The organism is Actinoplanes campanulatus (assembly GCF_014647795.1).
In the GTDB taxonomy this organism is placed as follows: Bacteria; Actinomycetota; Actinomycetes; order Mycobacteriales; family Micromonosporaceae; genus Actinoplanes; species Actinoplanes campanulatus.
The window spans coordinates 57,672-167,649 of the sequence record NZ_BMPW01000012.1; the positions used below are offsets into that span (position 1 = coordinate 57,672).

General features: G+C 70.5%; 114 protein-coding genes, 2 tRNA genes, 1 pseudogene and 1 riboswitch (2 of these 118 only partly in view). Of the genes and pseudogenes, 58 read left to right on the forward strand and 59 right to left on the reverse strand.

The genetic code is table 11. The annotated features are described in order from the left end of the window. Positions 1–150: the 3' portion of a molecular chaperone DnaJ gene (gene dnaJ, locus IEZ13_RS23195; protein WP_183226202.1), read on the forward strand. It extends 987 nt beyond the left edge of the window; 150 of the gene's 1,137 nt are visible here — the last part of the coding sequence; its start codon lies beyond the left edge, outside the window; it ends in the stop codon at positions 148–150. 445 nt (positions 151–595) lie between these two features. Then, positions 596–1,330 carry a 16S rRNA (uracil(1498)-N(3))-methyltransferase gene (locus IEZ13_RS23200; RefSeq protein WP_183226203.1) on the forward strand — a complete coding sequence of 245 codons (735 nt, stop codon included), beginning with the start codon at positions 596–598 and terminating at the stop codon, positions 1,328–1,330. Positions 1,331–1,575: 245 nt separating this feature from the next. On the opposite strand, the gene IEZ13_RS23205 is transcribed toward IEZ13_RS23200, so the two are convergent. Beyond that, complete coding sequence (locus IEZ13_RS23205) at positions 1,576–3,942, reverse strand: beta-glucosidase (RefSeq protein ID WP_183226204.1); 2,367 nt, start codon at positions 3,940–3,942, stop codon at positions 1,576–1,578. 73 nt (positions 3,943–4,015) lie between these two features. On the opposite strand from IEZ13_RS23205, the gene IEZ13_RS23210 reads away from it, so the two are divergent. The 8 genes from IEZ13_RS23210 (at position 4,016) to IEZ13_RS23245 (ending at position 11,728) form a co-directional block, all read left to right on the forward strand. Next, a complete protein-coding gene (locus IEZ13_RS23210; protein ID WP_183226205.1) occupies positions 4,016–4,363 on the forward strand; it encodes an HIT domain-containing protein in 348 nt (115 codons plus the stop codon). 73 nt (positions 4,364–4,436) lie between these two features. Beyond that, complete coding sequence (locus IEZ13_RS23215; protein WP_183226206.1) at positions 4,437–5,834, forward strand: serine hydrolase domain-containing protein; 1,398 nt, start codon at positions 4,437–4,439, stop codon at positions 5,832–5,834. A 116-nt stretch (positions 5,835–5,950) separates the two neighbouring features. Continuing rightward, positions 5,951–7,030, forward strand: a complete 1,080-nt coding sequence (locus tag IEZ13_RS23220) for a PhoH family protein (protein WP_183226207.1) — start codon at positions 5,951–5,953, stop codon at positions 7,028–7,030. Positions 7,031–7,054: 24 nt separating this feature from the next. Beyond that, positions 7,055–7,525 (forward strand): rRNA maturation RNase YbeY, encoded by a 471-nt coding sequence (gene ybeY, locus IEZ13_RS23225; protein ID WP_183226208.1) that lies wholly within the window; start codon positions 7,055–7,057, stop codon positions 7,523–7,525. A gap of 2 nt (positions 7,526–7,527) precedes the next feature. Next, the gene (locus IEZ13_RS23230) at positions 7,528–8,877 is read left to right on the forward strand and encodes a hemolysin family protein (protein WP_183226209.1); all 1,350 of its coding nucleotides are present in this window, start codon (positions 7,528–7,530) and stop codon (positions 8,875–8,877) included. Further along, positions 8,870–9,250: a cytidine deaminase gene (locus tag IEZ13_RS23235; RefSeq protein ID WP_183226210.1), complete on the forward strand. Its 381-nt coding sequence runs from the start codon at positions 8,870–8,872 to the stop codon at positions 9,248–9,250. The genes IEZ13_RS23230 and IEZ13_RS23235 overlap by 8 nt, the downstream gene beginning before the upstream one ends. Positions 9,251–9,732: 482 nt before the next feature. Then, positions 9,733–10,608 carry a GTPase Era gene (gene era, locus IEZ13_RS23240; protein WP_183226284.1) on the forward strand — a complete coding sequence of 292 codons (876 nt, stop codon included), beginning with the start codon at positions 9,733–9,735 and terminating at the stop codon, positions 10,606–10,608. A gap of 82 nt (positions 10,609–10,690) precedes the next feature. After that, positions 10,691–11,728: an acyltransferase family protein gene (locus IEZ13_RS23245; RefSeq protein WP_183226211.1), complete on the forward strand. Its 1,038-nt coding sequence runs from the start codon at positions 10,691–10,693 to the stop codon at positions 11,726–11,728. Here the strand turns inward: IEZ13_RS23245 and IEZ13_RS23250 are convergent. After that, a complete protein-coding gene (locus IEZ13_RS23250) occupies positions 11,715–12,485 on the reverse strand; it encodes a DUF4097 family beta strand repeat-containing protein (protein ID WP_183226212.1) in 771 nt (256 codons plus the stop codon). The genes IEZ13_RS23245 and IEZ13_RS23250 overlap by 14 nt on opposite strands. 106 nt (positions 12,486–12,591) lie before the next feature. Here IEZ13_RS23250 and recO point away from each other — a divergent pair, with 106 nt between their 5' ends. Together recO and IEZ13_RS23260 are read left to right on the forward strand one after the other, a co-directional pair. Then, positions 12,592–13,368, forward strand: a complete 777-nt coding sequence (gene recO, locus IEZ13_RS23255; protein ID WP_183226213.1) for a DNA repair protein RecO — start codon at positions 12,592–12,594, stop codon at positions 13,366–13,368. Continuing rightward, positions 13,365–14,147, forward strand: coding sequence for an isoprenyl transferase (locus IEZ13_RS23260; protein WP_183226214.1), 783 nt, complete (start codon positions 13,365–13,367; stop codon positions 14,145–14,147). The genes recO and IEZ13_RS23260 overlap by 4 nt, the downstream gene beginning before the upstream one ends. Here the strand turns inward: IEZ13_RS23260 and IEZ13_RS23265 are convergent. Next, positions 14,134–14,814: a haloacid dehalogenase-like hydrolase gene (locus IEZ13_RS23265; protein WP_229794930.1), complete on the reverse strand. Its 681-nt coding sequence runs from the start codon at positions 14,812–14,814 to the stop codon at positions 14,134–14,136. The genes IEZ13_RS23260 and IEZ13_RS23265 overlap by 14 nt on opposite strands. Beyond that, a complete protein-coding gene (locus IEZ13_RS23270) occupies positions 14,811–15,104 on the reverse strand; it encodes an MTH1187 family thiamine-binding protein (RefSeq protein ID WP_183226215.1) in 294 nt (97 codons plus the stop codon). Before IEZ13_RS23270 ends, IEZ13_RS23265 begins: the two co-directional genes overlap by 4 nt. Before the next feature lie 126 nt (positions 15,105–15,230). On the opposite strand from IEZ13_RS23270, the gene IEZ13_RS23275 reads away from it, so the two are divergent. The 3 genes from IEZ13_RS23275 to IEZ13_RS23285 all read left to right on the forward strand — a co-directional run bounded on the left by IEZ13_RS23275 (position 15,231) and on the right by IEZ13_RS23285 (position 16,960). Then, on the forward strand, positions 15,231–15,437 hold the full coding sequence (locus IEZ13_RS23275) for a DUF2191 domain-containing protein (RefSeq protein ID WP_183226216.1): 207 nt from the start codon (positions 15,231–15,233) through the stop codon (positions 15,435–15,437). Next, on the forward strand, positions 15,434–15,859 hold the full coding sequence (locus IEZ13_RS23280) for a PIN domain nuclease (protein WP_183226217.1): 426 nt from the start codon (positions 15,434–15,436) through the stop codon (positions 15,857–15,859). The genes IEZ13_RS23275 and IEZ13_RS23280 overlap by 4 nt, the downstream gene beginning before the upstream one ends. A 99-nt stretch (positions 15,860–15,958) precedes the next feature. Beyond that, entirely contained in the window at positions 15,959–16,960 is a 1,002-nt protein-coding gene (locus tag IEZ13_RS23285; RefSeq protein ID WP_229794932.1) for an aldo/keto reductase, read from the forward strand. On the opposite strand, the gene IEZ13_RS23290 is transcribed toward IEZ13_RS23285, so the two are convergent. From IEZ13_RS23290 to IEZ13_RS23315, 6 genes are all read right to left on the reverse strand, one after another. Beyond that, on the reverse strand, positions 16,951–17,874 hold the full coding sequence (locus tag IEZ13_RS23290) for a 5,10-methylenetetrahydrofolate reductase (RefSeq protein WP_183226218.1): 924 nt from the start codon (positions 17,872–17,874) through the stop codon (positions 16,951–16,953). The two genes, IEZ13_RS23285 and IEZ13_RS23290, sit on opposite strands and share 10 nt — an antisense overlap. Before the next feature lie 65 nt (positions 17,875–17,939). Continuing rightward, on the reverse strand, positions 17,940–18,431 hold the full coding sequence (locus IEZ13_RS23295) for a hypothetical protein (protein ID WP_183226219.1): 492 nt from the start codon (positions 18,429–18,431) through the stop codon (positions 17,940–17,942). Continuing rightward, positions 18,428–20,113, reverse strand: a complete 1,686-nt coding sequence (locus IEZ13_RS23300; protein WP_183226220.1) for a CehA/McbA family metallohydrolase domain-containing protein — start codon at positions 20,111–20,113, stop codon at positions 18,428–18,430. Before IEZ13_RS23300 ends, IEZ13_RS23295 begins: the two co-directional genes overlap by 4 nt. Positions 20,114–20,224: 111 nt before the next feature. Beyond that, on the reverse strand, positions 20,225–21,028 hold the full coding sequence (locus tag IEZ13_RS23305; protein ID WP_183226221.1) for an energy-coupling factor transporter transmembrane component T family protein: 804 nt from the start codon (positions 21,026–21,028) through the stop codon (positions 20,225–20,227). Further along, positions 21,025–22,455 carry an ABC transporter ATP-binding protein gene (locus IEZ13_RS23310; RefSeq protein ID WP_183226222.1) on the reverse strand — a complete coding sequence of 477 codons (1,431 nt, stop codon included), beginning with the start codon at positions 22,453–22,455 and terminating at the stop codon, positions 21,025–21,027. The genes IEZ13_RS23305 and IEZ13_RS23310 overlap by 4 nt, the downstream gene beginning before the upstream one ends. A gap of 3 nt (positions 22,456–22,458) precedes the next feature. Further along, entirely contained in the window at positions 22,459–23,049 is a 591-nt protein-coding gene (locus tag IEZ13_RS23315; RefSeq protein WP_183226223.1) for an ECF transporter S component, read from the reverse strand. Between the two features lie 70 nt (positions 23,050–23,119). Then, a riboswitch (TPP riboswitch) is annotated at positions 23,120–23,222 on the reverse strand. A gap of 94 nt (positions 23,223–23,316) precedes the next feature. On the opposite strand from IEZ13_RS23315, the gene IEZ13_RS23320 reads away from it, so the two are divergent. After that, complete coding sequence (locus IEZ13_RS23320) at positions 23,317–24,132, forward strand: alpha/beta fold hydrolase (RefSeq protein ID WP_183226287.1); 816 nt, start codon at positions 23,317–23,319, stop codon at positions 24,130–24,132. A 31-nt stretch (positions 24,133–24,163) separates the two neighbouring features. Next, entirely contained in the window at positions 24,164–24,670 is a 507-nt protein-coding gene (locus IEZ13_RS23325) for a DUF6328 family protein (RefSeq protein ID WP_183226224.1), read from the forward strand. Here the strand turns inward: IEZ13_RS23325 and IEZ13_RS23330 are convergent. From IEZ13_RS23330 to IEZ13_RS23360, 7 genes are all read right to left on the reverse strand, one after another. Continuing rightward, entirely contained in the window at positions 24,650–25,258 is a 609-nt protein-coding gene (locus IEZ13_RS23330) for a hypothetical protein (protein ID WP_183226225.1), read from the reverse strand. The genes IEZ13_RS23325 and IEZ13_RS23330 overlap by 21 nt on opposite strands. Before the next feature lie 16 nt (positions 25,259–25,274). After that, entirely contained in the window at positions 25,275–25,676 is a 402-nt protein-coding gene (locus tag IEZ13_RS23335; RefSeq protein ID WP_183226226.1) for a Fur family transcriptional regulator, read from the reverse strand. After that, complete coding sequence (locus IEZ13_RS23340) at positions 25,673–25,972, reverse strand: ArsR/SmtB family transcription factor (protein ID WP_183226227.1); 300 nt, start codon at positions 25,970–25,972, stop codon at positions 25,673–25,675. The genes IEZ13_RS23335 and IEZ13_RS23340 overlap by 4 nt, the downstream gene beginning before the upstream one ends. Positions 25,973–26,002: 30 nt before the next feature. Continuing rightward, the gene (locus tag IEZ13_RS23345) at positions 26,003–26,872 is read right to left on the reverse strand and encodes a metal ABC transporter permease (RefSeq protein WP_183226228.1); all 870 of its coding nucleotides are present in this window, start codon (positions 26,870–26,872) and stop codon (positions 26,003–26,005) included. Further along, positions 26,872–27,654 (reverse strand): metal ABC transporter ATP-binding protein, encoded by a 783-nt coding sequence (locus tag IEZ13_RS23350; protein WP_183226229.1) that lies wholly within the window; start codon positions 27,652–27,654, stop codon positions 26,872–26,874. Before IEZ13_RS23350 ends, IEZ13_RS23345 begins: the two co-directional genes overlap by 1 nt. Positions 27,655–27,727: 73 nt before the next feature. Then, positions 27,728–28,636: a metal ABC transporter substrate-binding protein gene (locus tag IEZ13_RS23355; protein WP_183226230.1), complete on the reverse strand. Its 909-nt coding sequence runs from the start codon at positions 28,634–28,636 to the stop codon at positions 27,728–27,730. Positions 28,637–28,685: 49 nt separating this feature from the next. After that, a complete protein-coding gene (locus IEZ13_RS23360) occupies positions 28,686–28,934 on the reverse strand; it encodes a DUF6703 family protein (protein WP_183226231.1) in 249 nt (82 codons plus the stop codon). Positions 28,935–28,968: 34 nt separating this feature from the next. Here IEZ13_RS23360 and IEZ13_RS23365 point away from each other — a divergent pair, with 34 nt between their 5' ends. The 3 genes from IEZ13_RS23365 (at position 28,969) to IEZ13_RS23375 (ending at position 31,264) form a co-directional block, all read left to right on the forward strand. Next, on the forward strand, positions 28,969–29,310 hold the full coding sequence (locus IEZ13_RS23365) for an antibiotic biosynthesis monooxygenase family protein (RefSeq protein ID WP_183226232.1): 342 nt from the start codon (positions 28,969–28,971) through the stop codon (positions 29,308–29,310). 16 nt (positions 29,311–29,326) lie between these two features. Next, positions 29,327–29,815, forward strand: coding sequence for a hypothetical protein (locus IEZ13_RS23370; RefSeq protein WP_183226233.1), 489 nt, complete (start codon positions 29,327–29,329; stop codon positions 29,813–29,815). A gap of 69 nt (positions 29,816–29,884) precedes the next feature. After that, the gene (locus IEZ13_RS23375) at positions 29,885–31,264 is read left to right on the forward strand and encodes a glycine--tRNA ligase (protein WP_183226234.1); all 1,380 of its coding nucleotides are present in this window, start codon (positions 29,885–29,887) and stop codon (positions 31,262–31,264) included. 10 nt (positions 31,265–31,274) lie between these two features. Here IEZ13_RS23375 and IEZ13_RS23380 read toward each other — a convergent pair whose 3' ends face one another. Further along, positions 31,275–31,760 carry an XdhC family protein gene (locus IEZ13_RS23380; RefSeq protein WP_183226235.1) on the reverse strand — a complete coding sequence of 162 codons (486 nt, stop codon included), beginning with the start codon at positions 31,758–31,760 and terminating at the stop codon, positions 31,275–31,277. Between the two features lie 179 nt (positions 31,761–31,939). Here IEZ13_RS23380 and IEZ13_RS23385 point away from each other — a divergent pair, with 179 nt between their 5' ends. Beyond that, the gene (locus IEZ13_RS23385; RefSeq protein ID WP_183226236.1) at positions 31,940–32,227 is read left to right on the forward strand and encodes a hypothetical protein; all 288 of its coding nucleotides are present in this window, start codon (positions 31,940–31,942) and stop codon (positions 32,225–32,227) included. Between the two features lie 65 nt (positions 32,228–32,292). Next, positions 32,293–33,411 carry a tRNA dihydrouridine synthase DusB gene (gene dusB, locus IEZ13_RS23390; protein ID WP_183226288.1) on the forward strand — a complete coding sequence of 373 codons (1,119 nt, stop codon included), beginning with the start codon at positions 32,293–32,295 and terminating at the stop codon, positions 33,409–33,411. A gap of 3 nt (positions 33,412–33,414) precedes the next feature. On the opposite strand, the gene IEZ13_RS23395 is transcribed toward dusB, so the two are convergent. The 7 genes from IEZ13_RS23395 to IEZ13_RS23425 form a co-directional block, all read right to left on the reverse strand. Then, positions 33,415–34,491: a DUF2786 domain-containing protein gene (locus tag IEZ13_RS23395; protein ID WP_183226237.1), complete on the reverse strand. Its 1,077-nt coding sequence runs from the start codon at positions 34,489–34,491 to the stop codon at positions 33,415–33,417. Positions 34,492–34,567: 76 nt separating this feature from the next. Then, a complete protein-coding gene (locus IEZ13_RS23400; protein WP_183226238.1) occupies positions 34,568–36,181 on the reverse strand; it encodes a family 43 glycosylhydrolase in 1,614 nt (537 codons plus the stop codon). 184 nt (positions 36,182–36,365) lie between these two features. Continuing rightward, positions 36,366–36,737, reverse strand: a complete 372-nt coding sequence (locus IEZ13_RS23405; protein ID WP_109591698.1) for a hypothetical protein — start codon at positions 36,735–36,737, stop codon at positions 36,366–36,368. 42 nt (positions 36,738–36,779) lie between these two features. Further along, complete coding sequence (locus IEZ13_RS23410; RefSeq protein WP_183226239.1) at positions 36,780–37,268, reverse strand: roadblock/LC7 domain-containing protein; 489 nt, start codon at positions 37,266–37,268, stop codon at positions 36,780–36,782. 38 nt (positions 37,269–37,306) lie between these two features. Next, complete coding sequence (locus tag IEZ13_RS23415; protein WP_183226240.1) at positions 37,307–38,317, reverse strand: DUF4388 domain-containing protein; 1,011 nt, start codon at positions 38,315–38,317, stop codon at positions 37,307–37,309. A 30-nt stretch (positions 38,318–38,347) separates the two neighbouring features. Continuing rightward, complete coding sequence (locus tag IEZ13_RS23420; protein ID WP_183226241.1) at positions 38,348–38,731, reverse strand: roadblock/LC7 domain-containing protein; 384 nt, start codon at positions 38,729–38,731, stop codon at positions 38,348–38,350. Positions 38,732–38,831: 100 nt separating this feature from the next. Next, on the reverse strand, positions 38,832–39,338 hold the full coding sequence (locus tag IEZ13_RS23425; RefSeq protein ID WP_183226242.1) for a DUF4388 domain-containing protein: 507 nt from the start codon (positions 39,336–39,338) through the stop codon (positions 38,832–38,834). 121 nt (positions 39,339–39,459) lie between these two features. Between IEZ13_RS23425 and IEZ13_RS23430 the strand changes: the two genes are divergently transcribed. The 9 genes from IEZ13_RS23430 (at position 39,460) to IEZ13_RS23470 (ending at position 48,714) form a co-directional block, all read left to right on the forward strand. After that, positions 39,460–39,804 carry a VOC family protein gene (locus IEZ13_RS23430; RefSeq protein WP_183226243.1) on the forward strand — a complete coding sequence of 115 codons (345 nt, stop codon included), beginning with the start codon at positions 39,460–39,462 and terminating at the stop codon, positions 39,802–39,804. A gap of 31 nt (positions 39,805–39,835) precedes the next feature. Further along, complete coding sequence (locus tag IEZ13_RS23435) at positions 39,836–41,044, forward strand: deoxyguanosinetriphosphate triphosphohydrolase (RefSeq protein ID WP_183226244.1); 1,209 nt, start codon at positions 39,836–39,838, stop codon at positions 41,042–41,044. 11 nt (positions 41,045–41,055) lie between these two features. Then, on the forward strand, positions 41,056–42,918 hold the full coding sequence (gene dnaG, locus IEZ13_RS23440) for a DNA primase (protein WP_183226245.1): 1,863 nt from the start codon (positions 41,056–41,058) through the stop codon (positions 42,916–42,918). Next, positions 42,915–43,451 (forward strand): hypothetical protein, encoded by a 537-nt coding sequence (locus tag IEZ13_RS23445; protein WP_183226246.1) that lies wholly within the window; start codon positions 42,915–42,917, stop codon positions 43,449–43,451. The genes dnaG and IEZ13_RS23445 overlap by 4 nt, the downstream gene beginning before the upstream one ends. A 32-nt stretch (positions 43,452–43,483) precedes the next feature. Beyond that, a complete protein-coding gene (locus tag IEZ13_RS23450; protein WP_183226247.1) occupies positions 43,484–44,407 on the forward strand; it encodes an ABC transporter ATP-binding protein in 924 nt (307 codons plus the stop codon). Between the two features lies 1 nt (position 44,408). Then, entirely contained in the window at positions 44,409–45,167 is a 759-nt protein-coding gene (locus IEZ13_RS23455; RefSeq protein WP_183226248.1) for an ABC transporter permease, read from the forward strand. Between the two features lie 27 nt (positions 45,168–45,194). Then, positions 45,195–46,007, forward strand: coding sequence for an ABC transporter permease (locus IEZ13_RS23460; protein ID WP_183226249.1), 813 nt, complete (start codon positions 45,195–45,197; stop codon positions 46,005–46,007). Positions 46,008–46,165: 158 nt separating this feature from the next. Continuing rightward, the gene (locus IEZ13_RS23465; protein WP_183226250.1) at positions 46,166–47,281 is read left to right on the forward strand and encodes a YihY/virulence factor BrkB family protein; all 1,116 of its coding nucleotides are present in this window, start codon (positions 46,166–46,168) and stop codon (positions 47,279–47,281) included. A 458-nt stretch (positions 47,282–47,739) separates the two neighbouring features. Continuing rightward, positions 47,740–48,714, forward strand: a complete 975-nt coding sequence (locus IEZ13_RS23470; RefSeq protein ID WP_183226251.1) for an apurinic/apyrimidinic endonuclease family protein — start codon at positions 47,740–47,742, stop codon at positions 48,712–48,714. A gap of 49 nt (positions 48,715–48,763) precedes the next feature. On the opposite strand, the gene IEZ13_RS23475 is transcribed toward IEZ13_RS23470, so the two are convergent. Continuing rightward, positions 48,764–49,075, reverse strand: coding sequence for a hypothetical protein (locus IEZ13_RS23475; protein ID WP_183226252.1), 312 nt, complete (start codon positions 49,073–49,075; stop codon positions 48,764–48,766). A gap of 237 nt (positions 49,076–49,312) precedes the next feature. On the opposite strand from IEZ13_RS23475, the gene IEZ13_RS23480 reads away from it, so the two are divergent. The 4 genes from IEZ13_RS23480 (at position 49,313) to IEZ13_RS23495 (ending at position 51,240) form a co-directional block, all read left to right on the forward strand. After that, positions 49,313–49,385 (forward strand) — tRNA-Asn (locus IEZ13_RS23480). A 272-nt stretch (positions 49,386–49,657) separates the two neighbouring features. Further along, positions 49,658–50,923 carry an NAD(P)/FAD-dependent oxidoreductase gene (locus IEZ13_RS23485; RefSeq protein ID WP_183226253.1) on the forward strand — a complete coding sequence of 422 codons (1,266 nt, stop codon included), beginning with the start codon at positions 49,658–49,660 and terminating at the stop codon, positions 50,921–50,923. 21 nt (positions 50,924–50,944) lie between these two features. Then, a complete protein-coding gene (locus tag IEZ13_RS23490) occupies positions 50,945–51,127 on the forward strand; it encodes a hypothetical protein (protein WP_183226254.1) in 183 nt (60 codons plus the stop codon). A 39-nt stretch (positions 51,128–51,166) separates the two neighbouring features. Next, positions 51,167–51,240, forward strand: a tRNA-Ile gene (locus IEZ13_RS23495). Positions 51,241–51,345: 105 nt separating this feature from the next. On the opposite strand, the gene IEZ13_RS23500 is transcribed toward IEZ13_RS23495, so the two are convergent. The 8 genes from IEZ13_RS23500 to IEZ13_RS23535 all read right to left on the reverse strand — a co-directional run bounded on the left by IEZ13_RS23500 (position 51,346) and on the right by IEZ13_RS23535 (position 57,325). After that, positions 51,346–53,073: a plasmid pRiA4b ORF-3 family protein gene (locus tag IEZ13_RS23500; protein ID WP_183226255.1), complete on the reverse strand. Its 1,728-nt coding sequence runs from the start codon at positions 53,071–53,073 to the stop codon at positions 51,346–51,348. A gap of 80 nt (positions 53,074–53,153) precedes the next feature. Next, positions 53,154–53,660, reverse strand: coding sequence for a UPF0158 family protein (locus tag IEZ13_RS23505; RefSeq protein ID WP_203833933.1), 507 nt, complete (start codon positions 53,658–53,660; stop codon positions 53,154–53,156). After that, a complete protein-coding gene (locus IEZ13_RS23510; protein WP_183226256.1) occupies positions 53,657–54,937 on the reverse strand; it encodes a plasmid pRiA4b ORF-3 family protein in 1,281 nt (426 codons plus the stop codon). Before IEZ13_RS23510 ends, IEZ13_RS23505 begins: the two co-directional genes overlap by 4 nt. Positions 54,938–54,949: 12 nt before the next feature. After that, the gene (locus IEZ13_RS23515) at positions 54,950–55,372 is read right to left on the reverse strand and encodes a type II toxin-antitoxin system VapC family toxin (RefSeq protein ID WP_183226290.1); all 423 of its coding nucleotides are present in this window, start codon (positions 55,370–55,372) and stop codon (positions 54,950–54,952) included. Beyond that, complete coding sequence (locus IEZ13_RS23520; protein ID WP_183226257.1) at positions 55,372–55,617, reverse strand: FitA-like ribbon-helix-helix domain-containing protein; 246 nt, start codon at positions 55,615–55,617, stop codon at positions 55,372–55,374. Before IEZ13_RS23520 ends, IEZ13_RS23515 begins: the two co-directional genes overlap by 1 nt. Before the next feature lie 399 nt (positions 55,618–56,016). Then, the gene (locus tag IEZ13_RS23525; protein ID WP_183226258.1) at positions 56,017–56,754 is read right to left on the reverse strand and encodes a hypothetical protein; all 738 of its coding nucleotides are present in this window, start codon (positions 56,752–56,754) and stop codon (positions 56,017–56,019) included. A 140-nt stretch (positions 56,755–56,894) separates the two neighbouring features. After that, complete coding sequence (locus IEZ13_RS23530; RefSeq protein ID WP_183226259.1) at positions 56,895–57,113, reverse strand: type II toxin-antitoxin system HicA family toxin; 219 nt, start codon at positions 57,111–57,113, stop codon at positions 56,895–56,897. Further along, the gene (locus IEZ13_RS23535) at positions 57,113–57,325 is read right to left on the reverse strand and encodes a type II toxin-antitoxin system HicB family antitoxin (RefSeq protein ID WP_183226260.1); all 213 of its coding nucleotides are present in this window, start codon (positions 57,323–57,325) and stop codon (positions 57,113–57,115) included. Before IEZ13_RS23535 ends, IEZ13_RS23530 begins: the two co-directional genes overlap by 1 nt. 122 nt (positions 57,326–57,447) lie before the next feature. Between IEZ13_RS23535 and IEZ13_RS23540 the strand changes: the two genes are divergently transcribed. Genes IEZ13_RS23540 through IEZ13_RS23560 form a run of 6 tightly spaced genes read left to right on the forward strand, consistent with a single transcriptional unit; the run spans position 57,448 to position 62,495 of the window. Beyond that, positions 57,448–57,870 (forward strand): calcium-binding protein, encoded by a 423-nt coding sequence (locus IEZ13_RS23540; protein ID WP_229794934.1) that lies wholly within the window; start codon positions 57,448–57,450, stop codon positions 57,868–57,870. Further along, positions 57,867–59,006 carry a hypothetical protein gene (locus IEZ13_RS23545; protein WP_183226261.1) on the forward strand — a complete coding sequence of 380 codons (1,140 nt, stop codon included), beginning with the start codon at positions 57,867–57,869 and terminating at the stop codon, positions 59,004–59,006. Before IEZ13_RS23540 ends, IEZ13_RS23545 begins: the two co-directional genes overlap by 4 nt. 47 nt (positions 59,007–59,053) lie before the next feature. Further along, positions 59,054–59,674 (forward strand): TOTE conflict system archaeo-eukaryotic primase domain-containing protein, encoded by a 621-nt coding sequence (locus tag IEZ13_RS46705; protein WP_229794936.1) that lies wholly within the window; start codon positions 59,054–59,056, stop codon positions 59,672–59,674. A 4-nt stretch (positions 59,675–59,678) separates the two neighbouring features. After that, the gene (locus tag IEZ13_RS23550; RefSeq protein WP_229794938.1) at positions 59,679–61,409 is read left to right on the forward strand and encodes a DEAD/DEAH box helicase; all 1,731 of its coding nucleotides are present in this window, start codon (positions 59,679–59,681) and stop codon (positions 61,407–61,409) included. A gap of 39 nt (positions 61,410–61,448) precedes the next feature. Next, a complete protein-coding gene (locus IEZ13_RS23555) occupies positions 61,449–61,919 on the forward strand; it encodes a helix-turn-helix domain-containing protein (RefSeq protein WP_183226262.1) in 471 nt (156 codons plus the stop codon). Positions 61,920–61,928: 9 nt separating this feature from the next. After that, positions 61,929–62,495: a PIN domain-containing protein gene (locus tag IEZ13_RS23560; protein WP_221246212.1), complete on the forward strand. Its 567-nt coding sequence runs from the start codon at positions 61,929–61,931 to the stop codon at positions 62,493–62,495. 302 nt (positions 62,496–62,797) lie between these two features. On the opposite strand, the gene IEZ13_RS23565 is transcribed toward IEZ13_RS23560, so the two are convergent. Beyond that, the gene (locus tag IEZ13_RS23565) at positions 62,798–63,757 is read right to left on the reverse strand and encodes a helix-turn-helix transcriptional regulator (RefSeq protein ID WP_183226263.1); all 960 of its coding nucleotides are present in this window, start codon (positions 63,755–63,757) and stop codon (positions 62,798–62,800) included. A 63-nt stretch (positions 63,758–63,820) separates the two neighbouring features. Here IEZ13_RS23565 and IEZ13_RS23570 point away from each other — a divergent pair, with 63 nt between their 5' ends. Continuing rightward, positions 63,821–65,008, forward strand: coding sequence for an epoxide hydrolase family protein (locus IEZ13_RS23570; protein ID WP_183226264.1), 1,188 nt, complete (start codon positions 63,821–63,823; stop codon positions 65,006–65,008). A gap of 30 nt (positions 65,009–65,038) precedes the next feature. Next, positions 65,039–67,000, forward strand: a pseudogene (locus tag IEZ13_RS46710) (DNA glycosylase AlkZ-like family protein). 86 nt (positions 67,001–67,086) lie between these two features. Here the strand turns inward: IEZ13_RS46710 and IEZ13_RS23585 are convergent. After that, on the reverse strand, positions 67,087–68,397 hold the full coding sequence (locus tag IEZ13_RS23585; protein ID WP_183226265.1) for a hypothetical protein: 1,311 nt from the start codon (positions 68,395–68,397) through the stop codon (positions 67,087–67,089). Positions 68,398–68,456: 59 nt separating this feature from the next. Continuing rightward, on the reverse strand, positions 68,457–69,506 hold the full coding sequence (locus IEZ13_RS23590) for a DUF2293 domain-containing protein (protein WP_183226266.1): 1,050 nt from the start codon (positions 69,504–69,506) through the stop codon (positions 68,457–68,459). 153 nt (positions 69,507–69,659) lie between these two features. On the opposite strand from IEZ13_RS23590, the gene IEZ13_RS23595 reads away from it, so the two are divergent. The 3 genes from IEZ13_RS23595 to IEZ13_RS23605 are packed head-to-tail and all read left to right on the forward strand — an operon-like array spanning position 69,660 to position 74,374. Next, on the forward strand, positions 69,660–70,460 hold the full coding sequence (locus IEZ13_RS23595) for a DUF4142 domain-containing protein (RefSeq protein ID WP_183226267.1): 801 nt from the start codon (positions 69,660–69,662) through the stop codon (positions 70,458–70,460). Between the two features lie 21 nt (positions 70,461–70,481). Continuing rightward, on the forward strand, positions 70,482–73,571 hold the full coding sequence (locus IEZ13_RS23600; RefSeq protein WP_183226268.1) for a DUF4132 domain-containing protein: 3,090 nt from the start codon (positions 70,482–70,484) through the stop codon (positions 73,569–73,571). A gap of 35 nt (positions 73,572–73,606) precedes the next feature. Next, positions 73,607–74,374, forward strand: a complete 768-nt coding sequence (locus IEZ13_RS23605) for an FkbM family methyltransferase (protein WP_183226269.1) — start codon at positions 73,607–73,609, stop codon at positions 74,372–74,374. 3 nt (positions 74,375–74,377) lie between these two features. Here the strand turns inward: IEZ13_RS23605 and IEZ13_RS23610 are convergent, their stop codons facing one another. Beyond that, positions 74,378–75,130 (reverse strand): CDP-alcohol phosphatidyltransferase family protein, encoded by a 753-nt coding sequence (locus tag IEZ13_RS23610; protein WP_183226270.1) that lies wholly within the window; start codon positions 75,128–75,130, stop codon positions 74,378–74,380. A gap of 63 nt (positions 75,131–75,193) precedes the next feature. Continuing rightward, on the reverse strand, positions 75,194–76,015 hold the full coding sequence (locus tag IEZ13_RS23615; protein WP_183226271.1) for a hypothetical protein: 822 nt from the start codon (positions 76,013–76,015) through the stop codon (positions 75,194–75,196). Positions 76,016–76,380: 365 nt separating this feature from the next. Here IEZ13_RS23615 and IEZ13_RS23620 point away from each other — a divergent pair, with 365 nt between their 5' ends. The 3 genes from IEZ13_RS23620 to IEZ13_RS23630 all read left to right on the forward strand — a co-directional run bounded on the left by IEZ13_RS23620 (position 76,381) and on the right by IEZ13_RS23630 (position 79,627). Beyond that, a complete protein-coding gene (locus IEZ13_RS23620) occupies positions 76,381–77,799 on the forward strand; it encodes a glycoside hydrolase 5 family protein (protein ID WP_229794941.1) in 1,419 nt (472 codons plus the stop codon). Between the two features lie 165 nt (positions 77,800–77,964). After that, entirely contained in the window at positions 77,965–78,822 is an 858-nt protein-coding gene (locus IEZ13_RS23625) for a GDSL-type esterase/lipase family protein (RefSeq protein ID WP_183226273.1), read from the forward strand. Positions 78,823–78,937: 115 nt separating this feature from the next. Further along, complete coding sequence (locus IEZ13_RS23630; protein WP_183226274.1) at positions 78,938–79,627, forward strand: hypothetical protein; 690 nt, start codon at positions 78,938–78,940, stop codon at positions 79,625–79,627. A gap of 19 nt (positions 79,628–79,646) precedes the next feature. Here the strand turns inward: IEZ13_RS23630 and IEZ13_RS23635 are convergent, their stop codons facing one another. The 8 genes from IEZ13_RS23635 to urtA form a co-directional block, all read right to left on the reverse strand. Continuing rightward, a complete protein-coding gene (locus IEZ13_RS23635; RefSeq protein WP_183226275.1) occupies positions 79,647–80,246 on the reverse strand; it encodes a TetR/AcrR family transcriptional regulator in 600 nt (199 codons plus the stop codon). Continuing rightward, positions 80,243–80,809, reverse strand: coding sequence for a TetR/AcrR family transcriptional regulator (locus IEZ13_RS23640; RefSeq protein WP_183226276.1), 567 nt, complete (start codon positions 80,807–80,809; stop codon positions 80,243–80,245). Before IEZ13_RS23640 ends, IEZ13_RS23635 begins: the two co-directional genes overlap by 4 nt. Next, positions 80,809–82,485 carry a purine-cytosine permease family protein gene (locus IEZ13_RS23645; protein WP_203833930.1) on the reverse strand — a complete coding sequence of 559 codons (1,677 nt, stop codon included), beginning with the start codon at positions 82,483–82,485 and terminating at the stop codon, positions 80,809–80,811. The genes IEZ13_RS23640 and IEZ13_RS23645 overlap by 1 nt, the downstream gene beginning before the upstream one ends. A gap of 57 nt (positions 82,486–82,542) precedes the next feature. Further along, positions 82,543–83,226, reverse strand: a complete 684-nt coding sequence (locus IEZ13_RS23650; protein WP_183226277.1) for an ATP-binding cassette domain-containing protein — start codon at positions 83,224–83,226, stop codon at positions 82,543–82,545. A gap of 1 nt (position 83,227) precedes the next feature. Then, positions 83,228–83,977, reverse strand: a complete 750-nt coding sequence (gene urtD / locus IEZ13_RS23655; protein WP_183226278.1) for an urea ABC transporter ATP-binding protein UrtD — start codon at positions 83,975–83,977, stop codon at positions 83,228–83,230. A 64-nt stretch (positions 83,978–84,041) separates the two neighbouring features. Then, positions 84,042–85,133 (reverse strand): urea ABC transporter permease subunit UrtC, encoded by a 1,092-nt coding sequence (urtC, locus tag IEZ13_RS23660; RefSeq protein WP_183226279.1) that lies wholly within the window; start codon positions 85,131–85,133, stop codon positions 84,042–84,044. Next, positions 85,130–86,020 (reverse strand): urea ABC transporter permease subunit UrtB, encoded by an 891-nt coding sequence (gene urtB / locus IEZ13_RS23665; protein WP_221246213.1) that lies wholly within the window; start codon positions 86,018–86,020, stop codon positions 85,130–85,132. Before urtB ends, urtC begins: the two co-directional genes overlap by 4 nt. Positions 86,021–86,095: 75 nt before the next feature. Next, positions 86,096–87,394 carry an urea ABC transporter substrate-binding protein gene (gene urtA, locus IEZ13_RS23670; RefSeq protein WP_183226149.1) on the reverse strand — a complete coding sequence of 433 codons (1,299 nt, stop codon included), beginning with the start codon at positions 87,392–87,394 and terminating at the stop codon, positions 86,096–86,098. Between the two features lie 276 nt (positions 87,395–87,670). On the opposite strand from urtA, the gene IEZ13_RS23675 reads away from it, so the two are divergent. Then, entirely contained in the window at positions 87,671–87,820 is a 150-nt protein-coding gene (locus IEZ13_RS23675; protein ID WP_183226148.1) for a hypothetical protein, read from the forward strand. Here IEZ13_RS23675 and IEZ13_RS23680 read toward each other — a convergent pair. Continuing rightward, entirely contained in the window at positions 87,810–88,241 is a 432-nt protein-coding gene (locus IEZ13_RS23680; RefSeq protein WP_183226147.1) for a protein-tyrosine phosphatase family protein, read from the reverse strand. The two genes, IEZ13_RS23675 and IEZ13_RS23680, sit on opposite strands and share 11 nt — an antisense overlap. A gap of 31 nt (positions 88,242–88,272) precedes the next feature. On the opposite strand from IEZ13_RS23680, the gene IEZ13_RS23685 reads away from it, so the two are divergent. From IEZ13_RS23685 to IEZ13_RS23695, 3 genes are all read left to right on the forward strand, one after another. Beyond that, positions 88,273–89,496, forward strand: coding sequence for an MFS transporter (locus tag IEZ13_RS23685; RefSeq protein ID WP_183226146.1), 1,224 nt, complete (start codon positions 88,273–88,275; stop codon positions 89,494–89,496). Positions 89,497–89,644: 148 nt separating this feature from the next. Beyond that, the gene (argS, locus tag IEZ13_RS23690) at positions 89,645–91,288 is read left to right on the forward strand and encodes an arginine--tRNA ligase (RefSeq protein WP_183226145.1); all 1,644 of its coding nucleotides are present in this window, start codon (positions 89,645–89,647) and stop codon (positions 91,286–91,288) included. A 104-nt stretch (positions 91,289–91,392) separates the two neighbouring features. Further along, positions 91,393–93,177: a bifunctional metallophosphatase/5'-nucleotidase gene (locus tag IEZ13_RS23695; protein ID WP_183226144.1), complete on the forward strand. Its 1,785-nt coding sequence runs from the start codon at positions 91,393–91,395 to the stop codon at positions 93,175–93,177. Positions 93,178–93,207: 30 nt separating this feature from the next. On the opposite strand, the gene IEZ13_RS23700 is transcribed toward IEZ13_RS23695, so the two are convergent. From IEZ13_RS23700 to IEZ13_RS23710, 3 genes are all read right to left on the reverse strand, one after another. Beyond that, positions 93,208–93,780 (reverse strand): hypothetical protein, encoded by a 573-nt coding sequence (locus IEZ13_RS23700; protein ID WP_183226143.1) that lies wholly within the window; start codon positions 93,778–93,780, stop codon positions 93,208–93,210. Positions 93,781–93,885: 105 nt separating this feature from the next. Continuing rightward, complete coding sequence (locus IEZ13_RS23705) at positions 93,886–95,337, reverse strand: serine/threonine-protein kinase (RefSeq protein WP_183226142.1); 1,452 nt, start codon at positions 95,335–95,337, stop codon at positions 93,886–93,888. A 106-nt stretch (positions 95,338–95,443) separates the two neighbouring features. Further along, on the reverse strand, positions 95,444–95,821 hold the full coding sequence (locus tag IEZ13_RS23710; protein ID WP_183226141.1) for a hypothetical protein: 378 nt from the start codon (positions 95,819–95,821) through the stop codon (positions 95,444–95,446). A gap of 296 nt (positions 95,822–96,117) precedes the next feature. Here IEZ13_RS23710 and IEZ13_RS23715 point away from each other — a divergent pair, with 296 nt between their 5' ends. After that, a complete protein-coding gene (locus IEZ13_RS23715; protein ID WP_183226140.1) occupies positions 96,118–96,459 on the forward strand; it encodes an STAS domain-containing protein in 342 nt (113 codons plus the stop codon). A 12-nt stretch (positions 96,460–96,471) separates the two neighbouring features. On the opposite strand, the gene surE is transcribed toward IEZ13_RS23715, so the two are convergent. The 3 genes from surE to IEZ13_RS23730 form a co-directional block, all read right to left on the reverse strand. Next, a complete protein-coding gene (gene surE / locus IEZ13_RS23720) occupies positions 96,472–97,305 on the reverse strand; it encodes a 5'/3'-nucleotidase SurE (protein ID WP_183226139.1) in 834 nt (277 codons plus the stop codon). Between the two features lie 29 nt (positions 97,306–97,334). Beyond that, the gene (locus IEZ13_RS23725; RefSeq protein WP_229794943.1) at positions 97,335–98,273 is read right to left on the reverse strand and encodes a 1-phosphofructokinase family hexose kinase; all 939 of its coding nucleotides are present in this window, start codon (positions 98,271–98,273) and stop codon (positions 97,335–97,337) included. A 68-nt stretch (positions 98,274–98,341) separates the two neighbouring features. Further along, positions 98,342–99,259, reverse strand: coding sequence for a cation diffusion facilitator family transporter (locus tag IEZ13_RS23730; protein ID WP_183226138.1), 918 nt, complete (start codon positions 99,257–99,259; stop codon positions 98,342–98,344). 132 nt (positions 99,260–99,391) lie between these two features. Here IEZ13_RS23730 and IEZ13_RS23735 point away from each other — a divergent pair, with 132 nt between their 5' ends. After that, a complete protein-coding gene (locus tag IEZ13_RS23735; RefSeq protein ID WP_183226137.1) occupies positions 99,392–100,318 on the forward strand; it encodes an SMP-30/gluconolactonase/LRE family protein in 927 nt (308 codons plus the stop codon). Between the two features lie 10 nt (positions 100,319–100,328). On the opposite strand, the gene IEZ13_RS23740 is transcribed toward IEZ13_RS23735, so the two are convergent. Both IEZ13_RS23740 and IEZ13_RS23745 read right to left on the reverse strand, forming a co-directional pair. Next, positions 100,329–102,452: a HelD family protein gene (locus tag IEZ13_RS23740; RefSeq protein ID WP_183226136.1), complete on the reverse strand. Its 2,124-nt coding sequence runs from the start codon at positions 102,450–102,452 to the stop codon at positions 100,329–100,331. A 189-nt stretch (positions 102,453–102,641) separates the two neighbouring features. Next, positions 102,642–103,595: an alpha/beta fold hydrolase gene (locus IEZ13_RS23745; protein ID WP_183226135.1), complete on the reverse strand. Its 954-nt coding sequence runs from the start codon at positions 103,593–103,595 to the stop codon at positions 102,642–102,644. Between the two features lie 180 nt (positions 103,596–103,775). Between IEZ13_RS23745 and IEZ13_RS23750 the strand changes: the two genes are divergently transcribed. Further along, positions 103,776–104,393 carry a carbonic anhydrase gene (locus IEZ13_RS23750; RefSeq protein WP_183226134.1) on the forward strand — a complete coding sequence of 206 codons (618 nt, stop codon included), beginning with the start codon at positions 103,776–103,778 and terminating at the stop codon, positions 104,391–104,393. 67 nt (positions 104,394–104,460) lie between these two features. On the opposite strand, the gene IEZ13_RS23755 is transcribed toward IEZ13_RS23750, so the two are convergent. Then, entirely contained in the window at positions 104,461–104,787 is a 327-nt protein-coding gene (locus IEZ13_RS23755; RefSeq protein WP_183226133.1) for a hypothetical protein, read from the reverse strand. A gap of 246 nt (positions 104,788–105,033) precedes the next feature. Here IEZ13_RS23755 and IEZ13_RS23760 point away from each other — a divergent pair, with 246 nt between their 5' ends. Next, positions 105,034–105,525: a DUF3145 domain-containing protein gene (locus tag IEZ13_RS23760; RefSeq protein WP_183226132.1), complete on the forward strand. Its 492-nt coding sequence runs from the start codon at positions 105,034–105,036 to the stop codon at positions 105,523–105,525. A gap of 94 nt (positions 105,526–105,619) precedes the next feature. Beyond that, positions 105,620–107,347 carry a glycoside hydrolase family 3 protein gene (locus IEZ13_RS23765; protein ID WP_183226131.1) on the forward strand — a complete coding sequence of 576 codons (1,728 nt, stop codon included), beginning with the start codon at positions 105,620–105,622 and terminating at the stop codon, positions 107,345–107,347. Between the two features lie 442 nt (positions 107,348–107,789). Here the strand turns inward: IEZ13_RS23765 and IEZ13_RS23770 are convergent, their stop codons facing one another. Beyond that, positions 107,790–109,166, reverse strand: a complete 1,377-nt coding sequence (locus IEZ13_RS23770) for a carboxyl transferase domain-containing protein (RefSeq protein WP_183226159.1) — start codon at positions 109,164–109,166, stop codon at positions 107,790–107,792. Beyond that, positions 109,163–109,978 carry the 3' portion of a beta-ketoacyl-ACP synthase II gene (gene fabF, locus IEZ13_RS23775; protein ID WP_183226130.1) on the reverse strand. Its footprint extends 411 nt past the window's final position, so 816 of the gene's 1,227 nt are visible here — the last part of the coding sequence; its start codon lies off the right edge, out of view — the gene reads right to left on this strand; its stop codon occupies positions 109,163–109,165. The genes IEZ13_RS23770 and fabF overlap by 4 nt, the downstream gene beginning before the upstream one ends.

Genomic DNA, 109,978 nt, shown 5'->3' on the forward strand with positions numbered 1-109,978 from the left:
CACCTCGACGTCAAGACGCCGACCAAGCTCACCGCCGACCAGGAGCGCATGCTGCGCGAGTTCGCCAAGACCCGCGGCGAGGACGTGGCCGAGCTCTCCAAGCAGGGCGGCTTCTTCAGCCGGATGCGCGACGCCTTCAACGGCCACTGAGAGCTGCGCACCCGACCACCCGGCGTCATCCCCGACAAGATCAAATTCAAGATCATGTCGTAGCCGGGTGGTGGGTGCCGACCGTCGCTCCCGCCGAGGGCCGGGCGGTGGCGAGCTGGCCGCTGGCGCGTCCAGAACACTCACCACCACCCGGCGACCTGAGTGAGCGGTCCCGCTAACCCCACCCAAACCACCCACACACCCGGCGCGTCTCGTGCGCGGCCCCTGGTGTTGCCGGATGCCCACCCGCACACGCGTCGGCTTTTGGGTGCGGGTGCCGTGCGGTGGCAGGTGTGCTTGTGGGTGGTCGCGCACGCGGCGGGTTTGTGTGCGGGTGCCGCGCCGGTGGTTGGTGTGTCCTTGGGTGGGCGCGCGTGCGGCGGACTCGTGAGCGACCGGCGGTGCTGGTCGGTGCCGGCTTCGGGTGAGGGGTAGCGTCTCTGGGATGTCCGCGCCGCTGTTCCTGGTCGATAGCCTGCCCACCGGATCGTCGTACACGCTGGACGGCCCGGAGGGGCATCACGCCGCCACCGTGCAGCGGCTTCGGGTCGGTGAGACGCTGATCCTCGCCGACGGGCGTGGCGGCACCGCCCGGGCCGAGGTCACCGCGGTCGGGCGGGGCAGCGTCGACGTGATGGTCAGCGCGGTCGGCCAGGAGCCGGCCGCCGACCCGAGGCTGGTCGTCGTACAGGGCATCGCCAAGGGTGACCGGGGCGAGCTGGCCGTCCAGGCGATGACCGAGGTCGGGGTGGACGAGATCCTGCCCTGGGCGGCGTCCCGGTCGGTGGCCCAGTGGCGCGGCGACCGTGGTTTCAAGGCGCGCGACAAGTGGACGGCCACCGCCCGTGAGGCCGCCAAGCAGGCCCGCCGCTCCTGGCTGCCGCTGGTGACCGGCGACCCCGACTGCTCGACAAAGCGGGTGGCAGCTCGCATCTCCGGCGCGGCGGCCGCTTTCGTGCTGCACGAGGAGGCCACCGAGCGCCTCTCCACCGCCGCTCTGCCGGAACAGGGCGACATCGTCATGGTGGTCGGCCCCGAGGGCGGCATCAGCGACGCCGAACTGGAGATCTTCCGCGAGGCGGGCGCGACTCCGGTCCGCCTGGGCACCGCCGTCTTGCGCACCTCCACCGCCGGAGTGGCCGCCCTAGCCGTCCTGAACAGCCGCCTGACCCGTTGGTGACCCCCTCCAGAGCGGTCTCACGGACCGTGAGAAATCCCTGACACCCAGCTGAGGAATCCCGGCTGGCTCCCAGGGCTGCTTCAAGGTCCGTGAGACCGTTCTGGGAGCCGGCTGAGGAATCCTGGCTGGCTGTCAGGGCTGTTTCGGCGATCGTGGGACCGTTTTGGGGGCCGGCTGGGGAATCCTGGCTGGAAGTCAGGGTTGTTGGGCGGGCTTGAGGCCGCTCTGGGGGTCGGCTGGAGGGGTCAGGGGAAAGTGATTGTGGTGGTTAGGCGGGGGGCGTCGAGGGCGTGTGCGGCGGTTACCGTGTAGTCGCCGGGCACCGTGCGCCAGCCGCCGTCCCACACCTGGAAGGTGCGCTCGGGCAGCGGGATCGTCACGGTCACCGTCTCGCCGGGGGCGGCTGCGGCGGTGGCGAAACCGGCGAGCCACCGCTCCGGGCGGTCCGCCGGGCCGGACCGGTCCGCCGACAGGTACACCTGCACGACCTCCCGGCCGGGGCGGTCGCCGGTGTTGGTGAGCGTCACCCGCGCCTGCGTGGCGTCGAGCGCGATCTCCCCGTACGCCCAGGTGGTGTAACCCTGACCGGAACCGAACGCGAAGAGCGGGCGGGCCGACCAGCCGCGGTAGCCGATCCGGATGTCCTCGCCGTAGGCGAGTGTGCCGTCCGAGGGACGCACCTCCAGGACCGGGCAGTCCTCCTCCCGGCGCGGCCAGGTGGTGGGCAGGCGGCCGCCCGGCTCCGCGACGCCGAGCAGCACGTCGGCCAGCGCGGCGCCGGCCTCCTGCCCGGGGAACCAGGTGATCAGCACCGCGGCCGCCTCCTCGGACCAGGGCAGCAGCACCGGCGAGCCGGCGTTCACCACCACGATCGTGCGCGGGTTGGCCGCGGCCACCCGGGACACCAGCTCGTCCTGGCGGCCGGGCAGGGCCAGCGAGACGCGGTCGAAGCCCTCCGACTCGACCTGCTCGGTGGTGCCGACCACGACGACCGCCACGTCCGAGCGGGCGGCCAGTTCGACCGCCTCGGCGATCAGGCCGTCGTCGTCCGGACCGGGCGCCCGGTGGCCGAGCGTGGTGGAGACCGAGTGGGCCATGCCCGGTTCGAAGGTCTGCCGCAGCAGCACCGGAACCGGTACGCCGGCCTCCAGCTTCACGATGAACCGCTGCTCGCGCGGGTGCAGCAGCAGGTCGGCGCGGCCGGTGCCGGGCGGGTGCAGCGAGCCCTGGTAGCGCGTCTCGCCGCCGACGACCAGCTGGAACGCGCCGAACCCGGAGACCGCCAGCACGTGTTCGCCGCCGACCGCCGGGGTGATCTCGGTACGCAGTTCGAGGGTGGTGATCGCGGCCACCGGCAGCCCGCCGGGCGGGTCGCCGAGCCAGCGGATGGTGGCCGTGTCGACCGGGAAGTCGTGCCCCTCGGCGGAGAAGGTGAACGGCGCCCAGTCGGGGCCCTGCGCGGGCGGCAGGAACGGGCGCGGGTCGGCGCCGACCGCGTGTGCCACGTCGACCCCGGGCAGCGCCGCGCGCAACCCGTCCAGCGGGGAGATCACGTGCCGCGGGGTGACCTGGGCGCTGCCGCCGCCGAGCACTCGCGCGTCGGTGGCCAGTGCGCCGATCACCGCGACCCGGGTGAGGTCGGTGGCCCGCAGCGGCAGGGTGGCGCGCTCGTTGCGGGCCAGGACGAACGACCGGACCGCCACCTCGTGCGCCACCGCGTCGCCGTCCTCCTCCGGCGGCGGCGCGGGAAGGGTGTGCCCGTCCAGGGCCCCGGTACGGGCGGCGAGCCGCAGCACCCGGCGCACCTTGTCGTCGATGACCTCCTCCGGCACGGCTCCGGAGCGGACCGCCTCGACCAGCGCCGGACCCCACGGGTTGTCCATGGCCGGCATCGCGATGTCGAGCCCGCCGAGCGCGGCCGCCACGGTGTCCCGGGCGGCCCGCCAGTCCGAGACGACCACCCCGTCGAAGCCCCACTCCCGCTTGAGGATCTCGTCCTGGAGGCGCCCGTTGGCGGCCATCGGCGTGCCGTTGACCCCGTTGTACGCGCTCATCACGCCCCACCCGCCGGCCGCCGCCACCCGCTCGAACGGGGCCAGGTAGATCTCCCGCAGCGCGCGCTCCGGGATCTGGACGTCGACGGTCATCCGGTCGGTCTCGAAGTCGTTGCCGACCAGGTGCTTGACCGTGGTGCCGACCGAGTGCGCCTGCACGCCGGCCACGAACCCGGCCGCGATCTCCCCGGTCAGCAGCGGGTCCTCCGAGTAGCACTCGAAGTGGCGGCCGTTCAGCGGGGTGCGGTGCATGTTGACGGTCGGGCCGAGCAGCACGTGCACGCCCTTGCGCCGGGCCTCCTGGCCGAGCAGCCGGCCGGCCCGCTCGGCGACCGCGGTGTCCCAGGTGGCGGCGAGCGCGGTGGGGCTGGGCAGGGCCACGGACGGGTCCTCGGGGGTGTAGCCGGTGCCCCGGACACCGACCGGGCCGTCCGACATGACCAGCGACCGCAGCCCGATGTGGGGCACGGCCGGCAGTGACCAGAAGTCCTGTCCGGTCAGCAGGGACACCTTCTCCTCCAGCGTGAGCCGGCCGAGAAGGTCGTCGAGATCGGTCATGAGAGCGCTCCCAGGAGTGTGTCGGAGGTTCCGACGCCCATCTAAGCCCACCCCCGGCCATAAGATCCATGAGGTGGAAAACACCTGCCTGTTCTGCCGCATCCTGGGCGGCGAGATCCCCGCCACCGTCGTGCACCGGACCGAGACCACCCTCGCCTTTCGTGACATCGACCCGAAGGCGCCCAGCCACGTCCTGGTCATCCCGGTCGCCCACCACGCGAACGTGATCGAACTGGCCGCCGACCCGGCCGCGGCCGCCGACGTGCTGGCCACCGCCGCCAAGGTCGCCGAGCTGGAGGGCCTGACGGACGGCTTCCGGGTCATCTTCAACACCGGGGAGCACGGCGGTCAGGAGGTCCACCACGTGCACGCGCACGTCGTCGGCGGCGCCCCGCTCGGACCTATGCTGGTCAGCCGATGAGCGAGCTTGCGCGCGAATCATCGGGCTCAGTCTTGAACTCGTGCCGGCGCCGGAGCGAAGCGGAGGCGATGGCATGAGCGTGCCCACCCCTCGCTACGAGCGCGCCGCCCGCCGGGCCCAGGCCGACGGCCGGATACCCGCGCTCTCGGTGGCGCTGCACCGCGCCGACCGGGAGCCGTGGGTCTTCACCGTCGGCGACTCCGGCAACCCGGACCACCCCCTCGGGCCGGGCACCCGCTTCCGGATCGGATCGGTCACCAAGACCTTCACGGCGGTGCTGGTCATGCAGGCCCGCGACGAGGGCCTGGTCGACCTGGACGCGCCGATCGGCAAGTACCTCGACGTGCCGGCGCACGGCGACGCCACGGTCCGCCGGCTGCTCTCGCACACCGCCGGGTTCCAGCGGGAGCCGTACGGCGACGTCTGGGACACCCTGATCTCCCCCGACGCCGGCCGGATGCTCGCCGAACTGGACCGGGCCGAGCGGGTCCTGCCCAACGCCCGGCGGTTCCACTACTCCAACCTCGGCCTGGCGGTGCTCGGTCAGATGGTCGCCCGCCTGCGCGGCGGCACCTGGGCCGAGATCCTCACCGAGCGTGTCCTCACCCCGCTGGGCCTTGCGCACACCACGGCCGGCCGGCCGGTGGACGCGGCCGTCGGCTACCTGGTCGACGCGTACTCCGACGCGGCCCGCCCGGAGCCGCCGGTCGACGTCGGCGGTGTGGCACCGGCCGCCCAGCTCTGGAGCACCGCGGCCGACATGGCGAAGTGGGCCGCCTTCCTGGCCAGCCCGGAGACCGCCGACCCGGACGGCCGGGTGCTCGCCGCGGACACCGTCGACGAGATGCGCTGGCCGCTCACCACCACCGACGAGAGCCTCTGGGCGGCCGGGTTCGGGCTCGGCCTGATCCTGGTCCCGGAGGGCAAGCGGGTCATGCACGTGGGCCACGACGGCGCCATGCCCGGCTTCCTGGCCGGTGTCTACGGCCGGCGGGGCGGCGACGGAAACCCGGGCGCGCTCGGCTGTGCGGTGCTCGGCTCGTCCGGCACCGCCGGGCAGACCAACGAGCTGGTCCACGACCTGTTGCGGCTCGCCGCCGAGCTGGACCCGGCGGAGATCCGGCCGTGGCGGGCCGCGCCGCCCGCGCCGCCCGCGTACCGGCCGGTGCTCGGCCGCTGGTGGAGCGAGGGCATGGAGTTCGTCTTCGCCTGGCACGACGGCCGGCTCCAGGCGCGGGCCGCCGAGGCGCCGGCCGGGCGTCCGCCGGCGATCTTCGAGCCGCTGCCGGACCGGCCTGACGTGCTGCGTACCGTCTCCGGGCGGGAGGCCGGCGAGCTGTTGCGGCTCACCCGCGACGACAGCGGGGCGGTGGTCCGGATGCACTGGGCGACCTACCGGTTCGCCCGTCTCCAGGAGGGCTTCGACGGAGGCCCGGCGAGCGACGGGCCGGAAACCACTAACCGGCGATAATGGCATCGGCGGGCGGGCGGCCGAGCGGATAGGATGGCACGATCCTTGAGCGAGCCGCCCGACCCGCGGTGGCGAAGAAGAAGAGAGCAGGTGGCGGAGGCCCTTCGGGCCACCCTATGACCGGTACGCCGAACGAATCCAGCACTGGATCGACCAGCCCGGTGCGGGCGCAGACCAAGATCTCGGTGAGCGATCCGAAGATCATGGTGAACCTGCTCGGCGCCAAGGACGAGATCCTCCGGCTCATCGAGCGCAACCTCGACAGTGACGTGCACGTCCGTGGCAACGAGATCACCATCACCGGCGATCCGGCGGAGAACGCGACGGCCGAGCGCCTCTTCTCCGAGCTGATCGAGTTGATCGAGAAGGGTGAGACGCTCAGCGTCGACGCCGTCCGCCGCACCCTGCGGATGCTCGAGGAGAACACCTCCGAGCGCCCCGCCGAGGTGCTCACCCTCAACATCCTGTCCCGCCGCGGGCGCACCATCCGGCCCAAGACGCTGGGCCAGAAGAAATATGTCGACGCCATCGACCAGAACACCATCGTCTTCGGCATCGGCCCCGCCGGCACCGGTAAGACGTACCTGGCCATGGCGAAGGCGGTGCAGGCCCTCCAGGCCAAGCAGATCAACCGGATCATCCTGACCCGGCCGGCGGTCGAGGCGGGGGAGCGGCTCGGCTTCCTGCCCGGCACACTGACCGAGAAGATCGACCCGTACCTGCGGCCGCTCTACGACGCGCTGCACGACATGCTCGACCCGGAGTCCATCCCGCGCCTGATGGCCGCCGGGACCATCGAGGTCGCGCCGCTGGCGTACATGCGTGGCCGCACGCTCAACGACGCGTTCATCATTCTGGACGAGGCGCAGAACACCACACCCGAGCAGATGAAGATGTTCCTGACCCGGCTCGGGTTCGGGGCGAAGATCGTGGTGACCGGTGACGTCACCCAGATCGACCTGCCCGGCGGGACGACCAGTGGCCTCAAGATCGTGCGGGAGATCCTGCGCGACGTGGAGGACGTGCACTTCGCGGAGCTGTCCAGCTCCGACGTGGTGCGGCACCGGCTGGTCGCCGAGATCGTCGACGCGTACGCGCGCTACGACGCCGTCCTGGAACAACAGTCGGCACAATCCGTCCACGCCGTGCCGGGCCGGGCCGCCAGCGGTGGCCGGGCACCGGGCCGCCGGCGCTGATTCGCAAGGGGTAATCGCACCACTATGTCCATCGAGATCGCCAACGAGTCGGGAGTCGAGGTCGACACCGACGCGATCCTCGCGGTTGCCCGGCACGCCCTGGACGAGATGGGGGTCAACCCGCTCGCCGAGCTGTCGATCCTGCTCGTCGACATCGAGTACATGGCCGAGCTGAACCACCGGTGGATGGGCAGCGACGGCCCGACCGACGTGCTCGCGTTCCCGATGGACGAGGGCAGCGTCGACCACGGCCCCGGCGAGTCCGGCACCGGTGAGCCGGCCCTGCTCGGCGACATCGTGCTCTCCCCTGAGGTGGCCGCCAAGCAGGCCGCCGCGGCCGGGCACGCCGCCGCCGACGAGCTGCACCTGCTCACCGTGCACGGCGCCCTGCACCTGCTCGGCTACGACCACGCCGAGCCGGAGGAGGAGCGCGAGATGTTCGCCCTGCAGAACAAGCTGCTGCAGAGCTGGCGCGCCGGGCGTAAAGCCGGCTGATCATGGACCCCGCGTCGGCCGGGCTGCCGGACCTGCAACTGATCCTTCTCGCGGTCGCTCTGGTGCTGCTCGCCGGCCTGGCCTCGATGACCGACGCCGCGCTGGCCACCGTCTCGCACGCGCGCGCCACCGAGCTGGCCCGGGAGGGCCGCCGCGGTGCGGGCGCGCTGGCCGCGGTGGCCTCCGACGTGGTCCGCTACGTAAACCTGCTGCTTCTGCTGCGGTTGCTCTGCGAACTCACCGCCACCACGCTGGTGGCCCTGGTCGCGGTGGACACCTGGGGTGTCGGCTGGCGGGCCGCGCTGGTTTCGGCGGGCGCCATGACGCTGGTCAGCTTCGTGGTGGTGGGGGTGGCCCCGCGCACCCTGGGGCGCCAGCACGCGTACGCGGTGGGCCGGGCGACCGCCCCGCTGGTGCGCTGGCTCGGCCGGGTGCTCAACCCGCTGGCCCAGCTGTTGATCCTGATCGGTAACGCGGTGACACCCGGTAAGGGGTTCCCGGAGGGGCCGTTCGGCAGCCAGGTGGAGCTGCGGGAGCTGGTCGACCTGGCCGAGCAGCGCGGCGTGGTGGAGCATGGCGAACGCGAGATGATCCACTCGGTGTTCACCCTCGGTGACACGATCGCCCGCGAGGTGATGGTGCCGCGGACCGAGATGGTGTGGATCGAGGCGCCCAAGACGTTGCAGCAGGCGCTCTTCCTCTTCCTGCGGTCGGGTTTCTCGCGGATCCCGGTGATCGGCGAGAGCGTCGACGACGTGCTGGGTGTGCTCTACCTCAAGGACGTCATCCGGCTCACCCAGAACGGCAATCCCGACGCGACCGCCCAGGCGGTGGCCGAGGCGATGCGCGCGGCCAACTTCGTGCCCGAGTCGAAACCGGTCGACGACCTGCTCTCCGAGATGCAGGCGGCCCGCAACCACCTGGTGATCGTGGTGGACGAGTACGGCGGCACCGCCGGCCTCGTGACGATCGAGGACATCCTCGAGGAGATCGTCGGCGAGATCACCGACGAGTACGACGTCGAGCGCCCACCCATCGAGTACCTGGAGGACGGGGCGGTGCGGGTGGCCGCGCGGCTGCCGATCGAGGACCTGGGCGAGGTGTACGGCGTGGAACTGCCCGCCGACGAGGTGGAGACGGTCGGCGGCCTGCTGGGGCAGACGCTGGGCCGGGTGCCCATTCCGGGTGCCAAGGCGGAGGTCGGGGGCCTGCACCTGACCGCCGAGGGCGCCACCGGGCGGCGCAACCGGATCGACTCGGTGCTGGTGCGCCGGGTGCGGCCGGAACCCGCCGCCGAGCAGGACGATGAGAACGTTGCCGAGAACGAGGAAAGACAACCCGCCGATGCCTGACCAGACCTTCGCCGCCGTCGCCGTTCCGGGCGTCGGTGACACTCCGCTGAGCGCCGAGGACGCCAAACTGGTGACCCTCGCGCGCAGCTCCCGCGCCCGGGTGGGCGCGTCCGAGGGCGCGGCGGTGCGTGACCAGGACGGCCGCACCTACGCCGCGGCCACCGTGGCGCTGCCCCACCTGTCGGTGACGGCGTTGCAGTTGGCGGTCGCGCAGGCGGCCGCGTCCGGGGCGACCCGGCTGGAGGCGGCCGCCGTGGTGACCGAGTCCACCGAGCTGGAGGGCGCGGGCCACGCCGCGGTGCGTGACCTGGCGGCCGGCGCGCCGATCCACGTTGCGGGCCCGAGCGGCGCGCTGGCCGGCACGGTCCAGTGATGGCGGACCAGCCGGAGAAGCGCGGTCAGGCTCCGAAGAAGACGCCCGCCGCACTGCGTGGTCAGGCCCCGAAGAAGACGCCCGCCGAGCAGCGCGGTCAGGCTCCGAAGAAGACGCCCGCCGAGCAGCACGCTCAGGCCCCGAAGAAGGCGCCGGACGAGCGCCGTCTCACCGCGGGGGAGCGCAACGAGCTGCGGCGTCAGGAGCGGCGGGCGGCCCGCCGGGCCACCGAGCAGGCTGCGGAGCAGGGCGGGCGGTCACGCGGCGGCTCCGGCGCGGGCCGGGCTTTCCAGGCATCGGGTACGCCGAACGCGCCCCGTCGTGGCGGAAGTGATGGAAAACCTACGGGTAAGGCCGGGCTTCCCACGAGCTCCCAGGGACGGGCTGGTGCTTCTGCCGACAGCTCACCGCGTACCGGAAAAGGGGTTTCGCCGAAGAAGCACCGGCACAGGGCCGCGAGTGCCGCGAAGCGTGATGATGGGGTGTACCGTGCCGGTTTCGCCTGTTTCGTCGGGCGACCGAACGCCGGGAAGTCGACGCTGACGAACGCGATCGTGGGTCAGAAGATCGCGATCACCTCGAACAAGCCGCAGACCACCCGGCACGTCATCCGCGGCATCCTGCACCGGCCGGACGCGCAGCTCGTCCTGGTCGACACCCCGGGCCTGCACCGCCCCCGGACCCTGCTCGGCGAGCGGCTGAACGACCTGGTCCGCGAGGTGTGGAGCGAGGTCGACGTGATCGGGGTCTGCTTCCCGGCGGACGAGCCGATCGGCCGCGGCGACCGCTTCATCTCGTCGGAGATCAGCGAGCTGAAGGCCAAGGTCATCGCGGTGGTCACCAAGGTCGATCTGGTCGACCCGGCCACCCTGGCGCAGCGCCTGCTCGCCGTCTCCGAGCTGTACGACTTCGCGGAGATCGTCCCGGTGAGCGCGGTCTCCGGCCATCAGGTGGAGACCCTGACCGATGTGCTGGTCAAGCACCTGCCGGAGTCGCCGCAGCTCTACCCGGACGACGTGCTGACCGACGAGCCGGAGCAGGTGCTGATCGCGGAGCTGATCCGGGAGGCGGCGCTCGAGGGCGTGCGCGACGAACTGCCCCACTCGATCGCGGTCATGGTCGAGGAGATGCTGGTCGAGGGCAACCTCACCAAGATTTACGCGGATCTCTACGTGGAGCGCGACAGTCAGAAGTCGATCGTCATCGGGACCCGGGGCGCGCGGCTCAAGGAGGTGGGCTCGCGTGCCCGGACGGAGATCGAGAACCTGATCGGCCGGCGGGTCTACCTGGACCTCCACGTTCGGGTCGCCAAGGAGTGGCAGCGCGATCCGAAGCAACTGCGTAAGTTAGGTTTTTAATCGAAACTTGGACATTCTCCAACTATGGTGAACTTCACCATAGTTTGCACAGGTTGCCGGTTCGGGGGTAACACCTTGGGCCATGCGAAACCGGTACCTGGACATGCTGCGCGCTGTGGCGACCGTCCGGGTGGTTGTCTATCACCTGACCGGCTGGACCACGCTCACCGTGGTCCTGCCGGCCATGTCGGTGATGTTCGCCCTGGCCGGCTCGCTGATGGCCGCTTCGCTGGACCGGTTCGGGGTGTGGGCGGTGGAGCGGCGGATCCGCCGCCTTCTGCCCTCGCTGTGGGTGATCGCCCTGATCGCGATCGCGACCATGCTGGCCACCGGCACGTCGAGCGTGAACCCGATGCTCCTGCTCTGGGGGTTCCCCCTGGACACCCCGGAGGCGACCGGCTGGTGGATGCAAGGGCTGAGCCACACCTGGTACCTGCGGGACTTCCTCTGGATGGTGCTGCTGTCGCCGCTGGCGCTGCCGCTCTACCGCAGGTTCCCGGTGGCGACCGTGCTGACCCCGTTCCTGGCGCTGCTGGCGATCACCCTGACCGGGGTGACCGTGCCACCGGTGGCGCACGGCCTGGCCCTGTACGGCGGGGCCTGGCTGCTCGGCTTCGCCCACCACGACGGGCACCTGGAGCGACTCGGCCGTAAACGGCTGCTCGCCATCGCGGCCGGGCTCGCCGTGCCGGCCGCCGTCTGGGTGCTGACCCATCCCGGGCCGCGGGGCTACGACCTCAACGACATCCCGCTCGGCAACGCGCTCTGGTCGGCCGCGTTCATCCTGGTCGCGCTCGGATGCGTCCGGCCGGTGGTGCGCGGCCACCGGGTGCTGACCCTGCTGAACGCGCGGGCGCTGACGATCTACCTCTGGCACGTGCCGGTGATCGTCGCGGTCACCCAGTGGGGCGAGCGGCACGGTCTGCCGGTCCAGGGCTGGGTCGGCATCGGCTGGCGTACGGCCGTGGTCTTCCTGCTGCTCGGCGTGGTGACCGCCGCGGTCGGCTGGGTGGAGGACCTGGCCGCAGGGCGCCGTGCCACCCTGCTGGCCGGCCGGCCGGCCCCCGTCCCGGTCTCCCCGGCGCCGGCCACCCCCGAGCCCGTCCCTAGCCTCCGATGACGCTCACGTCCCCGTTCCGGGTGTGCACGTCCAGGACGTTCGTGGACTTCGGGTCGTTGGTGACGCCGACCGCCTCCTGGTCGCCGGAGGTCGATCCGGTGCGCACCTGGTAGGCGCCGGCCGGGACCATCACCTGGACGTCGCCGTTGGTGGCCGCCGCGGTCACCGAGGACGCCTCGGCCAACTCGACGTCGATGTCGCCCGAGGTGGTGCGGACCGTGACCGGGCCGGCGGCGTTCAGCACGCTGAGATCGCCGGACTGAGCCTCCAGGGTCACCTCGGAGCGGCCCACCACGTTGAGGTCGCCCGAGGTCGCCCGCACCTTCAGCGGGCCGGTGCCGTGGTCCACCATCACGTCCCCCGAGGTGAGGCGGATGTCGACCGGGCCGACCCCGATCAGGCCCACGTCGCCGGAGGTCAGCTCGCCGCGCACGGTGACCGACGCGGGCGCGGTGATCTCGTAGTCGACGCCACAGTCCGGCCCGCAGTCGGAGGTCAGGGTCAGCACCCCGTCCTTCCGCTGGTAGGTGGTGCCCGGATCGCTGTCGCCCGTGATGATCCGCCGGATCGTCGTCTCGGTCGCGGTCTCGCTGCCGGTGATCCGGACGTCGCTGTGCCGGCCGGACAGCACGATCTCGGTGATCTTGACAGTCTCGGTGTCCTCGAAGGTCAGCCGCGCGCCCACCGCGCCGTCGCAACCGGCCAGGGTGCCGCCCACCGTGACGGCGGCGAGGATCAGGGCAACTCTTCGGCTCATGTGCTGAACCTATTTGCGCCGTCCGGGAAAGCCATCGGGTTCCGCCCCGGAGTCAACCCTGAGATCCGGGTCAGGGTCTGTCGTAGGTACCGGGCAGAATGGCGGGGTGCCCGCCGGATACCGCCGCCAGCTCTACCGCGACGACGCGGTGGTGCTCCGTGTGCAGAAACTGGGCGAGAGCGACCGGATCGTCACCCTGCTGACCCGGCGCCACGGCCGGCTGCGCGCCGTCGCCCGCGGGGTCCGCCGGATCAACTCCCGGTTCGGCGCCCGGCTCGAGCCGTTCGGCCACATCGACCTGCAACTCGCCGGCTCCCCCGAGGGGCTGGGCAGCTCGCTTCACTCGGTCAGCCAGGTCGAGGCGGTCACCCTGTTCGGCAAGAGCTTCCTCACCGACTACCCGCGCTACACGGCGGCCAGTGCCATCTGCGAGACCGCCGAGCGGCTCACCCCGGTCGAGCGGGAGCCCGCGCTCCGGCTCTTCCAGCTCACCCTGGGCGCGCTGAAAGCCCTGGCGGCCGGCGAGCACCTGGGCGGTCTGGTGCTGGACGCCTACCTGTTGCGCGCCATGGCCTTCGCCGGCTGGGCCCCCGCGCTCACCGAGTGCGCGGTCTGCGGCACCCCCGGGCAGCACGCCGCCTTCGCCGTCCCGGCCGGCGGCGCGGTCTGCCCCGACTGCCGCCCACCCGGCGCCGCCCATCCCAGCCCGGCCACCCTCGGCCTGATGTCCGCACTCACCTCCGGCGACTGGACCGTCGCGGACGCCGCCGAGGCCGCGGTGCGCCGCGAGTGCAGCGGTCTGGTCGCCGCCCACCTGCAATGGCACATGGAGCGGGCGCTGCGCTCGCTCCCGCTTGTCGATCGACGGGAGTTGAACCCTTGAGCCCGCGTCCGCCCACCCCACACATCTCCGGCGTCCGGCCACCACAGTTGCCCACGGCCGCGTTGCCGAAGCATGTGGCAATCGTCATGGACGGCAACGGCCGCTGGGCCAAGGAGCGCGGGCTCGCCCGGACCAAGGGCCACGAGCAGGGGGAGCACTCGCTCTTCGACACCATCGAGGGCGCCATCGAGATCGGCATCCCCTACCTCTCGGCGTACGCGTTCTCCACCGAGAACTGGAAGCGCTCGCCCGAGGAGGTGCGCTTCCTCATGGGCTTCAACCGGGACGTCATCCGCCGTCGCCGCGACCAGTTGGTCGATCTGGGCGTGCGGGTGGTCTGGTCCGGGCGGGCCGGCCGGCTGTGGAAGAGCGTCATCAGTGAGTTGCAGACCGCCGAGGAGATGAGCCGGGGCAACACCAAGCTCACCCTCCAGTTCTGCGTCAACTACGGCGGCCAGGCCGAGATCGCGGACGCCGCGGCGGCCATCGCCCGGGACGTGGCGGCCGGCAAGCTCAAGGCCGACAAGGTCAACGAGAAGACCATCGCGCGCTACCTCTACCACCCGGAGATCCCGGAGGTGGACATGTTCCTGCGCCCGTCCGGCGAGCAGCGCACGTCCAACTTCCTGCTCTGGCAGTCGGCGTACGCGGAGATGGTCTACCTCGACACCCTCTGGCCCGACTTCGACCGCCGCCACCTGTGGTATGCGTGCGAGCTCTACGCCCAGCGCGACCGCCGCTTCGGTGGGGCCCTGCCGAACCCGGTCAGCCCGACGTAACCAGCGCCTCCACGGCGGCGTCGGTGTCCGCCAGATCCGGCAGCACCACGTGCGCGCCCGCCGCGGCCAGCTCCGCCGCGGCGGTGCGCCCCGTCGCCACGGCGACCGCGACCGCACCGTTGGCCAGGGCCGCGGTCACGTCGTGGACCGTGTCGCCGATCACCACCGGGTGGAAGCTCTCGGCGTACTTCGCCTGCGCCCGCTCCAGGCAGCGGCGCACCAGGACCGCCCGGACCGCGTGGTCGGTGCCGTAACCGCCCACCTCGGCGTCGAACTCGCCGCCCAGCCCGAAGGCGGCGAGTTTCACCGCGGCGACCTGCGGGACGTTGCCGGTCACCAGGGTCTGCACCACCCCCGGGTCGTCGGCCAGACGGGCCACCACCGCACGGACGCCCGGCATCAGCGCGCCCTGCTCGGCGAACTCGTGCCGGATCTCGTGGACCACCTCGACGTAGCGGGCGAAGAACCGCTCCGGCGTGCAGTCGGTGACCCCGTGGGACGCGAACACCTCCGTGCAGATGTCCGTGTCGGTCCGCCCGCCGAAGTTCGGCGTGTCCCGCCACTCCACCCCGGTCACCTCGGTGAACGCCGCTTTCCAGGCCCGCGTCGTCACCCCGCCGCCGCGCAGCAGGGTGTAGTCGATGTCCCACATCACCAGGCGCCTCACTCGGCCAGCACCCGCTCGATGTGCTCCACCTTGGCGGTCAGGGCGCCGGTCACGCCGGGCCGGACGTCCGCCTTCAGTGACAGGCTGACCCGTGGGGCCACCGTCGCGACGGCGTCGACGGCCTGCTTCACGACGGCCATCACCTCGTCCCACTCGCCCTCGATCGTGGTGAACATGGCATCGGTCCGGTTCGGCAGACCGGAGGCGCGGACCACCCGGACCGCCTCGGCGACAGCGTCGCCGACGGAGTCCCCGGTCCCGATGGGCGTGACGGAGAAGGCAACCAGCATCCCCTCATCCTTCCAGGTGGCTCGCGCTTGAGTCGATCAATGCGTACGACTACCCTAGGCGTTAGGCACGCTGTCGCATGACAAGTAATTTATGCTGAAAGGGTTGGTTGCCGTATGGGAGACCTCATGACCAAGGACCTGGGCGATCTGGATGCGCAGGCGCTCGCCGACGCGGCAGAGTTCTATGGGACGACGACGCCGAGCGAGACTGTCAACGCGGCCCTGCGTGATGCCGCTGACCGGGTCCAGCGAGTTCGAGCCCTCGCCGAGTTGGTGGAGATCGCCAAGACCGGTCAGTTCGATGAACTCCTCGACAAGAGGAACCGCCGGTGAGTGACGCGATGTATCTGGTGGACACCAGCGCGCTGATCAGGCTGCTTCGCAATCCCGGCATCCTCGAAGAATGGGACCGTGCGGTCGAAAATGGTCACATCGCGACCTGCACCGTCACGGAACTCGAATTGCTCTACACCGCTCGTTCGCATGCCGACAGAGAGCAGCAGCAGGCACTGATCCGGAAACTCTTCGGTTGGGTCGTCATGCCGGATCGGGTCTTCCAACGAGCCTCCGAGTTGCAGGCGGCGTTGTCCGAGAACGGGGCGCAGAGATCCGCTGGCGTTGTGGATCTGCTCACTGCGGTCACAGCTGAGGAGCATGGGTACACACTGCTGCACTACGACCGGGACTTCGTGAGTGTTGCTGAGGTGACCGGGCAGCCGGTGCGGTGGATCGCGGAGCCCGGGTCGGTCAACTGAGGGCATCGGCTCTGTCTGAAAACTATCAGGGATGGCGATTCGCCGGTATCGGGAGCGCGGCCGAGTGCGGGTGCCCTGGCCGGGGCGTAGCTTCGCCGGGTGACAGTGGAGCGAATCGATGCGTCAGTGGCCGGGCGGTGGAAGCTCGGGGACACGTTCGTCAATCGGATGGGGTTCGGGTCGATGCGGCTCACCGTGCGGGCCGATCGGGAGCGGGCTGTTCGGGTGCTGCGCCGGGCCGTTGAGCTCGGGGTCGATCACATCGACACGGCGGCGTTCTACTTCTCGCCGGGCGGGATCCTCGACGGGGAGGACGGGCCGGTTCGGTTTGCGGCCGAGTTGATCCGGGGTGCGCTCACGCCGTACCCGGAAGGTTTGATGATCGTCACGAAGGTGGGGCCGGACCCGCGGGCCGACGGTGGCTGGGGTGAGGCTCTCACCGCGGAGCAGTTGCGCCGGCAGGTGGAGGAGAATCTGCGGCGGCTCGGGGTGGAAGCGCTCGACCTGGTCAACCTGCGGATCGTGCGGGATCGGGAGAGGTTCGCGGAGCGGTTCGGGGCGCTGGCCGAGATGCGTGCGGAAGGGTTGATCCGCCATCTCGGGATCTCCAACGTCGGCGTCGAGCAGCTCGACGAAGCTCAGCGGATCGCGCCGGTGGCGTGCGTGCAGAACGCCTTCGCCACGGATCTCCGGCGGCACGAGGATCTGCTGCGTGAGTGCGGCGCCCGCGGGATCGCCTTCGTCCCGTTCTTCGCGATCGCCGGGCCGAAGCGGGAGACCGGCCCGGGGCGGGAGGCCGGCCCGGGGCGGGAGGCCGGCCCGGGGCGGGAGGCCGGCCCGGGGCGGGAGGCCGGCCCGGGGCAGGAGACCGGCCCGGGGCAGGAGGGCGGCGTGACGGCGGGAGACGACAGGGCGGAGTGGCGGATCGCGCGGAGGCGCGGGGTCAGCGGGCATCAGGTGCGGCTCGCCTGGACGCTGCATCAGGGGCCGCATGTGCTGGCGATCCCGGGCACCGGCGACGTCGCTCACCTGGAGGAGAACATCGCCGCCGGTGGGATCAGGCTCACCGCCGGGGAGCTGGCCGAGATCGATCAGCGCTGACGGTCGAGGAGGGTCGCGACCTCGGTGGCCAGCTCGGTGGTGGCCTCGATCTCGGCCTTGCGGATCGAGACGCTCTCGATGTTGAAGCCGTAGGGGATGCCCAGGTGCTCGCAGAAGTCGATCAGATCCCGGGCGATCAGCATGCACTGCCGGTAGGACTCGGCGAGCGGGTCGGGCGAGTGGCGGATCGCGTTCTCCAGCCAACGGGGCACGTCCACACCGAGCCAGCGGACGAACTCCAGGGTCTTCAGCGAGCCGCACAGCGACAGCGTGAAGATCACCGTCCGGGGGTCGACGCCGCGCTCCCGGCATTCCAGGTAGTAGTCGCTGAGCAGGTTCTTCGTGTCGTTCAGGTGGTAGATCACCTGGGTCACGAAGAAGCCGACGCCCAGCTCCTGCTTGGCCAGCATGCGCAGGTGCTCGTCGCGGCGCTCGCCGATCACGACGGCGCCGAGCGGCAGGTCGGGGCGGACCTCGTTGCGCAGCTCCTGGGCCCGGCGCAGGCCGGTGTGCACCGGCTTGCCGCCCGAGGAGGCGCCCACGAAGACGGTCAGCATCTGGTCGCCGGCGCCGGCCAGCCAGCCCCGCAGCTCGTCCTCGGGGTATTTGCCGACACAGCGGTAGATGATCACCGGCTCCCGCCAGCCGGCGGCCAGATGCCGGCTGTAGTAGCGCGCCGGGTCGAGGGTCGGCAGGTACGGAAAGGGCCGCTCGTCCGGGTTCCGGTCGGACTCGTCGTCGATGTCGTACAGGATCAGGCCGTCGAGGTCGAGCGCGCCGAGCCGCTTCAGGGTGACCTCGGCGATCTCGCTGATCCGGTCCTCGGTGGCGTGGCTCCGCGGTGGGGTGATGCTGAACACCAGGACGCCACTGCGGGCCTCGGCCAGGAGCTGTCGCAAAGGGGGACGAGACATGCGACCCACAGTAGGGGTAGCCCCGGCGTGGCCGGGCATCGCACACGTCCCGTCCCGCTCTGCGATCAGTGGTCGGCGCAGCAGGGAGTGGGGTTGCGGGTCTCGAACGGGATCAGCCGGCCACCCGCCGCCGGGGTGGTGATCAGGACCAGTTCGCCGGCCCGGAACCGTGGGCGGACGAAGTCGCCGGTCTCCACCACGGTCGCCGGGTCGGCCGGGCCGCCGCCCAGCACCTCCACCCGGGAGATGGCGCTGCGCTGGAGGATCTCGCTCACGGTCAGCTCGCCGGTGAGCCGTTCCACGCCGGGGAACCGTACGGCCCGCCCGTCACGCCCGGCGGCGGCCTCCCCGGCGGCGGTGGCCAGCTCCGGGCCGGTCTCGAACGAGGCGGCAGTGAGCAGGCTGATCGCGACGTGCGGGTAGGGCGTGGCGACCAGGTGGGTGCAGGCCAACACCGGCGCCGGGGTCAGCGCCGTGATCCAGTGGTCGGCCTCGGCCAGGGTCCGGTGCCCGAGGCTGACCCCGACGATCCGGGCGGTGGCAACCGACTGACTCATCGGGGCAGGACCCAGATGGGGTTGGTGTAGAACCACAGGTCGCCCCACGGGTCGGCGGCGCCGTTCACGTCGAGTCGCGGCCCGTACGGGTCGACCGACGCGCCGAGCAGGCCGGGCTGGGTGCGGTTGCCGTCGGTGCCGCGGACCCGCAGGTAGAACGGCTTGTCGAGGCGGCCCAGGTGGTGGCTGAACGACACCCTGCCGCCCGTCGCGGAGACCTCGAAGGACTTGACCACCCTCGTGTCCGGGGCGGTGAAGGCGTCCCGGTCGGTGACCGGCCCGGTGACCGTTCCGACGATCACGTCGACCCGCTTGAGGACCGGGATGAACCCGGCCCAGTTCGGCACGTCCTGGAGGTCGATGTCGAGCACCAGCTCGGTCGACGTGCCGCGCCGGACCTGGAGGACACCGCCGAGCGGGGTGCCGGTCGACCGGCGGCGGTCGCCGGTGACCCGGACCCGGGCGTCCAGCGCCTTGATCAGCCGGCCGTGGTCGACCCAGACCCGGCCGGAGCGCAGGCCGTCCATGACCGCCCGGTACGAGAACGACGTCGAACCCACGTTGGTGCGGCCGTAGTAGCCGGGCCAGAAGTCGCCGGCCTGGGTGTTGATCGAGCCGTTGTAGACCGGGTCGTCGTACCTCCCGTTGGCGTTGAAGTCGCTGCCCGGCCCGCGTTCGGTCTGGTCCAGGTAGTTGACGTGGCTGTCCGAGTTGACGGTGATCCACCACGCCTTGCCCTCGGCGAGCAGGCTGTCCCACAGGCCGCCGACCGTGGCGGTCATCCAGTCGAAGCCGCCCCAGGTGCGATACGACTCCAGCGGGTAGCCGGCGAACGACGCGGCCGACGGGCTGTTGTCGTAGTAGCCGCGGGCGCCGCCCCGGCCGTTCGGGGCGGGGATGCCGGCGGCCTGGTGGCCGGGTGCGCCCTCGAAACCGACGGCGACCGTGGGGTCGGCGTCGCGCCAGTTGCGGATCTCGTGCGGGGAGTCGATGCCGCGCCGGGCCGGGTGGTTGGCGAAGAACAGTGCGCCGTCGATCTTGCGGGCCTTGACCTGCTCGCCGAGGAACTTGATGCCGGCGACGGCCATGGCCTCGTTCTGGGCGGCGGTGTTGGCCGAGGGGAGCAGCGAGCCGTCGTACCGGGTCTCGAACTGTTTGAGAACCTCGACCTCGTTCTTGCCCGGGTGCACGAAGACGGTGGCGTGCTCGGCGGCCGGAATGTTCCACTCCAGGCCCTGGAAGGTGAGCAGGCCCGGCAACGCGGAACGGGTTGCGACGATGTCCGGGTTCACCTTGTCCACACCGATCTTGGCGTGGGTGGCGCTGCCGTGGTCGGTGATGACCAGCCAGTCCAGGCCGTACGCGTACCCGTGCTGGGCCTGGTCGATCACCCGGTACTGGGCGTCCGAACTGTACTGCGTGTGGATGTGGTGGTCGCCGGCGAGCCATCGGAAGCCGCCCTGCGCGGTCTGCGGGGAGGCGCCGTGAGCCGCGGCGGCGCCCGGGTGGGCCAGCACGGAGGCGGCGGCCCCGGCGCCGAGCAGTCCGGCGCCGAGCAGGAGGCGCCGGCGGGTGACGTCGGTGGGGGACAGTTCCGCGTCCGGAACGGAGAGATCGAGAGCCTCGGGAAGGTCTTTCCCGGAGGGGGAGTGGTCGTGAGAATGATCGTGGCCGTGACCCATGGCGGACACCCTCGTCCCATCAGGACAACGCCCGTTGTCGATTCCGTGTCCGCCCGGCGAACGATCAGCCCGTCGAAGGCGAAGGTGCTACACGTCCATGGACCGGGCCGGTCAGCCGATGATCGGGTTGAAGAAGCCGAGCAGCATCGTGGCCGTGAGGATCGCGAGGCCGGTCAGGAGGGCGGCGGCCAGCAGGACGGCGTCGGGCGCGGTGAAGTGCTGCACCCGCGCGTGGGTACGCGGGACGCCGGCGTCGAACCCGCGCGCGTCCATCGCCACCGCCAGCCGCACCCCGCGCCGCAGCGCCCCCACCAGCAGCGCGAACGCCGTCGATGCGAAGAGCCGCAGCTTGGCCAGCGGGTTGCGCCCGGCGTCCACCCCGCGTGCCCGCCGGGCCAGGGTGAGCGCCCGCCATTCCTGACCGAGCAGCGGCACCAGCCGGAACGCGGCCAGCGCCCCGATCGCGAACCGGGCCGGGGCCTTCGCGTTCTGCACCAGCGCGTCGGCCAGATCGGTCGGGTCGGTGGTGGCGAAGACGACGATGCCGGGCAGCGCGATCGCGAAGATCCGCAGCACCAGCGCGCCCGCGGTGGCCAGCACGCCGGTGGTGACGTCGAACGGCCCGAGCGACGCCACGGTGGCCCCGGTCCGCTCGCCGGCGAACAGGACCATGGTGACCAGGATCCCGCCCGCGGCAAGCAGCAGCGGGGCCAGCCGGCGGGCCAGCAGCCGCATCCGGATGCCGAAGAACGGCAGCACGAGCAGTTCCACGACCAGGGCCGCGGACGGGGTGAACGGGTCGACGGACAGGATCAGCGGCAGCGTGAACAGCAGCGCGGCGCCCAGCTTGGCGACCGGGTTACGGCGGGCCAGCGGCGCGGCGGGGTCGGCGATCGGCTCCACGGACAGGCTCACGGACGAGACCTCCGCGGCAGCGGGTCCGGCGCCGGCTCCCCGAGAGGCACGGTTCGATCAGCGAGGGTACGGACGAAAGCGTCATCATGCGTGACGGCGACCACCCCGTGACCGTCGTCGCGCAGCCCGGCCAGCAGCTCGACCAGCTCCCGCCAGGTGCGCCGGTCCTGGCCGAAGGTGGGTTCGTCGAGCACCAGCAGCCGGGGGGCGGTGGCCAGCGCCGTGGCCACGCTGAGCCGGCGGGCCTCACCGCCGGAGAGGGTGTACGGGTTCGCCTCGGCGAGCCGGGTCAACCGCAGCCGGTCCAGCAGGTCGTCGACGGTGCGGCGGATCTGCTCGGGGGTGCGGCCCAGCCGGCGTGGGCCGAGCGCCAGTTCGTCGGCGACCCGCCCGGTGACGAACTGGTGCTCCGGGTTCTGGAAGACCGACCCGATCCGCCCGGTCAGGGTGGCGGCCCGCCAGCGGTGCGGCGGGCGGCGGTCCCCGAACGCCTCGACCCGGCCGGACGTCGGCGCCAGCAGGCCGCCGAGCAGCAGCGCCAGCGTGGACTTGCCGGCGCCGTTGGGCCCGGTCACGGCCACCACCTCGCCCGCCGCGGCGGACAGCGAGACGGGTGGGAGGCGGTTCGTGACTTCGGCGCGCATCACGCGTACCAGATCGTCTGCCGGTTTTGATGTGGCCTTGACCGGCGGCGTGCTGAACCCGGGCACCCAGACGCCCTCGCCGGCGAGTTTGTCGCCGTAGGCGGCGAAGATCAGCTCGGGCGTGCCGTCGGCGCGCACGCCACCGCCCGGCTCCAGGACCACGACCCGGTCGACCAGCGGAAGGGCCTCGGCCACCCGGTGCTCCACGATGATCAGCGTGGTCGAGGGATCGGCGGTCCGGGCCACCGCGTCCCGGATCAGCCCGGCGCCCGCCGGGTCGAGGTTGGCGGTCGGCTCGTCCAGCAGCAGCAGTCCGGGCCGCAGGGCCAGGACCCCGGCCAGGGCGAGACGTTGCGCCTCACCGCCGGAGAGCGCGGCGGTGGACCGGTTGACGGGGTACGGGAAACCGACGCGATCCAGCACGTCGGACACCCGTGGCCAGATCTCGCCGGCCGGCACTCCCCGGTTCTCCAGCCCGAACGCCACGTCGTCGCCGCTGCGGGCCATCACGAGCTGGGTCTGCGGGTCCTGGAAGACGATGCCGACCCGCTCGCGGGCCTTGCGCGGGTCCAGCCCGTCGATCTCGATGGCGCCCTCGGACTCGCCGGAGTCCTCCGGCAGCAGACCGGCGAGCGCGGCGAGCAGGGTGCTCTTGCCGGCCCCGGAGGGACCGAGCAGCAGCACCCGCTCGCCGTGCCGGATCTCCAGGTCCAGTCCGCGGACCGCCCAGGCGCGGCGCCCGGCGTGCCGCCACCCGAAGCCGCGAAGCCGAACCTCACCCATGAATCAGATCGTTGCCCGCTCGCGGCCGGCTCCGAACCGGTCCAGCACACCGGTCGGGGCCAGGGCCCGGACCAGCGCCCAGGAGCCGAGGCCGGCGATCACGGTGCCGCTCAGGACGGTGATCAGCGCGTACGGGATCCGGTAGGACCAGAGGGCGGTCTCCGAGTTCCACACGAAGAAGTCGAAGATCGCCGCGCTCACGCCGGTCAGCGTGCCGGCCAGCAGCGCGGTGCCGATCCGGAACGACTGGTAGCGGAACGCCGCGAACGCCAGCTCGGCGCCGAGACCCTGCGCCAGGCCCTGCCAGACGACGGTCAGGCCCCAGGTGCTGCCGAGCAGCCCGGACACGAGCGCCGCCACCAGCTCGGTGTAGAGCGCCGCGCCCGGCTTGCGGATGATCAGGCCGCCCAGCACGGCCGGGATCAGCCAGACGCCGTACAGCACGGTCTGGGACGGGGGGAAGAAGGCGAAGGCGCCCTCGGTGATCACCCAGAGGTTGCCCCACGCCCAGAAGATGACGCCGAACGCCACGGCGATCACCGAGGCGATCACGATGTCTATCGTGCGCCACCGGTTCGGGTTGATGTCTTTCATGTACGCCTCCCAGCGGACACCGGGAGGAGACGCACGCCGCGACCCGGGCAGCGATGCCCGGACACGACGCGGCTGGAGAGGACCGAACTTCCTGCGCTGGCATTACCCAGATCAGGTACGAGGGTCTGCGGTCACCCGCACTCTCAGCGCTGTGCGCTCCCCTGTCGGATCGAAGCCCGTCCGCTGTCGCGGCAAGGCCTCGGTGGATGTGCTTCGATGACCGTAACACCTGGTAGAAGCGCGGCACAGGGGGGTAGTGATCACGTGATCGAGGTCAAGGCCAGGGGCATGACGTTCGATGTGTCCGAGGGGGGACCCTCGGACGGCGATCCGGTCCTCCTGCTCCACGGATTCCCGCAGGACTCCCGTGAGTTCGACCTGATCCTGCCCCGCCTGCACGAGGCCGGGCTGCGGACCTACGCCCTGGACCAGCGCGGCTACTCGCCCGGCGCGCGGCCCACGGCGGTCACGGCGTACCGGATGTCGGAAGTCACCGACGACGCCGTCGCCGTCCTCGACGCCCTCGGCATCGAGAGCGCCCACGTGGTCGGCCACGACTGGGGCGCCCAGGTGGGCTGGCAGCTCGCCGTCCACCACCCGCACCGGGTCCGGACGCTGACCGCGATCTCCGTGCCGCACCCGCGGGCGCTGCTGCTCGCCCTCCGGGTCCGGCCCTCCCAGCAGGCCCGGCTCGCCTACTTCGGGTTGTTCCGCTCCCGGGTCGCCGAGAAGCTGCTGTCCGCCCGCCACTCGCTCGCCCTGCGGCTCATGCTGCGGCCCATCGGGATGCGCGCCGAACAGTACGTGGCGGCGATGCGTGAGCCGGGCCGGCTGACCGCGGCGCTCAACTGGTACCGGGCCTTCACCAGCGAGCAGGTCGCCGGGCTCGGGGTGGTGACCGTGCCCACCACGTACGTGTGGAGCGACCAGGACGGGGTGGTCGGGCTCACCGCCGCGCTGCGGACCCGGGACTGGGTGCGGGGCGACTACCAGATGGTGGCCATGCGCGGGATCAGCCACTGGGTGCCCGAACAGGCGCCCCGCGAGCTCGCCGACGCCGTGCTGGCACGCATCGGCGTTTGACCGGGAGCGCGGGAGGGAACGCCTCAGGGGCATGGCGGTCGATACACACCACACCCCCCGTGAGACGGAGAAACAGCGCTGGGATCGCAACTTCGGCGACCTGCTCCAGGAGCTCAGGGTCGCGCAGACCGGAGTGCAGATCCTCTTCGCGTTCCTGCTGACCCTGCCGTTCAGCAGCGGGTTCCCGAAGGCCACCGGCTTCCAGAAGGAGACCTACGTCGTCGCGCTGATCAGCGCGGCGTTCGCCACCGCGATGATCATCTCGCCGGTGGCGTTCCACCGTGCCCTGTTCCGGCAGGGCCGCAAACCGGAACTGGTCCGCTACGCCCACCGGATGGCGTCCGGCGGCCTGGCCTTCATGCTGGTCTCGATGGTCAGCAGCGTCCTGCTGATCACCGACTACCTGCTGGATTGGATGTGGGCGATCCCGCTGACCGTCGTCACCGCGGGCTGGTTCCTGACGTTCTGGGCCATCCTGCCGTTCGCCCACCGCGAGTGGGGTGAGGACGAGGACGGCTCAGCGCCGGCGGACTCGTAGGCCCAGCGCCCGCAACTCCAGCTCGGCGAGCGCCTCGACGGCGGCCGCGTCACCGGCCCGCCAGCTCTGTGCGATGTCCGGGCCCAGCCGGGTCAGCTCACTGAGCGGGCGGCCGGCCAGCGCGCGCAGGGCCAGCAGGTCACGGCCGGCCGCGTCGTCGCGGACCGCGGCCGCGATCCCGGCCCGGCGCATCCAGCGCAGCCGCAGCGGCAGCCACAGGAACAGAACCAGAGCCAACGGTACGGCCACCGCCACCAACGGCAGGATCAGCGCCAGCCGTCCGACGATCTCCTGCTGCTCGTGACCGGCGTCGGCGATCGCCCGCGCGGCGTCCGCGGCGCCGGTGAACGGCCTGGTCAGATCGTCACCGACGACCGGCACCCGGCCCACCTTGCCGCCCGCGTCCGCCAGGTTGTCGGCGATGCCGCTGCCGGCGCTCTCCAGCTTCTGCCCGGGCACGGCCAGTCTCTCGACCACGTCGTTGATCCACAGTGCCACCCGGATCCACAGATAGACCCAGAGCACCACGAGGACGTCGGTGACCAGTTGGCGAAGAGCGACGGGGAATCGGTCCGCATAGGGCTTCACACCGGAAGCGTCGCACTCAGCTTTTCGCGGCGCACTCCGGGCACGTGCCGAAGATCTCCATCGTGTGCGAGACGTCGACGAAACCGTGTTGCCCGGCCACCTTGTCGGCCCAGGACTCCACCGCCGGGCCGGCCACCTCGACCGTCCGCCCGCACGACCGGCACACCAGGTGGTGGTGGTGCCCCTGGCTGCACCGCCGGTAGAGGTGCTCCCCACCCGGCGGGCGCATGACGTCGATCTCGCCGGCGTCGGCCAGGCCCTGCAACGTCCGGTAGACCGTGGTCAGCCCGACCCGCTCGCCCCGCTCGCGCAACATCGCGTGCAGATCCTGTGCGCTGTGGAAGCCCTCGGTCTCGGCGAGGACGGCGCTGACGGCGCTGCGCTGCCGGGTGTTGCGGATAGTGCTCTCGGCGTTCACTGTCGGCTCTCCCTGGCGTGGCTCACGGCGTCGGTGACGATATGGGCGACGTGTTCGTCCACCAGGGAGTATGCGATCTCCCTGCCACGCCGCACACCCCGCACCACGCCGGCCCCCCGCAGCACCCGCAGATGCTGGGAGACCAGCGGCTGTGGCGCTCCGAGCTTCTCCACCAGATCGTGCACGCAGCGCTCGCCCACGCCCAGCTCGACCACGATGGCGACACGGATCGGCGCGGAGAGCGCTCGCAGCAGCGCCCCGGCGGATTCGTACGCCTCGTAACCGGTGGTCGTCATCGTTGCGACAACGGTACAGGGAGCGTGTCGTCAGACATGCAGGACGACATCGGGTGGCTCCGTGGCGGCCGGCGGGCGCTCGCGGTCGCGCCGGAACCGGCGGGCCAGGGCACCGCCCACGGCGGTGGCCACGAACGCGGCCAGGGCCAGCAGCACGATCGTCGCGCCGGGCGCGGTGTTCACCTCGGCGGAGAGCAGGATGCCCGCCACCGCGGCCAGCACGCCGATCAGCATGGCCAGCGTCATGGTGCTGCGGAACCCGCGGGTGACCTGCTGGGCGGCGGCCACCGGCACCACCATGAGCGCGGACACCAGCAGCAGGCCGACGGTGCGCATGGCGATCGTCACGGTCACCGCGGTGGTCACCGCGAGCAGCAGGTTGAGGGTGCGCACCGGCAGGCCGCTGACCCGCGCGTACTCCTCGTCGTTGCAGAGTGCGAAGAGCGCCGGGCGGAACACCAGCATGGCGGCCAGCACCGCGGCGCCGAGCCCGCCGATCAGCGCGAGATCCTCCGGCGAGGTGGTGAGCAGCGACCCGAACAGGTACTGCATCAGGTTGCTGTTGCCGGCGCCGTCGGAGAGGCCGACCAGCAGCACCCCGCCCGCGATGCCGCCGTAGAAGAGCATGGCCAGCGCCAGGTCGCCGGAGGTGCGGCCGCGTTCCCGGATCAGCTCCACGCCGACCGCGCCGGCCGTCGCCACCAGCACCGCGGTCAGGACCGGCGAGTTGCCGGTGAGCAGGCCCACGCCGACACCGGTGAGCGCCACGTGGCCGATCCCGTCCCCGATCAGCGAGAGGCGGCGCTGCACCAGGTAGATGCCGAGCGACGGGGCGGCCAGACCGATGATCACGGCGGCCACCAGGGCGTACTGCATGAAGGGGAGGGTGAGCAGGTCCATCAGTACGCCTTCGTCCCGTCGGTGGGCGCCCACTCGCAGATGGCCGGCTTGGCCTCGTCGGCGTGCGGGTGCACGTGCTCGTGACCGGGTTCGGCGTGGTGCCCGGCCGGTTCGGGGGGCGCCCCCTGGTAGGCGATCCGGCCGTCGTGCACCACCACGGTCCGCCCGATCAGCGGCCGCAGCGGGCCCAGCTCGTGCAGGACCAGCAGGATCGTGCCGCCCGCGCCGGCGAACCGGGTCAGCGCCGCGGCGAACGCCTCCTGGCTGGCCGCGTCCACGCCGGCGTTCGGCTCGTCCAGCACCAGCAGGTCCGGTTCACCGGCCAGCGCCCGGGCGATCAGCGTCCGCTGCTGTTGACCGCCGGACAGGGTCGTCACCGGGTCACCGATCCGGTCCAGGAGGCCGACGGCGGTCAGCGCCTCCCGTACCGCCGCCTTGTCCTTCGACCCGGGGAAGCGGAAGACGCCGCGCCGGGCCAGCCGGCCGGACGCGACCACCTCGCCGACGGTGGCCGGCACGCCGCTGCCGGCGCCGAGCCGCTGCGGCACGTACCCGATCCGCTCCCAACGCCGGAACCGGCGTTGCGCGACCCCGAACAGGTCGATCTCGCCGCGGCGCAGCGGGACCAGGCCGAGGATCGTCCGGATCAGGGTCGACTTTCCCGACCCGTTGGCGCCGAGGACCGCGACGACGTCGCCGGCCGCCACGCTCAGCGAGACGTCACGCAGCACCTCGCGGCCGTCGTAGCCGACCGCGAGATGTCTGACCTCGACAACGCTCATGCCGTCACCTCCGCTTCGCTCCGGCGCCGTCATGAGTTTGAGACTGAGTTAGATGATTCGCTCGCAAGCTCGCTCATGAACACTCCAGGCCGAGCTTCAGTGCGGTCAGGTTGGCACGCATCGCCGAGAAGTAGTCCGCGCTGTCGTCGGTCAGGCCCTCGATCGGGTCGAGAACGGCGGTCTGCGCGCCGACCTCACGGGCGATCGTCTCGGCGACCTTCGGGCTGACCAGCGTCTCGAAGAAGATCGTGGTGGTGCCGTGCTCCTTGGCCTCGGCGGCCACCTCGGCCAGCCGCTGCGGGGACGGCTCGGTCTCCGGGTCTATGCCGGTGATGCCGATCTGGGTCAGATCGTAACGGTCCGCCAGGTACGCGAACGCGGTGTGGCTGGTCACCAGTTCACGCCGGGCGCAGTTGGCCAGGCCGGTCTTGAACTCGCCGTCCAGGGCGGTCAGCTCGGTGCGCAGCGCGGCGGCCCGGCCGGTGAAGTCGGCGGCGTGCGCCGGGTCCGCCTTGCCGAGCCGCTCGGCCAGCTTGTCGGCGATGGTGGCGAGCCGCTCCGGGTCCAGCCAGACGTGCGGGTCGTTGGCGCCGTGCTCCTCCTCGGCGTGGGCGTCCGCCTCCTCGGCGGTGAGCGGCTGCACCGTGCCCGCCGCGTCGAAACCGCGGTCCCCGCCATTCCGCTTCACCGCGTCGTCCACGGCGGGCTGGAAGCCGCTCAGGTAGACGATCAGGCCGGCGTCGGCGACCTGGCCGACCTGGCCGGCGTTGAGCTCCACGTCGTGCGGCTCGGCGCCCGGCTTGGTGAGGGTCGACACCCGGACCGCGTCGCCGCCGACCCGCTCGCTGATGAACTGGAGCGGGTAGAAGGCGGTCACGACGGAGAGCCTGCCGTCGTCACCGTTGGCCGAGCCCCCTCCGCACCCGGTCAGCGCGCTCAGCGCGGTCAGCAGGGCTACGGCGGGGATCAGGCGGCGCATCATGACGGCAACTGTGGTCGATAATGACAATGATTGTCAAAGCCGCATGGGTTCACAGGGCTTTCGCCACCACGGCGGCCACCAGAACGCTCAGCAGGACGAGCCGCACGGCCCTGGTGATCCCCGACTGCACCGGCCAGGTGGTGAAGGTCAGCGCGGCCAGGCCGGCCGCCAGCACGCCCAGCAGCAGGGCGCCCACGATCCCGGGCAGGAAGAGCCCGGCCAGCAGCAGGACGAGAGCGCCGATGAAGGCCGTGGTCGGGTTCACCCGGGCCAGCCGGTGGAGGAAGGACGGTGTCACAGTGGCTCCTGTCGCGCGTGCGTACCCTCGTCACATGCTGGTGCTCAACCGCTTCTCGGTCCCCCCGGAAACGCAGGACGTCTTCCGGGAACAGGCGCACGCCGCGCTCGCCGCCCTCGCGCGCACGCCCGGTTACCGTTCCGGCCGCCTCACCCGGGCCCTGGAGGACCCGGCCGGGTGGATCCTGGTCACCGAATGGGAGTCGGTCGGAGCCTACCGGCGGGCGCTCGGGGCGTTCGACGTGAAGGTTTCCGCCACACCGCTGCTCGCGCTCTCCCTCGACGAGCCGTCCGCCTTCGAGACCCTGGCCGAGGCCGCCCCCGGCGAGGACGTGGTGATCACGGCGAGCGACCGGGCGGCCGAACCCTGGCGCTGAACACTAGGCTGTGGACATGAGTCTCGTTCCACCTCCACCACCGGGCCCGGGCGTGCACCCGCCGTTCCCGGCGCCTCCGGTCGAGGGCCGGGGCAAGCGGATCGGGACGAGCCTGGGGATCACCGCGGGCATCCTGGTGCTGATCTGCGGCGCGGGAGTGGTGGCCGCCGGCGGGTTCCTCACCGCGTTCGGCAACGCGCTCGACGAGCAGGCCGAGGTGGTCGTCAGCCGCTACCTCGACGATCTCCAGGACCGCGACTTCGACGGGGCCTACCAACAGCTCTGCCAGCAGGCACAGGACAGTGAGAGCCAGTCCGACTACGTCGCCCGGATGTCGGCCAGCGAGCCCTTCTCCTCGTACCGGCTGGGCGAGCTGGCCCTCGGCGTGCGGATCGTCGTGCCGGTCGACCTGCTCTACCCCGACGGTGGCTCGGCGCGCCAGGAGGCCGTGCTCGGGCAGAACAAGAAGACGGGCAAGTTCGAGGTGTGCGACCTCGGGGAGTAACCTCGCTTTTCGTCCAGTCCTTTACGAATTTCCCCGCCGACACCCAGCCGGCGTAGGAGGAAACCGCACATGCCTGCCGACCGTATCGACAGCGTCGTCAGCCTGGCCAAGCGCCGGGGCTTCGTCTTCCCCTCCAGCGAGATCTACGGAGGAACCCGCTCGGCCTGGGACTACGGTCCGCTCGGCGTGGAGCTGAAGGAGAACGTCCGCCGGCAGTGGTGGAAGACCATGGTCCAACAGCGCGACGACATCGTCGGCCTGGACTCCGCGGTCATCCTGGCCCGCGACGTCTGGGCGGCCTCCGGTCACCTCGACGCGTTCGTCGACCCGCTGACCGAGTGTCAGTCCTGCCACAAGCGCTTCCGGGCCGACCACCTGGAAGAGGCGTTCGAGGCCAAGAACGGCAAGCTGCCGGCTTCCCTCCAGGAGCTGAACTGCCCGAACTGCGGCAACAAGGGCACCTTCACCGAGCCGAAGATGTTCAACGGCCTGATGAAGACCTACCTCGGCCCGACCGAGAGCACCGAGGGCCTGCACTATCTGCGCCCGGAGACCGCCCAGGGCATCTTCGTCAACTACAACAACGTGGCCACGGCGGCCCGCAAGAAGCCGCCGTTCGGCATCGCGCAGATCGGCAAGAGCTTCCGCAACGAGATCACCCCGGGCAACTTCATCTTCCGTACGCGTGAGTTCGAGCAGATGGAGATGGAGTTCTTCGTCGCGCCCGGCAGCGACGAGGAGTGGCACGAGTACTGGCTCCAGCAGCGCTGGAACTGGTACCGCGACCTGGGCCTGTCCGAGAGCAACCTGCGCTTCTTCGAGCACCCCAAGGAGAAGCTCTCGCACTACTCGAAGCGGACCGTCGACATCGAGTACCGCTTCCAGTTCGGCGGCACCGAGTTCGCCGAGCTCGAGGGCATCGCCAACCGCACCGACTTCGACCTGTCGACGCACTCGAAGCACTCCGGGGTCGACCTGTCCTTCTTCGACCAGGAGAAGGGCGAGCGCTGGGTGCCCTACGTCATCGAGCCGGCCGCCGGTCTGACCCGCGCGGTGCTGGCGTTCCTGCTCGAGGCGTACGACGAGGACGAGGCCCCGAACACCAAGGGCGGCGTCGACAAGCGCACGGTCATGCGGTTCGACCCGCGGCTCGCGCCGGTCAAGGTCGCCGTCCTGCCGCTGTCGCGCAACCCGGAGCTCTCGCCGAAGGCCAAGGGGCTCGCCGCGGACCTGCGCAAGCGCTGGATCGTCGAGTTCGACGACTCGCAGGCGATCGGCCGCCGTTACCGTCGCCAGGACGAGATCGGCACCCCGTTCTGCGTCACGGTCGACTTCGACACCCTCACCGACAACGCGGTGACGGTCCGCGACCGCGACACCATGAAGCAGGAGCGGGTCTCCCTCGACCAGATCGAGGACTACCTGATCAAGCGCCTGCCGGGTTGCTGATCCACCGGATCTAGAACTCGAAGCCGCCCGGTCGGCCGTTTCGGTCCGCGATCAACCCGGCCAGGGTCGCCACGGCGATCTCGGCCGGGGTCCGCGAGCCGATGTTCAGCCCGACCGGGCGGTGCACCCGCCCGATCTCCTCCTCCGGCACGCCCAGCTCGCGCAGCGCCGCCACATGCGGCCCCTCGTGCCGCGGGTTGCCCAGGATGCCGATCCAGCGCGCCTTCCCGTCCAGCGCCTCTCTGAGCAGGGCGCCGATCTCCGGCCGGTGATGGTCGGTCAGCAGGATGTCGGTGTGCTCGTCCGGCGCCGCGGCCGACAGATCGCTCACATAGGTGTCACCGTGTGGCCGGGGCGTGCCGCCCAGCCGGGTCGGGTCCGGCTCCACCAGCACGGTCTGGAAGCCCAGCTCCACCCCGAAGCGGAACAGCATCTCCGACACCGGGGACTCGAAGACCGCGATCAGCCGCCGTGGGCTCTGCGCACCGTTCTCCATACCCCAGACTCTGCCAGAGCCCCGCCTGTTGTCACTCTTCCAGGTGACTTGCGACAGGTTGCTCAGTGACAATACCGTGAAAGGTGAAAGCACGGCGCCGGTCCGTTCACCGGCTACCCTTCACCCCGGAGGCTAAGTTGCCCACCATTGAGGTCCGCGTCACCCGACTGGAGAAGCGCATGGACGAGGTCGAGAGGCTCCGCGCCAGCCAGGATCGCGATCTGTCCGATGTCGTTGAGAAGCTGCGTGCTCAGGACTCCCTTCTGCAAGCCCTGGCAGAAACTCAGGCCGAGCACACCGCGACCTTCGCGCGGCACACCGCAACCCTCGATCAGCACACCGAGCAGTTGACGCGCATCGAGGCTAGGTTCGATGGCCTGGAGGCGAGGTTCGGTGGTCTGGAGAGCGGCGTCCAGGAGATTATCGGAATGCTGGAGACGTTGATCGGCCGGGAGAACCTCAACTAGGCGAGCGGCCGATTCGAGGTCGCCGGGCATGGCGTGTCACCCTAGGACCCGTGATTGCACCGCTCATGCTCGGCGACCATGCCGTCAACCCGCCCGTCGTGCTCGCGCCGATGGCGGGCATCACCAACGTGGCGTTCCGGCGGCTCTGCCGGGAGCAGGGTGGCGGTGTCTACGTCTGCGAGATGATCACCACCCGGGCGCTGGTGGAGCGGATCCCCAAGACGCTCAAGATGATCGCGTTCGCCGAGGACGAGGGTTTCCGCAGCCTCCAGCTCTACGGCGTGGACCCGGACGTGACGGCGGCCGCCGTGCGGATGGTCGGCGAGGACGACCTCGCCGATCACATCGACCTCAACTTCGGCTGCCCGGTGCCCAAGGTCACCCGGCGCGGCGGAGGCTCGGCCCTGCCCTGGCGGCGGCGGCTCTTCGGGCGGATCGTCAGCCAGGCGGTCGCGGCGGCCGAGCCCTTCGGCATCCCGGTCACCATCAAGATGCGCAAGGGCATCGACGACGACCATCTGACGTACGTCGAAGCCGGCCTCGCCGCACAGGAGGCCGGCGTGGCAGCGGTCGCCCTGCATGCTCGCACCGCCGAGCAGCGCTACTCGGGCCAGGCCGACTGGGACGCCATCGCCACCTTGAAGCAGGCGCTGGACGTGCCGGTGCTGGGCAACGGCGACATCTGGGAGGGCTCGGACGCGCTGCGCATGGTCGAGCACACCGGCTGCGACGGCGTGGTGGTGGGCCGTGGCTGCCTGGGCCGTCCGTGGCTCTTCGCCGATCTGGAGGCCGCCTTCACCCAGGGCGCGAACTATCAGCCGGTGCTGCCCACCCTCGGCGAGGTCGCGAAGATCATCTCCCGGCACGCGCAACTGCTGGTCGAGGCGCTGGAGGACGAGCGGCACGGCTGCGCCGACTTCCGCAAGCACGTGGCGTGGTATCTGAAGGGCTTCCCGGTCGGCGGTGACCTGCGCCGCAGCCTGGCGATGATCTCGTCGCTGACCGAGCTGGACGACCTGCTCGCCAAGCTGGACCCGTCGGTGCCGTTCCCGGCCGACGCGCTGGGCCAGCCGCGCGGCCGGGTCAACGCGCCCGGCAAGGTCTCCCTGCCGCACGGCTGGCTGGACAGCCGCGACGACGAGACCGTCCCCGAGGGCGCCGAGACGGACGAGTCCGGCGGCTGACCGTCAGCGCAGTTCGGCCTCGTCGGCGGCGGCCCGGCCGGACTCCCAGCCCTCCAGGCTCTCCACGCGGCTTCCGCGGGCCCGGACCGTGCGCGGGAACGCCCGGTCCATCGCCTCGTGCACCTGCACCTCGCGGCGGCGCAGGACCGGGAGCAGATCACCGTGGCCGGTCATCTCACGCTCGGTGACCTGCCGCAGCCGTTCTCCGATGCGTACGCCGTACGCGACCAGGAACGACCGTTTGAACGCCTTCAGCCGGGCTTTGCGGACGTTCTTCTCGTCCCGCACCATCGCCCGGTTCGCCTGGACCAGCAGTGACGTGTAGAGCAGCTCGACCGCGTCGATGTCGGCGTCGAACCCGAAGATCGTGCTGAACCCCAGCTCCGGCGACCAGACCGTGCGGCAGGTGTTGGCCTGTGCCACGGCGTCGAGCAGTCCGGCCTTCTCGCTCTCGTACGGGTGGTCCACCCCGATCCGCCGCGCGAATGGCGTCACGTCCACCGCCGGGGCGGCGACCACCTCGATCCGGTAGCGGGTGATCAGCTCCTGGGCCTTGGCGCTGTACGACTCCGCCTCGGCCGGGAAGTCGGTGGCCTCCGCCTTGGCCAGCAGCGCCCGGACCCGGTCGAGGATGCGCTGGTCACCGTGGTGCGGCACGGCTGTCAGGGGAGTGCCGGGCGGCGGGATCAAGATGTCGATGCGGGGCATCCGCCGCAGTTCGGCGAGCAGGGCGAGCGAGGCGTCGAGCACCGCGATCCGGTCCGGCCGGCGGCCTTCGGGGGTGCGCAGCGTGTCCGCCTGGGCCTGCCAGCGCTCGTCGACCGGGCTGCGGCCGCGGGCGTAGTCCCGGGCCGCGTCGGCGACCAGCCGGGCCTGGATCGGGTTGCCGCGCCGGGCGACCGCGCGGTGCAGTTCGGCCGGCTGCCAGCCGTTGCCGAAGAGACGGCTGAACTCGCTGCTCAATGCTGCTGTCAGCGCCGCGTCCACCTCGATGGACGGGGCGCCGGTCAGTACGTCCAGCGCGTCCTCGTGATCGAGTGCCCCGGACCGTACCGCCTCGATGATGTCCCGGGCCGCCATGGGAGGGAATGGTAGTTGCCGGGGTCCTGGTTCCCGGCCAGGGCCCCGGCGCCGTGACCGCCGAGCGGCCGGACAGTCACGGAGTCAGCAGTAGAACATCCCGGATTTGCCCGTTCTGTCCGGCCAGACGGTAGCCGCCTGTGACCAAGGCCTCGATGCGCCACCGCGTGCCGCCGAGCGCCTTTCGGCTGAACGAGTCGGTGACCCGGTACCAGCCGTCAGCCGTGTGGGTGAACCGCCAGGTCCTGCCGATCAGCCGGGTGTCGTCCAGGTCGGTGAGCAGCACGTCACCGACCGGCTGGATCCGGAAGTCCGGGCAGTCACCGGCAATGAAGGTCTGCACCGCGGACCCCGCCCCGCCGCATCCGGCGGGCTGAAGGGCCCGGCCGGCCAGCGGGTTGACGATCCGGGACCAGCCCTCGGTGGTGGGCTCCAGCCGGAACCGCTGGCAGTCGTTGGCCAGCCAGCCCCACTGCGCCACCCGGGCGCCGTCGGCGTCGATGCAGGCGGCCACCTCGGCCACCTTGTTGCTCCTACGGTTGGTCAGGCTCACGAAGCCGTTGCCACGGTCGATGAGCTGCCACTGCCGGCAGGTGTCGCCGCTGTCGGCGGTGGCGAGGGTGATGTCGGCGCCCTCGTAGCCGCAGGTGGCGTTCGCCAGGGCGGCGCCGCTGCCGGAGTGGATCAGCTGTACGTACGCCGGGCCGTGGCCGTGGCCGCGGTTGCCGCTGAGCGGGTCGGACAGTCGGGGCCAGCCGTCGACCCACCGGATCCGGCGGATCGAGCCCTTCGGGTCGCCGTCGTCCGCGCTGTCGTAGTAGTGGTGGGCGAACAGGTCGCCGTAGACGTCGCCGTGGCCCGGGCCGGCGAAGCCGTTGTAGCCGGCCAGGATCTGCGAGCCGCCACCCTCGGTGAGGGCCACGCCGTCGGCGTCCACGTACGGGCCGGTGATCGCCCGGGACCGGCCGACCATCACCCGGTAGTCGCTGTTCACGCCCCGGCAGCAGAAGTCGAAGCTGGCGAACAGGTAGTACCAGCCGCCGTGGTAGGTCACCGACGGGCCCTCGATCGCCATGCCGTTGCGGGAGGCGATCCGGTACTCGGTGGTGTCCGTGGTGGACAGCAGGCCGGTCCGGACGTCCAGGTGCCGCATCCGCAGCCCGTCCCAGAACGAGCCGTACGACAGGTAGGCGTTGCCGGCCCGGTCGAAGCTGACGTCCGGGTCGATGGCGTTGACGTTCTCCACGCCGCTGGTCGTGCGCATGACCATGCCCCGGTCCACCCAGCGCGGGTTCGCCAGGGACCTGGTGGTGGCCAGGCCGATCACCGAGTTGTTGGTGCCGAACGAGGAGGCCGCGTAGTACAGGTGGTACTCGCCGTCGAAGTAGTTGATGTCCGGCGCCCAGAAGTCGGCCGGGGTGACGCCGAGTTCCTCGACCACCCAGGCCGGCGGGGTGTCGAACACGGTGTCGACGTAGGTCCAGTTGATCAGGTCGGTGGACCGGCGGATCGGCAGGTAGGTCCGGGTGCCGCTGTCCCCGGTGATGATCTCGTAGTAGTAGCGGCCTTGTTTGATCAGGGTGGGGTCGTGGGCGACGGGGTCGGGGTTGGTCCGTGCCGCGGCCTGGGCGGGCACGACCGGTGACGTGATCAGAAGTGTGGCGGCGAGCAGAGCACCGAGTATTTTCACGGGTCCTCACAGACGGAAGCGCAGGGTGCTGGCACACCCTTTGCAGCGCTGCAAAACAGGATGCACGCGCGTCGATCCGACGGCAAGGGGCTACGTCCCGGAAACCTTGTTCACGGATCGCCGCAGGGGCGGGGAGGGCGGTGCCGGCCCTCCCCGCCAGGGGGTGGCGATCACGCCTCGTACCTCAGACGTCGAGGTCGTTCTCGATGCGGCGCAGCTGATGCCGGGACATCGCGAGGTTCGCCCGGTCGCGCCGCAGCGCCACGTAGAGGAAGAGGCCCTTCCCGGAGCGGCTCGTGAGGGGCCGGATCATGTGGTACTGCGTATCCAGCGTGATCAGGATGTCCTCGATCTTCTCGGAGAGGTTCAGCATCTCCATGGCGCGCAGTTTCGCGCGTACCACGTCGGTGTTGCCCGCGGCGGCGACCGTCAGGTCGAGCTCCTTCCCGCCGCCCAGAGTGCCCAGGGCCATGCCGCTGGTGTGGTCCACGAGCGCGACGCCGATGCAGCCGTCGATCTCCATGATTTCCTTGAGTGCGGTGTCCATGTCGGGCATGGGATTTCTTCCTCCGTTGCGGTGGGATGGGTTGTGTAACGGTCAGCCGGTCGCCTGGCGGCGCCGGGCGACGTTCGGCAGGGTGGCCATCGGGGTCCGCCGGGCCAGCGGAGTGGATGGACCGGCCTGCGTGGGGATCTCCGGCCGCAGTTGCGGCGCGGTGTCCAGGGCGAGGATGCGGATCAGCCGGCGTACGCACCGCCGCGCCTCGAGATGGACCATGGCGAGGTTCGCGTCACCCGAGGTGACCACGGTGAGCAGGGCGTTGGGCCCCGCGGTGTACGAGGTGATGTAGCCGCCGTCGCACTCCACCACGGATTCCCGCAGCTCACCGTGATTGACCGCGTGCGCGAAGCGCCGGGCCAGAGCGAGGTGGGCCGCGGCCAGGGCCGCGAGGGTGTCCGGTTCGATGCCGTGCGAGTCGTGCGCGACGACCAGCCCGTCCGCGGTGGCGAGCACGCTGCCGGACAACTCCGGCACCCTGGTGCGCAGGCGGCCGAGTTCCTCGAGTACCGCCGGATCCACCGTCATCCTCTCCTCGCTCCTTCGGCTGGTCGGGGGTGCGCGCGTCACCGCAGTGCCCTCAGTGCGGTGCGTATGCGCTTGAGCAGGACCTCGTCGGTGCCCTGGTGCACCGGCGGGCTATCGGTGGCCAGTTCCTTCGGCAGCTTCGCGCCGGGTTTCCGGCGGGCCAGTCGAGGTGGCCGGTTCGTCGCGGTGGGGCTTTCCACGGCCGCGGAGGCCGATGGGGGGTCGCTGTTCGGAGGCGGGTGCCGGGCCGTGGGTTCCGGGCCTTTCATTCCAGAGATCACCGGTACGGCCGGAGTGGTCCGGTCCACCGGCGCCGAGGCCCCCCGTGGGTGCGGCAGCCGGACGAACTCGGGACCGTCGGCCGCCCGCGTCTCGGGCAGCTCGATCAGTCCGGCAGCGGCCATCCGGCGCAGCTCCTGGATGGTCGCGTACCCGGCCCGGCCGAGCAGTTGGGCCAGGTCGGCCGGGGTGCGCTGACCGTCGGCGTGGACCAGGAGCTCCCACTGCGCGGCGGTGACCGTCACCCGTTCCCGGGGTGGCCGGGTGACCGGGCTGACCGGCTCCACGTCGATCCGCCGGTTCGGGAAGATCTCGTCGAGCAGGTGGACCCGGCGGAGCACCTCCCGGCTGACCGCGGCCGCGTCGATGTGCACGACCGCGCCCAGCCAGTGGGTGGCGCCGGGCAGGAACTCGACCGGCGCCGACTCCGCGGAGAGTGCGAAGTACGCCGCGTCGTAGGTCGCGCCGAGCACGCACAACTCCAGCTCGCCCTGGGTGAGGTGGCCCTGCTCGACCAGCAGCCGGCCCACCCAGGCGGTCGAGGTGCCCAGGTCGAGCGCGCTCTGCCAGGTGCGCCCGGCGAGCCGCCCGGACGAGGTGAGCAGTTCGCCCACCCCGGGCGCGGCCGGCGACTCGGCGTAGATGACGCGGCCCTCGAAGACGTAGACCGCGCCGCCGGGGTGGCCACCCACCATCAGCGCTCCGGTCTGCCGTGCTTCGGCGACCCGCGTGAGCAGGTCGCCGGGCGCGGCGGTCTTCGTCGGGGCCACCGATCGCTCCTTCGTGGTCAGTGGAACGGGTCATCGGGCCGTGACCAGTTCGTCGGCCAGGCGTTGCATCATCCGGCGGGCCACGGCGAGGTTGCCGCGGATCCGGTCCAGCCACACGTAGAGCACCAGGCGGCTGTCGAATTCGGTCTGGACCATTCGCAGGAGGTGGTAGCCCCCGGCGGTGGTGATGATCAGGTCTTCGAGCAGGTCGTGCGGTATGGCCGAGACGAACAGCGATCGGCTGTTCGCGGCCTGGACCACCTCTGCCGTTCCGGCGGCGGCGGCCTCGTGGTCCTCGTTCGGCGCGGCTCCGGTCGTGGCGACCGGGAAACCCGTGGTGTAGTCGACGATGCTGGCGCCGACGGCGCCGGGGATCGTCATGGCTTCCTGTAGACAGTGGTCGACGCCGGGCACTTCACTCCTCAGCGTTGCGGTCGGCGGTCAGACCCTTCCCGTCCGCCACCGTGGGCCATCCTCCGGTGACCGTGCGACTACAAGTCGCACGTTCTGTGCGTCATGGTCCGGTGGCGGTGACCCGTTTGCGGGGCCGCCGTGGACCGGGCACGGCACGCAGCCGGGCCGCGGTGAGATGGCCCGGCGAGCCGAGGTCCACGCCGGGCACCTCGCCCAGCCAGTGCCGCTCGCCGGGCACGAAGCGGGCCGGCGCGTCGGCCTGTTGCAGCAGCACGTGGGCGGCGTCGGCGATGACCGCCACCACCCGCAGGGACAGTTCGTTCTGGCCGAGCCAGCCGTCGCGCAGCAGCACCCGGCCGACCCGGTGGCCGCCGCGGCCCTCCGCGTACACGGTCCGCCAGGTCTGTGGGGCGAGCCGGCCGGACGACACCAGCCGTTCGCCGAGGCCCGGGCAGGCGGGCGACTCGGCGTACGAGATGCGGCCGGCGATCAGGTAGAGCACCCCACCCGGTACGCCGCCGACATGCAGCGCGCCGGTCCGGCCGGACTCGCCCAGTTCGGTGAGCAGGCGCCGCATCGATGCGGTCGCCGGTGAACCAGGAATCACGGATTGTCATCCTGAGGCAATCGTCGAGTGACGTCGTCGCACGCGCGGTGCGCTGTTTCGTCCTGGTTCACCCGCCCGGGTCGCGTAACATGATCGCCATCTGTCGATCCCGGGAGGCGGAATGCCCAGTCGGTGGGAGCAGGTCGTGGTGGACTGCGCGGACCCGGCGCGACTGGCCCGATGGTGGGCCGAGGCGCTCGATTACGTGATCGTCCACGAGACCCCGGACGAGGTGGAGATCCGTCGCACCCCCGATGAGCTGCCGGGACTGCTGTTCGGCACGAGTCCGGACGTCAAGCGGCACAAGAACCGGCTGCACCTCGACCTGCGCCCGGACGATCAGGCGGCCGAGGTGGAGCGGCTCGTCGGGATGGGCGCCCGCCCGGTCGCCGTCGGCCAGGTGGAGGTGCCCTGGGTGGTGCTGGCCGACCCGGAGGGCAACGAGTTCTGCGTGCTCAGCGCCTGAACCGGCGGGCATCCGGCTTAGGGTGGGGATCATGACGGCCGCCGACGCTCAGCGGTGGGCAGCCGAGCCCGCCAAGGACAGCGGGTACGGTCGCACGCCGTACCAGCGGGACCGTGCCCGGGTGCTGCACTCGGCCGCGTTCCGCCGGCTCGCCGCGAAGACCCAGGTGCACACCGCCGGGTCGGACGACTTCCTGCGTACCCGGCTCACCCACTCGCTGGAGGTCGCCCAGATCTCCCGGGAGATGGGCGCCCGGCTGGGCTGCGACCCGGACGTGGTGGACGTCGCCGGCCTGGCCCACGACCTGGGGCACCCACCCTTCGGGCACAACGGCGAGGCCGCCCTGGACGCGGTCGCCGGACCGTGCGGTGGCTTCGAGGGGAACGCGCAGACCCTTCGGGTGATCACCCGTCTGGAGGCGAAGGAGCCCGGCGCCGGGCTCAACCTGACCCGGGCCACCCTGGACGCCTGCTCCAAGTACCCGTGGTTCCGCAAACCCGGCAACCGCAAGTTCGGGGTGTACGCCGACGACCGCCCGGTCTTCGAGTGGCTGCGCGACGGGCGCGCCGACGAGCGCCGCTGCCTGGAGGCGCAGGTCATGGACTGGGCCGACGACGTCGCCTACTCGGTGCACGACGTCGAGGACGGGGTGCACGGCGGCTACATCGACCTGGACACGCTGCGCGACCCGGGGGAGCGGGCCGCGCTCTGCGCCGACGTGGCCGCCACCTACTCCACCGAGACGCCCGGCGAGCTGGCCGCCGCCCTCGGGCGACTGCTCGCCGACCCGGCCGTGGCGGAGGTCCGCGGCTACGACGGGGGGTACCAGTCCCTGGTCGCCCTCAAACGGATGACCAGCGTGCTGACCGGCCGGTTCGTCGCCTCGGCGGTGGGCGCCACGCAGAGCCGGCACGGCACCGGGCCGCTGCGCCGGTACGACGCCGACCTGATCGTCCCGCGTACGGTCCGGAACCAGTGCGCGCTGCTCAAGGGCATGGCGCTGCGCTACGTGATGCGCGCCCGGGGCGAGGGCTGGTACGAGCGGCAGCGGATCGTCCTGACCGAGCTGGTGGAGGCGCTCACCCGTACCCCGGAGAGGTTGGATCCGCTTTTCCGGCCGCTTCATGCGGCCGCCGCGGACGACGCCGCGGCACTGCGCGTGGTGATCGACCAGGTCGCGTCGCTCACCGACCACGCCGCGGTGGCGTGGCACCGGACCCTGCTGGCGGGCCGCCGGTAGCGCGAGGCAGGATGTATGCCGTGGCGGGCAGGGTCAAGGACGAGGACATCGCACTGGTCCGCGACCGGACCTCGATCGTCGAGGTGATCAGCGAGACGGTCACCCTGCGATCGGCGGGCGGTGGCAATCTCAAGGGGCTGTGCCCCTTCCACGACGAGAAGACTCCGTCGTTCAACGTCTCACCCGCCCGTAATGTCTACTTCTGCCATGGTTGCGGGCAGGGCGGCGACGCGATCAAGTTCCTGATGGACGCGGAGCACCTGTCGTTCATCGAGTCGGTGGAGCGCCTGGCCGGCAAGGCCGGCATCCAGCTGCGCTACGACACCGAGCCGGGCGCTCCGGCCGGCCCGCGCCCCCAGACCGGGCAGCGGCAGCGGCTCATCGCCGCGCACGCCGCCGCCGTCGAGTTCTACCGCGACCAGCTCGGTTCGCCGGGGGCGCGCAAGGCGCGCGAGTTCCTGGCCGAGCGGGGTTTCGGCCGGGACACCGCGGAACGGTACGGGTGCGGCTTCGCCCCGGACAGCTGGGACTCGCTCAGCAAGCACCTGCGCCTCAAGGGCTTCACCGCGGAGGAGTTGACCACCGCCGGGCTGGCCAAACCGGCCCGCTCCGGCTCGCTGATCGACCGGTTCCGGCGCCGGCTGCTCTGGCCGATCCGGGACCTCGGCGGCGACGTGATCGGGTTCGGCGCGCGCAAACTGTTCGATGACGACGACGGCCCGAAGTACCTGAACACCCCCGAGACGCCGATCTACAAGAAGTCGCATGTCCTGTACGGCATCGACCACGCGAAACGCGAGATCGCCAAGCGTGGCCGGGCGGTGATCGTCGAGGGCTACACCGACGTGATGGCCTGCCACGAGGCCGGCGAGCCGACCGCCGTGGCGACCTGCGGCACCTCCTTCGGGGTGGACCACATCCAGGTGCTGCGGCGCCTGCTGATGGACAGCGACAGCTTCACCGGCGAGATCATCTACACCTTCGACGGCGACGCTGCCGGGCAGAAGGCGGCGCTGCGGGCCTTCGAGGAGGACCAGCGTTTCGTCGGGCGGACGTTCATCGCCGTCTCGCCGGACAACATGGACCCCTGTGAGCTGCGCCTCGCCCGCGGTGACCTGGCGGTCCGCGACATGATCGCGGCCCGGGAGCCGCTGGTCGACTTCGCGCTGCGGCAGACCATCTCCCGCTTCGACCTGGACACCGTGGAGGGCCGCGTCGAGGCGATGCGCCGCGCGGCGCCGTTGGTCGCCAAGATCAAAGACCGGGAGAAACGCCCGGAGTACGCGCGAAAGCTCGCCGGCGATCTCGGCATGGACCTGGACCCGGTCCAGCGGGCGGTGAACAACGCGCTGCGCGGTGAGCAGGCCGAACCACGGGCCACCCGGCAGCAGGCGGCGGCCGACTCCCCGCAGCGCCTGGTCGAGCGGGAGGCGCTGAAACTGGCCCTCCAGGAGCCGGTGCTCGCCGGGCCGATGTTCGACGCGGTCGGCCCGGAGAACTACGGCGACCAGGTGTTGCAGACCGTCCGGGAGGCGATCACCCAGGCCGGTGGCGCCGCCTCGTCCACCGGCGGCGTCGTCTGGATCGAGAAGGTCCGCGACGCCTGCCCCGACATGGGCGGCCAGATGCTGGTCAGCGAGCTGGCCGTGGAGCCGCTGTACGTGGACGGCCAGGCCGACCCGTACTACGTCCAGGTCACCCTGGCCCGGCTCCAGGGCGGGGCGCTCGCCACCCGCATCCGCGACCTCAAGTCGAAGGTGCAGCGACTGAACCCGGTCGCCAACAAGGACCAGTACCTGGCTCTGGCCGGGGAACTCTTCTCGCTCGAACAGCAGGCACGGGCCCTGCGTGACCAGGCGGCAGGTGGACTGTGAAGCTCTTCCGACGGCGTCCCGTGCTCCCGGCGCGCTCCCGGCCCCCGCTGGCCGCCGAGGAGCGGATCCTGGCCTGGTCCGCGGTCGGCGACCCGGCCGGGACGGAGCACGTGGTGGTCGCCACGAACCACGGGCTCTGGCTGCCGTCGGCGGTCGAACGGCTCGGCTGGCACGAGATCCACAAGGCCGCCTGGTCCGGGCGGGAGCTGCGGATCACCCCGGCCGAGGTGCTGGCGGAACGCGACGGCTACACCGTGCTGGTGGACGGCCCCGAGGTGTCGTTCCTGCTGCTCGAGCCCGGCGAGCTGCCGGACCAGGTCCGTACCCGGGTGACCCGCTCGGTGGCGTACACGACGCATCACCCGCTGCCCGGGGGCGCGGTCCGGGTGGTCGGCCGCCGGGTCGGCGGGCGCGACGGGCTGAGCTGGGCGGTCCGCTACGACTCGGGTACGCCCGCGGAGTCCCCGGAGATCGTCGAGGCCACCGGCGAACTGGTCGGGGCGGCCCGGTCGGCGGCCGATCCCGCGGACTGAAATCTGTCGTACCCCACCCGTAGGGTCGGGGCGTGAACTCGCTCATCCACGCGCGTGGCCTGATCAAACGGTTCGAGGGCTTCACCGCGGTCGACGGCATCGACGTCGACGTGCGGCCCGGCGAGGCGTTCGGCTTCCTCGGGCCCAACGGCGCGGGCAAGAGCTCCACCATGCGCATGATCGGCTGTGTCTCCCCACCCACCGACGGCGTGCTGCGCATCCTCGGGATGGACCCGCGGCGCGACGGTCCGGCGATCCGGGCCCGGCTGGGCGTCTGCCCCCAGCTGGACAACCTCGATCCCGAGCTGACCGTCCGGGAGAATCTGACCACCTACGCCCGGTTCTTCGGCATCCCGCGTAAGGTCGCCCGCGCCCGCGCCGCCGAGCTGCTCGACTTCGTCCAGCTCAGCGAGCGCGCCGACAGTCGGGTCGAGCCGCTCTCCGGCGGGATGAAACGGCGGCTCACCATCGCCCGCGCCCTGGTCAACGAGCCCGATCTGGTGCTGCTCGACGAGCCCACCACCGGCCTCGACCCGCAGGCCCGCCACCTGGTGTGGGAGCGGCTGTTCCGGCTCAAGCAGCAGGGCGTCACCCTGGTGCTGACCACCCACTACATGGACGAGGCGGAGCAGCTCTGCGACCGGCTCGTGGTGATGGACGGCGGCCGGATCGTGGCCGAGGGCTCGCCTCGGGCGCTCATCGAGACCCACTCCACCCGCGAGGTGGTCGAGCTGCGCTTCCTCACCGAGGACCAGGGACGGTATGCGGACAAGCTCGCCGGCATCGGCGACCGCACCGAGGTGCTGCCCGACCGGATCCTGCTCTATGTCGGCGACGGCGACGACGCACTGGCCGAGGTGCACCGGCGCTCGCTGAGCCCGGCCAGCGCCCTGGTCCGGCGCAGCAGCCTGGAGGACGTGTTCCTGCACCTCACCGGCCGGACCCTGGTGGACTGAGATGACCCCCTCGCTCTATGTGATGGAGTACCACCTGGTCAACTACCGGCGCACGTGGCGGGCCAGTGTGCTCTCCTCGCTGGTGCTGCCGCTGCTGACCATGCTCGGGTTCGGTGTCGGCGTCGGGGCCTATGTGACCGGCGGCGTCGAGGGCGTCGGCTATCTCCAGTGGATGGTGCCGGGACTGATCGCCACCACCGCCGTGCAGGGGGCGATCGGCGAGTCCACCTGGCCGGTGATGAGCTGCTTCGAGTGGGTGAAGATCTACTTCGCGCAGGCCGCCGCGCCGCTGCGGGTCGCCGACATCCTCGGCGGGCACCTCGCCTTCATGCTGTTCCGGGTGTTCACCAGTGTGGCGGCGTTCCTGCTGATCGCGGCCCTGTTCGGGGCGCTGCGGTCGGTGTGGGCGCTGGCCGTCCTGCCGATCGGGCTGCTGCTCGCGCTGGCCGCGGCCGCCCCGGTGGCCGCCTATACGGCGTCGGTGTCCAGCGACAGCTACCTGGCCATCCTGCTGCGGTTCGCGGTGCTGCCGATGTCGCTGTTCTCCGGGGTGTTCTTCCCGGTCGAGTCGCTGCCGGAGGTGCTGCGCTGGGTGGCGTATGCATTGCCCCTCTGGCACGGCGTCGACCTGAGCCGGGCCGCGACGCTCGGGCTCGACCCAGGCCCGGAGGCGGTGTGGCAGGCCCTCTACCTGGTGGCGTGGGGGATCGCCGGGTGGTTCCTGGCGCACTGGCGCTACCGCAGCCGGCTGGTGATCTGAGATGACGTCCGAGAGGTGCGTGCCGTCGTGCTGACCCTGGTGCTACCCCGCCGGCTGGTGGGCTTCGAGGGGGCCGCGCGCCGGTCGGCCTCGGTCGCCCAGCGCAACATCGCCGCGCTGAGGACGGCGTATTGGCTGGTCATGCTCGGTGGCCTGCTGGAGCCGGTGCTCTACCTGTTCTCCATCGGTGTCGGGGTGGGCGCGCTGGTCGGTGAGATCACCCTGCCCGGCGGCCACACGGTGGGTTACCCGGAGTTCGTGGCCCCGGCCATGCTGGCGTCGTCGGCGATGAGCGGGGCGCTGTCCGAGACGACCTTCAACTTCTTCGGGAAGATGAAGTTCATGCGGCTGTACGAGGGCATGCTCGCCACGCCCGTGCGGCCCATCGAGATCGCGCTCGGCGAGCTGTCCTGGGCCATGCTGCGCGGCAGTGTGTACTCCGCGGCCTTCCTGGTGATCATGGTGCTGATGGATCTGACCACTCCGGCGCGGGCGTTGCTCGCCTTCCCGGCCGCGGTCCTGGTCGGCTTCGCCTTCGGGGCGCTCGGCATGACCATCTCCACGCTGATCCGCGGCTGGCAGGACTTCGACATGATCGGCGCCGGGCAGTTCGCCCTGTTCCTGTTCTCCGGCACGTTCGTCCCGGCCACCACCTACCCTCCGGTGCTGCGGTGGCTGGTCGAGGTCACCCCGCTGTACCGCGCGGTCGACCTGGTCCGCGGCATCAGCATCGGCACGCTGGGCCCGGTCCAGGTGCTGGACGTGCTGTACCTCCTGGCGATGACGGGCGCCGGCCTGCTCATCGCGGGCCGCCGGATGGAGCGGCTGCTCTGCCGGTGACCCGGTGGCGCGGCCCTTTCGGGTCGCGCCCCGCCACGGACGGTTAGCGGAACCCTCCGGCGGGCAACAGATGCGCAGGCCGTCCGCGCTCGCCGTGACGGGGACACGGCGGACGGACCGGCCGGGAGCCATCGCTGATGTCCGGAGGGAACCCCGCCATGAACCTGTTCCACAAGGCCGACGAGCAGGCCGCCACCACGGAGGACCGGGCGGCGTCCGAGGCGCGCCGGCAGGGCACCGCAGATTTCGATGTGGCCGCCGCGGCGACCGCCCGGACGGCCGAGGACCGCGACCGGGATCTGTCCGCCCCGGGGCCGGACGCCGGCCCGGACAGCCCGATCCAGTTGCGGGGCAAAGGCATCGTCGCCGCTCTCAAACGGACCTTCAAGCAGTTCTCCGAGGACAACATCTCGGACTGGGCGGCCGCGCTGACCTACTACGGCGTCCTGTCGATCTTCCCGGGCCTGCTGGTGATCGTGTCGCTGCTCGGCATGCTCGGCAACGACGGACAGCAGATGGTCCGGGACGCGGTCGCTGACATCGCCGCCAACCAGCAGGCGCAGGAGTCCGTCGACGTGGTGCTCAACCAGGTGCAGGGCACCGGCAAGGCCGGGCTGGCCGCGATCATCGGTGTCGTGGTGGCGTTCTGGGCGGCGTCGGGTTACATCGCTGCCTTCATGCGCGCGTCGAACGCGATCTACGACGTGCCGGAGGGCCGGCCGATCTGGAAGACGCTGCCGATCCGGGTCGGCGTCACCGCGCTCGTCGGCGTCATGCTGGTCGCCTCGGCCGCCATCGTGATCTTCACGGGTGAGTTGTCCCGGGTGGTCGGCGAGATGCTCGGGATGGGCGGGGTGGCCGTCACCACCTGGAACGTCGTCAAGTGGCCGGTCCTCGTGATGCTGGTCAGCCTGATGTTCGCGGTCCTCTACTGGGCCTCGCCGAACGCGAAGACCGGCGGCTTCCGCTGGATCAGCCCGGGCGGCGTCTTCGCCGTGGTGCTGTGGCTCGCCGCCTCCGCCGCGTTCGCGATCTACCTGGCCAACTTCGCCAACTACAACGCGACGTACGGCACGCTCGGCGGTGTCATCGCCTTCCTGGTCTGGCTGTGGATCTCGAACATGGCGATCCTGCTCGGCGCCGAGCTCGACGCGGAGCTGGAACGGGGCCGGGCCATCGCGGCCGGGCACCCGGCCGACGACGAGCCGTTCCTGGAACTGCGGGACACCCGCAAGCTCAAGAAGGGCAGCGAGCAAGGCCTGAGCCAGCGCTGATTCACCCGTCCGTGGTGCGGATGCGCGAGCAGTCGCCTCGTGCATCCGCACCGTCGTGTCTCGGCACGCGACGGACGCACGGGCAGGCGATGATTGCATGTCCGTTTGATCAGGATCTGAACAAGCCGACTGACCGACAATGCCTCTCCGTGACGGTCCGTGGGCGGCTACTCGCTGGTCACCCCAGCCTTAAAGATCTGCATGAATCGATGGGCGCGGCCGCTTTCGATCATGTTGTGGCTGGTGGCCGCGTCGCACGGCGGGTGCGCCGGTGATCCGTCTCACGGCGCAGGCTCGTATCCGAGGGCAGGTGTTCCACGGATGGAGGCGGCGATGAGACCCCGGCACCGTCAGATCGGGCGATCGGGTCCAGGCATGGACATGGTCCATACTGGAACCGTCAGCGCGTGCGAATGCACGTGCACCTGCACGGGTGACCTCGTCCGGGGAGGAAATTGATGCGGCTGCGACATCCCTCCGGCCGGATCGTGCATCTCAGCTGCGGCATCAGCCTAGACCACGCGGAGGATCCGGCGTCCGTCGTCGGCCGGCTCGACGCGGCCACCAGCGCGCTCCGCGGTCGCTTCGGCACCGGGCCGCTCACCGTCGCGCTCCGGCTGCCGTACCGTCTCGCCGCCGCCCTCGCCGAGGACCTTCGCGCCCGGACCAGGCTGCGAGCCGACCTCGACGCCCGCGGGCTCGAGGTGGTCACGCTGAGCGGCGCATCCGGGCCCGCCGCCGGCGGCGGCGCGGTCGGCCCAGAGACCGGCGCATCCGAGCCCGGGGGCGGCGACGCGGCCGGCACGGAGGCCGGCGCATTCGGGCCCGAGGCTGACTGGAGCGAGCCGGCCCGCCTGCGGCACACCCTCGACCTGGCCCGAATCCTGGTCGATCTGCTCCCGGCCGAGGAGGTCCGTGGCGCCGTCTGCACGTACGGGCTGGGCCGTGCCGACGACTGGGACGAGGCCCGGCAGCGGGCCGGCGCACGGCACCTGATGCGCCTCTCCGGCGGACTGGCCGACCTGGCCTGGCGGGTGGGCCGCGCCGTCCGCGCCGGCTTCCAGCCCGGCCCCGGCCTGGTGCTGGACACCCCCGAGCAGATCGTCACGGCACTCACCCGGGTCGACAAGGACCGGCTCGGCGTCTGCCTCGACCTGAGCACGGCGCTGCGCGACTGGCCCGCCCCGGAGGCCGGCATCGACCGGATGACCGACGCCGGCCTCTCCGTCATCACCGCCCTGATCACCGAGCCGGGCGCCGCCTGGCAACCGATGCTGCGCCACCTGCTCGCCGCCGACACCGCCCGCACCGAGTACGTGGTGGTCGACACCCCCGGCGGGGACGAGCACCGCGCCGCAGGCCTGGCGTACGTGCTGGCCGAACTCACCGCCCTCGGCCTGGTGCCCGAGCAGCAGCCCTGCACCGCCCCCTGAACAGCCGAAGGGCCGCCCCGGACGAGGCGGCCCTTCGACTGTCCGGCGGTCAGTATGTGGTGCCGGTGCCCTTCGAGGCGGAGAGGCTGTCACTGGGCGCGAGCAGCTCATCCGTCGGGTTCGAGCCGGTGGTGCCGGTGTTCAGCTTCTCGCCGAGCTTCGACGACTGGAGCTTCTCCTTGCCCTCGGTGTAGAGCTTGTTGGCCTGCGCCTGGGCGACGCCCGCGGCCTCCTGAACCGTCGGGTGCTGCCACACCTTCTGAGCACTGGCCCGGATCTCTTCGTACTTCTCCCGGCCGGCACGGCTGCCCAGGACGAAGCCCGCCGCGAGACCGGTGAGGAACATCAGCTTTCCGCGCATGGTGGCGGCTCCTTCCGTTGTTCGACGCGCATGCGTCTGCGGGGGTGCATACCCATCCTGGCGCGGTGATACTCCCCGCGTCCTCATCCTGCCCGGGCGATACCTCGCAGCGGCGCCCTTTCGGCATGCCGAAAGGGCGCCACGCCCACGGGGGTATCCCGTTGGTGAGGCGCCGCGGTGGTCATGTAGTCTGTTCAGCGTCGCCAGGGAGACCGGGCGACAGGCAGGACAGAGCAATCCCCGATAGCTCAATTGGCAGAGCAGCCGGCTGTTAACCGGCAGGTTATAGGTTCGAGTCCTATTCGGGGAGCAGTAACGACGATGCTCCGGACCACAGTGGTCCGGAGCATTATTGTTTTCCGGCCCCACCGCGGCGATGTCCGCCTCTGATCAGTGCGGCCGACGGCCCCGATCCCGAGCGGCCCGACCGAGGTCACCGAGCGCGTGGCGGCGATCCTTGGCGAATCGGGCCGCGCGATGCCCGTACGTCTGCGTGGTTTGGGGTTGAAGGGCTTTCGCCTGCTCGGGCTAGCATGCGCGGTTACGCTGGGTTCCGCATTGATTGCAGCGTGTGAGGTGGACATGTCGGGGCCGGTAGAGGTGGACGTCGTCATCATCGGCGGCGGGCTCGCCGGGCTGTCCGCCGCTCGCCGGCTCGATCGGGCCGGCGTCGAATGGCTGCTGATGGAGGCCTCCGACCGGCTGGGCGGCCGGGTCGCCACCGACGTCGTCGACGGCTGGCGGATGGACCGCGGATTCCAGGTGCTCAACACCGCCTATCCGCGGCTGCCCGCGCTCGCCGACGTGGACGCGCTGGACATGCGCTGGTTCACCTCCGGAGTGCTGGTGCGCCGCGGGCACAGCCTGCACCGGCTGGAGAACCCGCTGCGCGAACCGCTCGCCACCCCACAGACCCTGCTCTCCGGAATCGGCACCCTCACCGACCGGCTCAGGTTCGCCGCGCTCGTCACCCGCTGCGCCACCCTGCCGGCCGCCCGGCTCCTGGAGATGCCGGAGACCACCACACAGGCGATGCTGCGCGGCGCCGGCCTCTCCCACCGGATCATCGAGGAGGTGCTGCGGCCGTTCCTCTCCGGGGTGTTCGCCGACCGCTCCCTCGAGACGTCCAGCCACGTGGCCGCCATGGTGCTGCGCTCCTTCGCCCGCGGCCGGATCGGCGTCCCGGCCGCCGGGATGGCCGCGCTGCCCGCCGCGATCGCCGGACCGCTGCCCTTCCCGCAGTTGCTGATCGGCGCGCGGACCCTCTCCGTCGGCCCCGGCATGGTCGTCACCGAGGGTGGCGAGATCCGCTGCCGCGCCGTGATCGTCGCCACCGACCCGGTCAGCGCCGCCGCCCTGCTGCCCAGGCGGCTGCCCGTGCCGGACGTGCAGAGCCTCACCACGTTCTACTTCGGGGCCGGCCATGCCCCCATCGACGAGCCCATCCTCCTGCTCGACGGCGATCGGCGGGAGATCATCGCCAACACCGTCGTGATGAGCAACGCCGCACCCGAATACGCCCCCGGTGGCAAGAGTCTCATCGCGGCCACCGTCGTCGGCGTCTCGGCGCCCTCCAGCGCGTCCGAGGCCGTCATCCGGGTCGAACTGTCCCGAATGTACGGAACGCCGACCGACGACTGGGAACTGCTCAACGTGGTCACCGTGCCGCAGGCCCTGCCCGCGGCCCGCCCGCCCCAGGCCCGGCTACGCAAACCGGTCAACCTCGGCGACGGCCTCTTCGTGGCCGGCGACCACCGCGACAGCCCCTCCATCCAGGGCGCGCTGGCCGGAGGCTGGCGCGCCGCCGGAGCAGTCCTGGCGTCATTCGGCGCCCGGGTCGGGGTGTAATGCCCGATAAAGGGGGTTTCAATGAGCGACATCAGTCCAGAGAATTACGCTGAGTTCATCACCCAGGACGGACCCGAAAGCCCCAGCCGCTGCGAGGAGGAGGTGCCGAGAATCGAGGATCTCCAGCCCCCGTTCATGATGTCCGATCCCCGGCTGCAGACCATCCTCCTGCCGAAAATCCCTGGTGCGGTGATAGATCGCTAGGCTTGGGAGCGGGGCACGGGATAGGATCGCCGCCGGTACGGGCCGGTAGCTCAGTGGGTTAGAGCAGGGGACTCATAATCCCTCGGTCGCGGGTTCGAGTCCCGCCCGGCCCACCCCTCCGATAAGCAGGACGTTCGTAGAGGACCAGGTGAACTGTGCGAACCATGCGGAGGGCGGTCCCCGGTTACGGATCGGCCCTCCGCTCCTGTCCTACGCCGTCACCGGTCTTCGTCGCCGGTGCTGTTGAGGCTGGCGAGGTGCCGGTTGGTTTCGGTGAGGTCGAACGGCTCGGGTTCTTGCGGATCGTCCTCGGACCAGTATTCGATGGGGGAGTCGCCGGAGAAGCCGGTGCACAGCGGGTACGTGATGCCGTGGTCGCGTTGCGTGGTCCGTTCCAGGGTGATCTCGTGCCACCAGCTCGCGCCGAAGTCGTACTCGTAGCGGATCTTCGTGGCCGCCCCGGCGAACACGTCCCGTAGCCGTACGCCGGATTCGTCTTGTTCGTCTCCGCCCAGGTCGAAGAACGGGTCGCTGTAGCGTTTACCGCTGATCTCGAACTGGTGCAGGTGGTCGCCGTCCCAGCCGAACAGGATCTGGATAACGGCATGCAGGTCGTCGAGCGTGATGGTGGAGGGCACCAGGATCCGCCGCCAGATCGGTGGCCGCCAGCGCATCAGTCCCACCTTGAGCTGGTAAACCTGGTCGATCGACGGGATGGCGCCCGAGTCCAGGAACTGCTGTACCGCGGCGGTGACGCGGGCGGCGTCCGGGTGATCGACGCCCGACGCCACGTTCATGCGGGCTTCCAGGCCTTCTCCGGGGAGGCGGTCGAACAGTACGGTCAGCGCCTCGTCCGGGCCGGATCCGTCCAGTGCGGTCGTGGCGAACTCGACCGCCAGCCACCGGGCATCGGCGGGCGCGATGCGCGGCTCGTCGTCCGCAATGGCGGTCACCGACGCCCGGGCATGCGCGCCGAGGTTCGGTAGGTGCTCCACCGCCTGCCACGCGGCCAGTGCCTGGTCGCCCAGGCTGTCGGCCACGTCGCCGGCCCCGATCCGGGCCGCCGCCGACAGATCCGCGGCTGCAATCAGCAGTTCCCGGGCCGCGTCGGTCGGGCGCCGGTACTCGAGCCATCGCCGGGCCGCCGGCCACGGGTCCGTGCCGCGGTGTACATGGTTGGCCAGCACCTCGACCACTGCATCGGCCGGCATGTCGAGAGTGACGGTACGCGGACGGTCGGCCTGAGCCTGGGTCAGGGACCACCGGCCCAGCGCGGTCACCGCGACAGTCGCGCTGTCGTGGCCGGTCACCGCGCCGAGCCGCCGGAGCAGGTCCACCAGGCCGGCGAACGGATCGCGGGTCTCGTGATCCGCATACTGGGTGAGCGAACGGACGTACCCCCATCCCAGCGGGTCCTCGTCATCCTCGCGCCGTTCGACGAGGGCGACCACCCGGTTCCAGAGGCTGTCCGGGTCCGTGCCGTCCGGCATGGTCACCGCCTCCAGGAACGCGAGCGCCAAGATGAGCACGCTTCCTTCGCGCCGGGTGTCGGACTCGGCCGTGCACACCGCGTGGAACCCGGCCCACCATGCGTCGAGGGTTTCGATGTCCGTCGATGGCGACCGCTGTTCCCAAGCCGGCCCGGCCGTGGCGACCGAGCCGCTGATCTTCAACAAGCCTGAGCCGAGGGCGAAACTCCATGGCCGGTGCAGGGCCGGTACGTCCGCTGCGGTGCGCACCCTGTCCGGCACCGGAACTCCCACCGCGGTCCCGGCGGCAGCGACGTCAGCACGACGTACCACCCGGCCGGCCGTCACCGTCCGGCCTGGACGGCCCACCCATCTGGCCAGTGCGCTGGCCTGCTCGGCCATCAGGCAGCCGCTGGCCAGGCGTGCCGCGCCGGCGACATCGACAGGAGCATCTACCGGGAATGGCTGCGAATCCATCCGTGAACGCTATCCGCATCGCGGCACCCCACCGAATTCGGGGATCCGAACGATGGACGTGAGCCGGAGTACCGATGAAGTCAGGGCACCGGTGGATCGGGATGCTCGGCGAAGAAGCGGTCTGCGGCGGCACTGCCGATCAGCGATTCGTCGAGTAGCCATTCGACGGCCCTGCGGGCGGCCCGGGTGTCACGGAAGTCGTACCAGGGCTGCAAGAGGTGTGGGTATTCCTCATTGAGCTCGATTTTGAACCGCCGGAACGCGCCGCGACCGGTGATCGCGCGGACAAGACGACGAGATGCTCGATCGTCGCTGACGAGGTCGATGAAATCCGCCATGTCCTGGTACCAGACGTACGACGGCAGGGGCCTGATCACGGGAAGATCCAAATCGTCGAGGTCGACGGGGTTCGTGCCGTCGATCCCACCTTCCCGGGTCCACAGGACGATCTTTCCGGTGCCCGGGTCGATCAGATGCCGATGCTCCTCGTAGAGGTTCTGGTCCGACAATGCGAACGCGATCTCGTCGAGGTCGAATCGCTCGATCTCCAGTATTACTCCTCCGTTCCGTGCCCCTACGCCGGTCACCCGCCCGGCCTTCCAGCGATCATCACGGTGGCGATACGGCGGTTGGCGTCGGCGGGGCCGAAACGTATGGGATCGAAGTCGGCGTCCTGCTCCAGGTCCAGCCATCGTCGTAGCTCGTGGTGATCAGGATGGTGGGGGTCGGCGAGCGCGTCGAGCAGTTCCTGATAGCCGGTGGTGCCGCCGCAGTCTTCCGGCGGGCAGGCGCGAGCGCCGTCGGTGCAGGCCGGGTATCGCCCGGTCGGCTCGGCGGGTACCAGCTTCTCCAGCAGTACCTCGTGCGTCCATCTGTCGCCGAAGTCGTACTCGTACCCGAACGTGTCTCCCTCGCGGGCAGCCAGGTCGCGGAACGTGGCCTTGCGTTCGTCGTGCATCGGAAAATCGAGGTCGGGCGTGCCGTAGTGGCCGGTGGGGTGGATGAACATGTGCAGGTGTGAGTTGGTCCAGCCCATCGCAGCCTGGATGATCCGGTCGAGCCGGTCCAAGCGCAATGTCGTGGGCACGAGCAGACGTCGCCACACCGGCGGGTCGGTGTCCATCAGAGTGACCTTGATCTGAGCGATCTGATCACCAGGCTGCACGGCAGCGAACCTCGTGCGCAGGACGTGCTCAGCGGCCGGGGACAGGCGCAGTGTTTCGCCGTCCTCGGTCAGCACGCCGAACGTGACCAACTCGCTGGCAGCGCGGCGCAGGTCACGGTCGGTGGCCTTACGGATGTGCTCCAGTTGCTCCGTGCTGGCTTCGTCCAAGTAGTAGCGGGCGGAAAGGGCGTACCAGACTTGTTCCCGCGCCTCTCCGAGGCGCACGGTGCCACCGCCTTCCGCGATGCCAGCGAACAGCACGGCGATTCCGGCGCTGAAGTCTTCGCCGAGCAACGAGGCGAACCAGCCGGATGGGCAGAGTGCCGGGCCGAGTCGGTCGAATGCGGTGAGCATGGCGGTCCACAGATCCACTGGCTGGTCCAGCAGGCGCTGGTTCTTCTTCACCGGCACCAACCGGCCGTGTACGACTCGGAGAAGCCCGGCGGCCTTGGCCCACGCCACCACGAACGCCAGCCGGGGAAGGTCGGCGCTACTGCGGGTGCGGAACATCCGGGTTCCGATCACCGGGTCGATCTCGTCTCCGGTTTCCAGAAGACCGACCAGGTGCCGTGCATCGGCCATGGTCAACTGGCCGGTCTGGGTCAGTTTGCGGCCGGGGCCGATCCAGCGAGTCAGGTCGACCACCTGCCGCAAGGCGGGTGCTGATGCTGCTGCGGCGGTTAGGTCTTCTTCCACCATTTCGTGCACCGATCAGTTGGCCGGCTGCCATGGGTCAAGAAGGCTGATGCCGGTATCGACGAAGTCTCTGGTGTTCCGGGTGGCCAAAGATGCCGCTTGCGCGCGGCAGATCGCGGCGATCTGAGCATCGAACCCGCTGATCGGGGTGCCCTGTTGCTCCCGGCTCGCGACGATGTCGGCGTAGGCACTGGCGGAAGCGAGGTCGAAGGGCAGAACCTGGCGAGGAAAGGCCGCGAAGATCTCGTCGGCCGCCTGATGCAGCGATTGCCGCCGACGGCCCTCCGGCAAGCGCGCGATGCCGTATCGGATTTCGGCGATGGTGACCGCGGTCGTGTACAAGCCGTCACCGGAACTGCGTTGCATCCAGGCGAGCACCTGAGGAGCGGGTTCGGGACGCATGAGTTCGGAGACCACGTTGGTGTCCAGGACGATCATCACTCTGGCAGGCTCGCAGCCCGAGGCATGGTGTTACGTGCCGGCAGGTCGAAGTCAACGCCACCGAGTTGGGCGAACCGTTCCGCGAGAGCACTGAACAGATCGGTTCGTGGAGCGTCATCGGTGACGGCGGTGGTCAGGATGGCGCGGATCTCGGCCTCCATGGAGCGGCCGTTGCGGGCGGCGCGAAGGCGTAGCTTCTCCTTCACCGCATCGTCGAGATCTCTGATGCTGAGAGCCGCCATGGATCCTCCCTTGAAAGCAGAGTTTGATAGCAATGCTAGCGCGCCAGCCGGGCATGTCGCGCCCGCCGCGAGTGATGTATTAGGCGTATCAACCCACTCATGTTCCGGCCTGAGTACGGTGTGAGCTGGTCAAACGTCCCGATAGTGGGTTGCCGGTGACGGTGGTGGTGTGGTTCGCATGGTGCAACGTCCGGCCCACGTTGATCTTGCATGCGAACCGCAGCCCGATGGCTGGGCTGTGGTTCGCTATGGCTTGGCCCTGTACAGCCGCTGATGGACGAGCCGGCGGCGATCGTGTGGGGTTGGGACTGAGGGCGTTCATGCTGGCGTCTAACGACGGTGCCTCGTGATGCCCGGAAACTCCGTGCTATGAGAGCGCGTCACCTGACGATCAACGTCTTAGTTGTCGGATCTGAACGCCCGATATGCACGGCTCAGACGCGTAGTAAGACGCCGAGCCGGCGGTCGGCTGGTCGGTTGATTCAGCGATGGCCGGAGCACGACTTCCGCAGCGCGGCGCAGGTGGGCATGACGCAGCCTGCGTCGATGCCGTGGACTGAGAGCTCCGAGTAGATGCCAGTCGCTGTCCGGGTGGAAGCCCGCCCATTCGACGGTCTGAGCGACGCGCTCGGTCAGACCGGTCGTGATCGCGAAAACGAGCTGGATGGTGGCCACCACCAGGCCGCCCGACACTCCAGCGATGAATCCGAACGCCCGGTCGGACGTCAGCGACGTTGCACCATCGAGAAACTGGAAAGCCAACACCAGCGCGGCGGCTGCGAACACGCAGCTTATCGCAGCGGTGGAGGCGGTGACGTATCGCCGCTGGGTTGCTGCAAGCCGCTCCCGGTCGAACGCTGCAATGGCGAGCTTCAGATAGCGGCAGTCACACGATCGCCCGTTGCCGATCTCGGAGTTGAGATGGGGAAGCCTGGCTCTTATCACCGCATGAAGACGTTCACGAGTGAGGACGGCGGCCGATGAGTCCGGGAACGGGAATCCATATCGCTCGCCGTATCTATCCTGGTACCACACGAGGCCAGACCACTCGGCCAGCGTCTTGCGCGCTCTTCCGGGCCGGTGGAGGACGTCTTCGAAGCGTTGTAGTTCAACGTCCGAGAGCGCATCGAAGGTCATTACCGTGAGAGTAAGGGTCGGGTTCCAATGGGAGCCGCGTCGGCTGGATATGCGGGAGCGGTTGACCTCTTGATCGTCTTGCTGGCTCGGCCTCCGAGCGCCGCGAGTGCGCTGCATCCGTCCTGGGGGAGAGGGCGAGATCAGGGGGCGAGTTGGTCGATCGTCATGCCGACGTCGTTCAGAATGCCACGCAGGGTTCCTTTGGCGATGTCGTGGTTGCCGTGCACTGGCACGGTGGTTCCACGTCCGTCCGGGTGTCGCATGATGTGGTGGCTGCCGGCCACTCTTGCGACTTTGAAGCCATGCCGCTCCAATGCGCGGACGATGCGGGTGCCGGAAACGGATGGAAGCGGAGGCATCAGGCCGCGACGGTGATGGAGAGCTCACGAGGTACGCCGAACTCCTCAATGAGGCCGATCAGCGCCTCGCGGAGATCCTCGAGTGCGGCTTCCTCGGTGTCGCCTTCTCCGTGCGCTCCCAAGCCAGGGCGCAGTTGGGCGTGGGCGCACCACACGCCGTCCTCGTCGCGCTCCACGACGACCGGCACCGTTATCGTGCGAGATTCGGCCATGTGGCCACCCTAGCGCGCTTCGGCGATCAGTGGTCAGCGCGCTCCGGCCGCGTTCTTCTGCCCCGTGAGCTGGTCAAACGTAATGGCAACGGGTCGACGGCGACGACGATCAGGTGGTTCGCGTGGTGCAACGTCCGGCCCGCGTTGATCTTGTATGCGAATCACTGTTCGGTGGTTCGTTGTCGTCGGCTGCTGGTGAAGCGCCGGAGGCGGTTCACTATCCTGCGCGGGTGTCTTCGCTCAGTGATACCGAGCTCGATGCCTTGGTCGCCGAGGTGGTTGTGGACTGCTACGACGAGCGTGAGCAGCTCAGTGGCCTCTTCGTCGCGATCGAGGAAAATCTGGCGGTGCCGTTCGAGACCGAGGTTCTCGGTGTGCCGGTGGTGGTCCGGAAGGTGGATCTGCGCTCGTCGGGGATCGTGGTGATCTGCCATCGTGGCAGGCTCCGGCAGGCGATCGGGATTCTGGACCTTCCGTTGCCGGATCCCGCGCCTGACGGTGCGCAGTGGATCGAGGCGTACCGGTGGTGGGCTGCCGGCTCATGAGCGAGTACCAGTACTACGAGTTCGTGGCGCTTGACCAGGCGTTGACGGCGAAGCAGCAGGGCGAGTTGCGGGCGGTGTCGTCTCGGGGCCGGATCTCGTCGTCGGGTTTCGTCAACGACTATCAGTGGGGCGATCTGAAGGCTGATCCGGCCAAGTGGATGGAGCGGTACTTCGACGCGCACCTCTATCTGGCGAACTGGGGCACGCGGCAGATCATGCTGCGGTTGCCGAAGACGGTGCTCGCCCCGGAGACCGTGGAGGCCTTCTGTGTGGGGGAGTCGGCCGGCTGCTGGGCGACTCGTACCCATGTGATCCTCGAACTTCGTAGCGAAAACGAAGACGGCGACGAGGAATGGTGGGACGAGGAAGGACGACTCGCGGCGATCGTGCCGGCTCGGGCGGAGCTGGCTGGCGGTGACCGGCGGCTGCTGTATCTGGCCTGGCTGCTGTGTGTGCAGAACCGTGAGTTGGATGATGACGAGCCGGAGCCGCCGGTTCCGGCGGGGCTGGCGAAGCTGAGCGGACCGTTGCAGGCCCTGGCCCATTTCCTTCGTCTTGATCCTGATCTGCTGGACGCGGCCGCAGCAGCGAGCCGGCCGCTGGCCGAGAAGAAGCCTTCCGCCGCCGAGTTGCGCCACTGGGTGGCGGGTCTGCCGGTGTCGGACAAGGACGAGATGCTGCTGCGGCTGCTGCGCGGCGACGCCGGATTGCTGCGGTCGGAGTTGCTGCGGCGATTCCACGGTGCGACGGACGAACCGCCTGCCGGAACGGGGCGGACCGCCGGGGACTTGCTCGCTGTCGCTGAGGAACGCTGGGCTGCACGGCAGCAGGAGAAGCGGGAGCGAGAGGCGGCTGAGCGTCAGCGTCGTGAGGAAGCCGCCGCCGCGGCTCGCCAGCAGCGCTTGGACAAGCTGGCACGCAACCCGGTCCGGGCTTGGAACCAGGTGGACGATTTGATCGCGACTAAACGTCCGAAGGACTACGACGTGGCGGTGACCCTGCTTTTGGATCTTCAGGCGCTGGCGGTACGGGAGGGCGAGATCTTCGAATTCGCGGAGCAGATGACCCGGCTGCGCGAGCGCCATGCCCGCAAGCCGAGCCTGATCGACCGTCTCGACCGGGCCCGGCTTGACTGAGTCGGCTGCCGGGTCCGTGGCGACCGGCGTGTGAAGATTGGCCGGTGGTGTCCGTTGACGCGGTGACTGATGACGAGGTCGCTCGGCTGCGTCGTGAGCTGGAGCGGTTACGGACGGAGAACCATCGGCTGTCGCGTCTGCTGGATCTGCGGGGCCAGGACACCACTCCAGCACCGGAGCAGCTCGCCGCGATAGCCACGCCGGGGCCGGTCACGAAGGCGTCGCCGGTGCGGGAGAAGTTGGCGTTCTACGTCAACCTGTTCCGGGGACGGCGGGATGCTTATGCGAAGCGTTGGGAGAACGACCGGCTCGGAACGGCGGGCTGGTCTCCCACGGTGGCGGGTGGCTGGCGCAAGGGGATGGACCGGCGCACGGCGGCCTATCTGCCGCTCACCCCGGAGGTCGTGGCCGCCCATCTCGTCGGTGACGTGTTCATGGGCCTGTATCCGCTGCTCACCGACAACAGCTGCCACTTCCTGGCCGCGGACTTCGACGGCAGCACTGCGATGCTCGACGCGCTGGCCTACTGCAAAGCTGCCCGAGCCACTGGTGTCCCGGCGGCTTTGGAGATCTCCCAGTCAGGGCGTGGGGCGCACGCATGGATCTTCTTCACCGACCCGATTCCCGCTGCCACGGCCCGATCGGTCGGAACGGTCCCTGTTGCATGAGGCCATGGTGCTGCGCGGCTCGATGGACCTGCGCTCGTACGATCGCCTGTTCCCGAACCAGGACGTCCTACCCGACGGAGGGCTCGGCAACCTGATCGCCGCGCCCCTGCAGGGCCGACGCCGTAAAGACGGCCTTACGCTCTTCCTTGATCTGGCGACCCTGGAGCCACACGAGGATCAGTGGACCTTCCTGTCGGTCCTCGACCGGCTCAGCCCAGGCGACGCGGAAAGAGTCGCCCGTCGCGCGAAACAGGCCGTCGTCGGCGCCGGGGTGGCGAAGATGAGCAGATCGGATGCCACCAAGGTCCACCCGCCGCTGCCAACGACGGTGCAGGCAGACCTCGCGGAGGGACTGAGTATCGACATCTCGCAACTGCCGCCGGCCGCATTGACCACGTTGAAGCACGCGGCCTCATTGGCCAATCCGAAGTTCTACGAGTTACAGCGGCTTCGCAAGTCGACCTGGGACACGCCACGGTTCCTTCGCGGGTACGACATCACGCTGGACGGTCGCCTGGTTCTACCGCGCGGATTGCGGCACGCAGTCGGACGAATTGTTGAGGATGCCGGATCCCGATTGGTGATCACGGATACGCGGGAGGCCGGCAGGGAGATCGAGGTCGCTTTCACCGCCGAGCTGACCACCAGGCAAAGCGCCGGGGTGAGTGCGATGCTCGCCCATGACGACGGCATGCTGGTGGCTCCACCGGGCTCCGGCAAGACCGTCATGGCATGCGCGATGATCGCCGAACGCGCCACCTCGACCCTGATTCTCGTCGACCGCAAAGCATTGGCCGAACAGTGGCGATCACGCATCGAGCAGTTCCTCGGCATACGGCCGGGGCAGATCGGCGGCGGCCGGCGCAAGCTCACCGGTGTCGTGGATGTCGCGATGCTGCCCTCGCTGGCCCGGCGTGCCGACGTCGCGGACCTCATCACCGGGTACGGGCACGTGATCGTCGACGAATGTCACCACCTTGCTGCCGCCGCGTACGACCATGCGGTCAAGCGGATCGGCGCGCAGTTCTGGCTCGGGCTCACCGCGACACCAACCCGCCGTGACGGCCTCGGGGAGCTCGTGACCTGGCAGCTCGGCCCTGTTCGGCACACCGTGAACGACGAGGACCCGGATACACTTGCCGCCATCTGGCAGGAAGAGGCGGGTCCGCGTCGCCTGTTGTTCGTGCACGAGACCCAGTTCCGGGCTGATGAGGACCTGTCGTCACCGGGCGCACTGGCGGCCGTGTACCGCTCCCTGATCGGGGATGAAGCACGAAACGCCCAGATCATCGACGATGTCGCGGCTGCCCTCGCCAAGGGGCGCAACTGTCTTGTGCTGACCCGCCGGGTCGCCCATGTCGAGACTCTGGCTTCGCTCCTCGCGGATCGCGGATATCAAGCACTCCTGCTGCAGGGCGGCATGACCGCTTCGGATCGGCGTGGGGCAGTCGACCGGCTCGCCGAGGCGAAGGCCGGGGACGGGATCCTGGTCATCGGCACCACACCGTTCATCGGCGAGGGTTTCGACGCACCCGTACTCGACACCCTGTTCCTGGCCGGGCCCATCTCCTTCGACGGCTTGCTGATCCAATGCGCCGGCCGGGTAATCCGAGCGGCGCCCGGCAAGGACGTCGCGGAGGTGCACGACTACCACGACCCGGCGACGCCGATCCTTGCCGTTTCGCTGCAGCGCCGTATGCCCGGCTATCGGGCGCTGGGCTTCGTCAGACCGTAGCGGGCTTTCGGATTTTTCGAATAGCGGTATGCTGGTTTCATGTCGAGCACCCTGCGTGAACGGACCGTTCTGCCGCCGGAAAACCCCGCCGACCTGGTGCGCTTCGCGCGGGGTATGGCCGACGCAGAGGCCCCCGCGCGAGCGAAGCTGGTGGGCCCGGACGGTTCGCAGCTCGACATCCCGGCCGAGCTCTACGAACTGCTGCGCGACGTCGTCGGTGCCCTGTCCCAGGGCATGGCCGTCTCGATCGCCCCGCACAACACGATGCTGACCACCCAAGAAGCTGCTGACCTGCTCAACATCTCACGACCCACGCTGGTCCGACTGCTCACCGACGGCGAGATCCCGCACAGCCTGCGCGGCCGGCATCGACGAGTCCTGCTGCGTGACATCCTCGACTACTCCGAGCGCACCCGCACCGAACGCCGCCGAGCCCTGGACCAGATGGCCGCCGATGCCGAGGACGACGACCTGTACGAGATCACCCTCGACTCCCCGCCGTCGAGGTGACCGCCGGTCATGGTGGCGTTCCCGGCATTCCTTGACACCTGCGTGCTCTACCCGGCCTACCTGTGCGACACGCTGCTTCGCCTCGCCGAAGCCTCCGCATACCGGCCGCTCTGGTCGGCCGACGTCTTCGCCGAACTACATCGCAACCTCACCAAGCGTGGGCTACCACCGGATCGGGTCGATCGGCGGCTCGGCCAGATGAGCCGGTCATTCCCCGACGCCCTGGTCACTGGCTACGAGTCACTTGTCGACGGTATGACGAACCATCCGAAGGACCGGCACGTTCTGGCTGCCGCCGTACGCGCCGATGCCGAAGTCATCGTCACCTTCAACCTCAGCGACTTCCCCGAGCCGGCCCTCAAGCCCTACGACATCGCGGCAATCCACCCCGACGACTTCCTCCTCGACCAACTCGATCTCTACCCCGGTGTGACCATGGACGTGCTTCGCCACCAAGCCGCGTCCTACCGACGAGCGCCGAACACCGTGCCGGAGGTCCTCGTCCTTCTTCAGCGCACCGGCGTGCCCAGATTCGCGGCTGAGGTACGACGCCATCTCGGCCTTCCGACTTGGTAGCGCAGCCGTTCGAGGCGGCTGAAAGCGGGCGCAAATCAGGTTAACGGGCTGGTCGAACACCCCTTGAACTGGCGAAACGTCTCGGTAATGGGTCGCCGGTGACGATGATCGGGTGGTTCGCATGGTGCAACGTCCGGCCCACCTTATTGCCAACCTGGGGCGGCCCCCAGGCCCCGCGTTACGGCGGGCCGGTCGCGGTCCGCTCTCGGCAGATGCTGGTTCTGGGTTGTTGGCGGCCAGTATTGCCGGGTGGGCTGGCCTACTGACGGAGAGTGACGGCATCTTCGATGCCTGGATTTGATTCAGGGCTCGGTGGCGCGCCGGTATCGGGCTCCGAGTTGGCGTACGAGTTCGACTAGCTCGGCGGGCTCGGTCACGGTGAAGTCGGCGCCGAGGAGGCCGAGGTGGACGGCGAGCGCCTCGATGGTGTCCGCTCCGGTGTCCAGCAGGCAGCGGGTGTCGTCGACGGCCGTGATCGTGCCGATCGCCGGGTTGATCCGCTCGGCCAGTCGTGCGGCCGAGGTGTGTACGACCACCTGGGCGCGGTGTCGCCACGCTGACGATGAGACGCCTCGGCGGACGCGGTCGACGGCCTCCTCGGGGAGTTCGCGAGGGGTGAACCGGGGGCCGGTGGGTGTGCGTGGGTGGAGCCGGTCCACCCGGTAGGTCCGCCAGTCCGCCCGCTCGACGTCGAACCCGACGAGGTACCACCGCCGGCCCCAGTTGACCAAGCGGTAGGGCTCGGTGTCGCGGCGGCTTTCGGAGCCGTCGTGGCTGCGGTAGTCGAAGCGCAGGCGTACGTGGTCCCGGCAGGCCGCTGCGATGGTGCTCAGCGTGTCGGCGTCGACGCGTGGACCGGTGTCGTCGCGGGGGACTGCGTCGGCGTACCGATGAAGGGTGTTGACTCTGCGCCGTAGGCGTGAGGGAAGCACCTGCTCGAGCTTCGCCAGCGCCCGCATCGACGTCTCCTCGATGCCGAGGATCGTGCCGCCGGCGGCGGTCCGTAAGCCGATCGCGACGGCGACCGCCTCCTCGTCGTCGAGCAGCAGCGGTGGCAGTGCGGCCCCGGCGCCGAGCCGGTATCCGCCGACCGCGCCGCGCGTGCCGTGCACCGGATAGCCGAGGTTGCGCAGGCGGTCCACGTCGTTGCGGACCGTTCGCGTGCTGACCGACAGGCGTTCGGCGAGTTCGGTGCCGGTCCAGTCGCGGGGGGTCTGCAGCAGGGAGAGCAGGCGCAGCAGCCGTGCCGAGGTTTCCAACATTCCTGGAAGCCTGCCAGATCATTAGGAACGAGCCTTGCCTAATAGGCTCCTACGCTCGACCGCATGACGAACGACAGCACGATCACTCCCTTCCGGATCGCGATCCCGCAGGCCGAGCTCGACGATCTCCAGGAGCGTCTGGCCCGGACCCGGTGGGCCGAAGAACTGCCGGTGGGTGATGCGGCGGCGGCTCCCGGGCCGGTTCCGCCGGGTTGGGAGTACGGCGTCCCGGTCGGATACGTCAAACAGCTGGTCGAGCGCTGGCGGACCGGATACGACTGGCGGGCCTGGGAGGCGAAGCTCAACGCACACCCGCAGTTCACCACGGAGATCGACGGTCAGAACGTCCACTTTCTGCATGTCCGGTCGCCGGAGCCGGACGCGACTCCCCTGATCCTGACCCACGGCTGGCCGACGACGGTGGTCGAGTGGCTTGACGTGATCGGCCCGCTGACCGATCCGCGGGCACACAGTGGCGACCCGGCGGACGCGTTCCACCTGGTCATTCCGTCAGTCCCGGGTTTCGGCCTGTCCGGGCCCACCCGCGAGCGCGGCTGGGACCGGTATCGGGTGGCGCGGGCCTGGGCGGAGCTGATGCGCCGGCTCGGGTACGACCGGTACGGCGCGGCCGGCAACGACGGCGGCTCACTGATCTCCCCGGAGGTCGGCCGGGCGGATCCGGAGCACGTCTGCGGTGTGCACGTGACACAGGTCTTCTCGTTCCCGTCGGGCGATCCGGCCGAGCTGGCCGGGCTCTCCGAGGAGGAACGCGGCAAGCTTGCCTTCGCGGAGTGGTTCACCCAGAACCGGGGTGCGTACGACAAGCTCCAGTCGACCGAGCCGCAGAACCTCGCGCACGCGCTGGCCGACTCGCCGGCCGGCCTGCTCGGCTGGCATGCCCAGCTGCTCGGCGGCAACCTCGATCCGGATTTCGTGCTGACCAACGTGATGATCTATTGGTTGACCAACACGGCGGCCTCGGCGGCCCGGTTCTACTACGAGGACGCGACGACGGCACCCGCGCGGCAGAAGTCGAACGGCCGCGGTACGACCGTGCCGGCGCCGACCACCGTGCCGCTCGGCCTGGCCAACTTCGCGTGGGACTACCAGTCGATCCGGACGTTCGCCGATCGCGACCACAGCGACATCGTCTCCTGGAACGTCTACGACCGGGGCAGCCACTTCGCCGCCCACGACGCACCCGACCTGCTCGCCGACGACATCCGGCGGTTCTTCCGCCAGGTCCGCTGAACACTCCTCCGCCACGAAAGGCGACACATCATGTATCTCGTCATCGGTGCCACCGCCCACTTCGGACGCGAGACCGTAGAGGAGCTGGCCGCCACGAACGTGCCGGTGCGGGCGCTCACCCGTACCCCCGAAAAGGCCGCCCTCCCGGACGGCATCGACGTCGTCCGCGGTGATCTGACCCGGCCGGAGACGCTGCCGCCGGCATTCGCCGGCGTCGAGGCCGCCCTGGTGATCCTTCAGTACGGCATGGACGTGTCCCCGCTGCTGGCGGCGGCGCGCGCGGCCGGCGTACGGCGACTGGTGTTCCTCTCCTCCGGGGCGATCGTCGCCGGGGCCGAGCCGCAGACCGACGTGATCGCCCGATACCACCGGGACGTCGAGCGGGCCATCGAGGCGTCCGGGATCGACTGGACGTTCCTGCGCCTGCTGTTCCCGGCGATCAACTCGCTGACCTTCGCGATGCAGACGCGGAGCGGAGACGTCATCCGGGCGCCGTACACCGGGGCGGCGTTCAGCGCGGTGCACGAGCGGGACGTCGCCGCGGTGGCCGCGCGGATCCTGACCAGCGGCGGGCACACCGGCCGGGTGTACGACCTGACCGGACCGGAGTCGCTCACCCAGGCCCAGCAGGTCCGCATCCTCGGCGAGACGCTCGGGCGCGCGCTCACCGTCGAGGACCTCGACCCGGCGCCTGTGCTGGAGCAGATGAGCCGGTTCATGGACGGCGAGTTCCTGGCGGCGCTGTTTCGGCCTGATGGCGGAGGCGGTCGGCAAGCCCGCGCCGGTGAACGACACCGTCGAGCGGATCACCGGCCGGCCCGCGCGGACGTACGCGGAATGGGCCGCGGACCACCGCGCCGACTTCGGAGGCTGACCGTGCCGCGGACATGGGGACGACGGGCGTTGGGGCGGGCCCTGCTCGCTCGCCAGATGTTGCTGGAACGGGCCGATGTGACCGCCGAGGAGGCGATCACCCGCCTGGTCGGTATGCAAGCGCAGGCACCGTACGCGCCCTACTTCGGACTGTGGAGCAGGCTGCGGAGATTCGGTGTCGCTGACCTGGCGGACGGGCTCAACGACCGTCGACTGGTCCGCATCGCGCTGATGCGCAGCACCATTCACCTGGTCACCGCCGCCGACTACCGCCTGCTGCGGCCATGGGCTCAGCCGGCCCTCGACCGCGAACTGAACACCGCGTTCAAATCGGCCCTGACCGGCTTGGACCGTGCCGCCGTGGCGGAGGCGGGCCGGGCACTGCTCGGCAGGCGGAACCTCACGCCCGGCGAACTGGGGATGGCGCTGAACGAATAGTGGCCGGATCGTGAGCCCCGCGCGCTCGCAACCGTGGTGCGCAACCTGACCCCGCTGATCCAGTTGCCGCCACGTGCGGTGTGGGGAATCGGCGGCGCCACCAGGTACGCGACGGCGGCCGACTGGGTCGGCGCCGGCCCCGACGCCGAGACGGACGGCGAACGGATCGTGCTGCGCTACCTCGCCGCGTTCGGCCCTGCCTCGATCAGCGATGTGCAGACGTGGGCCGGGCGAACCCGGCTGCGTCCCGTCCTGGACACGCTTCGCCCGCGGCTGGCGGTCTTCCGTGACGAGCACGGCGTCGAACTGTTCGACCTTCCGGAAGCGCCGCGCCCCGACGCGGACACCTACGCGCCGGTTCGGTTCCTGCCCGAGTACGACAACCTGCTCGCCTCCCACGCCGACCGCACCCGCGTGATCTCGGAAGAGGCCCGGAAACGGGTCATGACGAGCAATGGGATGCGCGCCACGCTGCTGGTGGACGGCGAGGTGGCGGGCACGTGGAAGCTTCATCCGGGCAGGGATTCGACAGTTCTGGAGATCGACCCGTTCCGGCCGCTGACCGCGGTCCAGCGTGCCGAGGTCGAAGCCGAAGGCGGCCGCTTGCTGGAGTTCGCCGCTCCCGGTGCGACCCACCACGTACGAGACCGTGACACTCCGGCTTCCCGGCTTACCGGCTGAACGGGATACCGCAGCGCGCGGGTGAGGCCGCTCAGCGAGCGCCTGGCGGAGTTCGCCAAGCGCCGCTGAGCGGGTGGGTGGATCCGTCAGGGCTCGGTGGGCGTCAGTTCCCATCCGGTGATGACCGTGTCCGACTCGAAGCCGTCCGCGGTGCGGGCGCGGGCCATGACCTCCAGGTATTCCGCTCCGGGGCGCGTGGTGTGAACGAAGGTGGCGTTGCCGTTCCCGTCGGCGGTCACCACCTGCTCGGTGTTCCCGAAGTCGACGGAATAGACGAACTCGGCGACGTCCGGTGAGTCCGTACGCAGGACGATCGTGACCGGCTGGCCCGCGGGTGACGGGGTGCCGTCGGTCGGCAGGTCGGGCGAGCTGATGGCCGGTCGCGGAACCTGCACCGGCACGTAGAGGTTCGCCCTGGTCTCGGGCGAGACCACGCCCTCCGCGGTCTGGCTGGTGACGGTCAGGAAGTTGTCCCCTCGCTGGTCGGGGGTGACGACGACGGTGCTGCGGCCTTCGGCATCGGCGGTGGCGGTCGCCGACGGGCCGTCGTTCAGCCGGTAGGTGAACGACACCGTCCCGGGCACCTGACTCGAGAGTTGGATCGTCCGCGGCTCGCCGACTGCGGCGCCCCAATTCTGGTCGAAGACCTTCGGCGTGTGGTCGATGACCTGGAAGGAGTAGTTCGTCTCGACCGAGCGGTTGAGGGTACGGTCGATCGCCTGAACCGTGAGGACGTTGGTGCCGAACATGGTCGGCGTGATCTCGACGGTGGCCCGGCCGTCACGGCCCACCGGTACCTCGCGCAGCCCGGACGTGGTCGTCGAATACCGGAACTTCGTCACGTCCCGGTCGCCTCCGGCCACGGCGAACGTGAACTTCCCGGTGATGCCGACGCCGCCGCCCGGAGCGTTCTCCGGATAGTCGGTGGAGGTCACGACCGGGGCGTGCGGACGGGTCGTGTCGACGGTGAAGGTGCAGATGGGTGACCACGCCGACACGGCGCCCGCGGCGTCGGTGGCGCGAGCCTTCAGGTGATATTTCTGGCCGTTGGTCAGGGTGGCCGGGACCGCCGTGAACACGGTGCCGGAGTACGTCAGTTCGGTGGCTGTCCAGTCGATGCGCCGAGCCGGTTCGCCGGCCGGCCAGATCACGAATGCCGGGGTCAGCGTCTCACCCGGAATCATGCCGAGGTCGGCGTCCGTGAACTGGGCGGTGACCTGCGGGCCGGTGGTGCCGACGAAGATGCCGCCAGGCGCGCAGGCAATGCCGCCGACCCTCAGCGACGTGGGAACGGCCGGCGGATTGTTGGCGGCCGCCGCCCAGCTCGGGGATGCGGACAGGGTAAGGACGACGGTCGCCGCGGCGACCGTGGAAGCGCGGTAAGCAAGGAAGGCCATGAATCCCCCGCAGATAGTGATGTGCGGCGATTCTACGGATGATCGTCCACGATGGTCGATCAGCGCCAGCGGGTGAGGATCCGGTCGATGGCGTCGCGGATCTGGGCTCGGGCCTCGTCCCGGGGGACGCCGGACATCAGCAGCTCGTCGTACGAGGTGTCCTCGTGCCGGACGGAGGCGATCACCGCCCGGGTCACCGCGTCCGGGTCGAGGGCCCGGCCCGCGGCGCTGCGGCCCACCCGGCCGCTGCCGCGGAGGGACGTGTGCCGGCTGATCGACTCGGCCCGGGGTGGTGGGCAGCCCGGGAACAGGCGGGTGATCTCGGCGGCCAGGTCGTGCTGGAACGTCTCGTCGGCGGCCTCGCGGCGTTCGCGGTCGCGTTCGCGGCGGCGGGCGCGGGCCTCCTCGTCGGACAGGCACTGCTGTTCGGCCTGGTCGAGGGCGGCCTGTTCGACCAGCAGGCCCTGGCGTTCGTGGCGTTTGCGGGAGCGGTTGAAGCGGACGACCACCGCGGAGAGCCGGCTGGCCGCCTTGGCACGGCGGGTCAGCGCCGCGTCGCCGGCCGGCAGGAACACCAGGTGGTCGAGGTCGGCGCAGGTGAGGCAGATCGGGCCGGCGTCCTCCATCGTCAGCATCTCGGCGCCGTGGTGGCCGCAGCTCGCGCAGGTGAAGTCGCGCAGCGGCAGCACCACCACGAGGTCCGGGGGCTTGCTCTGCCGGGCGGTCAGCCGGTCCCGCTGGCGTTCCGGCAGGTCCGCGGGCATCCAGTGGGTGCGGTAGGCGCGTTCCAGCGCGGGGTCGGCGGCGGCGGTGAAGCGCAGTGGCCGGCGGTCGCGGGTGGCGGACGGGTAGTCGACCTCGCTGGGGCGCAGACCTCGGCCCTCCACCCAGCGGTGGAAGATCTCCAGTGCGTCGGTGAGCCGGTCGGCGGAGACCGCCGCGACGGACTCCAGGTCCGGTGCCCGGCCCTGCCGCCAGTCGGTCACCAGCCCGGGTGGCAGCCACCCCATCCCGGTGAGCACGTCGAGCGGGCACACGTGACGCTGCCGCTCCAGGGCCTGCTCGGCCGCGGTCACCACGCGGCGTTCCAGCTTGGCGACGGGCGGCATGGAGGCACGCTACCCCGCCCCGGGAACGGGTGGGCACAGATGGGCCACAGGTTTCGTGATCCGATCCGGTCAATGGTTCGTATCACCCGGTGTCCGCAAGTGTCGACGGGACTCGATGAGCCCTGGGCGGCACACGAGAACGAGGGAGGTTTGATGTCCGTGTGGCGCCGTCTGTGCAGTGCCGCGGTTCTCTCCGCCGCGCTGGTCATGCTCGTGCCCGATCCGGTGCGGGCCGCGCCGGACGTCCCGGTGCCTCCCGAGAACCTGCTGCTCAACCGGGGGACCGGTGCGATCTCGGCCGCCGACAAGGACCTCGTCGTGAAGGTCCGCCTCGCCGGCCTGTGGGAGATCCCGGCGGGGGAGATGGCCCAGCAGAAGTCGAACAGCGCCCGGATCAAGCGGATCGGCCAGAACATCGCCGACCAGCATGCCGCGCTCGACGAGCTGGCCCGTACCGCCGCCAAGGAACTGAAGATCGCCCTGCCCAACGAGCCGAACAGCGACCAGCAGGGCTGGCTCGACGAGATGGAGGCGGCGGAGGGTCCCGAGTTCGACGCGATCTACATCGACCGGCTGCGGTCCGCGCACGGCAAGATCTTCCCGGCGATCGCGACGATCCGGTCGAGCACCCGCAACGACACCGTCCGTAGGCTGGCCCAGCAGGCGAACCAGTTCGTCATGACGCACATGACCCTGCTGGAGAGCAGTGGGATCGTCGACTTCGCCGCCCTGCCGACCGCCCCGGCCCCGAACGCGGCGGCCAGCAGCAAGCCGGCCACCCCGGTGCTCTCCGCGGCCGGACAGAACTCCGGTGAGAGCGGCGCGAACATTCCGCTGATCGCCGCGGCCCTGGCCGGCGGACTGGTCGTGGGCGGCCTCGTCACCCGGCAGATCGTCGGCGGCCGCGGCCGGAACGGCTACCGGTCCCGGCGCCCGCGCTACTACGGGGGCTGAGAAAGGCCCTACTGTGGCGCGATGACCTCGTCGAGCAACGGTGTGATCGTCACCGACTGGCTGCGATCCGTCCTGCATCCGCGCCGGGGTGGCATCGCCACCGGCATCCGGCCACCGGCCGGGCTCGACGAGGCGTGGGCCGGGCTGCGGCACGGGATCTGGGCGCAGGACGCCGAGATCCGGGCGAAGACCGGGTCGTCGCGCGTGTGGGAGCTGGTCACCTCGTTCGCGGCGGAGGACCGGGCGCTCGGCGCCCGGCTGCTCGGCGAAGCGGCCCGGATCGGTGACGAGCGGGAGGACCACGCGCTGGTCCGGGCGGTCCGCGAGCGGTTCCAGTACGTCGATCACGGCGCCGACGAGTGGCTGGCCGACTTCCTGGTGGCCGCCCACGGTCTGCCCGAGGCGTGCCGGCGGGTGCTCGGCGGCTTCCACGTCGACCTGCCGTACACCGGGGTGGGTGTCTTCGGCCGCCTGCGGGAGCTGCTGGTGACGGCCGACGCGGCGACGTACGCCCAGGCCCGTGACGTGCTGCTGGACGTCCGGGACCGGATGGCGAAGGAGATCACCGGCAGCCTCCGCGCCGACCTGTTCTGGGCGGTCACCTATCTGCTGCCGCTCGGCCCGGAGGCGGGGCCGGAGGAGCGGGCCGCGCACGCGGAGGCGATGCTGTACGTCGGCCGGTTCGGCAACGCCGCGGTGCACGCCTCCGGGCTGGCCGCCGGCGACCTGGACACCCTGGAACGCTTCCTGCGCGCCAACGACCGGGTGCGGCACGAGTTCTTCGCCGGCCGGATCTACCTGTCCGGTGTGGTGGAGACGGCGGGCGCGGCGGCCGGCCCGGTGCTGGCCCGGATGCGGCCGGACTCCCCGTACCGCGACGACCCGCACTACAACGGCATCTGGTGCGGTCTGCTCGCCCACGTCGACGACGACACGGCCCGGGCCGCGCTGGACGACCAGCGCCGTGCCGGGCACACGTGGGCGACCGGATTCACCGTTCCGGAAACGGCGCGGGTCGACGTACCAGATGGATCGCCTTGTTCTTATCAGCCGCCGAAGGCGGTCTTTCCCGCCTGGCTGGACGTGGCCGTGCCGGTGGAGCCCGTGCTGTGCCTCCGCGACGCCGAGCGGGAGGAGGCCGAGCGGAAGGGCGTGCACGCGGACGCCGAGCAGTGGGACGGTGTGCCGATCGGGCGGTGCGACACCGCCGCGGTGACCGCCTGGCTGGAGCATCGCGAGCGCTGGGCGATCCCGGCGACGCTGCCCGCCCTGGCTCTCGCGCCGCGCTGGACCCATGAGCGGCTGATGGCGCCCGGTTTCACCCACTACCACTACTGGGTGCGGTCGCTGATCCCGTTGCTGCTGCTCAGGCACGGGGTGAGTCACGTCGCGCCGCTGCTGTCGGCGTTCGGCGACGCGGCCTGTGTGGAGGCGGCGCTGGAGGTGGCGCAGCCGGTCGGGCACGCGTCGCTGGCCGCGCCGATGGCCCGCGCCTTCGCCGGGAAGAAGCATCGCCGACTGGCCCGTTCCTGGCTGCTGCGCCATCCGGAGCACGCGGCGGCCGGGACGGTGGCGCTGTGGCGCGCCGAACCGGACGACCCGGCGACCGGGCGGGCGCTGCGCTATCTCGACGGTCAGGGGCACCGGGCGCTGCTCACGGCCCAGGCCGGCGACCGGGCCGCGGACCTGGTCACGCTCCTGGAACGGGACCCGCTCGACGCGCCGAGGGCCAGGAAGCCGAAGATCCCGGCCTATCTGACGGGCACGCCGCTGCCTCCGCTCACGGCCGCCGACGGCAGCCGGGCGACAACCGACGATCAAGACCATTTCCTGGTACGCCTGGCGTCGTGCGACACCGACGAGGTGCACCCGGCGGTCCTCGCCGCACGGAACCGCTGGACCGCCGTGTCCCGGGCGGCCTTCGCGGACGCGCTGTTCGACCGCTGGGTGGCGGCCGGGGCGCCGGCCGCCGACGGCTGGTGCATGCAGGCGGTGGGCCTGATCGGCGACGACGCGGGCGCCCGGCGGCTGGCCGCGCACGCCCGGCAGTGGGCCGGGAACAACGCGGCGGCCCGTGCCCAGGCCGCCCTCGACGCGCTGCGGCACCGCGGCACCGACGCCGCCCTGATCGAGTTGAGCCTGCTCGCCGAGCGTTCCCGGTTCCCGGTCTTCAAGAGCCGCGCCCGGGACCACATCGAGTCGATCGCCGACCTGCGCGGGCTCACCCCGGACGAGCTGGCCGACCGGCTGGTGCCGTCGCTCGGCCTCGACGAGGAGGGCGGGGACGTCCTCGACACCGGCGCCGGCACGTTCCGGATCGGCTTCGACCACCAACTGGCCCCGGTCCTGCGGGACACCGACGGCCGGATCCTCGCCGACCTCCCCCGGGGCGGCGACCCGCAGCGACGTAGGGCGGCCAAGGACCGGCTCACCGCGCTGCGCAGGGAGGCCCGCGCCTCGGCGTCGCTGCACGTGGCCCGGCTGGAACGGGCGATGTGCGCCCAGCGGCGGATCCCGGCCCCGATCTTCCTGGACCGGTTCGCGGCCCACCCGTGGACGACCCACCTGGCCCGCCGCCTGGTCTGGGGCGTCTTCGACGGCGCGACCCTGACCGGCACGATCCGGGTCGCCGAGGACGGCACGCCGGCCACCGTGGACGACGATCCGGCCACGCTGCCGGACGACGCGACCCTCAGCGTGCTGCATCCGTTGCTCTTCCCGGACGGCGAGCTGGCCGCCTGGGGCGCGGTCTTCGCCGACTATCAGCTGCTCCAGCCGTTCGCGCAGCTCGACCGGCCGGTCCATCGGGACCTTCGGGACCTGCACCGGTACGCCGGGCGCGAGACCACCTACGCCGTGCTGCGCGGCCTGGAACGGCACGGCTGGACGCGCTGGTACGACGCCGCCGTCCAGATGGCGAAACCGCTGGGCGGAGGTGTGCACGCGCTGCTGCGCACCGATCCGGGCTGGCACGCCTCGGACACCGTCGACACCGCCCCGCCGCAGACGGTCGTCGACGTGATCCTGGTCGGTGCGGGCGGTCCGGGTCCCGGGGACCTGCCGCCGGTGGTCTTCTCGGAGCTGGTGCACGATCTGCGCGTATTCGACTGACTCGGTCCCGCATCCAAGAATTGCTATAATCCGGTATGCAATTCAACCGTGACGCGCTCGACTCGCTCAAAGCCGATCCGGCGGCCTCGCCCATTCACCGGTCGCTCGGTTTCTACTACGGAAATGCGGAGCACGACGCGGCGCTGGACGCGTTCTACGCGCGTTTCGTGGGGCCCGGCGATCTGGTCTTCGACGTCGGGGCGCATGTGGGGGACCGGATCGGGAGTTTCCGGCGGCTCGGGGCGCGGGTCGTCGCGGTGGAGCCACAGCCGCTCTGCCTGCGCGCGATCCGGGAGATCTATGCAGGTGACGACGATGTGGTGGCGATTCCGGCGGTGTGCGGCGGGTCCGCCGGGACGGTCGACTTCTATGTCAACTCGGCGAATCCCACGGTGTCCACGGCGTCCAGCGACTTCGTCCGGGCCGCTGACGGCGCCGACGGCTGGCAGGGTCAGGTGTGGGACGAGCAGTTCCGGGTCCGGTCCGTGACGCTCGATTCACTGTTCGCCGAACACGGGATTCCGGCATTCGTGAAAATCGACGTCGAAGGGTTCGAGGAAACGGTTCTCTCGGGTCTGAGCCGTTCCGTTCCGGCGCTGTCCTTCGAATTCACGACAATTGAGCGGGAAGTGGCGCTGCGCTGTCTCGACCGGGTGACCGGGCTCGGTTTCAAGGAGTTCAACATCGCGATGGGCGAGTCGATGTCGATGACCTTCCCGGAGTGGGTGGGCCGGGAGGAGATGGCCACCCACATCCGGGAGCTGCCGCACGAGGCGAACGCCGGCGACGTCTACTGCCGCTGAGCCCTAGACGGTGGTGGCGGCGGGTTCCGGCTCCAGGGATCCGCTCCACCAGGGGGCCTCGCGGCGCAGCGACTCCCGCCGCCACAGCCAGCGGACGTCCTTGCCGAACGACCAGACCAGCGAGGCGATGCTGACCGCGATGCAGGCCTGCGCCAGCGGGACCGGCAGCAGGCCGGCGCTCGTCACCACCAGGACGGCGCCCTGTGAGGCGGCCACCACCTTGCGGGAGAACCGCGGCGGCAGCGCGCCGTTCAGCCAGGGCATCGGGTAGGACGCGAGCACGTAGGCGTACCGGAAGAGGCCGATGCCGACCGCCCACCAGCCCAGCGTGGTGCCCAGGTAGACACTCAGCGCGATGGCCAGGACCGAGTCGGCCTCCATGTCGAACCGGGCGCCGAACTCCGAGGTGGTGCCGGTCCGCCGGGCGATCTGGCCGTCCAGGCCGTCGCACGCCAGGGACACCGCGGCCAGCCCGATCAGCGCGACGTGGTGGGTGTTCCCGGCGACCGCGTCGGCGGTGAGGGCGATCACACCGCCGGTCAGGATCAGCCGTCCGAAGGTGACGGTGTCGGCGAGCCCCCAGCGGTGGCCGTGGTGGTGTTCCAGGGAACGGCCCAGCAGCGTCCACGTACCGGCCGCGAAGACGATCCCGGCCGGCCAGCCCGCCGCCCCGAGCCCGACGGTGGCTCCCAGCAGGAGCAGGACGGTTGCTTGCACGATGCCGCCGAGGACCAATGGGCGTGCCGGAACCGTCACTATTCCTCCTGTAGCCGCTCGTTCACCTGCCGTCCGGTAACACGGCTCGGGGCGGCGGGCGGTTCAGCCGGAGATCTTGAATTCCGTGGGCGCGCCGAGCCGGTCCGCGATCCGCTCGGCGTACGCGGTCAGGAAGGTCTGCCGGACGGCGCGGCTCTTCGAGTCGATCAGGTTCATGGCCCGGGCCGCCTGCGCCAGCAGCGAACCGAACAGCAGCTCGGTGGCGTACAGGCCGGTCACCGGACCGGTGACGTCGACCAGGCCGAACTCCTGCATCCAGACGGCGTGGCAGCCGTTCGCCGCGGCCACCGCCCGCAGCAGCTGTGCCTTCGGCTGCTCGTACGGGTTGTCCACGGCGATCCGCCGCCCGCCCGTTCGCCCGTCTCCGGTGTTCTCCCGGAGCAGTTCCTGTGCCGCCAGGGTGCGGGCCTCGGCGATCTCGGCGTCGTCGGTGGCCTCGGCCTCGGCCAGCAGTCCCCGTACCCGGTCCAGCAGTTGCCGGCCGGGCTCACCGGCCGGCGCCGGGCTGACCGGCCCGACCCGCGGCATCGACGTGAGCAGGCGCAGCACCTGGACCATCGACTCGATGGCGGTGACCCGGTCGAGACCGTTGCGGTCCGCCCACTCCGGCAGCGGTTCCGGCCCGGTGACGAGCCGGCTGTGCCGGGCGCTGTGCTCTCGCCGTACCGCCCGGACCATCTCGGACGTCTGCCATCCGCGCTGTCCGGCCCGCTCGATCTCGCCGTGCAGGGCCGCGAGCAGCCTTCGGTCGACCTCGCGCGAGTCGGCGCTCGCGGCCAGCCGGAGGCCGGCCCCGGTGCCGAGATCGAGCAGGGTGTCGGTGACCGGCCGCTGGGCCGGGATGCGGGGCCGGCCTGCCGCCAACCGCTTCACCTTGTGTCGTTTCCGGCTGTTCCAGCCCACGAGTGGTTCACCTTGCTGTCGGAGTCGGGTTTCTCCGGCCACCTCACCATCCGGGGTGGAGGGCCCGCCGGGTTTCGCGTGGCGTTGCACCCGATCGGGCAGTCCACTACTGATCTGCAACCTCCGGTGGGGGTACCGAACCACCACGGGCCGGTAGACCGGGGGCGGGTACCCCATTTGCAACCTTTCTGCATTGGGCCAAACTTTGCAGCACCGAGCACAACCGCCGAATGAGGTGAGGTCACCACCGCAAAGCAACCTGAGAGGCGTGAATCCCGTTGCGCAGCTTCCGTGTCCGAGCCGCTGTCGTCGCCTCTTCCGTTCTGATGATCCTCGGTCTGTCCGCGGTGCCCGCGATGGCCGAGGGACTGACCTCCACCACCCTGGCCGACCGGCTCGCCGCGGTTGAGTCGGCCAAGTCGATCAACTACTACCCGTCGAACGCCGGCTGGTCGGCGATGTGGACCGGCTTCGACGCCGTCCGGATCGACGCCGACCTGGCCAAGGCGGCGGAGCTCGGGGCCGACAACGTCCGGGTGATCGTCTTCCCCTCGGTGTTCGGCTTCCCGGCGCCGAAGGCGGAGTACACCGAGAAGCTGCGCAAGTTCATCAGCATCGCCGACGCGCACGGGCTCACCGTCAAGGTGACCCTCTTCGACTGGTGGGCCGGCTACTCCGACGTCGCCGGCAGCGTCGCCTGGGCCAAGGCCGTGCTGGCCCCGTACGCGGGCGACCCGCGGGTCCTCGCCGTCGAGGTGAAGAACGAGATCCAGCCCGGCGACGCGGCCGCGATGACCTGGGTGAAGCAGTTCATCCCGGCGTTCCGGTCCGCGATCCCGAACCTGCCGCTGACCCTCTCGGTGGACGGTGGCACCGGCGCGCCCGGCATGGCGCAGATCAAGTCGGCGCTGACCGCCAGCCCGCTCGACTACTACGACTACCACTTCTACGGCAACTCGGAGCGGGCGCTCCCCGACATCCGCCAGGCGCAGGCCAACGTCGCCCCGACCCCCGTCGTGATCGGTGAGACCGGCGTCAGCAGCGCGGTCTACAGCGAGGGCGAGCAGGCCATCTACCTGGCCCGGGTCTTCCGCGCCGCGACCGAGGCCGGGATCGGCTCGGTGTCGCCGTGGACGCTGAACGACTTCTCGGACGGCGCCATCCCCGCCAACTCGGTCGTGTCGACGATGCCCGCCCAGTACAAGTTCGGCCTGTTCCGCGCCGACGGCACCCCGAAGCTGGCCGCCACCGTGGTCCGGACCGCCTTCTCCGGCGTGCCGATGCCGAACAGCCTCCTCAACCTGAGCTTCGAGGCGGCGGAGATCGACTCGCCGTGGCGGAGGACCAACACCGCCGCCGGTACGGCCGTGATCACCACCGGGATGGCCCGTACCGGGGTCCTGTCGGCGCGCTTCTCCGGCACCACCCGCACCGCCGGCGGTCTGCCCGGCCTGGTCCTCTCGCCGATCACGCCGGTGCAGCCCGGCTACCGCTGGCGGGCCGAGGCGTTCGCCCGCGGCGTCAACGCCACCGGCGTCACCGAGATCGCGCTGAGCTGGTTCGACGCGAACGGCAAGTGGATCAGCCAGAACACCTCGAACCGTCTCCCGGCGGGCAACACCAGCTGGACCAAGCTGGTGGTCGAGACGGTCGCCGCTCCGGCCGGCGCCGCCGCGGTGCAGCTGCACCTCAAGTCCGGCGACAACACCGGGACCGTGTGGTTCGACGACGCGGCGATCAGCTGACCGATGCGATGCGATGCGAAAGGCGGGCGCGAGCCCGCCTTTCGCCGCTTCAGGCGGGCTCCGGGCGTACATCGATCGTGATGCATCCCCCTTTCGGGTCGGCGGAGTCCGGGAGGGCAAGCTAGAGAGATGACCCAGCGGGCTCTCTGTAGTGGATGGAGCATCATGACTCGCCGTTGGCATGTGGTCGCCCTGGCCCTGCTCGCCGTGTTCGCCCTGGCCTGCGAGGGCAGCGGCAACGCCCAGCCGAAGCCGACGAGGACCAGCGCCAAACCGGCCACCGGCTATCCGGCCTCGATGGTGGCGCTCGGCGACTCGATCACCGCGGGGCTGGGCAGTTGCGCCGTCTATGTGGCGTGCACCCGCAACTCCTGGTCGACCGGGAACAACGCGGCGATCGCCAGCCACTACGACCGGATCCGGGACAAGAACCCGAAGATCAAAGGGGAGGCGGACAACCTCGCCGAGCCCGGCGCCGAGGCCGACGCGCTGGCCGGGCAGGCTCGCCGGGCGGTCGACCTCGAGCCCCAGTACGTGACGATCCTGATCGGCGCCAACGACGCGTGCGCCCGCCGGGTGGAGGACATGACCTCGCCTGCCACCTTCCGTGACGAGATCGGCGCGGGGCTGACCCGGCTGAAGAAGGGCCTGCCGAAGACCCGGATCCTGATGGTCAGCATCCCGGACCTGTACCGGCTGTGGCAGGTCGGCCGGGAGAGCGACAAGGCCGTCGAGGTGTGGAGCCGTGGCGGGATCTGCCCGTCCATGCTGGCCGAGCCCACCTCCACCGCGGCGGCCGACCAGCAGCGGCGGGAGCGGGTCCGGGACCGGATCGAGGCGTACAACACCGAACTGCGGAAGGCGTGCCGGGCGTACGGCGGCCGGTGCCGCTGGGACGGCGGCGCCGCGCACCGGATCCGGTTCGATCTCGATCTGGTGAGCGAGTTCGACTACTTCCACCCGAACGCGGACGGCCAGAAGGAATTGGCCGAAGTGGTCTATCCCGGTCGCTTCACATGGTGATGGCCGTCACAGTCCGGCAGAATGGCACTCCTTTACCAGCAACGGGTGATTTCCGGACACCGGACGAGGAGATATACAAGCGACAGAGCGGCAGCGAACGACTGAAAGGAGCCCGATGGCCACCTGGATCCTGGTGCCATGTCTGGGCCAGTTGCGCACCGAGCTGAACCGGATCGCGCCCGGCCGGGACACATCGAGCGACGGCACGATCGGTGACGTGGCGCACCAGAGCCGAAGCTCCGACCACAACGACGACGAGGTCGGGAACGTGCCGATCAGAGACGCGGACTCCAAGCACGAGGTGCACGCCGTCGACCTCGACGCCGATCTGCGCGAGTCGGACCTGACCATGGAGAAGGTGGTGCAGCACGTCGTGGCCCGCTGTCGCGGCGGCGCCGAGAAACGGCTGCGCTACGTGATCTACAACCGGCGCATCTGGGAGGCGTCGAACAACTGGCGTCAGCGCTCCTACAGCGGGGACAACGCGCACACCCAGCACGCGCACTTCTCGTCCTCGTACGAGACACGGTACGAAGCCTCGACCGCATCCTGGCATCTGGAGGACATTCCCGTGGCACTGACCGAAGCGGACAAGAAGTGGTTGGCCGCCCAGATCGACAAGGCGGCCACCACGGCCGCCGAGCGGGTGTGGAAGACGAAGTGGAACATCAATTTCGAGCCCGGCAGCACGCCGTACCTGGCGGAGGCCGGCAACATCCTGGCCCACGTCCCCGGTGAGCACGCCCGCGGCGAGGCTCTGCTCAACGAGATCAAGACCGACGTGGAGAAGCTGCTCGCCGAGTGACCCGTGGCGAAGGGGCCGGTCACCGGCCCCTTCGCCACGGGTAGGCGGGGGTGACGCGGTCGCGGATGGTGTCGAGGACCGCCTCCGCGGCCCACGCGGCGGCGTCGGCGATGTCCCGTCCGTCCATCCCGAACTCGCGGCGGAACGTCACCCAGGTCCCGACCGAGTCGAGATGGGACAGCGCCGCGATGACCGACCGGCGCTGGGCCGGGTCGAGGGACGGCACCTCGGCGTCCAGCAGTCGCTCGAGCTGCGCCCGGCCGGGCGACGGCGCCGCCCCGCTCACCCCGCGCATCGCCGTCTCGGCGACGACGTGGGCGAGCTCCGGCCGCGCGTCGTACCGCTGCATCGCCTCGCGGATCGCCAGCGGGACGTCGAAGATCGAGTGCGACTCCTCGCGGGCGAACAGCGTCGCCTCGATCCAGGCCGCGGTCGCCAGCAGCAGGTCGACGCGGGTCGGATAGTTGCGGAACACCGTGCGCTCGGCGATGCCGGCCCGCCGCGCGATGACCCGGTACGACACGTCGTCGCTGCCGAGCTCCTCGATCAACTCGGCGTAGGCCGCGAGGATCGCCCCCTGTGTGCCGCTGAGCGCCGGGACCGCCGTGGATCCGGTCACGGCTGCGCCCACGTCGCTTCCGGCAGCCGCGCGAGCACGGTGCCCACCGCGTGGTCGAACGCGTCGCAGATCTCGCCGGCGTCCAGATCGAAACCGGTGCGCAGCCGGGCCCAGAACATCGCCGACGAGAAGTAGCGCAGCGACGCCGCGACCCGCAGGCGGTCCCGCCGGTTCAGCGTCGGCGCCGCCACCTCGAGCATCGCCTCGATCGCCCGGGTGATGTAGGCCGGCTCGGTGTCCAGCGTCGGCGAGATCGCGGACGCCCGGGCGCCGACGTACGCGTACGCCGGCAACGTGTCGAACGCCCGGAAGCGCTCGTGCACGGCGGCGCAGAAGTCGGACACGGTCACGAACGACGGCAGCGGGAAACAGGCCTGCTCGATCCAGTTCGACAGGGCGGCGAGCAGGTGGGCGCGCGTCGGGTACTGCCGATAGATCGTGCGCTCGGAGATGCCGACCTCGTCGGCGAGGGCGCGATAGGAGATGTCGTCGAACGTGCGCTCGCGCAGCAGCACCGCGGCACTCGCGAGAATCGCGGTCGCGGTGTCGACCGGCTCCTCCATCACGTCTCCCTCTTTCGGGCGGCCGCCCAGTGCTGAGGCCCGGTGTCTTCCGGCGGGAGAACGTATCGATCGGAATCGTCGAGCGTGAGCGCCAGCGACGACACGTACAGGATCTCGCCGTGCGGTCCCCTCTCGGCCGAGGCCAGCATATCCGGCCGCTCGAACAGGTAGCCGGTGACGTGGCAGCGGAACCGCTCGCCCGAGGGGTTGCCGTCGGCGTCGAAGCGGGGGGAGTCGATGCCGTCGGAGCGGCGCCGCAGGTAGTACCGTCCCCGCGTGGCGAGGGCGGTGACCGGTGTCGCCACGAACGCGATGCCGATCGCGATGAGCACCGAGAACGGCGTCACGCCGGCGCCGAACACCCCGGCGAACGCGAGCAGCGACAGCACCGAGGCGAGCCCGACCGACACCAGGCCGACCGGGTTCCAGTCGTGCAGCATGCCGCGGCGGAACTCGGGGAAACGCGGCGAGATGCGCAGCACCCACTTGTTGATCGCGATGTCGGTGGCGATCGTCACGAGCCAGGCCATGACGATGTTCGCGTAGAGGCTCAGCACGAAGGAGATGAGGGTGAAGACGTCCAGCATCATCAGCACGTACGCGATCACCAGGTTGAACAGGACGAAGATCGTGCGTCCCGGATAGTGTTTCGCCAGCCGGGTGAAGACGTTCGACCAGGCGAGCGAGCCCGAGTAGGCATTCGTCACGTTGATCTTCACCTGGGCGACCACGATGAGCACCAGGGCGAGCACGATCGCGAGCCAGTCGGGGACGAGGGTCTGGTACATCTCCACGAACTGCTTGACAGGCTCGGCCGCCTGGTGCCCGAGCGCGGGCTCGACCCGGACCAGCAGGTAGACGGCGAGAAACACCCCGATCACCTGCTTGGTGCCGCTGAAGACGACCCAGCCCGGCCCGGCGAACACGAACGACGTCCACCACGAGCGGGTGTTCGACGGCGTACGCGGCGGCATGGCCCGGATGTAGTCGATCTGCTCGGCCAGCTGCGGGGTGAGGGCGAAACACACGGCCGCACTCGACACCACGGCGCCGAAGCTGATCGATCCGTCGGAGTCGCCGGTGAACGTCGTGAAGGCGCTCACCACCTCGGGGTCGGAGACGAGGATCCACAGCAGCGGCAGCAGGGCGAGGGCCAGCCACAGGGGCGTGGTCCAGAACTGCAGGCGCTCCAGCGCGCGCATGCCGTAGATGACGATCGGGATCACCACGACGGTCGAGACGAGGTAACCGAGCCACAGCGGCATCCCCGTTGCCACCCGCAGCCCCTGCGCCATGATGGCGCCCTCCAGGGCGAAGAAGATGCAGGTGAAGCCGGCGAAGATCACCGTCGTGATGATCGAGCCGTAGTAGCCGAACCCCGAACCACGGGCGATGAGATCGAGGTCGAGGTTGTAGCGCGCGGCGTAGTAGGCGACCGGCACACCCACGATGACGATGATGACCGACGCGAACACGATGCCGAGCACGGCGTTGGAGGTGCCGTGGTCGATGCCGATGCTCGCGCCGATCGAGAAGTCGGCCAGGAACGCGATGGACCCCAGGGCGGTCGCGCCGACGGAGGCCGCGCTCCAGCGCCGGAAGGTGCGCGGCACGTAGCGGAACGCGTAGTCCTCCAGGCTGTCCTCTGCGGCCGCGCGCGCATTGTCCGTCGACACAGGGAAAATTTCGCTGTCCGGTGTTACGACGGCGTTGCGGGCGTGAGTCATGCCTGCTCAGATCGCCATGGCGGCCCGCACCGTGGAGGTGGCCGCCATGCCACCGACGCCGGTCTGTGTGACGAAACCCGAGGCGAGTACGACGTAGCGTTCGGCGGCCTGCAGGGCGAAACCGATGTGCTGTTCGACCAGCAGCACGTGCATGCCTTCCTCGGCCAGCTGCATGATGGTCTGCTCGATCTCGGCGACGATCGTGGGCTGGATGCCCTCGGTGGGTTCGTCGAGGATGAGCAGCCTCGGCTGGGTGATGAGGGCGCGGGCGATCGCGAGCTGCTGGCGCTGCCCGCCGGAGAGCAGGCCCGCCTTGCGGGTGGCGAACTGCTCCAGGGCGGGGAAGCGGGCCAGCTGCGCGTCGATCAGGGCCTTGCCGTTACGGCGCCCGTCGGCCACGAGCTGCAGATTCTCCAGCGTGGTGAGCTGGCCGAACGACTGCTGACCCTGCGGCACGTACGCCATACCGCGAGCGACGCGACGGTTGGGGGCGAGCGACGTGATGTCCTCGCCGTCGAACAACACCCGGCCCTTGGTCGGCTTGATCAGGCCGATCGCGAGACGCAGCAGGGTCGTCTTGCCGGCGCCGTTGTGGCCGAGCACGGCCACCACCTTGCCGGCCGGCACCGTTACGCCGTGCAGCACCCGCGTGCGCCCGTAACCGGCCTCGATGTCGGTGAGTTCCAGCATGTCAGCCCTCCGTCATGGCGTCTGCGGTGCCGAGGTAGACCTCCTGCACCCTGGGGTCGGCCTGCACCTCGGCCACCGTGCCCTGGGAGAGCACCCTGCCCTGGTGCAGCACCGTCACGCGGGTGGCGTAGCGGCGCATGAAGTCCATGTCGTGCTCGACCACGACCACGATCCGCTTTGCCGCGATGCGCTGCAGCAGCTCGCCGGTCGCGGTGCGCTCGTCCTGGCTCATGCCGGCGACGGGCTCGTCGAGCAGCAGCACCTTCGCGTCCTGTACGAGCAGCATCGCGATCTCCAGCCATTGTTTCTGGCCGTGCGACAGGATGCCGGCCGGCGTGGCGAGTTCACCGGTGAGCCCGGTCTCCTCCAGCGCCAGCTCGATCGACGGGTCGGTGCCGCGCCGGGACCGCAGCAGCGAGGTGGAGGAGCGGTGGCGCCCGGCGGCGATGTCGAGGTTCTGCAGCACGGTGAGCTCGTCGAAGACGCTCGCGGTCTGGAACGTGCGGCCGACCCCGAGGCGGACGATCCTGTGCACCTGCCTGCCGAGCAGTTCCTTCTCGCCGAGCTTCGCCGATCCGGTGCCCTTGACCAGCCCGGTGATGGCGTCGATGCAGGTCGTCTTGCCGGCGCCGTTCGGGCCGATGAGGAACCGGACCTCGCCGGGGTGCGCGTCGAAGGAGACACCGCCGACCGCGACGAAACCGGAGAACTCGACACAGAGGTCGGTGACGACCAGTGAGGTCCCCGTCATGACTGTTCCCCCTCTCGGGATTCAAGAGCGCGACAGGGTGCGCTCGTGACCGTCCTTCGGCCGGTCACGAGCGCACCTCTTCAAGTACGGCGGCGGCGGGGGCCGCCGGGGTGGGCTGGGGGTCCGGCTTCCGGCGGGCGGCGGCGATCCGGGCGGGCAGCGATGACAGCCCGTTCGGCAGGAAGAGGATGACGACGACGAAGAGCAGACCGAGGATGTAGGTCCAGCCCTCGGGCCAGGTCGAGCCGAGGCTCGACTGCCCCCAGCCGACCGCCATCGCGCCGAGCGCGGGGCCGAAGAGCGAGGCGCGGCCGCCGAAGGCGACACCCGCGATCATCATGATCGAGGCGGCGGCGCCGATCTCGGCCGGGGTGATGATGCCGACGATGGGCACGAACATCGCCCCGCCGATGCTCGCCATCAGCGCGGACACGACGAACGCGACGAGCTTGACGTTGGCCGGGTCGTAGCCGAGGAAACGTACGCGCTCCTCCGCGTCCCGGGTGGCGACGAGGAGTTCACCGAACCGGCTGCGGTAGAGCTGCCACACCGCGAGCAGGCAGACGACGAGGAGCCCGGCCGCGATGAGGTACACCATGAGTTTGTTCGCCGGGTCGTTCAGCACGTAGCCGAAGAAGTACTTGAAGTCGCTGAGCCCGGTGTCGCCACCGGTCTCGCGGATGGTGGAGCTGATCAGGATGGCCAGCGCGACCGCGAGCGCCTGCGTCAGGATCGCGAAGTATGCGCCCTTCACCCGGCGCTTGAACAGCGCGTAGCCGAGGACGCCGGCCAGGACCACCGGGAGCACCACGATCGCCAGCAGGGTGAACCCCGCGCTGCGGAACGGCTCCCAGAACGCCGGGAGCGGCGCGAGCGGGTCGTAGAGCACCATGAACCCGGGGATCCGGTCACCCGCGGTCTCCAGCGTGAGGTGCATGGCCATCGAGTAGGCGCCGAGGGCGAAGAACACGCCCTGGCCCATCACCAGCATCCCGCCCCGGCCCCACGCGAGGCCGATGCCGACGGCGGCGATCGCCCAGCAGCAGTACTTGCCGAGGTTGTTGAGCCAGTGATCGGTGAGCACGAAGGGGGCTACCCCGAGGAGCAGCACGGCGAACGCCCCGATGCCGCTGAGGGAGATCCAAGGCTTGGTCATGCCAGACTCCTGGTTCGCACCGTGAACAGGCCCTGCGGGCGCAGCTGCAGGAAGACGATCACGAGGATGAAGGCGAGCACCTGCGCCAGGCTGCCGGTGGTCCAGTAGGCGAAGTACGAGAGGGCGACGCCCACCGCCCACGCGGCGATGATGGTGCCCTTGAGCTGGCCGATGCCACCGGCGGCGACGACGAGGAAGGCCGGGATGATGTACTGCGCGCCCATCTGCGAGTTCGTGCCGCCGATGAGCGACGCCGCCACACCGGCGACCCCGGCCAGACCGGACCCGGTGAAGAAGGTGAGACGGTCGACGGTGCGGGTGGAGATCCCCGAGGTCTCGGCGAGGTCCCGGTTGTGCACGGTGGCCCGGATGCGGCGGCCGAACGAGGTGTATTTGAGCCAGGCCGACAGTGCTGCGACGCAGACGGTCGCGAGCAGGATGGTGAAGAGCTGCCGGAGCGGCCATTCGTAGCCGAGGATGTTCAGCTGCCCGTCGAGCCAGCCGGGCTTCTCCACCGGGACGCCCTGGGACGGGAAGATCTGCAGTGCCGCCTGCTGGAGGATCAGGCCGACACCGACCGTGACGAGCAGGGTGTCGAGGGGCCTGCGGTACATCCACTGGATGATGGTGACCTCCAGCAGGAGGCCGAACAGGCCGGCGACGACGAACGCGACCGGCAGCGCGACCGGGATCGACAGGTCGCTGGCGGTGATGACCTGCTGGACGAGGTAGGCGGCGAAGGCGCCGATCATGAGGAACTCGCCGTGGGCCATGTTGATCACGCCCATCTGGCCGAAGGTGAGCGAGAGGCCCAGCGCGGCGAGCAGGAGCAGCGCGCCCTGTGCGCTGCCGTTCAGCAGCGGTGCTATCAGTGCGTCCACGTGCATTCGCTCTCTCTAGCGTCTCTACAGAGGAGGGAGGGGTCGCGTGCCGCGGGCGGCACGCGACCCCCCTGCGGGCGATCAGCCCGCCGCGTCCACCAGCTGCTTGCGGATGTCCGCCGGGAACCAGTCGTAGCCCTCGAGGTACGGGTCCGGCTCGATGAACTTGTCCGAGGCCCAGACGATGTCGAACTGGTTGCTGGAGTTGATCTTTCCGATGTGGCCGGGCTTGGAGATGTGGTGGTTCTCGCCGTCGAGCGTGACCTTGCCCTCCGGCGCGTCGAACGTGATGGTGTTCTTCTTCGCCGCGGCGTTCACCGCGTCGACGTCGAACGAGCCGGCCGCCTCGACGAGCGCCTTGTACAGGTACATCGAGATGTAGGCGGCCTCCATCGGGTCGGAGGTGACACCGCTGCTGCTGGGGTAGGCCTTCCAGCTCTCGATGAACTTCGGGTTGGTCTCGGTCTTGAGCGACTGGAAGTAGTTCCAGGACGCGTACTGGCCGGACACCTCGTGGCCCATCGCCGGTGCCTCCTCCTCGGCGATCGACACCGAGATGATCGGCGTCGTCGCGGCGGTGAGACCGGCGTCGTAGTACGCCTTGATGAAGCCGACGTTCGACGAGCCGTTGATGGTGTTGAAGATGAAGTCGGGCTTGGCCGCCACGATCTTCGCCACCTGGCTGGTCCAGTCGTCCTTGTCGAGCGGCACGTACTCCTCACCGACGATCTCGATGCCGAGCTTGGCCGCGTACAGCTTGATGATCGCGTTCGCGGTGCGCGGGAAGACGTAGTCGCTGCCGGCGAGGAACAGCTTCTTCACACCCTGGGAGGCGAGGAAGTCCATCGCCGGGATGATCTGCTGGTTGGTGGTCGCGCCGGTGTAGTAGATGTTCGGCGACGACTCGAGGCCCTCGTACTGCACCGGGTAGAAGAAGAGACCGTTGTTCTTCTCGACGACCGGCTTGACGGCCTTGCGGGAGGACGAGGTCCAGCCGCCGAAGATCGCGGCGACGCAGTCCTGGGTGAGCAGCTTCTCGGTCTTCTCCGCGAAGGTGGGCCAGTCGGTGGCGCCGTCCTCCTGGATGTACTCGATCTTCTTGCCGAGAATGCCGCCCGCGGCGTTGATCTCGTCGGCGGCCATGTGCAGCACGTTGGAGACGGTCTTCTCGGAGATCGCCATGCCGCCGGTCAGCGAGTTGAGGAAGCCGAGCTTGACGGTGCTGCCCGAGGTGTCGACGCAGCTGGCCGCCGGGGAGGCGGCGCTGGCGGCCGTCTCCTCGCCGGCCTTCGCGCCGCAGCCGGCGAGCACGAGGGCCATGGACGTCCCGATGGCTCCGGTGGCCATCAGCGTACGCAACCGCTTACTGGTGGTGGACATATATAGGTGCTCCGTTCCTGGTCAAGGGGGCGTGCCAGGGCGAGTCGCCGGTCAGGTGCTACCGGTTGCTGCGTGTGAGAGCAGATTGGCCGTGAGTCATTGCTCTGACATTTCTGAACTGTTCCAACTCTGTAGCCGACACATCGGCCCTGACATGAATCTCCTGGAAGCTGGCGGAGGGCCCGGGAAAGTTCATGTCAAAGTTCTGCCACGATCCGCGAGGCTGCAGCAGCGATGGCACAGTCCTGACATCGCTCCTGGGGTCAGGGCAGCTGGGTGAGGACGTCGAACTCCACGCCCTTGGCCTCGGACGCCGGGATCAGGCGCAGCGTCGCGGACCTGCCGGCCGACGGCGAGCTGCTGGACCGCCTCGGCGACCTGATCACGGCTCTCGATCCGAAGGTGGCGCCGGCCGTCACCTCCTGAAACGCGCGACGAACCGCTTCTGCCAGGGCGTCTCCACCGCCTGCGGGTGATAGTGCCGCCGGACCCAGGCCACCGCCTGATCCGGCGGCACACCGTCGAGCACGGCCAGGCAGGCCAGCGCGGTGCCGGTCCGGCCGATGCCACCACCACAGGCGACCTCGACCCGCTCACCCTCGGCGCGGCACAGGGCTTCGGTCAAAACCTCTTCGGCGTACGCGCGATCGCGCGGCAGCCAGAAGTCGGGCCACCTGATCCACCGGCTGGTCCACCCGAACTCGGGCGGCGGCGAGCCCAGCAGATAGACCCCGAACCGGGGCGGGTGCCCGGTCGGCATCGCCCGTCGCAGCCCGCGGCCCCGGATCAGCCGTCCGGACGGCAGCCGGATCACCCCGTCGGCGCCCTCGTCCCAGCCATCCGCCATGGCTAGATCGTGCCAGTAGGGTGCTCACCTTGTGAGTCCCCTCGTCCAGACCCTCCTGCCCACCCGCCTCGGAACGAGTTTCCGCTGGCTGCTCGCGTCGTCCTGGACGACCAACCTCGGTGACGGCATCGCCGCCGCGGCCGGTCCGCTGCTGGTCGCCTCGCTCACCTCCGACGAGTTCCTGATCGCCCTGGCCGCCCTGACCACCTGGGCGCCGCCGCTGATCTGCGGTCTCTGGGCCGGTGTCCTCTCCGACCGGTACGACCGCCGCATGATCGTCCTGGCCGCCAACGCCTTCCGGGCCGTGGTCCTGCTGGCCATGATCGCCGCGCTGGCCACCGGCCACCTGACGGTCGTGGCGGCGCTGATCGGCGTCGCGCTGATCAGCACGGCCGAGGTGTTCGCCGACAACACCACCGGCACGCTCACCCCGATGCTGGTGGGCCGGGACGACCTGGCGCTGGCCAACGCCCGTCTCCAGACCGGCTTCATCACCTTCAACCAGCTCGCCGGGCCGTCGATCGGCGCCGCGCTGTTCACCCTGGGCCGGTCCTGGCCGCTGGTGTCCGAGGTGCTGCTGGTCCTCGCCGGGATGCTGCTGGTGAGCCGGGTCAAGCTGCCGCCGCACGGCCGTACCGGCAGCCCGAACGTGCGCCGCGAGATCGTCGAGGGCTTCCGCTGGGTGCTGCACCACCCGCCGGTCCGTACCCTCTGCCTCACCATCCTGATCTTCAACCTGGCGTTCGGCGCCGCCTGGGCGGTGCTGGTGCTCTACGCCCGGGACCGGCTCGGGCTCGGCGACTTCGGGTTCGGCCTGATCACCACCGTCTCGGCGGTCGGCGGCCTGTTCGGCACCGCCCTGTACGGCTGGATCACCGCCCGGGTGAGCCTCGGCAACGTGATGCGGATCGGCCTGATCATCGAGACCGTGACCCACCTGATCCTGGCCGCGACCCGTTCCCCGCTGGTGGCGCTGCCGGTGTTCTTCCTGTTCGGCGCGCACGCCTTCATCTGGAGCACCACCTCCACCACGGTCCGCCAGCGGGCCGTGCCGGAGCACCTTCAGGGCCGGGTCAACGCGGTCAACACCATCTGCGTGTACGCCGGTCTGGTCGCCGGGTCGGCGATCGGCGGACTGCTGGCCAAGCAGTACGGCATCGTCGCCCCGTTCTGGGCCGCGTTCGCCGCCTCGGCCGTCTTCCTGATCCTCCTCTGGCCGCAGATGACCCGGATCGCGCACGACGATCAGCTATAGTCCCGGCATGTCTTGCTTCAGCGTGCGACGCCGGCGTCCCGAGGGCCGCCGCTGAAGCTCTGCTTTCCTCCCGGCGGGTCGACACCCGCCGGCACTGGACAGCAGTGGTCGGTCCGACCCGCCTCCGCATTCGTCGAGAGGCCGGACCATGAATCTCGAATCACTCCTGCACGACCGGCTGGCGCCCGCCTTCGCGGCGGTCGCCGGCACACCGGTGGACCCGGCCGTCCGGTCCTCCCCGCACGCCGATCTCCAGTCCGGGGCGGCGCTCGCCCTGGCCGGCCGGCTGCACCGGCCACCGCGGGAGATCGCCGCCGAGGTGGCCGCCACCGCTGACCTGACCGGGATCGCCGAGGTCACGGTCTCCGGGCCGGGCTTTCTCAACCTGACCGTCGCCGACGACTGGATCGCCACGGCCCTGGACGCGATCGCCGGCGATCCGCGGCTGGGCGTGCCGCCGGTGCCGGATCCGAAGAGGATCGTCATCGACTACTCCTCACCGAACCTGGCCAAGGAGATGCACGTCGGCCACCTGCGGTCCACGATCATCGGCGACTCGCTGGCCCGGCTCCTCGACTGGCAGGGCCACGACGTGCACCGGGTCAACCACATCGGCGACTGGGGCACCCCGTTCGGCATGCTGCTCGAACACCTCGCCGAGGCGGCCGACGGGACCGGGCACTCGCTCGCCGGCCTGACCGCCTTCTACCGGGCGGCCCGGGTGCGGTTCGACACCGACGAGGACTTCCGGATCCGGGCCCGGCTGCGGGTGGTGGCGTTGCAGAACGGCGACGGGCCGACCCGGGAGCTGTGGCGGCGGCTGGTCGCCCAGTCGGAGAAGGCGTTCCTGGGCGTCTACGACCGGCTCGGTGTCACCCTCGGCCCGGAGCACTTCGCCGGGGAGAGCACCTACCAGGACGAACTCGCCGGCATCGCTGCCGAACTGGCGGAGAAGGGCCTGTTGACCGAGAGCGACGGCGCCCTCTGCGCCTTCCCGGCGGGCTTCACCGGCCGGGACGGCGCGCCGCTCCCGCTGATCGTGCGCAAGGCCGACGGCGGATTCGGGTACGCCGCGACCGACCTCGCCGCACTCCGGCACCGGGTGTCCGATCTCGGCGCGGACGAACTGCTCTACGTGGTCGGGTCACCGCAGCGGATCCACTTCGGGATGGTCTTCGCGGTGGCCCGGGCGGCCGGGTGGCTGCCGGAGACGGTCAGCGCCGAGCACATCGGGTTCGGCTCGATCCTGGGCGCCGACGGCAAGATGCTCAAGACCCGGGCCGGTGACACGGTCCGGCTCTCCGGGCTGCTCGACGAGGCGGACTCCCGGGCCACCGATCCGGCGCTGGGCATCGCCGCGATCAAGTACGCCGACCTCTCCGGGGACCGGCGGGGCGACTACGTCTTCGACTGGGACCGGATGCTCGCCTCGACCGGGAACACCGGACCGTACCTGCAGTTCGCGTACGCCCGGATCTGCTCCATCTCACGGAGGGCCGAGGGCGCGCCGGGACCGATCCGGATCACTGAGCCCGCGGAGCGGGCGCTCGCCCTCGCGCTGATGGGTTTCGAACCGGCGCTGACCGCGGCCGCCGGACCGCGGGAACCCCATCGGATCGCCACCTACCTGTACGAGCTCGCCAGCACGTTCAGCCGGTTCTACGAGCGGTGCCGGGTGATCGACGCCGAACCGGAGACGCGGAGCAGCCGGCTGGCCCTCTGCGCGCTGACCGCACGGACCCTGCACACCGGAATGTTTCTCCTCGGTGTCGAGGCCCTCGACCAGATTTGATCACCAGGCAATCCCCGATTCATCGACCGATCAGGTGATCGGCCGTTAGGGTGCTGGTTTCGGCGCCCACAAGGCGCGATCGATCCGATGTTGAGAGGTTCGCAATGACCCTTCCCACCGGCGTCTCGCGGCGGAGCGTCCTCGCCGCGTCGGCAGCCGCCACCGTCGCCGCGCCGCTCGTCTCCTCGTCAGGCGCGCAGGCCGGCGGCACGGCCGTGGAGAAGACCTACCGGCTCACCGTTCTGGGCACGTCGGACACCCACGGCAACGTCTACAACTGGGACTACTACAAGGACGCGGAGTACGACGACAGCGCCCACAACGACGTCGGCGTGGCCAAGCTGGCCGCGTTGGTGAACAGGCTGCGCGCCGAGGCGACCGGCCCGGTGCTGGTGCTGGACGCCGGTGACACGATCCAGGGCACCCCGCTGGCCACGTACTACGCCAAGCAGGAGCCGATCACCGCGACCGGTGAGAAGCACCCGATGGCCCGCGCCATGAACGTGCTGCACTACGACGCCGTCACGCTGGGCAACCACGAGTTCAACTACGGTCTGCCGCTGCTGAACCTGTGGATCCGTCAGCTCGGCTTCCCGGCCCTGGCCGCCAACGCGATCAGTGTGAAGACCGGGAAGCCGGCGTTCACGCCGTACGTCATCAAGAAGGTCTCGCTCGGCCGCCACGCGCCCACCCTGCGCGTCGGCATCCTGGGTCTCACCAACCCCGGCTCGGCGATCTGGGACCGGGCCAACGTCGAGGGCAAGCTCCAGTTCGCCGACATGATCGCCACGGCCGCCAAGTGGGTGCCGATCATGCGGGCCCGCGGCGCCGACGTCGTGCTGATCTCCGCGCACGGCGGCGACAGCGGCACCTCCAGCTACGGCCCGGAACTGCCGAACGAGAACCCCACCGCGCTGATCGCCGAGCAGGTGCCCGGCATCGACGCGATCCTCTTCGGCCACGCGCACCGCGAGGTGCCGCAGCGGTTCGTCACCAACCTGAAGACCGGCGAGCAGGTGCTGCTCTCCGAGCCGTCGAAGTGGGGCCAGCGGCTCACGAAGATGGACTTCGACATCACCCGCGTCAAGGGCCAGTGGAAGATCACCACGAAGGCCGCGACGTCGCTGAACACCAACACCGTCGAGGCCGACCCCAAGGTCCTCGCCGCGGTGCGCAGGCAGCACGAGAAGACGGTGACCTACGTCAACCAGGTCGTCGCCGCCTCGACGGTGGAGCTGTCCGCCGCCACCAGCCGGTACGAGGACACCCCGATCCTCGACTACATCAACAAGGTGCAGACCGACACCGTCACGGCGGCGCTGGCCGCTTCCGAGTACGCGAGCCTGCCGGTCCTGTCGATCGCCGCGCCGTTCAGCCGGACCGCGGTGTTCCCGCAGGGCGACGTCAAGATCAAGGACGTGGCCGGGCTCTACATCTACGACAACACCCTGGAAGCGGTCGTGCTGACCGGCGCCGAGGTGAAGGCGTACCTGGAGTACTCGGCGAAGTACTTCGTCACGCACGCGGTCGGCGCCCCGGTGAACCCGGAGACGATCAGCGACCCGGCCGTGCCGGACTACAACTACGACGTGCTCTCCGGCGTCGACTACGACATCGACATCAGCAAACCGGTCGGCAGCCGGATCACCCGCCTCCAGATCGGTGGGGTGGACGTCGCCGCCGACGCGCGGTTCGTGGTCGCGGTCAACAACTACCGGCGCTCCGGCGGCGGCAGCTTCCCGGGCATCGTGAAGACCCAGGTCTACAACGAGCAGCAGGAGATCCGCCAGCTGCTCATCGACTGGGCGCAGGCGAAGGGCCGGATCGACCCGGCCGACTTCTCGGTGCGGAACTGGCAGCTCGTCCGCGAGGGCGTGCCGGTCTTCTGATCGGGGGAGCGGGCCGGGTGACCGGCCCGCTCACTCCTCCTGCTGCCAGTTGCCGCGGGCGTCGGCCGCCACGTACATGCCGGTGCTCTTGCCGGTGGGCAGCTCGAACGTGCACAGATAGGTGCGCAGCCCCTCGGCGTTCCGGTCGCTCTCGCCCAGGCAGGCGACAGCGGTGAACTCGCCGACCTCTTTGGCGATCCGGCTGTCCACGGCGAGGGTGTCCTGGAGGACCGTGGTGATCCGGTCCTCCTGATAGGCGTGGTAGGCCGGAACCGCCACGCTGAAGGTCAGCGCCGCCCAGACGGCGGCGCCGCCCACCACCGTCACGCCGTAGGCGATCCAGTAGGGCGAGCGCTTACGGCCGTACCCGCGGGCCCGACCGGACCGCCGCAGCGCCGAGATGACGCCGAGCGCGCTGAGGAAGAACGTCCAGTACACCACCGGGCGCCAGGACGGCGCCTCCGGGCGGCCCGCCGCGTGCACCTCCCCGGGGAAGCGGACGAGCAGCTGGCCGTGCCGGTGACCGGTCGGGTCGACCGGCGGGGCGACCGGCGCCGGACCCGGATCCGGCGGTCTGGCCCACGGCGGAGTATTCATGGTCATCGTGCGGTGGACCTTCCCCTAGCGGCCGGATGCTTCTCCGTGCCATCGGGATGATCGGCTGTGGTCCGCCCGAGTTGAGGATTAGTTGTTTTTCAGGTGCGGCGCTCAGCCGCCCGGGTTCACCGGCGGGTCGGTGACCGGATCCGTCGTCGGTGTCGTCGGCGCCGTGGTCGTCGGGTCGGTCGTCGGCTCGGTCGTCGGGGTGGTCGTCGGATCCGTGGGATCCGGCGCCGACGACGACACCGACGGCGAGGCCGACGACGGGCTGGCCGAACGGCTCGCCGGCGTCTTCTTCGTCCTGGTCGGCCGGGTGTTGGTCTCCGAGGTCTCCACCGCGGACGGGGAGTCCTCCGCGCTCGGCGGCGGCGGGCCGATCGGGTCGGCCTGATTGCCCTGGTTCTGCTTGCCGGTGCTGCCCGGGGCCGGCGTGTCGCCCTTGAACGCGAACGCCACGCCGATGCCGCCGGCCACCAGGAAGAGGGCCAGGATCGCGAACATCAGCAGACGCTGCGCCGGTGGCTGCGCCGCCTTGGAGCCCGGCCGGGTGAACGGGACCGGCGCCGGGACGGCACGCTGCATCGGCGCCGGCCGGGGCGCGGCCGGGCTGATCGGCATGGTCGGGAACTGGCCGGTCCCCATCCGGGTGACCGGGAACTGCCCGCTGCCCATCCGGGCGGCCGGGCTGATCGGGGCGGCCAGCGTGGTGCCGGTGAGCCGTTTCCAGTCCATCGGCCCGGCCACGGCGAACGCCGCCTCGGCGAACTCGGCGGCGCTCTGGAACCGGTCGGCCGGCTGCTTTGCCATCGCCCGGGCGATCAGGTCACGAACCTCGTACGGAACGTGGTCGGGCAGCGGGTCCGGATCGTCCTCCAGATGGCGCAGCGCCACCTGGAGAGCGTTGTCCCCGTCGAACGGCGGCACACCGGCGATGCAGTGGTAGGCCACCGCTCCCAGCGCGTAGATGTCGGTGGCCGGCGTCAGGTTGCCCTTGGCCACCTGCTCCGGCGCCATGTAGAGGGCGGTGCCGACGATCGCGTTGACACCGGTGACGCTGGTCATCGCATTGGACCGGGCCACGCCGAAGTCGACCAGGATCACCGCGCCGGTCGGCTTCACGATCAGGTTGCCGGGCTTGACGTCGCGGTGGACGATCCCGTTCTCGTGGGCGGCGTGCAGCGCGTCGGCCGCCTGCGCCACGATCGACATGGTCTCGGCGACCCCGAGCTGGCCCTCCTTGACCCGGGCGGAGAGCGGCTCGCCCTCCACGAAGGCCATCACCAGATAGGCGACCTTCTCCGGGCCCTCGTAGTCGCCGTCGCTCGCGTAGTCGTAGACCTCGACCACGCCGGGGTGACGGAACGCCGCCATCATCCGGGCCTCGCCGTAGAAACGGGCGGCGAACTCCGGATCCTCCAGCATCGCGGTGCGCAGCACCTTGACCGCGACGGTCCGGCCCAGCACGACGTCGGTGCCGCGCCAGACGTCGCCCATCCCGCCGGTGGCGACGCGCTCGTCCAACCGGTAACGGTTGTCCAGGAGGTTTCCCGCGTTGAGCACCAGCGGACCTTATCTGTAGGAGTTCAAGCCGAATGCCGCTCAACTGTACAGAGCCGTGGCCTTTCGCGGGAGGTCGGCAAGGGCCTGCGGAAACGGCCTCGCCGGGTCACCTCTCGTCGGGCGCCGGAGTCACCATGACGGCCGTCTCGGCCAGCTCGATCTCCTCGTTCTCGGCCTGCCGCTCCAGGGCGGCCCGCGCGGTGCCGGCGGCCACCCAACCGGCGGCGATGCCGACCAGGCCGGCCGCGACGATCACGCCCCAGGGGCGTCGCGGCCGCCGGCCGGCGAGGGCGCTCGCGGCCGCGTTGGCCCGGGCCCACGCCTCGTCGGTGACATAGGTCACTCGATCGCCGGCCCGCCCGGCGACCTTCCGGCTCTTCCGCCCGGCCCGGCCGGCGCTCTTCCCGGCCGTGGCCCACGCGCTCTGGAGATGCTCCCAGGCCTCCTCGGCGGTCTTCTCGGCCTGGTTCTTCCTCGAGAACATCGTCTGCACCTCCGGTTGCACGGTCTTCCCGGGGGAGCTTGCCCCGGATCAACCCTCCGCAAACGTCCGCTGTGGACGCCATCACGGTTCCAAAACGATTTGACGCGGCGCAGTAGGGTTGACCGGGTTCACACGGACCACTCAGGTGACTAACAGGTTCGGCGCCTAACCTTTCGGGCAGTTTCTACCGAACCTTCCGGGGAGGAGTCGTGCCGTCTTGTCCAAGGTCGGCATGGCCGATTCTCGCGTTTAAAGGAACAACGCCCGGAGCGACCGGGCGGGTGGAGGGAAGAGGCGTGACGCTGTCGATAACGACGTCGACGCTGGCCGACGGCGCGGTGGAGGTCTCCCCGCGAGGCGAGATCGATGTCGAGAACGCGTTTGAGATCCGTGAGGCCGTGGCGGCTCAGCTGTCCTCCGGATCCCCTGCCCGGATCGAGCTCAACATGCGGCATGTGACCTTCATCGACTCGGTCGGCATCAGCGCCCTGGTGGCCGCGTTCCAGCTGGCCGGGGTCAGCGGTGTCAAGCTGGTGGTCACCCGGCCCAGCCGCTTCGCGCACCGGCAGCTCTGGGTCACCGGGCTGCTCGGCCTCTTCGGCAACCCACAGCCCTTCGACGAGACCGTCACCGCCTGACGCGGTGCCCGCTCAGAAGGCGGGCGTCTGCACCTGGACGGCGCCGACGTTGATCCGGACGTCGGCCTCCGCGGGCGCCCGGATCGGGGTGACCACGGCGAAGTTCTCGGCGAGCGCGGCCAGGTCGGTGCCGGGGTCCGGGGTCTCCTCGGCGGCCTGCACGGCGGTCCGGACATAGCCGTCACCCGCTTCGGCGATGCTCATCTGCACCTGGCCGAAACCCGCCAGGGTCGCCTGCCGTAGTCCGCGGATGCCGTCCACGTGCAGGTCCGGGACGTTCAGGTTGAAGATCGTGCCGGGCGGGGTGTGCAGCAGCGAAGGCAGCAGGCGGACCGCGAGGTCGGCCGCGCTGCCCCAGTGGTGCTGCTCGTCGTCGAGGTGGTCGAGGGCGGCGATGGCGGCGCCGCCACTGGCCGCGGTGGCCGCCGCCGGGGTCAGCACGTCGAGCGAGACGGCCAGGCCGTGCATCCCGGCGTGCGAGGCGGTGAGGCAGGCGCCGACCGTGCCCGAGTGCACCACGGCGGCGCCCGCGTTGGCGCCCCGGTTGATGCCGGAGAGCACGATGTCCGGCGCCGGCCCGAAGGCGTCCCGCAGCGCCAGCAGGACGATGTAGGCGGGGGAGGCGGCCACCCCGTACGCCGGAATGTTCTTGATCCCGGCGAGTTCGCGCTGCTCCGAGACGATCTTGCCGTCCTTCACGACCGCGGTCATCGAGGCGCTGCTACCACTGGACTCACTCAGCGGCGCGGCCACCACCACGTCGTACCCCGCGTGTGCCACCGCGTGGGCCAGCCAGCGGATCCCGGGCGCCTCGATGCCGTCGTCATTGGTGATCAGAATGCGCATTCGGGGTTGCTTGCCCGGTTGAGGGGTCATCATGCCTTCTCTATCGGGGTCAGCCGGACCCGCTCGGTGAGGACCCGGACCGCGTCCACGTGCCCGGTGCCGAGCCCGTGCCGGGTGACGTTCAGTGCCCCTGCCGCCGCCCCGGTACGTACAGCCTCCTCGATATGGCCCCCGTGGGCCAGAGTGGCGGCGACCCCGGCCGTCATCGAGTCGCCGGCGCCCCGGTGTTCGGCGGGGGTGAGCCGGGGCAGCGCCACCGTGTAGATCTCCCCGTCGAAGAGGGCCAGCGCGCCCTCGTCGGCCCGGGAGACCAGCACCGTCTCGGCACCGTTCTCGTGCAGCTGGATGAGCGCCTTCACCAGCGATCCGGTGCTGCCGTCCGGGGCCATCCCGTCGGCGATCAGCTCCTCGTGGCTGATCTTGAGGACGGTGATGCCGGCCTCCAGCACCGCGGCCAGGTGGCGGCTGCACAGGTCGGCGATCACCTTGCAGCCGTTCGACCGCAGATCGGCGGCGAGGCGGCCGTACACCTCGGGTTTGATCACCGAGGGATGGGCCGGGCCGCTCAGGATGGCGATGCCGGCCCGCAGGCCCTCGGCGAGCGTCAGGTTGTACAGCTCGTCCAGCTCGTGCCGGGACAGGGGGGTGCCGGGACGCTCGGCGATCTCCTGGCGGCTGCCGCCCCGCCGGTCGTGCACGTACCAGCCGCTGCCGTGTTCGCGCATGACCAGCCGCAGCGTGACGCCGGGCAGTGCCAGCAGTGGGGCCAGAACCCGGCCCACCTCGCCGCCGGCCGCCGCGCAGAGCGTCACCCGGGCCCCGAGCGACGTGATCATCCGGGTCTGCCAGATGCCCTGGCCGCCCGGATGGACGTGCAGCTCGGGCTCGTCGTGGTGTTGCTCGATGGTCACCGTCAGCTGTGGGGCCGGCGCGAAGACCATGACTCGCCCGTCACTCATGTCTCGCATTGTTATCTTTTCGCGCATCCGGCGTGGCGGTTCGCAAAAAGTACAGATCAGGTTTAAAGCTCGAAGTTTTACCAGCTGACCGGCGTGCAGTCCCGTGCCGCCCCGGCCGGCTCCACCTGGAGCGTGGCGTGGTCGATCCGGAAGTCCTCGTGCAGCGCCTCGCGCGCCGCGGTGAGCACCGTGCCCAGCTCCGCCCGCGGGTCCAGCCGCAGGTGTGCGGAGGCCACGTCCATGCCCTCGGTGAGCGTCCAGACGTGCAGGTCGTGCACGTCGCAGACGCCCGGCACGGCGGCCAGCCGCTCCCGGACCCGGGCCACGTCCAGGTGCTCGGGGGCGGCCTGGACCAGGATCCGGATCGCCGAGCGGCCCAGGGCGAAGGTACGCGGCAGGATCATCAGGGCCACCAGGACGGCGACGATCGGGTCCGCGTACGCCCACCCGGTGCGCCAGATGATCAGCGCCGCCACGATGACCCCGGCCGACCCGAGCAGATCACCGAGCACCTCCAGGTAGGCCCCGCGCACCCCGATGTTCTCCTTGGCCCCCGAGCGCAGCAGCGCGAACGCCACCAGGTTTGCCAGCAGGCCGCCGACCGCCACCACCAGCATCCAGCCGGCCGGCACGTGTGGTGGATCGGTGAACCGCTGCACTGCCTGCACCAGGACGAACCCGGCCACCACGGTGAGCAGTGCCGCGTTGGCGAGCGCGGCCAGCACCTCCAGCCGGTAGAGCCCGTAGGTGCGGCCCGAGTCGGTGCCCGCCCGGTGGGCGGCGGTGATCGCGGCCAGGGTCATCGCGATCGCCAGCACGTCGGTGAACATGTGCCCGGCGTCGGAGAGCAGCGCCAGCGATCCGGTGATCCCGGCCGCGACCGCCTCGACGACCATGAAGACGGTCAGCAGCCCGGCCGCCCACCAGAGGCGCCGTCGATGCCCGGCCCCGCTGGTGAGCAGGTCCCGGGTTCCGTGGTCGTGGCCGGCTCCCATGTCGTTTACCCTCCGTCGTCCGGCAGGCCGCCGCTAATGTATGCGGACATTGCTATATGTGCAAACGGTTGTGACCCCGGTGCCGTGCGATGAGAATCTTGATGACCCGTTCTGCATCGGAAAGGAAGTTTCGTGCTTCGACGTACCCTTGCGAACGTTCTCTGCCTCACCGCATGTGCGGTGACGGTAACCGCCGCGCCCGCCTCAGCGGCCCGGACCAGCCCTCTACCCAGCACAATCACCCTGCCGAGCGGTTTCCAGCCGGAGGGGATCGCGATCGGCGGGAAGCCCTACGCCTACTTCGGCTCCCGTGTCGACGGCGACATCTACCGCGCCGACCTGCGGACCGGGGAGGGCGCGGTGTTCAGCGAGGGCCCGGGGACCGCCTCGCTGGGCCTCAAGATCGACGACGGCCGGCTCTTCGTGGCCGGCGGCGCAGGCGGCGACGCCCGGGTCATCGACCTGCGCACCGGCCGGGTTCTCCGGTCCTACCGGCTGCAACCGGTGGGCTCGAACACGTTCATCAACGACGTGATCGTCACCGATGAGGCCGCGTGGTTCACCGACTCGCGCAACCTCGTTCTGTTCAAGGTGCCCTTCGGCCGGCACGGCAAACTGCCCGGGGCGGCCACCGCGGTCCCGCTCACCGGCGACATCGAGCTGCTGACCGGCAACAACGCCAACGGCATCAGTCGGACGCCGGACGGCCGCGGCCTGATCATCGTGCAGTCCAACACCGGATTCCTGTTCCGGGTCTCCTACTCCGGCGTCACGTCACGCATCGACGTCGGCGACACGCTGCTCACCAACGGCGACGGCCTCTGGCTCCGCGGCCGCGACCTCTACGTGGTGCAGAACCGGCTCAACCAGATCGCCGAGATCAGGCTGAACCGGTCCGGGACGACCGGGACCCCGGTGTCGGTGACCACCGACCCGAGCTTCGACGTGCCGACCACCATCGCCGAGTACCGCGAGCGCTTCTACCTCCCGAACGCCCGCTTCACCACCCCGCCGACCCCGGAGACCACCTACGACGCGGTCTCCGTGCCGATTCCCTGAGGTCTGGTCCTCAGGGAAGCCAGCCGGGGTTCGTGCCCACCGTGGTCAGTCGCTGCGTCGCGCGGGACAGGGCCACGTAGAGGGTGCGGACCCCGGCCGGGTCGGTCGCGATCTGCGACGGCTCGACCAGCACGACGGCGTCGTACTCCATGCCCTTGGCCTCCAGCGCGGTCACCACCTGGACCCGCTCCGGCAGCCCGGCCACCCAGCCGGCCACCTCGTCGTGCCGCGGCACCGGCATGATCACGCCGATCGTGCCGTCCACCTCGGCGAGCTGCTTCTCGGTCAGCTCCCGCACCGCCTCCGGAAGACCGCCGGTGGTCACCGACACATCGGCCGGTTCGACGCCGGTGCTGCGCACCGCGGAGGGCAACGGCAGATCCGGCATGATCGTACGGATGACGCGCGCCGCCACCTCGAAGATCTCCGACGAGTTCCGGTAGTTCGTGGTCAGCGCGTAGCTGTTGCGTTTGCGGCTGCCCAGCGCGCGATCGCGGGCCCGGTCCAGCTCATCCAGGTCGCCGGACCACGCGGTCTGCGCCGGGTCGCCGACGATCGTCCAGGACGCGTACTGCCCGCGCCGCCCGATCATCCGCCACTGCATCGGCGTCACGTCCTGCGACTCGTCGACGACCACGTGCGCGAACTCCCGGTAGTCCTCCTCGCGCCGCACCTGCTGGGCGCGGGCCGCCGCCTGCCGGTCCGCGAACGTGCTGACCTCCTGGATCCCGTCCCGGACGTGGAACGGGTTCTTCGTCTTCCGCTGCGGCTGCCGGGGGCGGCCCATCAGCTCGTCCAGCTCGTCCAGCAGCGCCACGTCGGAGATCGTCGGCCCGTGCTCGCCCAGCGCGTCGAACGAGCCCTGCAACGCGGCGATCTCGTCCCGGGAGAGCAGGCCGTTCGCGTACGCCCGGAGCCGTCCCGGATCGGCCAGCCAGCGCAGCACCCGCATCGGGGTGAACCGCGGCCACCACGCCTTCAGGAACTCCCGGAAGTCGGTGCGGTCGGCCAGCTCCGACTCGAACTCCTTCTTCTCCGGCAGCCCGGTCACCCGCGCCTCCCGGGCCTGCGCCCAGAGCGCGTCGAAGACCCGGTCGAAACCGTGCCCACGGACCTCGTTGCGCCGTGCCCCGCGTTGCAGCACCTTGCGCCGGATCTGGTCCAGCGCCTGCGCGTCCAGCCGCAGCAGCGTGCCCCGGTAGAGCAGGCGCAGCTCGGTCGGCGCTCCGGGCACCGCGTCGTGCGAGGCCCGCTCCAGCACCCGCCGCATCCGCAGCGAGCCCTTGATCGCGGCCACCTCGCCGGAGTCGACCCGGGTGGCGTCGTAGCCGGGCACCAGCGAGCCGAGCGAGCGCAGCGTCGCCGTCTCCTCGCCGAGCGACGGCAGGACGGTCGCGATGTACTCCACGAAGACGCCGGACGGGCCCACCACCAGGATGCCGCCGCCCGCGAACCGGCTGCGGTCCGAGTAGAGCAGGTAGGCCGCCCGGTGCAGCGCCACCGCGGTCTTCCCGGTGCCCGGGCCGCCGGTCACGATCGTCACACCGGAGGCGGGGGAGCGGATCGCCTCGTCCTGCTCGCGCTGGATGGTGGCGACGATGTCCCGCATCCCGCGGCCGGTCGCCTTCGCCAGGCTGGCCAGCAGCGCGCCGTCACCGACCACACGCATGCCGTCGGGAGCCGCTTCCGGATCGAGGAGGTCGTCCTCGATGCCGGTGACCCTCTCCCGGCTGGACTGGATCATGCGGCGCCGGACCACGCCGAGCGGCTCGGCCGGGGTGGCCCGGTAGAACGCCGCGGCGGCCGGCGCCCGCCAGTCCACCACCAGCGGTTTCGAGCCGTCGTCGCGGATGCCCATCCGGCCCACGTAGTGGGTGGCGCCGGTCTTGAGATCGAGGCGGCCGAAGACGAGCCCCTCGTACTCCGTGTCGAGGGCGTGCCGGCGGCGGGCCGCGTGGAAGACCATCGCGTCGCGCTCCACCAGCGCCCCGAAGGTGCCCACCCCGGCCAGGCGGTAGCCCTCCTTCTCGGCACGGGAGGCATCCCGGCGCAGTTCGGCGAGGCGGGCGTAGACGCGGTCCACGTGCTGCTGCTCGACCGCGATCTCCTGTTGCAGGACGGTGGTGTCGCTCAAGTCCGCTGTTCTCCCTCTCATGGCGCACCACCAAAGCGCGCTCGGCGCGAAGGGGGCAATCGAACTTACTCCTACGCCCCGGTCCGCGTCGAACGAGCCCCGGCGGTCACCCCGTGGTCGGAACTTCCCAGGATCCTCGCCGAAACCTCGCGAGATGTGTATTTCCGGAGGAAACGATCGGGGCGGACCCTAGGCGGCGCGGGAGCAGCGGCTCGGGCGTGTCATCGCGCGACGAGCCCGCTTGGCGTCCCGGGCGGCCCGGCGGACGATCGCGACCAGCGCCTCCGACACCTCCGCCGGCCGCTCCAGCGGGAGCATGTGCCCGGCCCCGGCCAGCACGGTCAGCTGGGCCCCGGTGAGCGCCCCGGCGATCGACTCCGCGCAGGCCGGCGGGGTGAGCCGGTCCCGGTCGCCGACCAGCACGGTGGCCGGCATCCCGCTCAGCTCGGCCAGCGTGTCCAGCCGCCGCTGGGCGCCGACCGACTCGCGGAAGCCACCGATCGACCGCAGCGGCGCCCGGCCCAGGCTGCGCATGGTCAGCAGCATGGCCTCCTCGGCGCAGTCGTCACCGAAGAGCAGCCAGCGCAGGGCCGGCCGCAGCGCGGGCAGCACGGCCCGGTGCGGGCGCCAGGTGCCGGAACGGGCGAGCAGCCCCGCCCCGAAGGTCTCGCCGGCCCTCAGCAGGTTGGCCAGGCTGCCGGGCAGTCCGTACCGGGTGTGGGTGTGGCCCTCGGCGGTGGTCGAGATCAGGAGCAGGCCGGCCACCCGCGCGGCGAACTCGCCGGGATGGCGGTGGGCATACTCCATGATCGTCATCCCGCCCATCGAATGCCCGGCCAGAACGACCGGGCCGGTTGGCGCGCAGCGGCGGATCACCTCGGCCATGTCGTCGCCGAGCCGGGCCAGCGTGGCCTCGCGCAACCGGGTGGCGCCGGACCGGCCGTGACCGCGGGTGTCGAAGGCGATCACCCGTGGGGCCCGGCGGCCCATCCCGGCGAGAGCGGTGATCTGGTGCTGCCAGGTCCGGCGGTCGAGGCACCAGCCATGCGCCAGCACCACGGTGACCTGGGCGTCCTGGGGGCCGGAGATCGACAGATGCAGACGGGTGCCGTCGGCCGTGGTGATCTCGGAACGCGTCTGCATGGGTACCTCCGTGATGGTCACGGTCCCCGCTTACCCACGGGTAATAATCATCACTCGCGATCATCGCGATTGCCAGCGTGTTTCGATCCAATTTCCGGCTGGCAGGGGCCGAAGTCCTCTGGACCGTGAGTTAGCTCGCAAACACTGTTGCGAACCGCCGGGCCGACGAGAATCACCTTCATGACGGCCACTCGCGATGCCCAGGTCAGCACGCCCGCAGCCGCCTTGAGCGAGCTCATCTCGGGCAACAAACGTTTCGTCTACGGCCACCCCCGCTACGGCCACGACGTCGCTCAGGCGGCGGCCACCGCGCAGGGGCAGAAGCCGCACTCACTGGTGTTCGGGTGCATCGACTCCCGGGTGCCGCTGGAGGCGATCTTCGATCAGTCGTTCGGCTCGATCTGTGTGGCCCGTTCCGGGGCGCACGTGCTGGACCGCTCGCTGATCGGCTCGATCAACTTCGCGGTGACCGAGCTGGGTGTCGCGCTGATCCTGGTGGTCGGGCACAAGCGCTGCGGCGCGGTGCACGCCACCGTGCAGGCGCTGCGGGACGGCGCCACCCCGGGCAGCGACTCGGGCTCGGTCGGCTACCTGGTGGACCAGCTGGCGCCGGCCGTGCACGAGGTGGGGCTGGACGACGAGGACGCCGCGGAGAAGGCGATCCGCAAGCACGTCGGGCGGACGGCGGAGCGGCTGCGCGAGAACCCGGATCTGGCCGGGGAGATCGCCGCGGGCCGCGTCCGGGTGGTCGGCGCCGTCTACGACCTGGACAGCGGATGGGTCGAATTCCTCGACTGATCTTGTGCTGATCATGCAAAAAGGCGCCTCCCGGGAAAACCGGGAGGCGCCTTTTCGATGCGCTTGCTCAGCCCTCGAAGACGCCGGCGTCCACGAGCCGCTTCTCGACGTCGGCCCAGCCGTGCTCCGGGTTGACGGTGTTCAGGCTGGTCAGCTCAGCACGGATCTTGGCACCGTGACCGGCGGCCGCCAGCACCCGGATCTCCTCGACGAACGCGTCCGAGTTGGTCTGCAGGTGCGTGGTCTTGCCGTTGGTCAGGTTGCGCACATACGCGAAGCGGCCGTTGGCGAGCGGGATGAGGTATTTGTACTCACCGAGCACGCTGAGGGCGCCACCGCTGCCCTGGCCGGCGCGGACTGATGCGCGGGCGGTCTTTGAAGTGTTGCTCGCCACGGCGGTACTCCTTGAAGGAAAGCTGAAAAGGCAGAAAAAAGGCCGTGGCAACTCTACACGACGGCCCCGGGACCATACCGTCGGAGCAGGTAACAGCGTTGGGCAGGGTATGCCACTACGGCCGCTCCCATAGTCGATGTTGCGGATTCTCTGGCGCACCGTCCGTACCACCCGGCATCATGGGACACGATCAACCGCGGGTCGAGGTCGTAGGGGAAGACGCACCTCGGTCTCCGGGAGGTCACCGTGCCAACGTGTGGCGTCGTATACGTCCACTCGACCCCACTCGCCGTGTGCCAGCATGTCGAGTGGGCGATCGCGCGCGTCCTGACCGCGCCGGTCAATCTGCAATGGACCGTGCAACCGGTCGATCCGAGCATGCGCCGAGCCGAGTGCAGCTGGACCGGTCGCGCCGGTACTGGCGCCGAGCTGGCTGCTGCCCTGCGACAGTGGCCCATGATCCGATTCGAGGTCACCGAGGAACCCAGCCCGGGTGTCGACGGGGAGCGGTTCATGCACGTCCCCGGCCGTGGGCTGTTCCACGGGGTGACGGGCGCTTCGGGTGACATCCAGCTCGGTGAGGACCGGCTGCGCGCCATCATGTCCTCGGTCCGTGCGCCCGAGGCGTTGTCGCATGCGCTGGAGAAGGCGCTGGGCACCGCGTGGGACGTCGAGCTGGAGCCCTACCGCTACGCCGGCGACGGTGCGCCGGTGACCCTGCTCACCCGGGTCGGCTGACCGTCTTGCACCCGGCTACCAGGGCAAAACTGTCTGAACCGTGCCCAAAACGCGGGTGGGGGTCAAGTGGCGACGTTTGCCGTGAACTGGTTCGATGGCGATCGTGAAGACTCTGTCGCGCGCTCTCGTCGTACCGCTGCTCCTGCTTCTCGGAGCATGTGGCGACGAGCCGGCGCCGACCCCGGCCGCGACCGGATCCGTCCCGCCGGTGGCGAGCGTCCCGCCGTCGGCGTCCGGCGCCCCCGTGGGCGACCCGGCCGCGCGGGCCGCCGAGGTGGTGGCCCGGCTCAGTGACGAGGACCTGGCCGGGCAGGTGCTGATGCCCTACGCCTACGGCAGCTCGGCCACCGCGGTCGACCCGGACAACGCGAAGGCCAACCAGGGCCTGGCCGGCGTCGACACCCCGGCCGAGATGATCACGAAGTACCGGCTCGGCGGCCTCATCCTGGTCGGATTCACCGTGGACGACCCGACCAGCACGACCAACCCCACCACCAACGTCGAGAACCCGAAGCAGGTCCGTGAGCTCACCACCGGGCTCCAGCAGGCGGCCGCGGGACTGCCCGCCACCGCGCCGCTGATGATCGGCATGGACCAGGAGTACGGCGTCGTCACCCGGGTCGCCGACGGGGTCACCATGCTGCCGTCCGCGATGGCGTTCGGCGCCGCCCGGAAACCGGCCCTCACCGAGGCGGCCTGGCACGCCGCCGGCGAGGAGCTCGCCGCGATGGGCATCACCGTCGATTTCGCCCCGGTCGCCGACACGCTGAACACCGGCGGCGGGGGCGTGATCGGATCACGCTCGTTCGGCAGCGACGCCAGGGTGAACGCCGGACAGGTCGCCGCCGCGGTCCGCGGCCTCCAGTCGGCCGGGGTCGCCGCGACGCTCAAGCACTTCCCCGGGCACGGTCACACCACCGCCGACAGCCACAGCGAGCTGCCGCTGATCGGCCAGAGCCGCGGGGCGTGGGAGACGCAGGACCTGCCGCCGTTCCGTTCCGGGATCGAGGCGGGCGCCGGCCTGGTCATGTCCGGCCACCTGAACCTGGCCTCGGTCGACAAGGGCGTCCCGGCCACCTTCTCCCACAAGATCATGACCGAGGTGCTGCGCGGGCAGCTCAAGTTCACCGGGGTGGCCGTCACCGACGCCATGAACATGGCCCCCGCCAAGAAGTGGCCGGCCGGCGAGGCGGCCGTGCGGGCCCTCAACGCCGGCAACGACATGCTGCTCATGCCACCGGACATCGGCGCGGCCCGGGACGGCATCCTGGCCGGCCTGAAGACCGGCAGCCTCAAGCGGGAACGCCTCACCGAGGCGGTCACCCGCATCCTCACCCTGAAGTTCACCACCGCGCTCACCCCGCAGCCGGACCTCGCGGTGGTCGGTTCCGCGGCCCACCAGAAGGCCGTCGCCGCCGCCGATGCCGCCGCCGTCACGATCCTGCGGGGCCGGTGCGCCGGGCCGCTGACCACCGGGCCCGTCTCGGTCACCGCCCCGGCCAGCCGCGAGGTCGCCCGGACCAACCTGATCAAAGCCCTCCAGGCGGCCGGCGTCCCGGTCCAGACGTCCGGCGGCACGGTCATCCACCTGGCCGGCTACGGCGACGAGCGAGTCGACCTCGACGACCGGGCGGCGATCACCGTGATGATGGATTCGCCCGGCCTGCTCGCGGCGGCCACCTCGCCGACGCTGATCGCCACCTACTCGTCGAGCAGGCTCTCCATGGAGGCGCTCGCCGCGGTGATCGCCGGAAAGGCCGCGGCGCCGGGCCGGTCACCCATCGCGGTCGGCAAACTCCCCCGGACCGCTTGCGCCGCATAGACCCTTTCCGGTACGGGTGACCCCGCCCTCCGCCGAGATTCCCCGTCCCGCCCGCTCCGCGCGAGCAGGCTGCCGGGTCGCGCCCGTGCCGCGCCCGCCGGGCTGAGCTCGGTGGTCCGGCTCCCCGCGCGACCTGGACGTAGCGGGCCCGCGCTGTCGGGCCCGGCGGCCGCTCACGTCGCGCCGTTCGTGTGCCCGGCCTGCCGCTATGACGCGGGCGGGCGACCACGCAAACCGTTACGTGTGCGCTGGTCGGCGAAACGAGCCTGGGAACGGATGTCTCAACGCGTTCGAGGCAGCCCTCAGGGCCGGCCGGGACCACCGATCTACGCCCGGCGGGCGCGGCACAGGCCAGACCCGGCAGATGCTCGCGTGGCGCCGGCGGGACGGCCGCAATATGGCGGGGCGGCGTCACGCGTACCGGGAATGGGGTTTGGCGGTTTCAGAGGGGGATGCTGCCGTGGGCGCCCCGGCCGGCGGGGGCGGCTGCCAGGGCCAGCGCGATGCGGCGGCGGGTGTGGGTGGGCGGAATGACGGCGTCGACCACGCCGATCTCCACCGCCCGGTCTATGCCGCCGGTCTGGGCCGACTCGTGGGTGGCCAGGTGTTCACGGAGGTGGGCGCGCTGGCCGGGTGGAGTGGCGGCCAGGCGTTTGCGGTGCAGGACGTTGACCGCGGCCTCGGGGGTCAGGGCCGCCACCTCGGCGGTGGGCCAGGCGAAGACGGCGGTGGCACCTAGGGCACGGGAGTTCATGGCGATGTACGAGCCGCCGTAGGCCCGGCGGGTGACCAGGGTGACCCGGGGCACCACCGCGTCGGCGAAGGCGTGCAGCAGCTTGGCGCCGCGGCGGACCACGCCGTCCCCGTCGTGGCCCGGGCCGGGCAGGTAGCCGGGGGTGTCGGCCAGGACGATCAGCGGGACGGCCAGGGCGTCGCACATCCGGACGAAGCGGGCGGCCTTCTCGGCGGCGCCGGCGTCCAGGGAGCCGTCCAGGACCAGCGGATTGTTGGCCACCACGCCGACCGTGCGGCCGGCGAAACGGCCCAGGACGGTGACGATGTTCGGCGCCCAGTCGGCGTGCAGTTCCGTGCCGGCGGCGTCGAGCAGGGCCTGGATCAGCGGTTTCACGTCGTAGGGCAGGTCCGTGCCGGACGGCAGGAGAGCGTCCGGGGAACCGCCGCCGCGGCTGCCGAGGGTCACGTCGTCGGGGGAGAGGCGGCCCTGACGGCCCAGCAGGAGGATCATCTCGCGGGTCCGGGCCAGGGCTTCGGCGTCGTTCGTGGCGATGAGGTGAACGACCTCGGAGCCGGCGGCGCCGGACGGGCCGGAGGGGGCGTCGCCGGTCACGAAGACCCGGCCCGCCCGGCTCGCGATCACGATGTCGGTGAGGGCGGGACCGTACGCGGCGCTGCCGAGCGCCGGGCCCAGCACAGCGGAGATCTGCGGCACCCGGCCGGACGCCCGGACCATGGCCGCGAAGACCTGGCCGGCGCCGTCCAGCGCGACCACGCCCTCGGCCAGGCGGGCGCCGCCGGAGTGCCAGAGGCCGGCGACCGGGACGCGGTCGCGGACCGCGGTGTCGATCGCCGTGACGATGCGCCGGCAGCCGGCCAGGCCCAGTGCGCCGCCCATCCGGGTGGCGTCGGTGGCGAAGGCGACCGCCGGTGTCCCGTCGACCTGGCCGCGCCCGTGCAGCACGCCCGAGTCGTCCCTCGCCGCCAGCAGCCGAAGCGTGCCGCGGTCGAAGAGCGCCTTGAGCCGTTGTTCCGGATCGCGGTGGTCGACGGGATCGGGGTGACCGGAGGGGATCAGCGTCAGACCTTGGTGAAGATCAGTGCCACGTTGTGGCCGCCGAAGCCGAACGAGTTGTTCATCGCCGCGCGGATGTCCGCGGTCCGGGCCTTGTGGGCCGCGACCTCCAGGTCGAGGCGCTCGTCGGGTTCGTCGAGGTTGATCGTCGGAGGGATGACGCCGTCCCGGAGGGCCAGGATGGTGGCGATCGACTCGAGCGCGCCGGCCGCGCCGAGCAGATGGCCGGACATCGACTTGGTCGACGTCAGGATGGGGTGCGTCCCGACGGATGCCTTGATGCCCTTGATCTCGCCCATGTCGCCGACCGGGGTCGAGGTGGCGTGGGCGTTCACGTGGTGGATGTCGGCTCCGGTCAGCCCGGCGTCCTGGATGGCCATCCGCATGGCGCGGATGCCGCCCCGGCACTCCGGGTCGGGCTGGACGATGTCGTACCCGTCCGAGGTGATGCCCGCACCGGCGAGCCGCGCGTAGATCCGGGCGCCACGGGCCACGGCGTGATCGGCCCGCTCCAGGATCAGCGCGCCCGCGCCCTCACCGAGGACGAAGCCGTCCCGGTTCTTGTCCCACGGGCGGGACGCCTTCTCCGGCTCGTCGTTGCGGGTCGACATGGCCCGCATCGAGGCGAAACCGGCGATCGGCAGCGGGTGCACCACGGCCTCGGTGCTGCCGGCCACCACCACGTCGGCCCGGCCGGCGCGGATCAGGTCGAGCCCGAGCGCGACCGCCTCGGCGCCGGTGGCGCAGGCGCTGGCCATGGCCCGGACACCGGCGCGGGCGCCGAGTTCCAGACCGATGTACGCGGCCGGGCCGTTCGGCAT

What these genes read in the sequence shown, in the direction of transcription:
- IEZ13_RS23750 (WP_183226134.1), top strand. Translation starts at nt 103,776, where the DNA reads ATGACGGCCACTCGCGATGCCCAGGTCAGCACGCCCGCAGCCGCCTTG.
- IEZ13_RS23490 (WP_183226254.1), top strand. Translation starts at nt 50,945, where the DNA reads ATGAGCGACATCAGTCCAGAGAATTACGCTGAGTTCATCACCCAGGAC.
- IEZ13_RS23245 (WP_183226211.1), top strand. Translation starts at nt 10,691, where the DNA reads ATGCGAAACCGGTACCTGGACATGCTGCGCGCTGTGGCGACCGTCCGG.
- IEZ13_RS23570 (WP_183226264.1), top strand. Translation starts at nt 63,821, where the DNA reads ATGACGAACGACAGCACGATCACTCCCTTCCGGATCGCGATCCCGCAG.
- IEZ13_RS23340 (WP_183226227.1), bottom strand. Translation starts at nt 25,972, where the DNA reads ATGACGACCACCGGTTACGAGGCGTACGAATCCGCCGGGGCGCTGCTG.
- IEZ13_RS23435 (WP_183226244.1), top strand. Translation starts at nt 39,836, where the DNA reads ATGACGGCCGCCGACGCTCAGCGGTGGGCAGCCGAGCCCGCCAAGGAC.
- argS (WP_183226145.1), top strand. Translation starts at nt 89,645, where the DNA reads ATGAATCTCGAATCACTCCTGCACGACCGGCTGGCGCCCGCCTTCGCG.
- IEZ13_RS23365 (WP_183226232.1), top strand. Translation starts at nt 28,969, where the DNA reads ATGCTGGTGCTCAACCGCTTCTCGGTCCCCCCGGAAACGCAGGACGTC.
- urtC (WP_183226279.1), bottom strand. Translation starts at nt 85,133, where the DNA reads ATGACCAAGCCTTGGATCTCCCTCAGCGGCATCGGGGCGTTCGCCGTG.
- dnaG (WP_183226245.1), top strand. Translation starts at nt 41,056, where the DNA reads ATGTATGCCGTGGCGGGCAGGGTCAAGGACGAGGACATCGCACTGGTC.
- IEZ13_RS23680 (WP_183226147.1), bottom strand. Translation starts at nt 88,241, where the DNA reads ATGGCGGATGGCTGGGACGAGGGCGCCGACGGGGTGATCCGGCTGCCG.
- IEZ13_RS23295 (WP_183226219.1), bottom strand. Translation starts at nt 18,431, where the DNA reads ATGAGTCAGTCGGTTGCCACCGCCCGGATCGTCGGGGTCAGCCTCGGG.
- IEZ13_RS23485 (WP_183226253.1), top strand. Translation starts at nt 49,658, where the DNA reads ATGTCGGGGCCGGTAGAGGTGGACGTCGTCATCATCGGCGGCGGGCTC.
- IEZ13_RS23765 (WP_183226131.1), top strand. Translation starts at nt 105,620, where the DNA reads ATGGCGATCGTGAAGACTCTGTCGCGCGCTCTCGTCGTACCGCTGCTC.
- ybeY (WP_183226208.1), top strand. Translation starts at nt 7,055, where the DNA reads ATGTCCATCGAGATCGCCAACGAGTCGGGAGTCGAGGTCGACACCGAC.
- IEZ13_RS23595 (WP_183226267.1), top strand. Translation starts at nt 69,660, where the DNA reads ATGTCCGTGTGGCGCCGTCTGTGCAGTGCCGCGGTTCTCTCCGCCGCG.
- IEZ13_RS23530 (WP_183226259.1), bottom strand. Translation starts at nt 57,113, where the DNA reads ATGCCTCCGCTTCCATCCGTTTCCGGCACCCGCATCGTCCGCGCATTG.
- IEZ13_RS23630 (WP_183226274.1), top strand. Translation starts at nt 78,938, where the DNA reads ATGGCCACCTGGATCCTGGTGCCATGTCTGGGCCAGTTGCGCACCGAG.
- IEZ13_RS23325 (WP_183226224.1), top strand. Translation starts at nt 24,164, where the DNA reads ATGGCGGTCGATACACACCACACCCCCCGTGAGACGGAGAAACAGCGC.
- IEZ13_RS23275 (WP_183226216.1), top strand. Translation starts at nt 15,231, where the DNA reads ATGACCAAGGACCTGGGCGATCTGGATGCGCAGGCGCTCGCCGACGCG.
- IEZ13_RS23200 (WP_183226203.1), top strand. Translation starts at nt 596, where the DNA reads ATGTCCGCGCCGCTGTTCCTGGTCGATAGCCTGCCCACCGGATCGTCG.
- IEZ13_RS23555 (WP_183226262.1), top strand. Translation starts at nt 61,449, where the DNA reads ATGTCGAGCACCCTGCGTGAACGGACCGTTCTGCCGCCGGAAAACCCC.
- IEZ13_RS23205 (WP_183226204.1), bottom strand. Translation starts at nt 3,942, where the DNA reads ATGACCGATCTCGACGACCTTCTCGGCCGGCTCACGCTGGAGGAGAAG.
- IEZ13_RS23700 (WP_183226143.1), bottom strand. Translation starts at nt 93,780, where the DNA reads ATGACCATGAATACTCCGCCGTGGGCCAGACCGCCGGATCCGGGTCCG.
- IEZ13_RS23745 (WP_183226135.1), bottom strand. Translation starts at nt 103,595, where the DNA reads ATGCAGACGCGTTCCGAGATCACCACGGCCGACGGCACCCGTCTGCAT.
- IEZ13_RS23315 (WP_183226223.1), bottom strand. Translation starts at nt 23,049, where the DNA reads ATGAAAGACATCAACCCGAACCGGTGGCGCACGATAGACATCGTGATC.
- IEZ13_RS23500 (WP_183226255.1), bottom strand. Translation starts at nt 53,073, where the DNA reads ATGGATTCGCAGCCATTCCCGGTAGATGCTCCTGTCGATGTCGCCGGC.
- IEZ13_RS23290 (WP_183226218.1), bottom strand. Translation starts at nt 17,874, where the DNA reads ATGTCTCGTCCCCCTTTGCGACAGCTCCTGGCCGAGGCCCGCAGTGGC.
- surE (WP_183226139.1), bottom strand. Translation starts at nt 97,305, where the DNA reads ATGCGCATTCTGATCACCAATGACGACGGCATCGAGGCGCCCGGGATC.
- IEZ13_RS23270 (WP_183226215.1), bottom strand. Translation starts at nt 15,104, where the DNA reads ATGCTGGTTGCCTTCTCCGTCACGCCCATCGGGACCGGGGACTCCGTC.
- IEZ13_RS23310 (WP_183226222.1), bottom strand. Translation starts at nt 22,455, where the DNA reads ATGGGTGAGGTTCGGCTTCGCGGCTTCGGGTGGCGGCACGCCGGGCGC.
- IEZ13_RS23585 (WP_183226265.1), bottom strand. Translation starts at nt 68,397, where the DNA reads ATGGCCTTCCTTGCTTACCGCGCTTCCACGGTCGCCGCGGCGACCGTC.
- IEZ13_RS23350 (WP_183226229.1), bottom strand. Translation starts at nt 27,654, where the DNA reads ATGAGCGTTGTCGAGGTCAGACATCTCGCGGTCGGCTACGACGGCCGC.
- urtB (WP_221246213.1), bottom strand. Translation starts at nt 86,020, where the DNA reads ATGCACGTGGACGCACTGATAGCACCGCTGCTGAACGGCAGCGCACAG.
- IEZ13_RS23230 (WP_183226209.1), top strand. Translation starts at nt 7,528, where the DNA reads ATGGACCCCGCGTCGGCCGGGCTGCCGGACCTGCAACTGATCCTTCTC.
- IEZ13_RS23385 (WP_183226236.1), top strand. Translation starts at nt 31,940, where the DNA reads ATGGACGAGGTCGAGAGGCTCCGCGCCAGCCAGGATCGCGATCTGTCC.
- IEZ13_RS23695 (WP_183226144.1), top strand. Translation starts at nt 91,393, where the DNA reads ATGACCCTTCCCACCGGCGTCTCGCGGCGGAGCGTCCTCGCCGCGTCG.
- IEZ13_RS23565 (WP_183226263.1), bottom strand. Translation starts at nt 63,757, where the DNA reads ATGTTGGAAACCTCGGCACGGCTGCTGCGCCTGCTCTCCCTGCTGCAG.
- IEZ13_RS23730 (WP_183226138.1), bottom strand. Translation starts at nt 99,259, where the DNA reads ATGGGAGCCGGCCACGACCACGGAACCCGGGACCTGCTCACCAGCGGG.
- IEZ13_RS23520 (WP_183226257.1), bottom strand. Translation starts at nt 55,617, where the DNA reads ATGGCGGCTCTCAGCATCAGAGATCTCGACGATGCGGTGAAGGAGAAG.
- IEZ13_RS23550 (WP_229794938.1), top strand. Translation starts at nt 59,679, where the DNA reads ATGGTGCTGCGCGGCTCGATGGACCTGCGCTCGTACGATCGCCTGTTC.
- IEZ13_RS23710 (WP_183226141.1), bottom strand. Translation starts at nt 95,821, where the DNA reads ATGTTCTCGAGGAAGAACCAGGCCGAGAAGACCGCCGAGGAGGCCTGG.
- IEZ13_RS23545 (WP_183226261.1), top strand. Translation starts at nt 57,867, where the DNA reads ATGAGCGAGTACCAGTACTACGAGTTCGTGGCGCTTGACCAGGCGTTG.
- IEZ13_RS23560 (WP_221246212.1), top strand. Translation starts at nt 61,929, where the DNA reads ATGGTGGCGTTCCCGGCATTCCTTGACACCTGCGTGCTCTACCCGGCC.
- IEZ13_RS23235 (WP_183226210.1), top strand. Translation starts at nt 8,870, where the DNA reads ATGCCTGACCAGACCTTCGCCGCCGTCGCCGTTCCGGGCGTCGGTGAC.
- urtA (WP_183226149.1), bottom strand. Translation starts at nt 87,394, where the DNA reads ATGTCCACCACCAGTAAGCGGTTGCGTACGCTGATGGCCACCGGAGCC.
- IEZ13_RS23515 (WP_183226290.1), bottom strand. Translation starts at nt 55,372, where the DNA reads ATGATCGTCCTGGACACCAACGTGGTCTCCGAACTCATGCGTCCCGAA.
- IEZ13_RS23640 (WP_183226276.1), bottom strand. Translation starts at nt 80,809, where the DNA reads ATGGAGGAGCCGGTCGACACCGCGACCGCGATTCTCGCGAGTGCCGCG.
- IEZ13_RS23300 (WP_183226220.1), bottom strand. Translation starts at nt 20,113, where the DNA reads ATGGGTCACGGCCACGATCATTCTCACGACCACTCCCCCTCCGGGAAA.
- IEZ13_RS23375 (WP_183226234.1), top strand. Translation starts at nt 29,885, where the DNA reads ATGCCTGCCGACCGTATCGACAGCGTCGTCAGCCTGGCCAAGCGCCGG.
- IEZ13_RS23355 (WP_183226230.1), bottom strand. Translation starts at nt 28,636, where the DNA reads ATGATGCGCCGCCTGATCCCCGCCGTAGCCCTGCTGACCGCGCTGAGC.
- IEZ13_RS23620 (WP_229794941.1), top strand. Translation starts at nt 76,381, where the DNA reads ATGATCCTCGGTCTGTCCGCGGTGCCCGCGATGGCCGAGGGACTGACC.
- IEZ13_RS23250 (WP_183226212.1), bottom strand. Translation starts at nt 12,485, where the DNA reads ATGAGCCGAAGAGTTGCCCTGATCCTCGCCGCCGTCACGGTGGGCGGC.
- dusB (WP_183226288.1), top strand. Translation starts at nt 32,293, where the DNA reads ATGCTCGGCGACCATGCCGTCAACCCGCCCGTCGTGCTCGCGCCGATG.
- IEZ13_RS23510 (WP_183226256.1), bottom strand. Translation starts at nt 54,937, where the DNA reads ATGGTGGAAGAAGACCTAACCGCCGCAGCAGCATCAGCACCCGCCTTG.
- IEZ13_RS23525 (WP_183226258.1), bottom strand. Translation starts at nt 56,754, where the DNA reads ATGACCTTCGATGCGCTCTCGGACGTTGAACTACAACGCTTCGAAGAC.
- IEZ13_RS23380 (WP_183226235.1), bottom strand. Translation starts at nt 31,760, where the DNA reads ATGGAGAACGGTGCGCAGAGCCCACGGCGGCTGATCGCGGTCTTCGAG.
- IEZ13_RS23590 (WP_183226266.1), bottom strand. Translation starts at nt 69,506, where the DNA reads ATGCCGCCCGTCGCCAAGCTGGAACGCCGCGTGGTGACCGCGGCCGAG.
- IEZ13_RS23370 (WP_183226233.1), top strand. Translation starts at nt 29,327, where the DNA reads ATGAGTCTCGTTCCACCTCCACCACCGGGCCCGGGCGTGCACCCGCCG.
- IEZ13_RS23535 (WP_183226260.1), bottom strand. Translation starts at nt 57,325, where the DNA reads ATGGCCGAATCTCGCACGATAACGGTGCCGGTCGTCGTGGAGCGCGAC.
- IEZ13_RS23405 (WP_109591698.1), bottom strand. Translation starts at nt 36,737, where the DNA reads ATGCCCGACATGGACACCGCACTCAAGGAAATCATGGAGATCGACGGC.
- IEZ13_RS23430 (WP_183226243.1), top strand. Translation starts at nt 39,460, where the DNA reads ATGCCCAGTCGGTGGGAGCAGGTCGTGGTGGACTGCGCGGACCCGGCG.
- IEZ13_RS23395 (WP_183226237.1), bottom strand. Translation starts at nt 34,491, where the DNA reads ATGGCGGCCCGGGACATCATCGAGGCGGTACGGTCCGGGGCACTCGAT.
- IEZ13_RS23605 (WP_183226269.1), top strand. Translation starts at nt 73,607, where the DNA reads ATGCAATTCAACCGTGACGCGCTCGACTCGCTCAAAGCCGATCCGGCG.
- IEZ13_RS23470 (WP_183226251.1), top strand. Translation starts at nt 47,740, where the DNA reads ATGCGGCTGCGACATCCCTCCGGCCGGATCGTGCATCTCAGCTGCGGC.
- urtD (WP_183226278.1), bottom strand. Translation starts at nt 83,977, where the DNA reads ATGACGGGGACCTCACTGGTCGTCACCGACCTCTGTGTCGAGTTCTCC.
- IEZ13_RS23725 (WP_229794943.1), bottom strand. Translation starts at nt 98,273, where the DNA reads ATGCGAGACATGAGTGACGGGCGAGTCATGGTCTTCGCGCCGGCCCCA.
- IEZ13_RS23600 (WP_183226268.1), top strand. Translation starts at nt 70,482, where the DNA reads ATGACCTCGTCGAGCAACGGTGTGATCGTCACCGACTGGCTGCGATCC.
- IEZ13_RS23410 (WP_183226239.1), bottom strand. Translation starts at nt 37,268, where the DNA reads ATGACGGTGGATCCGGCGGTACTCGAGGAACTCGGCCGCCTGCGCACC.
- IEZ13_RS23345 (WP_183226228.1), bottom strand. Translation starts at nt 26,872, where the DNA reads ATGGACCTGCTCACCCTCCCCTTCATGCAGTACGCCCTGGTGGCCGCC.
- IEZ13_RS23650 (WP_183226277.1), bottom strand. Translation starts at nt 83,226, where the DNA reads ATGCTGGAACTCACCGACATCGAGGCCGGTTACGGGCGCACGCGGGTG.
- IEZ13_RS23455 (WP_183226248.1), top strand. Translation starts at nt 44,409, where the DNA reads ATGACCCCCTCGCTCTATGTGATGGAGTACCACCTGGTCAACTACCGG.
- IEZ13_RS23625 (WP_183226273.1), top strand. Translation starts at nt 77,965, where the DNA reads ATGACTCGCCGTTGGCATGTGGTCGCCCTGGCCCTGCTCGCCGTGTTC.
- IEZ13_RS23475 (WP_183226252.1), bottom strand. Translation starts at nt 49,075, where the DNA reads ATGCGCGGAAAGCTGATGTTCCTCACCGGTCTCGCGGCGGGCTTCGTC.
- IEZ13_RS23220 (WP_183226207.1), top strand. Translation starts at nt 5,951, where the DNA reads ATGACCGGTACGCCGAACGAATCCAGCACTGGATCGACCAGCCCGGTG.
- IEZ13_RS23465 (WP_183226250.1), top strand. Translation starts at nt 46,166, where the DNA reads ATGAACCTGTTCCACAAGGCCGACGAGCAGGCCGCCACCACGGAGGAC.
- IEZ13_RS23215 (WP_183226206.1), top strand. Translation starts at nt 4,437, where the DNA reads ATGAGCGTGCCCACCCCTCGCTACGAGCGCGCCGCCCGCCGGGCCCAG.